The sequence below is a fragment of the Massilia sp. CFBP 13721 genome, assembly GCF_014842025.1.
In the GTDB taxonomy this organism is placed as follows: Bacteria; Pseudomonadota; Gammaproteobacteria; order Burkholderiales; family Burkholderiaceae_D; genus Telluria.
Map to the genome: position 1 here is coordinate 115,343 of NZ_JACYUY010000009.1, position 111,284 is coordinate 226,626.

The window sequence follows — 111,284 nt, forward strand, 5'->3', positions numbered from 1 at the left end:
GCCGACGTTCTTGCCGGCGGCCAGGTAGCGGTAGGCTTGCTGCAGGTCGCTGACCGCGTACTCGGTCATCGGCAGCGGCGCCAGCTTGCCCGACTCAAAGTCGTCGAGGATCTGCTGCATCAGGTCGTGGATGATGGTGTCGCCGCCGATGCCGCCGCTGGTGTCGTTTTCGCCGATCTCGAAGAAGGTGTAGTCGACGTCGGGGCGATAGGCCGCGGCGCGCTCGTTCGACCAGATGTCCTTCTTGCCGATTTCGACGAAGCGGCCATTGGTGGCCATGGCGTCGAAGCTGCGCTCGATGAATTCGCCGTTGAGGCTGTTGAACACGATGTCGACGCCGGCGCCGCCGGTCGCTTCCATGACCTGGCGCGAGAATTCGAGGGTGCGCGAATCGAACACGTGGCGCACGCCCTGCGCACGCAGGTGCTCCCACTTGCCCTGGCTGGCGGTGGCGAAGACCTCGGCGCCGACGGCCCTGGCGATCTGGATCGCCACCTGCCCCACCCCGCCGGCGGCGGCGTGGATCAGCACCTTGTCGCCGCGCTTGATGCCGGCGATGTTGTACAGGGCGTGGTAGGCGGTCATGAACACGGTCGGCAGGCAGGCCGCTTCGGCGTAGGACAGTGCGGCCGGCTTCCTGATCACCTTGTCGACGTTGACCACGAAGTCGCTCGACAGGCAGCCGTTGTGCCAGACGATGACGTCGTCGCCCTTCTTCAGGTGGGTAACGCCGGGGCCGACGCGCTTGATGCGGCCGGCGCCTTCCATGCCGAAGTCGAAGTTCGCGGCGTGGCGCTTGTTCGGGTTGAGGAAGCCCAGCACGTACAGCGTTTCCTTGAAGTTCAGGGCGGCGCTGTGCATTTCGACCAGCACTTCGTTCTCGCCGACCAGGTCGGGGATGAATTCGCGTGCGGCGAAGTTGTCGAAGGTGCCGAAGCGCATCAGGCGCACTTCGAACGGGCCGTTCGGCAGCCGCAGCGCGCTGTCGGTGCCGGCCGCGCCACCGTGGCGCTGCAGGCGCGGCGCCAGGCGCTGGCCGTCGCGGTAGGCCAGCTGGTTTTCCAGCGTGTCGCCGGCCACCAGGTCGGCCACGAACGCGTCCAGCGAGGTCGGCGCGGCGTCGAGGTCGGCGCGCAGGCAGCGCAGTTCCGGATGTTCGGCGGTCAAGGTATTGCCGATGCCCCACAGCGCGGCCTGGTGCGCCTGTTGTTCGCCGCCGTCGCCGGCGCCGCCGGCCGCCTGGGCGCCGCGGGTGCCGATGACGATGCGCGGCGGCGCGTCGGCCTCGCAGGCATTCACCTGCTGCACCATACGGAGCAGGTCCAGGCTCAGGTCCATCGCGTCCGCCGCGCCGCCGCCGTCGGCCAGGGCGCGGGCAAAGACGATGGTGTCCACCTGCGAGCGCTTGACCAGCTCGAGCGCAGCGGCGCCGGCCAGCCCGCCGTCGAGCTGCAGCACCTGGCGGCCGGCCCCTTCCAGCGCCGCCGCCAGCTTGTTGGTAAAGGCGCTCGGCGCGCCGGCCACGATCCAGGCGCCGGCCGTGGCCGGGCGGGCGATGCTTTGTCCGGTCTGTTGCCAGTCGATGTCGAACAGCACGTCGGCCAGCTGGTCGCGCGCCACGACCGAGTCGGCGATCTCCTTCTGCAGGTAGTGTTCGATGCGGGCGATGACGCTGCCCTTCTCGGAAAACACGGTGATTTCGCCGATCGAGTATTCCTCGTCGGTCTGTTCGCGGCGCACGGCGTGCACGTAGAACGCGTTCGGCACCGCTTCGTACACGGTGAAGTTGCGCAGGCCCACCGGCAAGGTGCCGGTCTGCGAGATCTTCGGTCCGTCGATGATCTGGAAGGCGGCGTCGAGCAGCACCGGGTGGAAGCTGTAGCGGTCGACCTCGCCGTACAGGTGCTGCGGCAGTTCGACCAGGCCCAGGCTTTCGAGCTGGCCGGCGGCGTTCTCGCCGATCCAGAGGCGCTTGATGCAGCGGAACGAGGGGCCGAAGGTGATGAACTTGAGCGCGTCGTAGTAGCGCGACAGCGGCACCAGTTCGCGCTCGGGCTGGGCGGCCAGGGCCGGCATGGCGATCGACGGCGCGTTCACCGAGTGCGGCGAAATCTTGCCCTTGGCATGCAGCACCCAGGGCGCGTCGGCCTGCTCGCCGGCGTTGCGGCTCAGGATCTCGAAGGTGCAGCCGTCGCCGCTGGCGGTGGCCACGACCTGCACGACCTTTTGGGCGCCGTCGTGCAGCATCATGACCTGGGCGAAGCGGATCTCGTCGATCCTGACCTTCTTGTTCTTGATGAAGTACTTGCCGGCTTCGAGCGCCATCTGGGTATAGCCGGCGCCCGGGAAGATCACGGTCTCGATCAGGCGGTGGTCGGCCAGGAACTTCGGCGTGTCCTTGTCGATGAGGTTCTCGAATACCACCACCTTCGACGAGGTGGCGACGCGGCGTCCGAGCAGCGGATGCTCGAGCGGGCCCAGGTCGGCCGTCACCGTCTTCGGCTTGAGCATCTCGTCGTCGAGCCAGAAGCTCTTGCGCTCGAACGGATAGGTCGGCAGCGACACGCGGCGCGCGCCGCTGCCGGCATACACGGCTTCCCAGTCGATCTCGACGCCATGGCAGCAGGCCGTGCCGAGCGCGGCGGCCAGGAAATCGGCGGCCGAAACCTCGTCGACGGCGCGCGGCAGCGTCGCCACCGTATGGCAGGCGGCGTCGAAGTCGTGCTGTCCGAGCAGCGCGCACAGGGATGCGCCCGGGCCCATCTCGAGGCACACCGAGTCCTGCTGCACCACGCACGCGAGGCCGCGCGAGAACAGCACCGGCGCGCGCAGCTGGGCCGACCAGTAGCCGGGATCGGTGGCCTGGTCGGCCGTGATCCAGGTCCCGGTCAGGTTCGAGATGAACGGGGTGCGCGGCGCCTGCAGCGCGACCGAGCGCACCACGTCCTCGAACTGTTCCAGGATCGGGTCCATCATGTGCGAGTGGAAGGCGTGCGAGGTATGCAGCACGGTGCTCTTGATGCCGGCCGCGGCCAGCGTCGCGCCCAGGCCTTCGATGGCGGCGTCGGTGCCCGACACCACGCACGAAGCCGGGCTGTTGATGCCGGCGATCGACAGGTCCTGGCCGAGGTAGCGCGCCAGGTCGGCCGCCGGGCGCTGCACCGACAGCATGCTGCCCTTCGGCATCGACTGCATCAGGCGGCCGCGGTGGGCCACCAGCTTCAGGCCATCCTCGAGCGAGAACACGCCGGCCACGCAGGCGGCGGCGTATTCGCCGATGCTGTGGCCGACCATCGCGTCGGGACGCACCCCGAACTCGATCCACAGGCGCGCCATGGCGACCGACACCACGAACAGGCAGATTTGGGTGAACTCGGTCTGGTTGATACGCGCATGGGCATCAGCGGCGCCGGCCGCGCTGGCCGTGCCGCAGAGGGTCGGGAACAGGACCGGGAAGATGTCGATGCCGAGCGCTTCGCTGGTCTCGGCGCAGCAGGCGTCCACGTGGGCCTTGAAGCGCGGCTCCTGCAGGTACAGCTGCAGCCCCATGTCGGGATACTGCGCGCCCTGCCCCGGGAACATGAACACGGTCTGGCGCATCGCGCCCGGCGAGACGGTGTGCGTCTTCTGGCCGCCGGCGCGGCAGGCCTGGATCAGCTGCTCGCGGTTCGATGCGCGCAGCGCCAGGCGGTGCTCGAACTTCTGGCGGCCGGCGTTGAGGGTAAAGGCGATGTCGCCCGGCGCCGTTTCCGGATGGCGCTCGACGAAATCGGCCAGGCGCGTCCTGACGTCGGCCAGCGCCTTGTCGGAGCGGGCGCCCAGCACGAACACCTGGTCGTAGGGCGACCCCTGGCCGGCGCGTTCCTGCGCCGGCGCTTCTTCCAGCACCGCGTGCACGTTGGTGCCGCCCACGCCGAAGGCGCTGATGCCGGCGATGCGGCGGCCGTTGTACGGCGTCCAGTCGGACAGCTCGCGCGCCACCTTGAACGGGCTGTTTTCGAAATCGATGGCCGGGTTGGCTTCGTTGAAGTGCAGGATTTTCGGGATCTTGCGGTGGTAGAGCATCAGCGAGGTCTTGATCAGGCCGGCGATGCCGGCGGCGATGCTGAGGTGGCCGACGTTGGTCTTGACCGAGCCGATGGTGCAGTACTGCTTGTCGTCCGTGTACTTGCGGTACACCTTGCTGATCGATTCGATCTCGATCGGGTCGCCGACGTTGGTGCCGGTGCCGTGCGCCTCGACGTAGCTGATGTCGCGCGCGGACACGCCTGCCCGTTCGATCGCCTCGTGGATGACGCTCATCTGGCCCTTGACGCCCGGCGCCATGTAGCCGACCTTCTGGTTGCCGTCGTTGTTGACGGCGGTGCTGCGGATGACCGCGTAGATCTTGTCGCCGTCGCGCACGGCGTCTTCGAGGCGGCGCAGCATGACCATGCCGACGCCGCTGCCGAACACCGTGCCCGAGGCATCCTTGTCGAAAGCGCGCAGGTAGCCGCCCTTGGCCGACAGGCCGCCGTCGAAGTACTGGTAGCCGACGCCTTTCAGGATTTCGCAGCCGCCGGCGAGCGCATAGTCGCAGTCGTACATCAGCAGGTGGTTGCAGGCTTCGTGGGTGGCCAGCAGGCCGGTCGAGCAGGCGCTGTTGAGCGAAATGCTGGGGCCGGTCAGGCCGAGCTTGTGCGACAGCTGGGTGGCGAAGAAGTCCTTCACCGCGATGATGCGCTTGGCCACTTCATTCTGCTCTTCCAGCGGCGACTGGAACAGGTTGTAGTACATCCAGTACTTGTGGTCGGCGACGCCGAAGTACATGCCGGTCTTGGTGCCGTTGACGACGTGGCCGGAATCCTCGATGCATTCCTGGGCCGCTTCGAGCATGATGCGCAGCTGCGGATCGGCCATGCGCGCCTCGCGCGGCGAGAAGCCGAAGAACTTGGCGTCGAACATGTCGATATCGTCCAGGTCGTAGCTGCGGTAGACGTATTCCGCGCTGTCGAGCTTTTCGCGGGCGACGCCCAGTTTGGCCAGCTCTTCCTTGTCGAGCATCCTGGCGCAATCGCGCCCTTCGAGCAGGTTGTTCCAGAATTCTTCCTGCGTATTCGCTTTCGGGAACCGCAGGGACATGCCGACAATCGCAATCGCACCATTCATTTCGCTCATAATTCCACCCGTATTTTCCTGTTTCGACCCAAGCTGACTTGGCTTAAATATTGCGCACGCCGGCCTGCATTGGCGCCGCTGCTGGATTGGCCTTGCTCGTCATTCGTAGCTGCAAGAAATTTCGACAACTCGTTGATGTTCGAATGAACGAACAAATCGCTTGTCTTCATGTTTTTGGAAAAACTCTTGTTGATGTATTCGATCAACTTCACAGACAGCAAGGAGTTGCCGCCGACATCGAAAAAGTTACTGTCGAGCGCGATGTCCGCGCTCGGCGTATCGAGCACGCCGGACCAGATCGACAGCAGTTGCCGCGCCACGCCCTGGCTGGCGCCCGGCGCCGCCACTGGAATCGCCTGCGCGGCCGGCGCCGCCGCCTTCAGGGCGGCGTAATCGATCTTGTGGCGGCTGTTGAGCGGCATCCGCTCCAGCACCACGTAGCGGTCGGGCATCATGTAGGTCGGCAAGGCGTCCACCAGGGCCTGCTTGATGGCCGGCACGCCGATGGCCGCGCCCGGCGCCGCCTGCAGGTAGCACACCAGCTTGCCGGCGGCGTCGGCGCCCTCGCCGGCCTCGAACACCACGGCGGCGGCGGCCACCAGGGACAGCGCCTGCAAGGCCAGCTCGACTTCCTCGAGCTGGATGCGGTAGCCGCGCAGCTTGACCTGGCGGTCCTTGCGGCCGACGTAGTGCAGCTGGCCGCCGCCGTCGACGAAGCCGAGGTCGCCGGTGCGGTAGGCGCGGCCCAGGCCCGGCAGGTCGACGAATTTTTGCGCCGTCAGCGCCGCGTCGCCGTAGTAGCCGAGCGCCAGGTGCGGCGTGGCGATGAATATCTCGCCGACGTCGTCCGTGGCGCAGCGCTCTCCGGCCTCGTCGAGCACGGCGATGTCGACCCCGGCGATCGGCTTGCCGACGGCGACCTTGCCGTTCGCGCCATCCGATGGTCCGGCGCCGCGCACCACCTGGTGCCAGGCCATGACCTGCGGCGTTTCGCTGGCGCCGTACACGTTGAGCAGCACGCCGCCGTCCAGCAGCGCCGCCACGTGCTGCGCCAGCGCGTGGCCGAGGCCGGCGCCACCGACGGCCATCACGCGCACCGCGGGCAGCGCTTCACGCTGTTCCTTGTCGAAGATGAGCTGGGCCAGCTGCGGCGTGGCGTGGATCACCGTGACGCCGCGCCCGGCGGCCCAGGCATGCAGGCCGCGGCGCCGGCCTAGCACGTCCGCTTCGGGGATGCTGACGCAGGCGCCCAGGCACAGGGCGGTGAAGACGTCGCGGATCAGCGGGTCGTAGCCCAGGCCGGAGAGCATGCTGAATTTGTCTTCGTGGTTCAGCGCGAAGGCGGCGCCGTACCAGTCGAGGAAGTTCAGGATGGCCGCCTCGCCGGTCAGCACCAGTTTCGGCTTGCCGGTGGTGCCGGAGGTGGCGACCAGGTACAGCCCGGCTGCGGGCGCCTGGGTTTCTGCGGCGAACGGGGCGCAGGCGGCGGACGTATCGAGGTCCCGCGGCCCCAGCATCAGGCAGGCCTGCAGGCGCGCACCGGCGATGCGGGCGGCCCTGGCCGGGTCGGACAAGCCCTCGGCGCCGAGCCAGGCGATGGCGCCAACGCCGTCGAGGGCGCGCGCGACGTACGACTCGGGCTGGTTTTCGCCGACGACGAAGAACAGGCGCCCCGCCTTGACGCAGGCAAGCAGCGCCAGCACCAGCAAGGGACCGCGTTCGCAGTGGACGACGACGACGTGCGCGGGGTCGACCTGCCGCTGCAGGCGTGCCGCCAGGTTGTCGCTCAGGATATCGATGTCGCGGTAGGACCAGCTGCGGGTCCCGAATTCGATCGCGGCGCGCCCGGGGTGGGCGCGTACCGCGCGATCGAAGCGGGCCGCCAGCGCCGGTGGCTGGGATGACTCTTCAATGCTCGTCATGGATGGATTCCTCTTGTCGGAAGCGGCCGGTTGCGCGTGTTGACACGCGTCTTGTCATGCGTGCCGCGCCGTTACGGGCGCAGCACTGACCTGGAGAAATATATCGGAACGTTATTACGAAGAAGTTACGCTGGACGCCGTTTTACGGGCCGCGCTGCCACACATTGTTCGGCGCTTGCGACAGTTGCGAAATGCAAAAAGCCGCGGGTCGCGCGACGCGCCCGCGGCTCCTCGAAACGCCCTGCCCTACTCGTAGCGCAGCGCCGTAACCGGATTGCGCAGCGCCGTGCGCCCAGCCTGGAGCGCCACCGACAAAAAGGCCAGCACCGCGATCAGGGTAGCGGCGGCGACAAAAATGGCCGGGTGCATGCTGGTCTTGTAGGCGAAGGTCTGCAGCCAGTGGTCCATCACGAACCAGGTCAGCAGCGAGGCGCAGGCCGCCGCCGCCCCGACCCAGGTCAGCAGGCCGCGCGTGAGCATCCACACGATGTTGGCCGGACTGGCCCCCAGCACCTTGCGCACCCCGATCTCCTTGGTGCGCTGCTGGGTGGTGAACGCGGCCAGGCCGAACAGGCCAAGGCAGGAAATGGCGATGCAGATCAGGGCGAAACTGCCGGTCAGGCGCATGATGCCGGTCTCGCTGGCGTACTGGCGCTGCAGCAGGTCTTCGAAGAAGGCGAATTCGAACGGATGCTTCGGGTTGGCCGCCGACACCGCGGCGCGGATCGCCGCCAGCGCCCCCTCCACGTTCTCGCCCGAGAGCGCGATCACCATCGAGCGCGTGATCAGGTTGCGCTCGTTGGGCGGCACGTTGTCGAGTTCGGTCTTCTGGAACTGGCGCAGCATCATCGGCCCCACCCGTGCGTGCAGCGAGCTGAAATGAAAGTCGCGCAGCACGCCGATGACGTGGCCGTCGTTCTGGACGCGCTTGCCGATCGGATCCTTCCAGCCCATCAGGCGCACGAAGGATTCGTTGACCAGCACCGAGGCGCCGACATCGGTGAGCATGCGTTTGGAGAAATCGCGCCCGGCCACCACCTCGATGCCGACGTTGGCGACGAAGTCGCGGTCCACCGCGATCTGGTTGACGATCACTTCCTGCATGTCGCCGTCGTTGGTGGCCACCTTGATCAGGTTGGCCGCCACCTCGTCGCCCGGCACGAACGAGGTTTCGGTGACGCTGACGATGTCCGGATGGCGTTCCAGCTCCACCTTCAGCAGCGGGATCTTCCGGATCGCATCGACCCCGTGCATCAGCACCGCCACCTTGTTGCCCCGTTCGAAGCCGAGCGGCTTGTCGGCGATGAACTGCATCTGGCGGCCCATGATCAGCGTACTGGCAACGATGCCGACCGACACCACCAGTTGGACGAACACCAGGATCTCGCGCAGCGAAAAGCGCGCGCGGCGCATGTTGCGGTTGTTGTTGAGGGCGGCCAGGGTACCGATCGAGGACAGGTACAGGGCCGGATACAGGCCGGCGGCGATGCCGATCGCAACCGTGCCGAGCAGGACCCAGAGCACGATCGCCGGTTCGCGCAGGACGTCGAGCTCGACGCTGGCGCCGAGCAGCCGGTCGAGCCCGACCGTGAAGTTCAACAGCAGCAGCAAGCCGATCCCGAGCACGGCCGCGATCAGGGTCAGGCAGACCGATTCGCCCAGGAACTGGGCCACCAGTTGCTCGCGGGTGGCGCCGATCACGCGGCGCATGCCGATTTCCTTGGAGCGGCCGATGGCGCGCGCGGTTGCCAGGTTGGTGTAGTTGATGCACGCGACGATCACCAGGAACAGCGCCACCGCGACGAAGCCGTACACGTACAGGATGTTGCCCACCGGCTGGTCGTAGCGGTAGCCATCGTCGAAGTGGATGTCGCCCAGGCCCTGGGCGCTGTAGTAGATCTTCGAGTGCATGCGCTCGCCCACGGCGGCGGTGGTGTCGTCGCCGAAGCGCGTCAGCAATTGCTCGAAGGACTGGCGGCCCATGCCCGGCTTGAGCTTGAAATAGGTGTAGTTCTCGATGTCGAACAGCTGGTCGGGCGAGGACATGGTGTCGTCCAGGCCGAAGTCGCGCAGGCGCTTCATCGACAGCACCGCGTCGTAGCGCATGTGGCTATTCTTCGGCAAATCCTTGAACACGGCCGCGATGCGGTACGAAAAGGTATCGGTGGCGATGGTTTCGCCGACCGGATTGCGGTCGCCGAAATAGCTCCTGGCAAAGCTCTGGCTGACGGCGATCCAGGACGGATCCTTCAGCGCATCCTTCAGGTCGCCGAACACCGCCTCGTGCGTGAAGACGCTGAAGATGTTCTCGTCGGCGATCTTGACGTCGTCCCAGTACTTGACCGTGTCCTTGTAGCGGAACACGGCACGCGCGACGGCGAAGTTACGGATGCGGACGAACTCGCCCACCTGCGGATACTGTTTGGTGAGCAGCGGCCCGAGCGCGCGCGAGGTCATCGCGTAGCGGTTCGGTTCGCCATTGGTGGCGATCTCGTTGACCACGCGCACGATCGATGGGTGGTTGGTGTGGTGTTTGTCGTAGGTCAGCTGGTTGCTGACGTACAGCGACAAGGTGATGGCGCAGGCGATCGCCAGGGATAGGCTCAGCAGGTTGATCGCCGAATAGACCCGATCCTTGAGCAGGTTGCGCACCGCAATTTTAAAATAATGGATAAACACTGCTTCGCTCCCTTTCCGGAACTGTGATGGGCGCCGGCGGCGCCCGCTAAGCTGGCCCGGCCTCAATCGCCCTCGGCCAGCGCCAGTTCCTGGACGGCAGCGATGGCGGGAACGACCGGGACGGATGCACCCGGCCGGCGCGGCTGCTCGACCACCTTGCCGTCCAGCAGGCGGCAGACACGGCTGCAGTGGCCGGCATCGTGCTCGGAGTGGGTCACCATCACGATCGTGCTGCCCTCGGCATTGAGCTGCTTGAGGATGCCCATCACTTCGCTGCCGTGGCGCGAATCGAGGTTGCCGGTCGGCTCGTCGGCGAGGATCAGGCGCGGCGCGGTGACGATGGCGCGCGCCACCGCCACGCGCTGCTGCTGGCCGCCCGACAGCTGCAGCGGATAGTGGTTCTTGCGGTGCACGATATCGAGCTTGGCCAGCACCGCTTCCACCTTCGGGCGGCGCTCGGCGACCGGCACGCCGGCATAGATCAGCGGCAGTTCGACGTTCTCGAACACGGTCAGTTCGTCGATCAGGTTGAAGCTCTGGAAGATGAAGCCGATGTTCTTCTTGCGAAAGGTCGAGCGCTGGCGTTCGCTCATGGACGCGACTTCCTCGCCCAGGAAGCGGTAGCTGCCGCTGGTGGCGTTGTCGAGCAGGCCGATGATGTGCATCAGCGTCGACTTGCCGCAGCCCGACGGGCCCATCAGCGCGACGAATTCGCCCTCGCGTACTTCGAGGTCGATGCTGTCGACCGCAGCGGTCTCGACTTCGTCGGTTCGGAAAATTTTGGACAAGGCACTGGTCTGGATGATCATGATGAAGTTCCGGTCGTGGGAGCCGGACGCGGCCTGCGTCCGGTGTTGCAAAGAGTGGATTGCGCAGGCGTCAGGCGGCCACGCATTCGCTGCGCCGGCGCACGCTGGCGCAAATGACGTCGAGCACGGCGCTGCGGTTCTCATCCATGAAGAAATGACCGCCGGGGAAGGTGCGGAAGTCGACCTTGCGCGCGAAATGCGCCTGCCAGCCCAGCATGTCTTCTTCCAGCACCTTGTCGTCCCGGGCGCCGTTGAAGACCGAGACCTCGCACTCGAGCTTGATGGCCGGTTCGCGCCGGTAGTTGTAGGCGGCCTTGAAATCGGTGCGCAGGATCGGCACGAAGATATCCATCAGGTCGGCGTTGTTGAGGATGATCTCGGGCGTGCCGTTGAGGGTCCTGAGCTCGGCCTTGAATTCCTCGAGCGGATAGTTGTGGATCGGGGCGATGCGCGGCGGCACGTGCGGCGCCCGGCGCGCGCCGCAGAAATAGCGGAACGGCAGCGGCAGGCCGCGTGCGCGCAGCGAATGGAGCAGTTCGAAGCTGACGATCGACCCCAGGCTGTGGCCATAAATCATGTAGGGGCGGTCCAGCCAGGGGCCGATGGCGTCGGCGACGCCGTCGGCCATGTCGTGCACCGACGTCAGCAGCGCTTCGCCCAGGCGGTTGGCGCGCCCCGGCGGCTGGATCGCTACCAGCTCGACGTTGTCGGGCAGGAGCTCGGCCCAGGCCGAGTAGGCGGTGGCGCTGCCGCCGGCGTATGGGAAGCAGAACAAGCGGAATTCGGCCTGCGGTCGTGGCTTGACGACCAAAAACCATTTGGAGGAAGGCGTGCTGTTGTTCATGGCGATAAGTCCTGTCGAGGTCGTGAGGCGGGGGTCACAGCGGGTCAAAGACGATGGTTTTCTTGCCGAACATGCATTCGGCCTCGATGCCCATCGCCTCGCATGCGGCGATCATCTTTCCCGATTCGACGATCTGCCTGGAGTCGTCGTGGTAGTCGATGCCGGTGATGTACTTGTAGCAAGGCTCGGCGCCAAGGGCGTAGACGTAGACGCGGCGCGGCGTGAATACCTCGGCCATGGGCAGCGCGCGTTCGAAGTCGCTGCCGTTCAGGCGGCGCGACGCCTTGATGTTCTTGGCCACCGGGCGCGTCGTCAGCGCCCCGTACAGCCAGGTATAGGGCGCGCCGACACACTCCATGCCGACGGCCAGGATGTCGAAATCCTTGTAATGCTCGCTCAGGCGCCCGTACAGGCGCGGCTCGAGGTTGGCCGAGTCGGCGCCGAAGAAGAAGGTGCGGCCTTCCAGCGCGACGTACCAGGCGGCCTTGGAACGGATGTGCAGGTCGCCGTGCTCGCCCAGGAAAGGCATGGCGACGATGCGGCCGCCGGGCAGCGCGACCTCGTCCAGGTCGTCCATCTCGATCACGTCGAACCCCAGGTTTGCCAGCATCAGCTTGATGGACGGGTCGAACAGGCCGCCGCCGTTATTCTTCGGCACCACGACCTTGCCGGTCTTGTAGCGCAGCTGCAGCAGCGTTTCCAGGTTGACGTGGTCCTGGTGGCTGTGCGTCAGGCAGATGTAGTCGATCCGCGGCGGCAGTTCGCTGAAGCTGACCAGGTTGTCGGTATCGTCCGCGCCCCGGCTGGGAATTACCGGGTCGACCAGGATCGTCACCTGCGCCGTCTCCAGCATGAAGCCGGCGTGCCCGGTATAGGTCACGCGCACGCCCCGCTCCAGCCGCTGGTGGCGGCGCGCCGGCGCCTCGCGCGTGAACAGCTCGGCCATCGCCAGCCCGCCGGCGGCGGGACTGTTGGTGATCAGGGCATCGAGCTCGGCGTCCGTGAGCGGGCGTTCGCGCGCGGCGAACAGGCGGTCGACCTTGGGGTGGCAGAAATCGAGCGCCAGCTGCAGGTGGTTGGCGTCGGCCAGGCGCGGCGTGCTGAACACAAAAGGCCGCCCCTGCACGCGCGCCAGCAGGCCGAAGCCGAGCCGCTGCAGGTCGCGCCGGTAATACGGGCTGCGGTACAGCATCGCCTCGATCAGGCGGTAGGAGGGATGGTGCTCGGCATCCATGAACAGCTCGACGTAGCCCTTGAGCGGCTCGGGCACCCTGGCATACAGCGGCTCGATCGACTCGCCGCTGGTGTGGCCGCGTAGCAGTTCCTCGAGTTCGTCGATGGCGGCGGACAGGCCGACCAGGTCGGCGCAATCGCGCTCCAGTGCGGCCACCAGCGCGCGGATCTCGGCCACCTGGTCGGCGCGGCAATCGAGGTAGTCGCCGCCGGCGAGGTCGCGCTCCTGGTTGGCCAGGATGTGCATCTGGAAGTTGTTGACGAACGACTTCATGATGCGGCGGTGGGTGTGCACGGTGTGGCGCGCCGCGGTTGCCGGCTGCATCAGGTAGGGCCAGGCGTACCAGCCGTTGAACAGCGGCTCGAAGTAGGCATCGGGCCTCAGGTACCAGGTGCTCATTGTTCGGCCGCCGCCAGCGTGTCGCCGGCCTGCTTGCGCTCGACCATGGCCTGGAAGGTGCAGATCGCCGCCACGCAGGCGGCCGCCATGGCGCCCAGCAGGAAGGCCGCGGTGCCGGCCGCGCCGGCGCCGAGGCTGCCCGCGTTCCACAGCAGGAGGGTGCCGCCGCAGCCCAGCGCAAAGGCGAGCGCGAGGGCGAAGAAGGTGCGCACGCGCGGGTTGTTGCCGCGCCAGGCTTTGGCAAGGGTGGAGACGATAGGAATGTTCATGTTCGGACCCGGTCAAGTGATGTGATTGGAAACGTTGCACCCGCTCAGCGCCTGGGCGCTTCCGAAAACTTCAGTTCGTCGACGTCGCCGAAGCCTTCGTAATCGGAGGTGATGATGCGCTCGCCCACGGCGAGCCCTTCGAGCACTTCGACCGACTGCGGATTCTGCCGGCCGAGCACGATGTTGCTGCGCCGCGCGGAGCGGCCGTCGGCCGCCAGCACATAGGCCCAGCGTCCGTTGGTGTGGCGGTAGAAGCCGCCCTTGTCGACCACCCGGGTCATGCGCGACTCCGACAGGCTAAGGTCGATCTGCAGGGTCTGGCCGCGTTTCAGGCCCTCGGGCGCCGCGCCGACGAAATTCAGGTCGGCCTGGAACACGCTGTTCTTGACGTCCGGGTAGATCTTGGCCACGACCACCTCATAGGGCTTGCCGTTGAACTCGAACTTGCCCTTCTGCCCCGGAGCGACCTTGGAAATGTAGAACTGGTCGATGTCGGCGCGCACCATGAAGCTGCCGAGCTGGTCGATCTGGGCGATGCGCTGCCAGCGCAGGATGCTCTGCCCGACCTCGACGTTCAGGCTCGAGAGCTGGCCGTCGATCGGCGCGCGCACCTTCAGGCTCTCGATGATCTGGGTGAGCATTTCCATGTTGCGGTCCACGCTCGCGATCGAGGAATCGATCTGTTTGATCTGCTGGTGCTCGAGCGCCGTCTCCTGGCGGATGCGCTCGCGCAGCAAGTCGCGCTTTTCCTTGTAGTGCGTCAGCTGGTCGCGCTGGGTCGCGAAGGCTTCCTTCGACAGGAAGGGCGTCGGGTTGTTGGCCAGCTTCTCGTAGCGGGCGAACTTGGCTTCGGCGTCGGCGATCTTGTATTCCAGGTCGAGCAGCTGGTCCTTGAGGATCAGGTTCGACTGCGTCAGGCTGATCTTCGAATTGCGCAGCTGGTTCAGGTTTTCCAGCAGGCGCGTTTCGGCATCGATGTTTTCCTTTTGCGCGCCGTTGTTGGAAAACGCCAGGATCAGGTCGCCCTTCTTCACCATGTCGCCGCTGCGCAGGTAGATCTTGTCGACGATGCCGCCTTCCTGCACGTCGAGAAACACCGTATTCTTCGGCAGCGCGCTGCCGTTGATGGCGGCGTATTCCTGGAACTGGCTGTTGCGCACCTGCGCCGTGCTCAGGCGGCTGGCGTCGATGCTGAGCCGGCTCTTGCTGGCGTTGGCGGCGGCCATGCTCACGGCCGCCCCGACACTGATCACCCCTGCGGCAACCGCCGCGATCTTGCGGCCGGGCCACTTCTTCTTTTCGATTACACGGTCCATGATGGTCGTTCAGGCTGGTTCAGTTTTCGGCCGGCACGAAGCCGACGGGAGCGGGACGGCGGTCGAGCAGCGACAGCAAGGGGCCCGCCATGACGGTCGTGGCGATCGCCATGACGAGGAACATGGTGAACAGGTCGGCCCCGATCAGGCCGGCGTCGAGCCCGATCTTGAGCACGATGACTTCCATCAGGCCGCGCGCATTCATCAGCGCGCCGATCGACATCGACATGCGCGGCGCGCAGCCGCCCAGGCGGGCGCCGACGAAGCCGCCGGCGATCTTGCCGACCACGGCGGTGACCAGGATCAGGGCGAACACCCAGGCCGTTTCGTCGCCGAAGGCGCCGGCGCTGGTCTTCAGGCCGGCCAGCGCGAAGAAGACCGGCATCAGCACCACGACCGCGACCGGTTCGACGCGTTCGCTGAACCACTTGACGAGGCGGTCGTCGCGCGGCAGGCACAGGCCGAACAGGAAGGCGCCGAACACCGCGTCGATGTGGATGCGCTTGGTGAAGTAGCCGGCGACGAAGACGCCGATGACGATCACCGTGAAGATCTCGTTGCTCGGCTTGCCGTTGGGCGGCAGCATGCGCGCGACCAGGGGCCGCACCACGCCGAACAGCACGGCCACCAGCAGCGTCAGGCCGGTGAGCAGTTCCACCGCATTGTTCCAGTTGCCCTGGGCGCTGGCGACGATGACGACCAGGCCGACCATGACCCAGGCCAGCAGGTCGGAAAACGCGGCCGACGACAGCGCCAGCTGGCCCAGCTCGGTGTGGGCGATGGCGCGGTCCTTCAGGATGCGCGCCAGTACCGGAAACGCGGTGATCGAGAACGCGACCGCGATGAACGCGCCGAACGCGAAGAACGGCACGCCCGGCGGCGCGAAACGCTCGAACAGCAGCGGCGAGATGGCCGCGCCCAGCAGCAGCGGCAGCAGCACCGAGATGGTGCCGATCGAGACCACCGGCACCATCATGGTTTTCGGGCCGCTGGGCGCGCGCATCTCGAGGCCGACGATGAACATGAACAGCACCACCCCGACCTGGACCAGGCCTTCGAGGCCGGCCAGCGTGTGCACGGCGAAGAGCTGGGCGTGGATCTCGGGGAACAGCGCGCCGCAGATGCCGGGCCCCAGCAGCAGGCCGGCGAACATTTCGCTGACGACGGAGGGCTGGCCGAAACGGCTCAGGACCAGCCCGACCAGTTTGGCCGTGCCGAGGATGACGACGAGTTGAATCAGGACGGGATGATCGAGCATGACGGATACCTGTTCTTGATGAAAAGTTGAACTGCCGTGCCGCCAACGGAGCCAGTAAAACCCTGGGCTCCTGCAGCTGGATCGCTTCGCTCGGGATGCGCTGAAGCAGGTCGAGAATAGCGAAAGCTTATTACGACGATGTAACGGTCTTTCAAAATAAATGCGTGCCTGAAACCATGTCCGGCGCCGGCAATATCTGGCGCAGGTACCGCTCGACGCCGCCCGCTTCCACGTGGCGCTGGTGCGGATACCCATACGACACTTCCTCGAAGCGCACGCCGTCGATGCGGCAGGTCGACGGCATGTGCAGGTGGCCCGACACCACCACGCGCACTGAAGCCGGTATGCCAGTGGTGCGTGGCCGCGCTGCCGCCCCACAGGCAAAAGCGCGGATGCGCCGGCAAGCGCACTTACGCCGCCTTGCCGAGCGCATCGTCGCCCGGCTCGGGAATCACCTGGCGCATGCTGACGCTGAAATCGGGTCCGCCGCCGCGTTCGACGCTGACCGCCAGCGTATGGTCCGGCCCCAGGTGCTCCAGCACGAACTGCCAGTGCGCCGCGTCCTGCGCCATCCCGGCGGCGAAGGCGATGCCGATCCTGGGCGCGCCGACGTCGAACGAGAACTGCTGCAGCGGCAGCGACAGGCCCATGCCGCGCGCCTTGATGTAGGACTCCTTCAGCGTCCACAGGTCGAAGAAGCGCTGGCGCCGCAATTCCGGCGGCAGCGCCAGCAGCTGGGCGCGTTCGTAGGGCGAGAACACCGTGTCGGCAATGCTCAGCAGGTCGCCGCCGTGGTTCGATTCCTCGACGTCGATGCCGGCATCGACGTCGCGCGTGACCACGCAGGCCACCAGGCTGCGCGCATTCGACAGGTTGAAGCGCAGGCCGGTCGCCCCGGCCGGGCCGGCGATCTCGGGCCGCCCGTAGCGGTTGGTGCAGAAGGTCCAGTCGGCCGGATGCACGTCGGCATAGCGCGACAAGGTGGTGCGGCACAGCGCGCGCGTGAGCAGGTACTCGCGCTTGAGGTAGTCGAACACGTAGCGGCCCAGGCGCTCGCGCTCCTCGCGGCTGAGCAGCGCGCGGTAGCGTTCGAGCAGGCGCGGGTCCGCGCATTGTTCGACCCAGGCGTACCAGACGTGCGCCTCGTGCGCACCGGGCAGCAGGTCAGGTGGCCGAATGATCATGCCCGGCTCCCGCGAGTATGCCGTGCGATCGGGTGGCGGGACCGACGAAACCGGAAAACGCCGATTCGACCCTGCCGTAGCCGTTCCAGACCTTGTAGCCGAGCCGGGCCCTGAGCCGCTCCGGCATCGTTTCCCACAGGCTGTCGTCGAGCCCGAGCATCATGTTCTCCTGTTGACGGAACTGGGGCGCGCAAAAGGTCGACAGGATGCCGATGCGATCCGGCGCGCCCAGGTTGGCGCCGTTGCCGTGCCACAGGCGGCCGTCGAACACCAGCAAGGTGCCGGCCGGCGCTTCCGGCTGCACGAGCGCGTAGTCCTGCGCCGCGTCCTTGCGCGGGTAAGCGCCCGACAGGTGGGTGCCCGGCACGATTTCGGTGGCGCCGTTTTCACGCGTGAAATCGGTCAGCAGCCATACCGCCGTCACCGTGACGGGCGGCGCGATCCCCAGCGCCGGATCGGGACTGGTGAATTCCGGCGCCGGATGGCGCGAGATGTTCGCCGCGCGCCGGTGCGCGCTGTCCGCGCGGGCCGGCTGCGGCATCCACCACTGGTCGGTGTGCAGGCCCATCCTGACCGAGCCGGCGCGCACGATGTTGGCCGACAGTGTCGAGAGCAGGAAGTCCTCGCCCAGCACGTGGCCGACCAGTTCGTCGATGAGCGGATGCACCACCAGGTCGCGGAACACCTGGCCCTTGTTGACCAGCATGAACAGGCGCTGGTTGACGCCACCGTCCTTTTCCTGGAAGGCCGCGGCCTCGCGGAACTGGCCGCGCGCATTCAGCACTTCCTGGTTGAAGCCGCCGTCGCGGAAAGCGACGCCGCGCTCCTGCTCGGCCCTGGCCTGTTCGACCACCCGGCTGCGGGCGGCCTCGATCTCGCGCGCCGAGAGCGCGCCGTCGACCATGCAAAAGCCGTGCACGTCGAGGTCCCGCCTGGCCTGGGCCAGGTCGCGTGTCGCCTTGAATTCCTGCTGCATGAAGTGCTCCTGTTCTTGTTGTCGTCGCGGGCGGCGCGGGTCGTCAGACCAGCGCCGCCTGCAATTCGTCGATCATTCCCGCGATGTCGGCCAGGCAGGGCTGCACGTAGAAGGACTGGTAGCTGAGTTCGACCGCGAACTCGCTGCGGATCTCCTGCTGCAGGCTGGCCGCGGCCATCGAGTGCCCGCCGATATCGAAGAAGTTGTCGCCGATGGCCAGCTGCTCGCGCCCGAGCACCTTGCGGCACAGGCGCAGCAGCCGTTCCTCGGTGGCGCTCGGCGGTGCGCCGGCGGCGGCCGCGGGGGTGGCCGGCAGCTGCGCGGCCAGCGCCCCGCGGTCGACCTTGCCGCTGGCCGCCAGCGGCAGCGACGCCACCAGGTGCAGGCGCTGCGGCACCATCGGCGCCGGCAGCACGGCCAGCAGCTGGCGCCGGATCGCCTGGCGCACCGCGCCGGCCTGGGCGCGCCCGGCGCGCGGCACCACCCAGGCTTCCAGCGTGGCGTCGCCGGCGCGCTGCCCGGCCACCACCGCGCACTGCGCCACCTCGGGCAGGCGCGCCAGGCAGGCTTCGACCTCGGCCAGCTGCACCTTCACGCCGCGCACCTTGACCTGGCGGTCGCGCCGCCCGCTGTAGGCAAGCTCGCCGCCGGCCAGGCGCAGGCCGAAGTCGCCGGTGCGGTACAGCCGCTGGCCGGGCCTGAACGGATGCGCGACGAACGCGTCGCCGGCGTCCTCGCCGTGCAGGTAGCCCAGCGCCAGCCCGGCGCCGCCGACGTACAGTTCGCCCTCGGCGCCGTCCGGCAGCAAGCGTCCGGCGCCGTCGAGCACCAGGATTTCGGTATTCGCGATCGGGCGCCCGATCGGCACCAGGTGGCGCTCGGCGCCCGCGCCTGCGCGCTCGCCGGCCAGCGCCGGGGCGATCGACTGGCGCGCCTGGCCGTCGGCCGCGCGGCCCTCGACCAGCGCGTCGGCAATCTCGAGCTGGTTGGCTAGGTTGTCGAGCAGGTCCTGGTCGCCCGTCAGCGGGTTCGAGATGACCACCCGGAACACGGTGATCTTTTCAAGCCCGTGGCGCTGGCTGCGCACGTCGGTCTTCGACACGAAGGTTTTACCCTGCAAGAACTGCTGCTGCTGGATGGCGGCGACGGCGCGGCTGATCTCGGCGTTGTCGGCGGCGCTCAGCACCTCCTTGTGACGCAGGCGCATGGGGATGTAGCGGTAGTTCAGGATGTTGATCTGCGGCGAACCGACCAGCTCGAAAGCCGGGTGGGCGGCCACCAGGCCGGCGAAATAGGCGGCGGCGTCGATGCCCTGGTCGACCAGCGCGCCGATGCCGCGCCCGGTCATGATGTGCAGCATGGCGTGCAGCGCCAGGAAGATGGCCGGACGCGAGCCTTCGATGGTGTACTGCCCCATGTCGAAGCTGCCCGACTGGCCCTGGTAGACCGCCTGCACCGAGCTGGCATGGATCGCCTTCGGGTCGCGCAGCAGGCAGACGCTGATCCCCTGCGGCACGAACAGCTGCTTGTGCGGGCACAGCGTGATCGAGTCGGCGCGCTCGATGCCGTCGAGCAGGCCGCGGTAGCGCTCGGAAAAGATCATCGCGCCGCCCCAGGCCGCATCGACGTGGAAGTGCACGCCGTGGCGCGCCGCCACCTCCGCCATCGCGGCGATCGGATCGATCGTGCCGGTTTCGGTGGCGCCGGCGATCGCGATGACCGCCACCGGCAGCAGCTTGCGCTCGCCGCACAGGCGCAGGCTGGCCTCGAGGTCGGCCAGGTCGGCTTTCTGCTGGGCGTCCTGCTTCAGCACCAGGATGTTGCGCTCGCCGATGCCGAGGATGGCCGCGGCCTTGCGGATCGAATAATGGGCCAGGCCGGATGCGATGATGGCGAAGCCCTCGTAGCCGCGGCGGCGCGCCAGTTCGAAGGCGCCCTGCTCGCTGATCTCGGCCTTGCTGAAGCCGAGCTCCAGCAAGGCGGCATTGCGCGCATTCCACATCGCCGTGATGTTGGCGCTGCTGCCGCCGCTGACCACCAGTCCGAACACGTTGTGCGGGTCCTGGATGCGTCCTGTGTAGTCGCTCTCGCCGTAGAACTCGCGGTGCAGCATGGCCAGCGTCTGGCGCTCGAGGAAGGTGAGCGACTTCGAGGTTTCGATCTTGACCATGTTCTGGTTCAGGCGCGCCACCAATGCGCTGATCTCGGGCATGAAGTCCGGCAGCGCCGAGGTCATGTGCCCGATGAACTTGCGGGACGCGACGTTGACGCTGTAGGGCACGATGTCGCGCTCCATCCAGGCGAAATATTCCTGCGCCGAGACCGGCGTGGCCGGCACGCGCGGGTCGAGGAAGCGTTCCTTGAGCTGGTCGAGGCTGACGCCCGGCAGCGTGATCCGCTCGCCGTCGCCGCCGCGGGCCGTGCGTGCGGCCGCTGCCGTCGCGGCCGCGGCGGCACTGCGGAAATGGTCGGGCAAGCCGTGGCGCGGCTCGTCGGGCACCTCGTAGCAGCTGCTGTCGGCGCCGGTCTCGGTCAGGCCGTAGATATTGAACAGGCGCACGCCCGGCAACAGGTTGAAAAAGCGCCGCGCCAGCACCGCGTCGAGCGCGTCGCCGCTGCAGGCGACCGAGCGCAGCGCGCGCAGGCGGGCGAAGCCGGGCTGCTCGGCCAGGCGCGCCAGCACGAAGGGCGCCACGGTCAGGCGGGTCACGCCGTACTGCGCCAGACGCTCGACCATGGCGCGCGCGTCGCGCACCGTGTCCTCGGACAGGATGACCAGCGCGCGGCCGGTCAGCAGCGGCTGGAACATTTCGGCCACGTGGTCGACGAAGCCGGTCGCGCTCTTCATGCAGAACAGGTCGTCGGGCTCCTGGCCCAGCGCCTGCCCGGCCCAGCGCACGCGGTTGACCGCGCCGGCATGGCCGCCGATGACGCCCTTGGGCGCACCGCTGGAACCGGAGGTATACATGACGTAGGCGGCGGCCTGCGCGGCGCCGCTCGGGGCGGCGCCGGCCGTGGCGGCGGGGAGCTGGTCGATCCGCTTCCAGTGCCCGCCGCTGATGGCGGCGCCGGCGTGCAGCACCAGCGCCAGGCCGGCGCCGCCGTCGATGGCGTGGATGCGGGCCAGCGGCAAGCCGGTGTCGAGCGGTACGAACAGCGCGCCGCAGCGCAGCACGGCGAGCACGCACACGACATAGTCGGCCGAGCGCGGCAGGTACAGGCCGATGCGGTCGCCGGGGCGGATGCCGGCTTGCGCGAGGCGCGCCGCCAGGCTGGCGGCGGCCTGCTCGAGCGCGCCGTAGCCGAGGTGCAGCGCGCCGTCGATCAGGGCGACCGCGTCGGGCGCGGCCAGGGCCTGGGCGCGGAACAGCCCGTCCAGGGTGTCAAGCGGCGCACCAGGCGTGGAAGCAGCATCCGGCGCGTCCGCCGCTTCCAGTTCGGCCAGGGCGCGGTAGGGATTGGCCAGCACGCTGCCGAGCAAGCGGTCGAGCTCGTGAGCGAAGCGGACCATGGTGGCGCGTTCGAACAGCGCGCTGGCATACTCGAGCGCGAAGTGCAGGCCGCCGCCGAGGCTGGCGCGTACCTTCAGCTCGATATCGCTGTGCGACACCGAGCTGGCCGGCTCGCGCGGATAGCGGCGGCTCGGTGCGCCACCGTCGTTGCAGATGGCCGACAGGTCGGGATGGCGGTATTCGAAGGCGAGCTGGCAGAACGGTGCGCAGGCGCTGGCGCCCTCGTGGCCATCATGCTCCCCGCCTTCGAGCAGGGTCTCCAGCGGCACGGCGCCGCGGGCGGCGTAGGCGTTTTCCAGCGCGGCGGCCAGGCCGAGGAAGGTGACGCCGTCGTCGAGCCGGGCCTGCACCGGATAATGGTCGAACAGGGTCTCGACGGCGAGCGCGCCGGCCACGGCGCGCGGCAGGTGCGCCACGCCGATCTGGACGCTCTGGCGGCGCGCCAGGCGCGCCGCGCCGATCGCGAACAGCGCCATGATGCCGAATTGCTGCGGCAGGCAGGCGCCGTTGAGCAAGGCGCGCAGGCGCCCGATCTTGTGGCGGTCGATCGCAAATTCGTAGCGCGCGCTGGCGAAGTCCCGCGGCGCGCCGCGCGGGCGGTCGGTCGGCAGCGGCTGCGCGGATGGCCGCGGCGGCGCGCCGGAGGCGGCGGCCGCGGACGCAGCGGCGGCCGCGCGTCCCGGCGCCGCCGGAGCGCGTTCGGCGCGGCCGGTCAGCGCCGACTTGAGGCGCTCGAACACCAGCTCGAGCTGGGCGCGCGTCATGACGAAGCGGTGGAAGGTCAGCACCAGGCAGGTCGTGTCCGAGGCGGCCTGGCGTGCGATCGTGATCCTGAGCGGGAATTCGGTGGCAAGGTCGAAGGCATGGGCGCGCTCGGACTGGTACAGCCTGTCCATGAAGGCGCCCAGCTCGTCGTGGCGGGGTTCGGGCAAGGCGTCCGGGCCGATGGCCGCCTCGAAGACCGGCACGGCGCTGCGCGCGCCGGGGCGCCAGCAAGGCAGGCCGCCCTGCACGTCCAGGGTCGAATGGTATTGCGGATTGTCGTCGAGGATGGGGTCCAGCAGCGCCACCAGCGCGGCGCGCGAAGGCGCGCCTTCCAGGTCGACGCAAAGGACCTCGTTCGGTTTCGATGGGGCGCCGGCGCCCTGCTCGATGCGCCACAGGCGGCGCTGGGCCGGATGGAACGCAGGCGCCGCGGGGGTGCAAGTGCTGGCGCAACTGCTGGCGCTACTGAAAACGCAGCTGGTGAGTGAGTCGGACATGATAGCCAATCGGACGCTGTTGCCGTTAACACTACGAAAGCCGCTTCGGAACGCCGCACGGGCGTTCCCGAAGCGCCGGTTACATCAGGCGGCGAAGGCCGTGCCGCGGGCGTTCTGCGTCAGCACCTTGTTGTGCCTGAACTTGTCTTCGCCCGACACCACGACGACGCCGTACTTGTCCAGCGACAGGGTGCTGCCGTATTCCTGGATGCTGTCGGTGCCCGGATAGATGCGCACGCTGGACGGCACGTAGCGCGCGGTGAATCCCAGGCGGGTGCGGTTCTTGGTCGTGTTGGCGTACGAGGCATGCATCAGCGTCGACCAGAACATCACGCTCTGGCCAGGCTTCATCACCATCGACACCGCCTTCGAATCGTCCGGCACCCAGTCGGGGTCCTTCTGCAGGTTGCGGTAGTCGTAGCCGAAGAAGCCCTGCTTCTGGCCATTCTTCTCGAGCTGGTTGATCTGTTCCGGCGAGTACTTCATTTCCTTGGTCTCGTCGTAGAACATTTCCTCGTGGGTGCCCGGGATGAAGCGCAGGCAGCCGTTGTCGAGATCGGAGTCGGTCACCGCGGTCCACACCGTCAGCGCGCCGCCGAAGTCGGCGTCGGGCCACACCACTTGCGGGTTGCCGGAAGCGTGGCCGAAGGTGTCGGCCTGGTGCCAGTCGGTGCCTTCGTCGCCCGGATATTTCGGGAACATCTCCGAACGCCAGCACAGCAGGTCCGGGCCCAGCACGCTCTCGACCTTGTCGAGAATGCGGCGCTGCATGATGTGGCGGCTGAAGAAATCGATGTCGAGGTGGCGGTCGTAGCCGGCCAGCAGGCTGGTGTGCTCGAGGTCGTAGATGGCATGCTTGCGGTCGAAAATCTCGGCGCGCAGCTGCTTGTAGTTCGCGGTCATCTCTTCGGGATCATATACGTCGAACGGACCGTGGAACCCGTTTTCCCTGAACGCCTTCAGTTCGTCTTCGGTCAAACTAAATGTCTTTTTCATTATCAAAAACTCCGACTAGATGGAACGTATTCCAGTTGTTTGAATTGGCGGGATGTCCGGCATCCGCCTACGCCTGCTCGACCAGGTCGTGCAACCTGGCGGTGTACGCTTCGATCCATTCGTTGATGGTCGAAAACGACATCAGCTCGCGCGTTTCGAGGGCGACGTCCACCTTCTCTTCGACGCGGATCTGCAATCCGATCACCGTCAGCGACGACACGCCGAGCGTGTAGTAGTCGTCGTCGAGTCCGATACTCCTGAAACTTTCGCTCTCCTTGAACAGCGATACGATCAGTTCCTTCACCTCTGCTGCGTTCATGCTCACCTCCGAGTTAAGCCGCTGTGGAAAATAGCTTCTTGCTGTCGATCTTGCCGTTCTTGTTGATAGGCAAAGCCGTTCCGACCGCTATCTGGTCAGGAATCATGTAGGGCGGGACCGTGCCGCGTAGCTGCTTGCGCACCGACCTGGCATCCAGCCCCTGCCCCTCGTTCACTTGCAGGTAGGCCACCAGCAACTGGTCGCCTCCGTCCTGTTTCTGGCAGCTCACCACCGCCTCGCGCACGCCGGCCAGCGCCAGCAGGTTCGAGCGGACTTCGCCCAGCGATATGCGGTAGCCCCTGAGCTTGATTTCGTTGTCCTGGCGGCCGAGGAATTCGACCTGGCCGTCTTCGTTCATGCGCACCAGGTCGCCGGTGCGGTAGATCAGCCCGGCGGCCAGTGCGGGATCGCGAAAGAACGCCCCGCCGCGCCCGCCGCTGTTCAGGTAGCCAAGCGCCACCCCCTGCCCGGCCGTGTACAGTTCGCCGGTCGCGCCGGCCGCCACCGGGCGCCGCTCGGGGTCGAGGATGAAGACCTCGGTGCCGCTGACCGGGCGCCCGATCGGCACCGTCGCACCGGGCGGGTTGGCGCGGGTCATCACGTGGCAGCAGGTAAACGTGGTGTTTTCGGTCGGCCCATAGCCGTTGACCAGGGTGATGCCCTCGATCCCGTCGAGCACCTTGCGCACCGCCGCCGGGCGCAGCACGTCGCCGCCGGCCAGCAATACCTTGAGCGGGCGCAGGGCGTCCAGGCAGCTCTCGGCGAACAGGTGGAACACGGCCGCGGTGAGCCAGGCGATGGTGACCCCGTGCTCGACGATATGGCGCCGGAACAGGTTCGGATCGAGCACCGCCCCGGTGTACAGCACCAGCGTCGCGCCGTTGAGCAGGGCGCCCCAGATCTCCAGGGTCGAGGCGTCGAAGCTGGGCGTCGAACACTGCAGGATGGCGTCGGCCGGTGCGATGGCGATGTAATTGGTGTCGATCACCAGCCGCGTCACGCCGCGGTGCGGCACGACGACACCCTTGGGTTCCGACGTGGTGCCCGAGGTGAACATGATGTAGGCCGGGGCGTCCGCATCCACTTCCGCATCCACTTCGCGCGCCGCGCGCAGCGGGACCGGGGCCGCGGCCAGCTCTTGCGCCTGGAAGCGCAAGGTCTTCCTGAAGGCGCCGGACAGCGCGCGGCAGTCGCGGTCGGTGATGACCAGGTCGACCCCGGCGGCGTCGAGGCAAAACATGGCGCGCGCCGGCGGCGTGTTCGGCTCGAGCGGGAGGTAGGCGGCGCCGCATTTCAGGATCGCCAGCATGCCGATGAACATTTCGGGTGCGCGGTCCATGATCAGGGCGACCGTGGCGCCGGCGCCCACGCCGGCGTCTTCCAGGCGCCCCGCCAGCGTTTGCGACAAGCGGTCGAGTTCGGCGTAGCTGAAGCGCGCCGCGCCCCAGGTCAGCGCGACGGCGTCCGGACTGGCCGCCGCGCGGCGCCGGAACAGCTCATGAATAGTGACTGTGGAATTCGCGTGCATGGCTGTGCTCCAGAATGTGGTTCCAGATGGCGATCAGGGTGCCCGAATCGGGCGTCAGCACGCCGTAGTGATCGGCGTCCGGATCGACGAAGATGCTGCTGTTGCGGATGTGGCCGCGGATCTTTTCCGAACTGGCGACGTTGACCTGGACGTCGCGCCCGCCGGCCATCAGCAGGGTCGGGTGGAACACTTCGGCCGCCAGCTGCTGGTAATCGGTGGCCTTGTAGGCCAGGTAGTTGCTGGCATAGCGCTTCAGGTAGCGCACGTCGCCGAAGGGCTGGTCGAGGCCGGCCGGACGCGGCAGGTTGGCGTCGTAGCGTTCGCTCTGGATCTTTTCGAACACCAGCTGGGCGCGCTCGTCGCTGCTGGCCGCGAGCGTCAGCAGCACGTCCATGTCGGCCGCGAACTGGGTGACGCAGTCCTTTTCGCCGAGCATGGTGTACTCGCCGTGCGCCAGCACCAGCTGGCTGAAGCGGTTCGGTTCCTGGTTGATGGCCGCCAGCGCCACGCCGGCGCCGGAGCAGTAGCCCACCAGGATCGCCTCCTTGATCTTCAGGGTGTCGATGACGGCGATCAGGTCGGCCACGTGCTGGTCGATCGAAAACTCGGCGGCGCCGCAGGCACGGTCCGAATTTTCCAGCACCGAGCGGCTTTCCCAGGTGCAGACGTTGTAATGCGTCTTGAAGAAATCGAAAAACGGGGTGGCGATGGCGACGTCCAGGCCGAACGGAATGACCAGCACGATCCACGGTTTCCTGAGATCGCTGACGGCATAGCCATACCGTAGTTCGATGTTATCGGACGTCGTCAGTGAGCTGGTTTTCATAAGGCGTTTCGCTTTGGCAGAATTTGTCTGGACCCGCGCCCCGGAAGCGGTCGGCGCGGAAGTGTTTTTTGGGTGCTGCGCTGGTACGTCGATGCGGTGTTGCTCTCTGGCGGCCTGCCCTTTTTTTCGCTTCGGACAACAGATGCCGCCTAGAAAAGGTAATCAAAAGTTATTACGAAGTTGTTACGTTTTAGAATTAATTTCGGCCATCAAAAACCCTGTCGCATGGCCGCGCAGCCGGGAAAAGCGGGCTGCACGGGGCCCTCCGCGCGCCGTGCGCGGACGGTCCCTGCGAGTAAACGAAAGACTGTGCCGGCTACAGCGTGGCGCGGTTCAGCTTGAGCGGGAATTGCAGGCTCGGCATGGTCCAGTCGCCGCTGATCTGGCTGTCCGACACCCTGCCCCTGAATTCGGCCGCGATGCCCCTGACCTTCAGGCTCAGCGCGCCATCCTTCATCGTCACCTCCGATACGGGCAGGCCGAACAGCTGGCGGTTGGGGATGTCCTGCAGCGCGATCAGTTCGCCCTTGTCGTTGAGCTTGAAGCGCAGGATCATGTAGGTATTCGCGGTCTTGCCCTCCCACTTGCCCACCAGCTTTCCGGCCAGGTCGGCGGGCACCCGCACCGCTTCCGGCACGTACTCGGCGCGCGCCATGGTCAGGTCGTTGCCCTGCCCGCCGGCAGAGAAGCGCCCGCTGATCGCATCCGGCGCCAGGGTGCCGCTGAAGGCGGCGCCGACGCCGTCGACGCGGATCCTGAGCTTGTCGCCGTCGAGCGTCACGGCGCTGACCGGAATGCCGTTGCGGCCTTCGTGCGGGCTGTCCATGGTCGCGACCAGGTTGCCGGCCTTGTTTTCCTTGAAGCGGAACGCGATCCCGATGCCGCTGCCGAACTTGCCGTACCAGTTGCCCTCGAGCCGGTCGCGCGTGGTCTTGTCGACCACCAGGCCGGCCGCCTCGAACTTGCCCTTGCTGAAGGTGAGCGGCGCGGCGCCGCCCTGGGTCCATTTGCCCACCAGCTGGCCGCCTTCGAGCTTGCCGGCAAAGCTCATCAGCGGACGCAGCACCTTCACCTGCACGGTGCCGTCCTTGATCGACACGCTTTCGGCGGGGATGCCGAAGGCCGACTGGTCGGGGCTGTCGACGGTGGCGCTCATGCCGCTGCCGGCCTGGGCGTCGGCCTTGAAGTTGAGCACCAGGTTGATCTTGCGCTCGCTCTGGGGAATGCTGAGCACGCCATGCCAGGGACCGTTCAATTGCGCCACGACCGGCGCCGCAATCCTTTGCGCGACGAAGGGCTTGAGCGCCAGGTCGAAGGCGGCGCCGTTCTGCTTCCACTTGCCGCTCATCCTGCCGTTCCTGAGCACGCCTTCGTAGCGGCCGTTGACTTCGTCGACGACGAACACGACCTTCTCGCCGGCCTGGCTGACGGCGCTCACGGCCACGTTTTGCAGGTTGGCTTCGGCCGGCGCGTTCAGTACCGCGACCAGCTTGTTCTGGGGGTTGCGGCTGACGATGAACTGGATATCGAGCCGGGTAGCAGGATTGATGACCAGGTTGCCTTCCCAGGTGCCCGGCAGCGCGTCGGCCGCGGGCGCCGCGCCCTGGGCGATGGTGCCGGACAGCGCCATGGTGAAGGCGCAGACGAATGCCCGGTAGCTTGGCCAGGCGCGGTGAGGCAGGTACATGGTGACTTCTCCATCTTGTTATCGAAACTGCATACGGGGTGCGCTGGAGCCGGGACCGACGGCCGCGGGCGCTGCCGGCGGTCGTCGGTGCATGCTCCGGCGCGGCGCGGTGCTCAGGCCGGTTCCACGACCTTCAGGCAACCGAAACCGGTCAGCGTGGCCAGCGCGATCGTGGCGCTGCAGGCGACCGGCTGGTAATCGAGCGTCAGCGAACCGCTCAGCTCGTACTCGCCGGCGGCCTCGTCGAGTTCCCGGACCGGCTGGTCGAGCTGGACCGCCAGCTCGGTGCCGCCCTGGGTACCGGTGAACTTGACCAGCACCACGCCGCGTGCGAGCGCCGCGCGCAGTTCGGCGCTGCTCTTGTAACGGATCAGCGAAAGGGGATGCTGGGCCTGCGAGAGTTTTTCAACCAGTGGGCTCACGGTGCTCTCCTCAGTGTCCGGCCTGGGCCATCTGTTTTTGCAGGCTGAGCGGGCGCATGTCGGTCCACACGGTATCGATGTGGTCGAGGCATTCCTGCTTCAGGCCGAACTTGCCTTCGTCGAACCAGCCGAGCGCGTTCTCGCGTTCCTTTGGCCAGATCGAGTACTGCTTCTCGTGGTTCAGCACGACTTTGTAGATGGTCTTGTCTTCTTCGTCGAAACTCGACATGGTAGTTCTCCTTGAAACGTCGTTGAGGTGGGTTAAAAAGCGTGGCGGCAGCCGCGCCGCCGGCGCCGGTTCAGTCGCGGAAGATCACGCCTTCGCGCCGGAACCAGGCGATCGAAAAGGCCAGCGCCGCGGCGCCGATCACGATGGTGGTCCCGAAGATCGATCCGATCATCAGGTAGTTGCTCAGGCTTCCCTTGATCAGCTCGCGGATCACCAGGCCCACGTTCGAGACCGGAATCATCGACCAGAACCAGGTCAGGCCGACACCGGGCACGAAGATGGCCGTGGCCAGCACCACCACCAGCAAATTGGCGATGCTGCTGAACGAATTGGCTTCGCGGTAGCTGCGGGCATACACCGAAATGGCGAGCAGGACCGCCGAGAACACGGCCGTCACCGGCACCAGCATCAGCCACACCAGCAGCATGTCGCCGACCCCGATTTGGGACAGCACGGTCTTGAAGGTCTCCGAGGCCTGCATGCCTTCCACCACCAGCCAGCTGGCCAGGCTGACCATGCTGATGGTCGAATACAGCAGGCCGAGCACGAACACCACCAGGAATTTCCCCAGCAGGATGAAGGTCCGCGCCACCGGCATCATCACCAGGATTTCCATCGTGCCCTTCTCGCGTTCGCCCGTCGCCAGTTCCACCGCGGTGAAGGCGCAGCCCATGAAGCAGATGATGAACAGGGGGTACGCGATGATCGTGCCAAGGTTATGGCCGATGCGCTCCTGGTCGGTGGCGATGTTGCGCACCTCGAAGGTGAGCGGCGTGAGCAGGGAGTTGCGCGCCGCTTCGCTGGCGCTGCCGAGGAAGGCCAGGCGCCAGTCGCGCTGCTTCTCGCTGAAGGCGGCCAGCGGCGCGGTGCCGCGCTCCTTGACCAGGGCGTGGCTCGGGGCCGACTGGTAGTAGACGAAGGAGACGCCGAGCTGGCCGCCGCTGCCCAGCTGGCGGCGCGCGTCGGCCGGAATCTTGACGGCGAAGCGGATCGTCTTGTCGCGGATGGCCTGGTCGATCTTCGCTTCCGGGACGTCGACCCGGCGCAGGCTGCTGTCGTCGGCGTACAGCTTTGCCAGCTCGGGCAGGTGGGCGGCGCCGACGATGGTATAAGTCAGCTCGGTCTTGTCCAGCTGCTCGCTGTTCTTTTCGGCGAACTGCAGGAAGAAATGGCCCAGCAGCGGAATCAGGAAGCACGGCATGACGAACATGCGCACGATGTTGCGGCGGTCGCGCAGGGTTTCGCGCAAGTCCTTCCAGAAAATGGCGGCGATTGTATTCATCATGCTTCGACGACCTCCAGTGCTTGCGCATGCGCGAACACGTTCGCGTGCGCCTTGGCGGGCGCGCTGCGTTCGCCCGTGATCGACAGATAGGCGTCGTCCAGGTGCATGCAGCCGGTCTGCGCCTTCATCTGCGCCGGCGTGCCGTGGAAGCGCACCAGTCCCTTGTGGATGAGCAGCACCTGGTCGCACAGCTTTTCGACCTCGTGCATGTGGTGGGTGGAAAAGATCACCGACTTGTGCGCCTGGCGGCAGCGCTCGATGTGGTTCAGCACGATCTGCGCGGTGGGCACGTCCAGGCCGGTGGTGGGCTCGTCGAAAATGATGAAGTCCGGCGAGTGCACCAGGCTGCGGGCGATCGACACGCGCTGCTTCATCCCGGCCGACAGGGTGCCGATGCGGCGGTGCGCGAACTCGCCGATTTCCAGTTCGTCGAACAGCGCGCCGATCCGCGCCTCGAGCGCGGCGCCGGACAGGCCATACATGCGGCCGCAAAAGCGCAGCAGCTCGTGCGCGTCGAGGTTGTTGTACAGGCCCGTGGTGCCGGACAAGAAGCCGACGCGCTTGCGCACTTCGTTGGCATCGCGCACGCTGTCGAAGCCGGCCAGCTTCACCGACCCCGCGCTCGGCTTGAGCGAGGTGCCGAGGATGCGCATCAGCGTGGTCTTGCCGGCGCCGTTGGCGCCCAGCAGGCCGAGGATGGTTCCCTGCGGTACGCTGAAGTCGACCTTGCGCAAGGCATGGAACTGGCTGCCCTCCTCGCGCGGGTCGAGCGGTCCGGGGGTCTTTTTCTTGCTGTGTTTCAGGTCGAACGTCTTCCTGACGCCGCTGACTGCTAACATGATCGCTCCGTGGTGGTTGAAGACTATTCGATGGAAAAGGCGAGCAGCACGTTGCCCGCGCGGCCGCCGTTGGTGCCGTAGCCGGAATTGACGAACACCATGCCGGCGCCGACCGTCGGACCCGAGCCGATCAGCGAGCCGCCGGCCGCGGCGACGCCGTTGACCGTCTCGAAATCGCGGTTGGTGTCGAACTCCCACAGCAGCCTGCCGTCGCCGCTGGCATGGGCGCGGAAGCCGCCGTCGACGCTGCCGGCGAAGACCAGCCCGGGCACGACGCTGATGCCGACCGGCTGCGCGCCGTTGCAGCCGTAGCGCACCGAACCGCACAGCGGCGCGCCCGGCGCCGTCGTCCACAGGCGCCGGCCGCTGGCGGCGTCCACCGCATGCAGGCCGCCCGGCGCCGTGGAGGCGATGTCCGAGAGCGGGAAGAACACCGTCTCGCCGAGGGCGGCCGACCCCCATACGATGCCGCCCGCGGCGCCGCCGCTGCCGGCGCGGTACTGCCACACGAGGGCGCCTTCGCGCTCCGGATCGAGGGCATACGCCACGCCCGATTTCTGGCCGACCACGATCAGCTCGCGCCCGCCGGCCCTGACCATCATGGGCGGGCTGGCGATATCGAGGTTCGGTCCGCTCTGGAACTGGCAGGCCGCGCGCTCGGCTTGCGCGCAGCCCGGCACCCAGACGTCGTCCGGCGTCAGCTGCACCGCCCAGCGCAGGGCGCCGCTGTCCAGGTCGAAGGCGAGCACCGAATCGGAATGGATCGCCTCCCCCGTATAACTGTTGCCGGTGCCGACATACACCAGCCGGCGCCGTTCGTCGACCAGCGGCGGCGCCCAGATCGCCGCGCCGGACGGACCCCAGATCGGGCGCCCTTCCTCGGTGACGCTCTCGAGCAGGCGCGCTTTCTCGGCGATCGTGTGGCTCTGCCACAGCAGCTTGCCGCTGGCGACGTCGAGCGCACTGAGGCTGCCGCGGAAGGTGCAGCAGTTTTCGCCCGGGGCGGCCACCGTGCTCCAGGACGACATCGGCACCAGGTAGCGCCCGCCCGCCAGCACGGGCGAGCCGGTAATGCGCGCCTTGGGCTGGGCGTCGACCTTGGTTTTCCACAGCAGCCTGCCGCTGTTGGCGTCGAGCGCATAGGCATTGCCGGCCATGTCGCCGAACAGCACGCCGTAGCGGGTGCGGTGGCGCTTGCTGGCGGCGGCGTCGAAGGTGACGACGCTGGCCGCGCCGCGCACGCCGGCTTCGGCCGCGAATTGCCAGTAGGTACAGCCGCTTTGCGCCGACAGCGAATACATCATGCCGCCCTGGCTGCCGACGAACAGCCGGTCCGCCGCGAACACGGGCTGCGACCAGGCCGAGAACGAATCGGGAAAGCCGAAGGCCCAGCGCAGCTTGAGGCGCTTGACGTTGTCGGGATCGACGCCGGCGCTGGCGGCGGACTGGAAGCTGGCGTTGTCGGCGCCGTTGCCCCAGCCGTTCCAGCGCGGCGCCGCATCGGGGTCGCCCATCGGCGGATTGGCATCGCAGCGGCCGCGCCCGGGCGCCGCGCTGGCGGCGAGCTTCTTGCCGGTGACGTATTCGGCGATCAGGCGCCGCTCGCTGCCGCTCAGGGGATAGCCCTGCGCACGCATCACGCCCACCGTCAGCGCATGCACGATCGTCGATGGCGGGAAGGTCGCCAGCACCTGTTTGGAAGGCGCGCGGCTGCCGAGGAAGCCGCTGTGGCACGCGGCGCAATGCTGGGTAAACAGTTTATCCGCCGCGTTGCGCGCCGGCGCCGCTGCGGTCGCCGAGGTGTTTGCCGAGGTAGTCGCCGCATAGGCCTCGCCCAGGCACCAGAACACGATCGCACACAGTACCGGCAAGGCGGCGCGGCCGCGCCGTGCGGCCCGCGAACGGGGTGCCGATCTGGACATGCTTGCAAGACGGGACATGCGCTGCTCCTGGGATGTGCGCTACAAAACAAGCCTTCGCAGGCCTCTGGCGGTACCGGCGGCGGCCGCGTGAAAGCGCCCTCCCCGAGATCAAAATATATAGAAAGCTTGTTACGATCATGTAACGCTGTGGCGATTAATTCGACGCGGGCCGAGCCAGTGCGGGGAGAGGACAAATGGACGGCGCACGGGTTTTCTTGCGGCGCGCCGGGGCGAAAAAAAGCCACCGGTCATTCGAACGAATGAGCGGTGGCTGCGGGAATGGGTGTCCGGTCGCCCGGGACGGTATTACAAGGTGCTGGCGCGCGCCTTGTGCAGCTTGCGGTAGCTGTCGATCAGGCGATGATGGCGGTCCAGCCCTTCCAGCTTCATGCTGGTCGGCGCCAGACCGAAGAAGCGCACGCTGCCGTCGACCGAGCCGAGCGCCGCGTCCATGCGCACGTCGCCGTACATGCGACGGAAGTTGTGGACGTAATCGTCCAGCGCCAGCTCGTCGTCCAGAACCACTTCCAGCACCACGTTCAGTGCCTGGTAGAACAGGCGCCGCTCGACCGTGTTGTCGTTGTACTGCAAGAAGGCGCCGACCAGGTCGTGGGCGGCTTCGAACTCGTTCAGCGCCAGGTTGATCAGGAGGCGCAATTCGAGCACGGTCAGCTGGCCCCACTCGGTGTTCTCGTCGAACTCGATGCCGATCAGGCTGGCGATGTCGGAGTGTTCGTCCAGCTCGTTGTTTTCCAGGCGATCCAGCAAATCCGACAGCTGCTCGTCGTCGAGGCGGTGCAGGTTCAGGATGTCTTCGCGGAACAGCAGCGACTTGTTGGTGTTGTCCCAGACCAGGTCTTCGACCGGGTAGACTTCCGAATAGCCCGGCACCAGGATGCGGCAGGCGATGGCGCCCAGTTCGTCGTACACGGCCGTGTAGACTTCCTTGCCCATCTCTTCGAGGATGCCGAGCAGGGTCGCCGCTTCCTGCGCATTCGAGTCCTTGCCCTCGCCGGAGAAATCCCATTCGACGAAGTCGTAGTCGGACCTGGCGCTGAAGAAGCGCCACGACACCACGCCGCTGGAATCGATGAAGTGCTCGACGAAGTTGTACGGCTCGGTCACGGCTTCGCTGGCGAAGGTCGGCTGCGGCAAGTCGTTCAAGCCTTCGAAGCTGCGGCCCTGCAGCAGTTCGGTCAGGCTGCGTTCCAGCGCCACCTCGAAGCTCGGGTGTGCACCAAACGAGGCGAACACGCCGCCGGTGCGCGGATTCATCAGGGTGACGCACATCACCGGATACAGGCCGCCGAGCGACGCATCCTTGACGAGCACCGGGAAGCCCTGCTCTTCCAGGCCTTTGATGCCGGCCACAATGCCGGGGTACTTCGCCAGCACTTCCTGCGGCACGTCCGGCAAGGCGAATTCGCCTTCGAGGATCTCGCGTTTGACGGCGCGCTCGAAAATCTCGGACAGGCACTGCACCTGCGCCTCGGCCAGCGTATTCCCGGCGCTCATGCCGTTGCTGGCGTAGAGGTTCTCGATCAGGTTCGACGGGAAGTAGACGGTTGCGCCATCGGACTCGCGTTTGAACGGCAGCGAGACGATGCCACGTTTGGCGTTGCCGGAATTGGTGTCGACCAGGTGCGAGCCGCGCAGTTCGCCGTCCGGGTCATAGATGCCGCGGGTGTATTCGTCGAGGATTTCCTTCGGCAGCTTGTCGCTCCGCCCCGGCTTGAACCAGCGCTCGCTCGGGTAATGCACGAAGTCGGCGTTGGCGATGTCTTCGCCCCAGAACACGCCGGCGTAGAAGTGGTTGTTGTTCAGGCGTTCGATGTATTCGCCCAGCGCCGAGGCCAACGCGCTTTCCTTGGTCGCGCCCTTGCCGTTGGTGAAGCACATCGGCGAATGGGCGTCGCGGATGTGCAGCGACCACACGTTCGGCACGATGTTGCGCCACGACGCGATCTCGATCTTGATGCCCCAGCTGGCCAGCTGCGCCGACATGTTGGCGATGGTTTCTTCGAGGGCCAGGTCCTTGCCCGGAATGTAAGTGCGCGCCGCGGCATCGGGCCGCAGCGTCAGCAGCGCCTGGGCGTCGGCGTCCAGGCTTTCGACTTCCTCGATCACGAACTGCGGCCCTTCCTGCACCACTTTCTTGACGGTGCAGCGCTCGATCGAGCGCAGGATGCCCTGGCGGTCCTTGTCCGAGATATCGGCCGGCAGCTCGACCTGGATCTTGAAGATCTGCTTGTAGCGGTTTTCCGGGTCGACGATATTATTTTGCGACAGGCGGATGTTCTCGGTCGGGATGTCGCGGGTATTGCAGTACAACTTCACGAAATAGGCCGCGCACAGGGCCGACGAAGCCAGGAAGTAATCGAAGGGACCCGGCGCCGAGCCGTCGCCCTTGTAGCGGATCGGCTGGTCGGCGATGACGGTGAAGTCGTCGAACTTGGCCTCCAGGCGCAGTTTGTCGAGGAAGTTGACTTTGATTTCCATGGAAGTGTTCCAGTTGGTGGCGGCGACGGTCCGGCGTGATGCGTCGTCCCAGCCATATAACATTATGCAAAATATAAAGCCCTGCAAGGCAGGGCTGAACAGGTCAATGACTGAGCGAGATGCACGTCATTGCGGGAAGCCGCGATTGTCTCACATAGCAACCGGCGATGTCTCGGGACGAGCGCTTACCGTCGTAGCTCCGCCATGATCTTCTCGGCCAAAAAGTCGCAGGGCGGGCGGCGCGACTTGGTGCTGCGCGCGAGGATCATCTCCAGCGGGTCGATGTCGGGCAAGCCCTGGGCGGCGTCCAGCAGGGCGAAGTGGGCCGGGACCGCGCAGCGCGCCAGCGGCGCCACCGCTAGTCCCGCCTCGACCATGCTCAGCAGCCCGAGGATGCTGGGGCTTTCGTACGAGGTGCGGTAAGGGATTTTGGCCTGCTCCAGGCTGCGGATGGCGTTTTCGCGCGCCACGCTGCCGGGCAGGAAGACCGCGATCGGCAGCGGCCGTTCGCGCCACAGCTCGCCGGCGCTCGCGTTGGCGGCCCAGACCATGGGTTCGAAGCGGATGAACTCTCCGGATAAACCTTTCACGCGCGTGGCGCAGGCCAGGTCGACCGAGCCATCCTTGACAAGCGGCGCCAGCTGCACGCTCGGCAGCCCGACCACCTGGATCTCGACCTTCGGGTAGGTGGCGGAAAACTTTTTCAGGATCGACGGCAGCAGCGACGACGCGTAATCGTCGGGCACGCCGATGACGACGCGGCCAGTGACGTCGGGCCGCACCACGGCCGCCCAGGCCTCTTCGCGCAGCGCCAGCATGCGCCGCGCGTACACTAGCAGCGTCTCGCCATCCTGGGTCGGCGTCACGCTGCGCGGCCGGCGCACGAACAGCGGCTTGCCGAGCGCGCCTTCCAGGGTCTTGATCTGCATGCTGACCGCCGATTGCGAGCGATGCACCAGTTCGGCGGCGCGGCTGATGTTGCCGGTGTCGGCCACGGCGACGATCATGGCCAGCACATCCAGGTCGAGTGCTTTCATAAGGTCTTTGCAGGTATCAGAAAATCAGATGGATATGATCAATATTATGCGATTTTCTTAATGCTCGCACAGGAGCATAGTAGCGACAAGGAGGCCGACTATGAACGCCCGTGTGAATTCCCCCATCTTTGCCGTACCCGAACCCAGTTTCGCCTCGCTGCCATCCGGCCAGCGCATGGCCTATGTCGCCTCGGGCGCAGGCGAGCCGCTCGTGTTCGTGCACGGGTCGCTGTGCGACTACCGCTACTGGAACGCCCAGACGGCGGCCCTGTCGAAGCACTTCCTGTGCGTGTCGGTCAGCCTGGGCCATTATTGGCCAAATGACGCAGCCGACGCACAGGGCGCGTTCAGTTGGGAGGCGCACGTGGCCGAACTCGCGGAATTCATCGGCGTCCTGCATAGCGGTCCGGTGCACCTGGTCGGCCATTCGCGCGGCGCCTGCGTCGCCTTCCAGCTGGCGCGCGCCCATCCGGCGCTGGTGAAGACGCTGACCCTCGCCGATCCCGGCGGCCCGCTCGACGCCGGCGATGGCGTGGAAGCCGCGCTGCCGCCGGCCACGCTGGCGCTGCGCGAGCAGGTCGCCACCCTGATCGACGATGGCGCGCTAGAGGCGGGGCTGGAAATGTTCGTCGACTCGGTCAGCATGCCCGGCATCTGGCGCCGCAGCAGCCCGGCGTTTCGCGGCATGGCCCTGGCCAACGCGGCCACGCTGCCGAAGCAGTTCCGCGACCCGCTGCCGGCCTATTCGCGCGCCGCGGCCGGCGCCATCGCCTACCCGACCCTGCTGATCGCCGGCGAAAAAAGCCCGCGCATGTACCGCGACAACGTGGAAAGGCTGGCCGGCTGGATCGGGCAGGTCGACAAGCGCACGGTCGCCGGCGCCTCGCACGGGATGAACGTCACCCATCCGGCGAGCTTCAACCGGCTGGTGCAGGCGTTCGCGGGCGCGGCGCGCTAGGCGCCGGTGTTGCAGCGGAGCGCTCGTGCCGGATCAGCGCCACCGCAATCGTCGCCACCACCGCGGGAATCGCAATCGCAATGAAGTTCTGCTGCAGCGGCAGCGCCATGCCGACCAGGGTGCCGATCACGATCGGCGCCAGGATCGCGCCGCTGCGGCCCACGCCCGAGGCCCAGCCGATGCCGGTCGAGCGGATCGCCGAAGGATAGAACTGGCCGGCATAGGCGTAGGTGACGATCTGGGTGCCGATGGTCGAGGCGCCGGCCAGGCCGACCAGCAGGAACAGCAGCGGCGTCGGCACCGGATAGCCGAGCAGCGAAATCGACACTGCCGCCAGCGCGTACATCGCCACCAGCACGTACTTGATGTGGAAGCGGTCCGCCAGCCAGCCGCCGCCGACGGCGCCGATCACTGCGCCGAAGTTCAGCACCAGCACGAAGGTCAGGGCCGAACCGAGGCTGTAGCCGGCGCCCGCCATCAGCTTGGTTAGCCAGGAACTGAGCGCATACACCATGAACAGGCACATGAAAAAGGCGATCCAGAACATCGCGGTGGAAAACGCCCTGCCATCCTGGAACAGCTGGCCGACCGGGGCGCCAGACGCGCGATCGGCCGCCGGCAGGTCGAAGCGGTCGCCCGGTTGGGCGCGATAGGCCGGGTCGAGGCGCAGCAGCGTGGCCTGCAGTTCGTCCAGGCGGCCTTGCTTCAGCAGGAAAGGCATCGATTCCGGCATTGACTTCAGCACGAACGGGATCAGGAGCACCGGCACGCCGGCGGCCAGGAACACCGATTGCCAGCCGTACTGTTCGATCAAGCCCTTGCCGAGCACGGCGGCGAGCATGCCGCCGGCGGCATAGCCGCTGAACATCAGCGTCACCATCGTGGCGCGGATCTTGCGCGGCGAATATTCGGTCATCTGCGCCACCACGTTCGGCATCACGCCGCCGATGCCCAGGCCCGCCAGGAAGCGCAGCGCGCTGAACACATACGGGTCGTTCGTGAGTCCGGCCGCGGCCGTGAACACGCTGAACAGGCCGATGCAAAGCGCGATCGCCGCGCGCCGGCCGATGCGGTCGGCCAGGGTGCCGAGGCTGATCGCGCCGAACATCATGCCGAACAGGGCCGAACTGACCATGAAGCCGGCGTCGCGCGCGCTGACGCCCATGTCCTGCATGATCGAGGGCAGCGCGATGCCGGCCACGGCCAGGTCGTAGCCGTCGCAGATGATGATGAGGGCGCACCACAACAGCAGCCCTGCGTGGAAGCGGTTGAACCTGGCCGCGTCGGCGGTCTGGTGGATGTCGATGTGTCGCATGATACGTGTCTCCGTAATCGTTGATGTTTGAATTGCGAGCGGTCGTCCCTAATTGGCTGGCTGTCTTGGCGCCCTCCTTCCATGCAGGATCCACCAGGCCAGCATGCCGATGACGATGCCCCAGAAGGCCGAGCCGAAGCCGAGGAAGCGCATGCCGGATGCGGTGGCGAGGAAAGTGATGACGGCCGCTTCGCGGTGATCGTCGGCGGCGACGACGCCGGCCAGGTTGGCCGCGATCGGCCCGACCAGCGCCAGGCCCGCCAGCGTGACCACCAGTTCCTTCGGCAAGGCCCCGAACAGCATCACGATCGAGCCGCCGCACAGGCCGGCCAGCAGGTAGAAGACGCCGTTGGCGAGGCCGGCCACGTAGCGCCGGCGCGGATCTTCGTGAGCATCCGGGCCGGTGCACATGGCGGCCGTGATGGCGGCGATTGCGATGGTGATCCCGCCGCTGACCGCCACCGCCAGCGAGGCCAGGCTGCCAATGGTCATAATGGGACGCACGTTGACGTCGTAACCGGAGGTTTTCAGCACCGCCATGCCCGGCAGGTACTGGCCGGCGAGCGTGACCAGCACCAGCGGCAGCGCCAGGCTGAAGGTGCTCGACCACGACCAGGCCGGCGCAATGACTTGTGGCGCCACCAGCTGCAGCGTGACGCTTGAGAAATGGGTGGCGTCGAGCAGCAGCGCCAGCGCCACGCCGACGACCAGCAACAGCATGACGCTGTAGCGCGCCGCCCAGCGCCGGCACACGAGGTAGGCCAGGATCATGCCGCAGGCCAGCAGCGGCAGCGTGGCGGTGGCGCGGAACGCGTCCAGGCCGAACGGCAGCAGGATGCCCGCCATCATGCCGCTGGCGACGCCGCGCGGCACCTGCGCCATCAGCCGGTCGAAGCTGCCCGAGAGGCCGATCGCCAGCAGTATCACGGCGGCGGTCAGGTAGGCGCCGACCGCTTCGTTCAGCGACAAACCCGGAAACAGCGTGATCAGCAAGGCGGTGCCGGGCGCCGACCAGGCCGTGATGATGGGCGCGCGCAGCATCCAGCTCAGGACGATGCCGGAGACGGCGGCGCCGATCGAGATACCCCAGACCCAGGAAGCAAAGGCGGCGCTGTCGACCCGCGCCGCCTGCGCCGCCTGGTAGAAAATGGCCAGGGGCCCGGTGAACGACACCAGCACCGCGAGGAAGCCGGCGCTGACGCTCGATACCGACCAGTCGGCCCAGGAGCGGCCGCCGGCGCCGGCAAGCACTTTTGTGTCGTAACGCGTCTGTAGCATCTTCTTCTCCGGTTGCGCTTCAGGCCAGCAGGAAGGAAACCACGGCGTCGCTGAACCGGTCCGGCGCCTCGACGTTCGACAGGTGCGACGCCGGCAGCGTGGCCAGCTGCGCGCGTTTGACGGCGCCGGCCAGTGCCCGTGCATCGGCGACCGTGGTCACCGGATCGTCGGCGCCGGCGATCACCAGCGTGGCGGCGCCGATGCGGCCCAGGTCCGCGCTCAGGTCGGCCGCGCCCAGCGCTTCGCAGCAGGCCGCATACCCTTCCGGGTCGAGCGCGCGCACGGTCTTTTGCATGGTGCCGACGACGACCGGCTGGCGCGCCACGAAACCGGGCGTGAACCAGCGCGCCGGCGAACCCGCGGCGATGTCGTGCATGCCGCCCGCGCGCACCGCCGCCGCCCGCGCCAGCCAGGCTTCACGGGTGCCGATCTGCGCCGCCGTATTCGCCAGCACCAGCTTGTGCACGCGCCCCGGCGCATGGATGGCCAGCCACTGGGCGACGACGCCGCCCATCGACAGGCCGAGCACGTGCGCGCGTTCGATGTCGAGGTGATCGAGCAGGCCGAGCGCGTCGGCGCCGAGCTGGGCGACCGTGTACGGTCCGGACGGGCTGCTCGATCCGCCATGTCCGCGCGTGTCGTAGCGCACCACGTAAAAGCGCGTCGCCAGCACGGCCACTTGCGCGTCCCACATCGACAGGTCGGTGCCGAGCGAATTCGACAGCAGCACGGCCGGGCGGCTACGCTCGCCGTCGCAGCGTACGTTCAGGGTGATGCCGTTGACAGGAATGCGCGCCATGCTCACCCCTGGTCGCCGCCACCAACCGGCAGCACGGTGCCGGTGATGTAGGACGCTTCGTTCGAGGCCAGGAACAGGATCGCCGCCACCTGCTCGTCGATGCTGCCGTAGCGATGCATGGGGCTCGAGGCGATGGTCTGGTCGACGATGCCCTGGTACCAGGTTTGCTCCTGCTCGCTCAAGGGATGCGGGTTGCGCGGCACCACGCGCGGCGGCGCTTCGGTGCCGCCGGTGGCGACCGCATTCACGCGGATGCCGTCCCGGGCGTGCTCGAAGGCGAGGCTGGCGGTAAGCGCATTCACGCCGCCCTTGGCCGCCGAATACGGAATGCGGTGGATGCCGCGCGTGGCGACCGAGGAGACATTCACGATCGCGCCGCCGCGCCGGGCGATCATGGTCGGCAGCACCGCACGGCAGCACCACAGGGTCGGAAACAGCGAGCGCCTGATTTCGGCCTCGATCTGCGCTTCCTCGTATTCCTGGTAGGGCTTGGCCCAGATGGTGCCGCCGACGTTATTCACCAGCACGTCGATGCGGCCGAAGGCGTGCAAGGCCGTCTCCACCAGCGCGTGCGCGCCGGCCCAGGTTTCGAGGTCGACCTGCGCCAGCGTCACCAGCGCGCCCAGCGCCTGCGCCTCGGCGCCGGTTTCCTCCAGCACCTGCGCGCGGTCGGCCAATACCAGCTGCGCACCCTCGCGCGCCGCCGCCAATGCCACGCCGCGCCCGATGCCCTGGGCCGCGCCGGTGACGACGACGACCTTGTCTTCAAAACGTCTGCGGTCCATGCTCATGTTTATGCTCCTGCATTTGGTGAGAACTTCTCGTAATGGAAACTGGGGGGATTCACGCCGGTCTCCTGCAGCCAGGCGCGCACCGCATCGACCATCGGCGGCGGGCCGCACAGGTAGACGTCGACCTCGCCACCGTTCATCCAGCCCGGCTCCACGTGGGCGGTGGCATAGCCCTTGCGCGGATGCGCGCTGTCGGGCGCCGCCACGCAGGTGACGTAGCTGAAATTCGGATGCGCCGCGGCGATGCGCGCGAGTTCATCGAGTCCGATCAGGTCGCAGTCGTTGGTGACCGCGTAGACCAGCCGCACCGGGTGCGCGAAGCCGCCCGCGTCCAGGCTGCGCAGCATCGACAGGAAAGGCGCGATGCCGGTGCCGCCGGCGAGGAACAGCACCGGCCGCGCGACCGGGCGCAGATAAAAGCTGCCGAAGGGACCGAGGAAGGTGACGGCGTCGCCCGCGCCGGCTCGGTTGGCGAGGTAATCGCTCATGCGCCCGTTGGGTACGTTGCGCACCACGAATTCGACGCGGCCGGCGCCGGGGGCCGAGCTGAACGAGTAGGAACGCGTCAGTTCGGTGCCCGGCACCTGCACGTTCACGTACTGGCCGGGCAGGAAGCCCGGCGCCGCGCCCTCTTCCATGTCGATGGCGAAGCGGATGGTCGAGGGCGAGAACTGTTCGACGGCGGCGATCGTGCCTTGGTAACTGTGGGCGCCGGACTTGCAGGCTTGCGAAGTCGCCAGGATCTTGACCACGCAATCGGAGGTCGGACGCATCTGGCAGGCCAGCACGAAGCCTCTGGCGGCATCGTCCGCTTCGAGCGCGTCTTCGATGTAGCTCGATTCCGGCATGTCGTAACGGCCCGATTCGCAATGCGCGCGGCAAGTACCGCAGGCGCCATCGCGGCAGTCGAGCGGGATGTTGACGCGCTGGCGGTAGGCGGCGTCGGACAGGGTTTCCTTGTCGTTGCAGGCGATGAAGCGGGTGATCCCGTCTTCGAACTGCAGGGCGATGTGGTAGCTCATGATGCGTCTCCTGGCTGCTTGAATGTACTTTAGATGTGATACACGTCGATCACCTGGTGGATGTAGTCGTTCTTGAGGACGACGTACTTGTCCAGGATGCGCGGCTGTTCCGCGCCGGCGCCGAAGTCGATGACGTAGCGCGACATGCCGAAGTAGGAAAAATCGGTCTTGTAGCGGTGGCTCAGCGTGTGCCAGTTGAAGCGCACCGTGACCGTGCCGCCCTCCTGCTGTTCGATCTCGACGTTGGCGATGTTGTGGCTGGTACGCGTGTCGGGCACGGTGGCGCTCGAGCGCTCGGTCTTGATGCGGAACACGCGGTCTTCCAGGCCCTGGCGCGTCGGGTAGTAGATCAGCGAGATCTCGCGCTGCGGGTCGCTCACCAGCTTGCCGTCGTCGTCCCAGGACGGCATCCAGAACTGCGCGTCCGGGTGGTAGCAATCGAGCCACTCGTCCCACGCTTCGTCGTCGAGCAGGCGCGCCTCGCGGTAGAGGAAGGCGGCGACCTGGTGGATGTCGATGGCGTTCATGATTGTTCCCCTCCTGCCGTCCCGGCGGCCTGGGCCTTGCGCATCACGTCGAGCCAGTAGCGGTGCTGCACCGTGTACAGGCCTTCGTCCTCGGTGCGCTCGCCGCTCAGCACCGGCGCCAGGCCGATTTCGCGCGCCGCTTCGTCCGGCCCCTGGATCCAGTGGGTGGCGCCGCGGCACATGTCGTTCCAGGCGGCCGCACCGCCGGCATAGCCGGCCTGGCAGGCGCGGAATTCTTCCAGGTCGTCGGGCGTGGCCATGCCGCTGACGTTGAAGAAGTCTTCGTACTGGCGGATGCGGCGCGCACGTGCCTCGTCGGATTCGCCCTTCGGCGCGATGCAGTAGATCGTCACTTCGGTCTTGTCGACCGAGATCGGGCGCAGCAGGCGGATCTGCGACCCGAACTGGTCCATCAGGTAGACGTTCGGGTACAGGCACAGGTTACGCGAGCGCTCGACCATCCAGTCCGCGGTCGGCTTGCCGTACTGCGCCGCATACTCGGCGTGGCGCGGGTAGTTGGGCCGGTCTTCGGGATTGGCCCAGCGCGTCCAGAGCAGCATGTGGCCGTGGTCGAAAGCGTAGAAACCACCGCCCTGGCGCCCCCACTTGCCGGCATCCATGGCGCGGATCTTGTCCTCGCGCTCGGCCGCCTGTTCCTTGCGCCGATTGGTCGTCGCCGCATAGTTCCAGTGCACCGCCGAGACGTGGTAGCCGTCGGCGCCGTTTTCCGCCTGAAGCTTCCAGTTGCCCTCGAAGGTATAGGTCGAGGCGCCGCGCAGCACTTCCAGGCCGTCGGGCGACTGGTTGACGATCATGTCGATGATCTTGCCGGCCTCGCCCAGGAATTCGTCGAGCGGCGGTACGTCGGGATTCAGGCTGCCGAACAGGAAGCCCTTGTAGTTGGCGAAGCGCGCGATCTTCTTGAGGTCGTGCGAGCCTTCCTTGTTGAAGCAATCCGGATAGCCGGCGTCTTCCGGATCCTTCACTTTCAGCAGCTTGCCGCTGTTGTTGAAGGTCCAGCCGTGGAACGGACAGGTATAGGTCGCCTTGTTGCCGCGCTTGAGGCGGCACAGCTGGGCGCCGCGGTGGCTGCAGGCATTCACGAAGGCGTTCAGTTCGCCCTGGCGGTTGCGCGCGATGAAGACCGGCTGGCGGCCCATGTGCAGCGTGTAGTAGTCGTTGTTGTTCGGGACCTGGCTCTCGTGCGCCATGTAGATCCAGTTCCCCTCGAAGATGTGCTTCATCTCGAGTTCGAACAGGGCCGGGTCGGTGAAGGCGCTGCGGTGCAGGCGGTGGTCGCCGGTGTCGTTGTTTTCCACCAGCAGCGCATCGAGGTCGATGCCGGCGGCAGATCTGCGTGCGGGCGCGGGATGAATCGGAATCATGATGGTCTCCTCTCGAGCCTGGATTCAGGCGGCGGCGCGCATGCGCTCGACCTGGGCGGAAGGCACTTGCGCGGCTTCGCGGTGCAGGTGGAAATCGAAATCGATCGAGGCGAACGGCTTGTCCTGGCCGCGCGCGGCCAGCGCGGCGGCATCCTCGACCAGCATCACCGGCGGCACCAATCCCTCGCGGCTGGCAAAGGCGAAGTCGTCCCACAGGTATTCGTCGCCGTCGATGTTGATCTGCGTGGTCAGCTTGCGCTGGCCGGGAGCGCTCACAAAGAAGTGGATGTGGGCCGGACGCTGGCCGTGGCGGCCCAGCTGCTCGAGCAGCGTGGCGGTGCTGCCGCCCGGCGGACAGCCGTACCCCTTGGGCATGATCGACTGGAAGCCATAGCGGCCCTGCTCATCGGTCACGATGGTGCGGCGCAGGTTGAAATGCGACTGGGTCGCGTCGAAAAAGGAGTAATTCCCCATCAGGTTGGCGTGCCAGACTTCGACCTTCGCGCCCGCGACCGGCTTGCCGTCGGCGTCGAACACGGTGCCCTGCATGAACAGGGTTTGCGCCTGGCCGGATTCGGTGCCGTCGTCGAGGCGCGCGAAGCCCTGGCATTCCGGCGCGCCGGCCACGTAGAGCGGACCCTCGATGGTGCGCGGCGTGCCGCCTTCGATGCCGGCGCGCGCCTCGGCTTCGTCGGCACGGATGTCCATGAAGCGCTCCAGCCCCAGGCCCGGCATCAAGAGGCCGAGTTCGTTGTTCTTGCCGGCGGTGGTGAGGAATTCGACGCCCTTCCAGAACTCGCTCGGCTGGATGTCGAGGTCTTCCATCGCCTTGCACAGGTCGGCGACCAGGCGCAGCACGATGGCTTGCACGCGCGGGTTGGCCGGGCGGTCGGCGGCGTCGACGATCCATTGCTTGGCCAGGTTGTCGATGTCTTGATGGTTCATTTTTTGTCTCCTGATGTCATGTTGAAAGGTCAAAGATCGCCGGCGCGGGTCGAAGATGGATGCCGGCACAGGGGTGTCACCTCGATGCGCATGTAGGGGAACAGCGGCAGCGACAGCAAGAGCGCGTGCAGCTCCTCGTTGCCGGGCACGTCGAAAATGCTGACGTTGGCGTAGCGGCCGGCGACGCGCCACAGGTGGCGCCAACTGCCCTCTTCCTGCAGGCGCTGCGCGAGCGCCTTTTCTTCCAGCTTGAGTGCATCGGCCTGCGCCGGCGGCATGCCGGGCGGCAGCTGGACTTCCATGGTTACGTGGAACAGCATTGGTATCTCCTTTGCTCTGAACTCATTTGCGGCGCATGCGGCGCAGCTTGGCGGCGTCGACGCGCACGCCCAAGCCCGGCCTGGAGGGCACCTGCAGCCCGAAGTCGCGGTAGACCAGTGGTTCTTCCAGCACTTCCTCGGTCAGCAGCAAGGGGCCGAACAGTTCGGTGTCCCAGGCCAGCGAGGGGAAGGTGGAACACAGGTGCGCGGTGGCCGCGGTGCCGACGCCGCCCTCGAGCATCGTGCCGCCGTACAGGCCGATGCCGGCGAGCTGGGCGACGGTGGCGACCTGCTGCGCCGGGAACAGGCCGCCGGACTGGGCGATCTTCACCGCGAAGACGTCGGCGCCGTCGTTGCGGGCGATCTCGAAGGCATCGAACGGGCCATGCAGCGCCTCGTCGGCCATGACGGCGACGTCGAAACGTGCGGCGAGGCGGCGCAGCGCGGCGCGGTTGGCGGCCGCCACCGGCTGCTCGACCAGGTCGATGCCGCCTTCCTCCAGCTGGGCGATGCCGCGCACGGCCTCGAGTTCGCTCCAGGCCCCGTTGACGTCGACCCGCACGCTGGCGCGGTCGCCGAGGGCGCGCTTGATCGCAAGCACGTGCTCGACGTCCTGCTGCAGGCTGCGTGCGCCGATCTTGAGTTTGAAGATGCGGTGGCGGCGCCGTTCCAGCATGGTCTCGGCTTCCAGGATGTCCTTGGCGGTGTCGCCGCTGGCCAGGGTCCAGGCCACCGGCAGCGTGTCGCGCACGCGCCCGCCGAGCAGCTCGGAGAGCGGCAGGCCCAGGCGCTGGCCGTGCGCGTCGAGCAGCGCGGTCTCGATGGCGCACTTGGCGAAGCGGTTGCCCTGGATCGTCTTGCGCAGCTTGTGCATCACGGCGGCGACCCCGGCGGCGTGCATGCCGAGGATGAGCGGCGCGATGTGGGCGTCGACGTTCGCCTTGATGCTCTCCGGGCTTTCCTCGCCGTAGTTCAGGCCGCCGATGGTGGTGGCTTCGCCCCAACCTTCGATGCCGTCGTCGCACAGGACGCGCACCAGCACCAGGGTCTGCGTGTTCATGGTCGCGACCGACAGCTTGTGCGGCCGGATGGTCGGGACGTCGACGAGCGTGGTTTCGATTTCGCGGATCATATTCGGTTCGTATAATGTGTGAAGACGAATACACGATATGCCCGTTGGCGACCCCGGTCCAACACCGATTTAGTATCACTTCGATACCCTGGAGGTATGAACATGGAATTGCGCCACCTGCGCTATTTCGTCGCCGTTGCCGACGAGAAGAACTTCACGCGCGCGGCCGAGCGCCTGCACATCGCGCAGCCGCCGCTATCGCGCCAGATCCAGCAGCTCGAAGAAGAGTTGGGTGTGGTGCTGATCGAAAAGGGCTCGCGCCCCTTGCGCCTGACCGAGGCCGGCAAGTTCTTCCACGCGCACGCGCAGGAACTGCTGGACAAGGCGGCCGACCTGAAGGCGATGACCCAGCGCGTCGGCAAGATCGACCGCAAGTTCGCGATCGGTTTCGTCGCCTCGACCCTGTATGGCCTGCTGCCGGAAATCGTGCGGCGCTTTCGCAACCGCTACCAGTCGCTGGAAATCACCTTCCATGAGCTGACCACGATGGAGCAGCTGGAGGCGCTCAAGGAAGGCCGGATCGACGTCGGTTTCGGCCGCCTGAAAAGCGAGGATTCCGCCATCCGCCGCATCGTGCTGCGCGAGGAAGCGCTGATCGTGGCGCTGCCGGTGGGCCATCGCCTGAGCACGGTCGACGGTCCGCTCACGCTGTCGCAGGTGGCGCAGGAGACGCTGCTGGTCTACCCCAAGCACCCGCGCCCGAGCTTCGCCGACCAGGTGCTGGCGACCTTCAAGGAACGCAACCTGGTGCCGCAAACCGTGCAGGAAGTGCGCGAACTGCAGATCGCCATCGGCCTGGTCGGCGCCGGCCAGGGCATCGCCGTGGTGCCGCAAAGCCTGCAAGGCATGATCCGCACCGACGTCGTCTACCGCCCGCTCGACGACCTGCGCGCGGTGTCACCGATCATCTTCAGCACGCGCCACATGGACCGCTCGCCGGAACTGAGCAACATGCTGGAGGTGATCTACGAGATTTACGACGAACTGGGGATCGCGCACGTGAAGCAGGTGTTGTAGACGAATGCGTCAGAGCCTATCCCAGTAGACCGGGCGAAGGTGCGAGTGACATGCGCGTAGGCGATGCATGGCAAGCGCGGGCAAGGCGCGAGGATGGCGCATGGCGGGCCATGAATTTTCCAATGCGCTGACGAGCAACGCAGCACCCCGCTTGTCAGGCGCGCTCGCGGCGACTCCGGGCTACTGGGATAGGCTCTTAGTGCTTGCGCGCGGGCTGCTCGGCAGCGGTTGAAGGCGATGCATCCTGCTCCGGCGCCAGCATACGGGTCGATGGCCCGCCGTCGGCGTTGTGCTGCACGATGCGCAGCGGCCGGCCTTGGGCGTCGAGCCACACCTGGCCGATGCCGGCGCCGTTCCAGACGCGCTCGCCCTGCTGGCGCCGGTCGGGCAGGCGTGGCGTGATGGCCAGGTCGCGGCGCTGGGTGAACCAGTTCAGCGGCGAGCGCGGCGAGTACAGCCAGCGGTTGAGGCGGTCGAGCCATTCGAGCAGGCGCGGCGGGAATTCGTTCTTGATGCCGCTGCTGGTGATCTGCCAGATGTGCGGCGTGCTGTCCGACTCGCGCACCTCCACGTCGTACGCGAACGAATAGTGCACGTCGCCGGACAGGATCACGTAATTGGCCGGGGTGCGCGAATGGCGGAAGATATTGAGCATGCTGCTGGCCGCGCCGCGGTGCGCCATCCAGTTCTCGGCGTCGACCATCAGGGCCAGGCCGGCGAAGGTGGCCAGCCGCTGCACCACCTCGATCAGCTTGACCCCGAACATCGGCGCCGGCGAGACGATGACGGCGGCGGTTTCGTCCAGCAGCGCGTGCTGCAGCTCGGTCAGCGATTCCCAATCCATCAGGCCCGACGGATGGCCGGGCCGGCGCCGGTTGCGCCAGCGCCGGGTACGGGTGTCGAGCACGATCACCGTGGGCTGCGTGCGGACGACGAAATCCCACTGGCGAAAGGACAGCAGGCGCTTGACCAGCGCGTCCTGCAGCGGCGTGTCCAGGCGATCGTCACGTTGCGCGGTGGCGGCCAGCGCCGTCATGTCGTCCAGCACCGCCGCGAACACGTCGGGGCGGTTGCCCCAGCCCTGGCACAGCATGTAGGCGATCAGCGCATTGCCGACGATGCGGCGCGAGAACGGGTGCCCGTAGGCGGTGCTTTCCCATTTGGCCGACAGGTTCCAGTCGTCGGTGATGTCGTGGTCGTCGAAGATCATCAGGGTCTGCACGTGCGCCAGCAGGCGCGCGGCGCGCGGCAGGTCGCGGCGGAAACCGGCCAGCGCTTGTGACTCGCGCCGCCAGCGCTCGGCGTATTTCGGCGCCAGCGGCGGCGCCGGCGCATCCGCCACCAGCCGCCATGGCAGCGGCGACCAGACCAGCAGGTACATGGCCATCATCTCGGCCAGGGTCACCAGGTGGTTGTGCGCATTCGCGGTGGTGAAGATCGGCTTTTCGCTGCCGCCGAAGAAGCGGTCGCGCAGCGCGTCGTTGGACCTGAACGCAGGCAGCAGCTCTTCGCGCCGGTAGTAACTGGCCGGGTGGCGGTAGAGCGCCTCGCTGTCGTCGACCACCGCGCCGTCCAGGCATTCGGCATACAGGCCCAGGCGCCGGATCAGCGCATGGATCGCCGCCAGCATCGGCCCGGCGACGTCGTCGGCATACACCTGGTCGCCGCACAGCATGAGCATGGCGGGCCGCTCGTCGGCGCGTTCGAGATGGTCGGCCAGCAGGGCGTCGGCGCGCGCCAGGCCGTCCGGCGCGGGATGATGCGGCTTGCGGCACGAGCCGAACAGGATATTGTCGCTGCGGCTGCGCAGGACGAAGTTCGGCCGCGTCGCCCCGGCATGCAGCAGATGTGGCGCCCAGTGCGCGATGCCGGCCGCGGTGCCATCGCCTTGCGCGACCAGCAGGTCGTACTCGATGAGCGTGTCCTGCGGCAGCGCTTCCGGCAGCACGACGTCGATCAGGTGGACGCAGGCGTGGCGGCCGATGCGCACAACCCGACAGTTGCGCGCATCCAGCGCCAGCCGCCGCGGCGCGCCGTCCCCCGGCGCCAATACCAGCGTCAGGTCGAGCTGCGCGCTGCCAACCAGCCACAGCACCAGGCGGCCCGGTTCGAGGCGGCGCAGGACAGGACCGGCAAGCACGGGCGGCAAGTCCTCGGGAGCGGGAGTCTGGATCAATCGGGTGCGCTATGCTGGTTGAGTGAACGAATCAGTGTAGCAGAGGCCTGCCTGGAGATAGGTCTTCAGCCGCTGCACATTCGCGATTGCGCTTTGCTCAACGCCCGCTTTTCGCCGAAGCAGTCTGTCGATCGTGAAAGAACACGCCGTGGAAATCTTCCTTGGCCAAGGCCTTTTGAGCCTGCCTACCTGATGCGGGTAAGCGTCGGCCTCGGCCTGAACGCGGTGAACGTGGGGCGCACGTTCGTGACCGCCCCGGTGGTGGAATCGTAGTCGTACGGAACATGCACGTCGATGCCCTCCCACTGAAAGTCCTTTGGGTTGCGGGTGACAATGGGCATTCTGTAGGTTGCAGCAGTCGCACCGATGATCGCATCAGGCAGCTTTATCCTGGGACCGGTGACGAGGCTTGTACCGCGAATCTCGATCGCACGCTCCATCACCATCTGGTCGATCTGGATGACCTGGAACTCGGCCAGCAGCACGTAGAGGATGGGTTTTTCATTCGGTCTGACGATGGCGCCGGCGAGCAGTTCCATGTAGGTCACTGCACTAATGGCGGGGAAGTCATAGCTGGAAAGCTCGGTGGTCGCCTGCTTGCAGCCACCAAGCATGTCGATGAAGATGTTGGTGTCAAACAGGATCAGTGCCATTCAGCCCTCAGTTGCTCCTGGGCCTTGACGCCGTCCAAAGGGATGTCCGTCCGGTCTGCCCACATACCCTCTGCTGCCTTCAGCGCAGCCAGGCGGCGCGCGCGCGCCTGGGCCAGCGCTTCTTCGGGACGCGGGGCTGTTTCGATCGATTCGCCGGTCGTGCCTTCTTTGATGATGGGGTTCATATCACACCCTCCCTTGCTCAAATATGGTCAATGCAACCAGTTTAGCGCATTCGCTTCGGACTGTGGTTGTGGCCCCAGGCTGTGTTGACAAAAGCAGAAGATGCCCGCTGCTATGCTGCTGTTATGGACTGTAGTTGCAGGAGGAAATATCCATGCCACCATGCGATTGCTGTTAAAGGCGTATGGCCAAGTCGACGAGACTGCTCCCATCCGGGCAAGCAACAGGTTTCGCAGGCCCCCTAAATCGTCCGCTTCAACTCCTGCACCCCACTCCCCTTGCGCCGGTACAGATCCGGCGCCCGGTGCTGCCCCCCTGTGCGCCGCTCGCCGGTCGGCTCGATGATGTCCTCGTCCAGCACCTTCTTGCGAAACGCGGCGATGTTGGTCGCCGAACCGGTCACCTGTTCGTACACCGCATGCAGTTCGGGAATCGTGAACGCCGGCGGCAGGAGGAAGGTCAGCAGCGACGAATAGGTCGACTTGTTGCGCAGGCGGCGAATGGCCATGTCGGCAATGGCATTGTGGTCGAACGGCAGTTGCGGGATGCTGTCGGCCGCCACGAATTCCAGCCCTGCGATACGCGTTTCGGCGAGCACGCCTTCCGGCACCAGCGAGTAATAGGCGACCGACAGCGACCAGCGGCGCGGGTCGCGCAGGCGGCCGGAGAAGGTGTAGAGCTGCTCCAGGTAAGGCGGATCGAAGCCGAGCTTGGTGCGCACGACGCGCCGCGCCGCCGCCTGCGCATCCTCGTCCTCGTCCGTATGGATGACGCCGCCCGGCAGCGCCAGCGCACCGCAATACGGCTCGTCCGGGTTCTTGCGCGTGGCAAGCAGCAGCGACAGGCGCCCTTCCTGGATGGTGAAAAGCGCCACATCGACCAGCGCCAGCGGGTCTTCATATTGATTCATGATCATTGTCAGCAGACATTAACGTCAGGATCATACGATAGCTTGACGTAGTTGCACACAGGACAGAATTTTCATGGTCCAATTTTTGTTTGTTGTTAGTTGCATTTTACGCGAAACATGCTACGATGGCCTTATCGATGGAGGAAACGAGCATGATCACTGACCTTGCAAGCCTGTCTGCCGCCGCATTGCTGGCGATTCCCGAGGACCAGCCCGAGCGCCTGTTCCAAGGCGGCATCGAGGACGTCAAGAAAGCCTACCGCCTGCTGGCGATGCGGTGGCATCCGGACCGCAGTGCCGATGCGGACGCGCTGGCCGTGTTCCAGCATATCGGACGCATGTTCGATCAAGCGGCGGAACGGATTGCGCTCGGCGACTGGCCCTGCGGCGGCACGCTGCGGTTTGCCGCGATCGATGGCAAGGCCTGGGAGATCAATTACCTGCGCCGCCACCGCTTCGAGCTGGGCGGCATGTATGTGGCCGCGAGCGTCGTCGCTTTCGAGGTCGACGCTGCCCATGCCGACCTGGTCGGGCGTGCCGAGCGCACGATCAGGGACCTGCGCTACGCCGACGCCGGCATGCGCGAACAGATTGCGCGCCACCTGCCGGCCTTCCCTTTCGCCGGCGCCTTCCAGACCGGGACCGCGTATGTCGTCGTCATGCGCAAGGCGCCCGAGCTCCTGCTGCTGCGCGACGTGCTTGACCACTTCGGCGGGCGCATGGACCCGCGCCACGTCGCCTGGGTGGTCAGCGCGCTCCTGAACCTGTGCTGCTATTTCCAGTACGCGGGCATCACCCACAACGCCTTATCGCCCGATACCTGCTTCATCTCGCCGGTCGAACACAGCGTGGCCGTGCTGGGCGGCTGGTGGTATGCCGCGCGCAACGGCGAGCGCATGGCCGCGGCGCCGGCACGCACGCTCGAGTGGGCGCCGCACGACCTGCTCGATATGCGGCAGGCCGACATCCGCACCGACTTGGAGCTGGTACGCGCGATTGGCCGCGAGCTGCTGGGTGACATCAGCGGCATGCGCCTGGCACGGGAAAGCGGCGCCAGGGCCGCCATGACCGATTGGCTGCGGCTGCCCGCGTCGAACGATCCCATCGAAGAATACCGGACCTGGCGTACCCAGGTCCTGCATGACAGTTTCGGCGCACGTCGCTTCGCCGAACTGCCGCTCACACAAAGCGATATCTATCAGTGACATCTATTTAGGAGAACACCATGGGTGGAATGCGTTGGGATGCGGACGACTGGAAACGGGCCTCCAAGGCGACGGTCGGCAAACGCACCGAAGAAATCTTTACCTCGTCGGGCATGCACCCGACCCTGAATCCGTACGGGGTCAATCGCGAGTCGCGCGACTCGCTCGCCAATCCGGCGTCGAACGCGATCATCATCGCGCTGGACGTGACCGGCTCGATGGGCGTGATCGCCGACACGATGGCGCGCGAGGGACTGGGCACGCTGGTCGAGGAAATCCTCAAGCGCAAACCGGTGTCCGATCCGCACATCCTCGCCTGCGGCGTCGGCGACTCCTACTGCGACGCGGCGCCGCTGCAGACCACGCAGTTCGAAGCCGATATCCGCATCGCCGACCAGCTCAAGATGATCTGGCTGGAGAAAGGCGGCGGCGGCAACAGCCATGAGGGCTATCACCTGCCCTGGTATTTCGCCGCCCAGCACACGCAGATCGACTGCTTCGAAAAGCGCAACAAGAAGGGCTACCTGTTCACCGTCGGCGACGAGGAACCGCCGGAAGAACTGCTGGCCTCGCACGCGCGGGCCGTCTTCGGCGACTCGCTGCAGCGCGACCTGTCGGTGCATGAACTGCTGACGCTGGTCTCGCGCATGTACCACGTGTTCCACGTCGTGGTCGAGGAAGGCAACCATGCGCGCGCCTACCTGCCGAAGGTGCTGAAGAAGTGGAACGCCCTGCTCGGGCAGCGCGTGCTGCGGCTCAAAGATTACCGCCGGCTGGCCGAAGTCGTGGTCTCGGCGATCGAAGTCAACGAGGGGCGCGACCGCGACACGGTGGCGAAGAGCTGGTCGGGCGACACCTCGGTGGTGGTCGCGCATGCGCTCGGGGCGCTGCCGGCCAGCCCGGCCAGGAAACTGCTCGGCCTGGTGCGGTTCTGACGATGATGCAGCGAACCGCGAACGCCGTCATCGGCGCCAACTACGGCGACGAAGGCAAGGGCTTGATGACCGACTACCACGTCGCCCCGGCGGGAGAGGACGGCATCGTGGTGCGCTTCAACGGCGGCGCCCAGGCCGGCCATACCGTTGTTACGCCCGGCGGCAGGCGCCATGTGTTCTCGCACGTCGGCAGCGGCGCGCTGGCCGGCGCAGCCACCTTCCTGTCGCGCCACTTCGTGTGCAACCCGGCGCTGTTTTTCAAGGAAGCGGCCATCCTGCCCGCGCCGCCACGCGTGTTCGTGGATGAACGGGCGCCGCTGTCGACGCTCTACGACATCCTCATCAACCAGGCCGTCGAGCGCCACCGCGGCAAGGGCCGCCACGGCAGTTGCGGCATGGGCATCGGCGAGACCATCGAGCGCAATCTCGACCCCGATTTCGCCTTGACGATGGCCGACCTGCGCCAGGGCGCCGGCTACCTGCTGCACCGGCTCGGCGCGATCCGGCGCGGCTACGTGCCGCGGCGCCTGGCCAGCCTCGGCATCGCCGCCCTGGACGGCCACAGCGCCGAATGGCTCGCCAGCGACAGCGCCCTGCAGCACTATGCCCACGCCGCCATGCAGTTTTCCCGCGCGACGCAGCTGGCGCGCCCTGGCCTGCTGGCCGATTTCGGGCACGTCGTCTTCGAGGGCGCGCAAGGCCTGCTGCTCGACCAGGACCGCGGCGCATTCCCGTATGTGACGCGGTCGCACACCGGTATCCGCAATGCACTGGACGTCGCCGCCGAAGCCGGCATCGCCGCGCTCGACGTCACCTACGTCAGCCGCGCCTACCTGACGCGCCATGGCGCCGGCCCATTGGCCAACGAGCTTCCCGCCAAACCCTATCCGGGCATTCGCGACGACACCAACATTCCGAACGAATTCCAGGGAAACCTGCGCTTCGCCCATCTCGACCTGGACGTGCTGGAGCAGTCCGTGCGCGCCGACTACGCCGATGCCCTGCTCCAGCCCAGCGTCGCAGTGAGCTTGAACCTGGCTTTCACCTGCCTGGACCAGATCGGGCCGGCGCTATCGTATTTCGAGAGCGGGGAGCGCAAGACGGCGGCGCCCGACGTACTGGCCGCGCATCTGGCGGGACGTCTTGGTGCGCGTGTTTTATACACGGCGTGGGGGCCGGCCCGAAATGCCGTCAAGATCGCTGCCAACGTTCGAGAGCGCCTGGCAAAACCTCTTGCTTGCAGCCGCGCTAATACAGCAGCCAATCCGTCGTCAAAAGAACTTGTGGTTCACTGCCGGGAACGCGGTCTCGATGGGATTATTCGCGGTACCCGGGCGAGTGCTGCCGATCCAGACTTTGTACCCGTTGATGGCTGCCAGACCAACCCAGCTTAAATTGTATGCGGCTGCCAGTTCGGCATACACCACCGAGTCGGGCGAGTAAATCTTGTTGTCGCGCCAGGCTTCGGTAACGGCAGCGTGAATGCCGGCCCAATTCATCGTGGCGGGGAAAAATGAACTACGTTTTGGCGCTTTTCCCGGTCTCAGGTTGACATCGGAAGCATGGATGAGGGGAACCCTGGCGTCGGCGGCGACCAGCGTCTGGACCAGCGTCGGATACTGTGCAGCGGCTGTATTGAGACTGTGCAGGCCGGAATGCGCGCCGGCGCCGGGGACATGATCGCCTTGCATCATATGCGTTTGAAAACTTGCGACAAAATGAGGACCGCCGGCCGTGCGGGCCAGAATGGTTGCGGCAGAGGGTGTGCGTTTAGCCATTGAGCACCTCGCATCGTTATGAAAGATGGATTCGCATGCCATCGAGGCAATGCATCTATTCTGCTACGTCAGCGATCAGCTTGGCGCTTGTGGACCAATAAAAATCCAACGCTTACCACACATTCATGCCTGTAGGATGAGCGCCGATCATGACGGTAATGCTGGGATGGTTTCACGACGCGCGATGGGTCAGGTTGCAGCACCCGTGACGGCAGGCGTACCAGCGGGCAGGTGCAATGCCGCATACAGCGATGCGTTCTCCACATACGCGGCGCCATCGATACGCCAGAATTTCCTGCCCTGCGCGGACTGCAGGAAGGCGCGCCGCCGTTGCAGGCGTTCGCCGCCGGCTGCGCTCTTCGAGATCAGGTAGCGGATCTCGCCTTTCGGGCCGAGGATGACGGTGGCGCCGCCGACCAGGGTATAACCCGGCTCGCCCGGCGTCGGCCGGATCGTCACGCGCTGCGTGATCTCGGCGACCAGGTCGCAGGCGATCTGCCCATCGGGACCCGCGCGGCGCGCGCTGCGCAACGATTCCACCATCGGCAAGTCGGCCGTGCCGCCGAGCGCCGCAGCTTCGCCCTGTGAGACGAGGCCGAACTCGTGCAGGTGCTGCGATCGCGTGGCGAACTCGCCCAGCGCGCGCGCCTGCCTGGTCAACTCCGCAGGCGACGCGCCGGCGGCCATGTCGCCGTCGAACATCAGGTGCGCGGCTGCGAGCCCGGCGACCGGCGGCATGGCGCGCCGCGGCGGGCGCCACAGCAGCGCATCCTCGGCCAGCGTGGGCACGTGGCGCGGGTAGATGTCGCGCCGCGCGAAGGCATCGATCAGGGCTTCGCGGTAGCCCCAGGGATCGTCGGGGACGAGGTCGTAATCGGCCGTCACCAGCGCGCGCAGGAATTCGCCGAAGGTGATGTTCACCGGCGGGCAGTAATCGATGGCGCGAATGACGAGCGACTGGAAGTGGCCGGCCAGCGCGCTGGCCGCATGCGCGAGCAGGTCGACCAGGTCGGCCGGCAGGTCGCCCGGCGGGCAGATCCCGGTGCCGTTGCTGGCCAGGCGCAGGAAGGGCGCGGCCTTGCGCCCGAACACGACCAGGTAGGCCTCGAACACGGCGCACAGCAGGACCTGGCCCAGCCTGTGCGGTTCGGCGTCCGGGTCGTAGCCGTCCGGCGGCTCTCGCGACAGCGCGCTGCGCAGGGCCGCCTCCAGTTCCAGCGCATGGCCCAGCTGGTGCGCCAGGTTGGTCAGCAACGGCGCCTGGTCGAGCCGTCCGCGCGCCTTGCGCAACGCCGTTTTCACCAGTTCGCGGTAGCTCAGGCGCTGGAAGATCGCGACCAGGTCGGCGAACCCTTCGTGAAAGGCCGCGACGTCGGGACCGGTGGGGCTGCTGAAATGCGCGCGCAGGCCGTCCAGCAGCGCGTGCGTTACCTCATGCGCGATGATGTCGTGCGACAGGCAGGTGAAGACGTAACCGCCGGGCAGCGTGCGGTTTCCCACATTGCGCTGCGGCGCCACGTCGTAACCGAAGCACAATGCGCCTTCGTCCTTGTCGTACCAGGCATTCGCGCCCTTGAAGGCGAAGGGCCGCAGTTCGAGCCGCGCCGGATCGTGCGCGCGCCGGAAGCCCCAGGCGACATGGCGCCCGAGCGCCCCGCGAAAGACCGCATACACGCTGCTGCAGACGGCATACACCATCTGCTGGTGAAAACGCGGCTCCGACGGCGAAGGCGCGTAGCCGCCGGCCATCAATACGCAGGAATCGTTCAGGTCGGCGGCCTGATACTGAACATTCTGTTGAGGATCATCGCTGCTGACCTTGAAGAAGCTGCCGACCGGCCCCGGCGCCAGCGGTTCGTAGGGCACGTTGATCTGGGCCACGGCCGCCTCCATGCGCGACGCGGCCGGGTCGCTGGTGAAGACCTTCAGCGGACGGTACAGCGGGTCGCCGCCCTTGCGTGCGAACGGGGTGGCGACTTCGCGCGTCACCGCGGGCGCCACGCCAAAGCGCACCCCGAACCCATCGTCTTCACCAGGCACCGAACTTGGCGCAGATTCGGGCACGGGCAGGCGCGGTCCGGCCGCGCCGTCGCGGCTTTGCGCTTGCGCGGCCGCGGCCTGCGTGGTCGAACTGTCGTGCTCCGCCTGGCCGCTCGCCATGCGCGCTTACCGGTTTTGCTCGCCGCTGCTCTGCAGCGACTGCGGCGGCGGCACCTGCAGGCCGCCGTTCGGGCGCCCCCAGCCCTTCACGCGCGACAGTTGCGGCTGCGCCTGTTGCAGCAGCTGTTCGACCCGCTGCAACAGCTCCACCAGCTGGCCGACGCTGGTACCAGCATCGGCTCCGACTTCGGCTCCCACTTCGGCTCCAACGTCGGTGTCGACCCGGCTTGCTTCCGTTACGGGCGCGTCGGCCAGGGGCTGCAACAACAATCGCTTGGGCGCGCCGCGGTGACTGCTGTCGAGCTGGACGTGCTGGCGCGCGTCGTCGCCGAAGTCGGCCCGCACCCGCTCGATGAACTGGCCGTTGCTCAGCCCATCGAATCCCTGTGCCAGGATCGCGGTCGCCTTCACTGTGAACGCCCCCTGCCCCTGGCTTTCCCAGGCGGACTCGGTCGGGCTGCAGGCGGCGAAGCTCACTTCGAAGGTCGGTTTCGCCTCGAGACCAGCCGCAAAAGCACGCTTGCCGTCGCCGGACGTCTTTTCGCGATAGCGGCGATGGGCATCGATCATCGCCGCGCTGGGCGGCAGGAAGCGCGGGCGCTCGTCGCCCTCGGCAAAGAGAAGGCGCGCGTTGTCGCCCGAGTGGCAGCAATCCATGAAGCAGGACAGGTTCACGCCATCGGGCAGGCGCGCGTAGATCTGGCCGAGGTCGTCGTCGAGCAGGAATGCGCCGGTTTCGTAATCGTAGGGAACCAGGGCTTCGTCCAGCGCGTCCATTTCGTCCGCGTTCTGGTCCGGCAGCCGCGTGCCGTGTCCGGCATACTGGAACACGATGACGTCGCCCTTGCGGCTAGCCGCGATCATGCTCTCGAGCCGGGCCACGATGTTGGCGCGCGTGGCCTCCGCGTCGAGCAGGCGCGCGACGGCAAACCCGGCCTCGCCCAGCACCCGGCTCCAGGATTCGACGTCCGCCAGGCAGCCCGCCAGCGGACGCTCGGCGTAGGCATTGATGCCGACGCACAGCGCCCGTCGCGTGCCCTGCTCCGCGCCGCTGCGGATGTCGTCGTCGCGCCGGCCATGCTGCGCCATGCTGACCATGATCGGGCCGGAGGTATCGGGCACTGCCGGCCCCCACTGCGCGCCGCGCGCCGCATCTCCAGCCGGCGTGTACTCGACGATGGCTTCGTGGTCCTGCCGGCCCAGGATGCGGCGCGCGATGCTGCCCATGGTCGCCGCATCGTCGTCGAAGCCGCCGTGCGAGGTGGCATTGCTGGCGCTGGCGCCCTTGACCGCCTGCGTGCGCGACCAGATGACCCCGGCCCTGCCGGCGCCGCCGCTCAGCCCGAACAAGCGGCTCAAGTCGCTGTCGGCGCGCAGGTTCTCTTCCAGGCCGAGGATCGGCGTCTTGCGCTGCGGCTCGAGCGCATGGAAGATCAGGTACAGCAGGGACTTGCGGTAGATCCGCGCGCAGTCGTCGCGCGCCTCGAGTTCGTCGCGCATCGTGTACACGGTCAGGTCGCCGATGCCGGCCTGCTGGCCCAACAGCGGGGCCAGCTTTTCCTTGAACAGGTCGACCCGGAGCGCCGGCGCCATCAGGTGCAGCGAACGGAAGCGCGGCACCCCCAGCTGCAGCGCGCAAGGGATGAACCACGCATGGAAGATCGCGCCCGCACTGTGCCCGACGGCGTGCAGTTCCACGTCCTGGCCATGGCGCCGGCAAAACGCGGCGAGCTGCTGGGCCACCAGGTGAGCGCCGCCCTGGCGCTCGGGATGCACCTGCCGCGCGCTTCCCAGCGTGTCGGGCCAGGACGCCGCCTGCGCGTTCTGCTTCATCACGCCCCAGATCTTGGGCGCCCCGAGCAGGCGCACGGTCTCCTGGATCAGCGGGTCGCTGGTGAAGTCGGCGAAGTCGCGCTTGCCGGACACCGCCCGCCGCAGCAACTGGCCGATGCTCTCGAACAGCCCCGTCTCCCAGGCAAAATAAACCGGATAGATGCCGTTCTCCAGCCACCAGGCCACGCTCTTGCGGGCAATCGCCAGGCCGGTCGCCTCGTCGTTCAGGCCGCCATGCGCCTGGAACATCAGCCGCAAGGGTTTTCCCGCGGCACGGGCGCGCTCTAGCGCGCGCGGCAGATGCTCGTCGAACATCGCGGCGACGTCGGCGCGGGTGGTGGTCCAGGCGCCGCCGCCCGAGAGTTCGCCCATCGACAGGTTGATTAGGTGCGGGCGCAGGTCCAGTTGCTGCGCCCGCACCGCCGCCGGCGCCGCAACCGAACCCGCAACCGAACCGCGCCCGGCGTGTGGATCGCCCGCCGCGCCGTCATGGTAATGATGGGTGCAGGCATCGGCATCGGCCTCGAAGGCGGTCATGACGCAGCGCTCGCCACGCGGCGCGTCGAACATCGCGGCGATGTCGAAGCCGGTTTCCTGGAAATCGCGGTGGAAGGGCGGCGCGGTGTCGGGCAAGGCCCGGTTGCGGCGCGCCAGCGCGCGGCGTTCGCGCCCGACCTCCTCCAGCACCTGCGCGTAGTCGATGCTGCTGCCCGGGCAGGTCTTCCCCGACAACATGTTGTGGAATTTCAGGCTGTCCGGCGCCAGGTCGAAGCATTGCTGCACCAGCGCCACGACCGCAATCGCCGTCGCGCGCTGTGCGCCTTCGAAGCGGTCGCGGCCAACGTCGAAGTCGCCGATCATCTCGAACATGAACGGTCCGGCACGGTGGTCGCCGTTATGGCCCCTGGCGCTGGCCGGCGGCATGTTCCAGTCGCGGCCCAGCCAAATGCCGCCTTCGGGGTCGATGGTGATGTGCTGGGCGATGTCGGACCAGCCGTTGTGCTCCGTATGGAATTTCCACATGCCGACAATCGAGTCGTGGCCGGCGAACTGGCGGTGGTCGGGCCGCCACGTATGGTGCATGTGGACGGCGTCGATCGCGCGGGAGAATGGAAAGCGGTCGAGCAATGCGGAGAATTGCTCGAGGCTGATGCGTTTGAACGGGGCGGGCATGATGATCCTCCACATCGTCGTCGATCGGCGCCCGGCCTGATCGACATGATTCGGAAACACATCCGGTGACCGCGGTCTTTACGCGAGCGCAGGTCTACCCATGAAAAAAAATCATTCTGAGCGCATTTTGGCGGGAATACACGCACAATTTATGAAATCGCGGGGCGCGCAGTAAATACAACAATGTTGCAAAAACGACCCGCCGCCCCTTTGTCACCGCGCCAGCAACTCCGGTCCGATCTCGGCCACCGACTTCACCCCGGTCAGCACCATGTTGGTGCGGATATCCTTTTCCATGATCGCCAGCAGCTTTTCCACGCCCGCCTGCCCGGCGGTCGCCAGCGCATACACGAAGGCGCGCCCGATCAGTACGCTGTCGGCGCCCAGCGCCAGCATGCGGAACACGTCGGTGCCGGTGCGTACGCCGCCGTCGGCGAAGATGGTCAGCTTGCCCTTCAGGGCCGCGGCGATCGCCGGCAGCACCTCGGCCGTCGACATGGCGCCGTCGAGCTGGCGCCCGCCATGGTTCGAGACCACGATGCCGTCGGCGCCGAAAGCGAGCGCGTCACGGGCGTCGTCCGGGTCGAGGATGCCCTTGATGATCATCTTGCCCTTCCACTCGTCGCGGATCCATTGCAGGTCGCGCCAGGCGATTTCGGGATCGAAGTTGGCGCCCAGCCAGCCGATGTAGTCGGCCAGGCCGGTCGCATGGCCGCGGTAGGCCGAGATGTTGCCGAGGTCGTGCGGACGGCCGAACACGCCGACGTCGAGCGCCCATTGCGGATGCAGCAGCGACTGCACCACGCGCCGCAGCGGGCCGTAGGGTCCGCTCATGCCGCTGTGGGCGTCGCGATAGCGTGCGCCCGGCACCGGCATGTCGACCGTGAACACCAGGTTGGTCGCGCCCAGCTCCCAGGCACGGCGCATGACGTCGCGCATGAAGGCGCGGTCCTTCAATACGTACAGCTGGAACCAGATCGGGTGCGAGGCTTGCGCCGCCACTTCGGCCAGCGGGCAGACCGAGACCGTCGACTGGATGAAGGGGATGTTGGCGCGGCAGGCGGCGCGCACCGCCTGCACCTCGCCGCGGCGGGCGTACATGCCGGCCAGGCCGATCGGCGCCAGCGCGATCGGCAAGCCGTAGTGTTCGCCGAACAGGTTGACGCCGAGGTCGAGCTGCTCGGCGCCGCGCAGCACGCGCTGGCGCAACTTGACCGCCTGCAGGTCGCCGACGTTGGCGCGCAGGGTCTGCTCGGCGCCGGCGCCGCCATCGAGGTAATGGAACAGGAAAGGCGGCAGCTTGCGGCGGGCGGCTTCGCGGAAATCGGTGGCGGACGAGATGATCATGGATTGCGCAGCTGGTGATTGGGTTGACTGACCGTCGAGTAGAAAGCAGCGCGGCCGTTCGTGTCAACGCCGTGGCGCCCGGGATGCCGCTACGCGCCGCGAATAATCACCCGCTTGATCGCCGCAGCCGTATTGACGCCCGCGCCGAACGCTCAAGCGCCTGATTAAATGGCCGGGCCGGGGCGGCAAATGTTGACACCATCCAGCCCCTAAATGAATACTCGACCGGAATAACCTGCCACCCTCCCCGCCTCCATGAAGATTGCAACCATCGCAGGACTCGGCCTGCTCACCCTGGCCTCCAGTGCCTGCGCCGCGCCCGCACCCGCCAGGCAACTCGAAAAACTGGACCGCGGCCTGGTCGCAATCCACACCGAGGCCGGCAACTTCGTCAGCTGGCGCGCCCTCGGCAGCGAACCCGCCACCCTCGCCTTCAACCTGTACCGCGACGGCGTGCGCGTCAACAAGGCGCCGCTGGGCGTCACCAACTTCGTCGACGCCGGCGCCAACGCGGCGGCCAGCTACAGCCTGCGGCCCGTGCGCGACGGCGTCGAAACCCAGGAAGCGGGCAAGCCGGCGGCGGCCTGGAACCAGCCCTTCCTGCGCATCCCCTTGCGCAAACCGGCCGGCGGCACCACGCCGGACGGCCAAGCCTACACCTATGTCGTCAACGACGGCTCGACCGCGGACCTCGACGGCGACGGCAGCTACGAGCTGCTGGTCAAATGGCAGCCGACCAACGCCCACGACAATTCGCACCGCGGCCATACCGGCCCCACCCTGGTCGACGCCTACCGCCTCGACGGCACGTTCATGTGGCGCATCGACCTCGGCCCCAACATCCGCGCCGGCGCCCACTACACGACCTATCTCGCCTACGATTTCGACGGCGACGGCCGCGCCGAAGTCATGATGAAGACGGCCGACGGCAGCGTCGACGGCGGCGGCAAAGTGATCGGCACGGCCGGCGCCGACCACCGCAACAAGGATGGCTACGTGCTCGCCGGTCCCGAATACCTCACCGTGTTCGACGGCCGCAGCGGCGCCGCCCTGGCCAGCACCGACTACACGCCGCCGCGCGGCGAGGTGCAGAGCTGGGGCGACGCCTACGGCAACCGGGTCGACCGCTTCCTCGGCGGCGTCGCCTACCTCGACGGCACGCGCCCGAGCGCGGTCTTCGCGCGCGGCTACTACACGCGCGCCGTGCTGGCGGCCTGGGACTGGCGCGACGGCAAACTCACGCGGCGCTGGGTCTTCGACAGCAAGGACGAAGGCAATGGCGCCGCCGCCGGCCAGGGCGCGCACTGGATGGCGGTGGCCGATGCCGACGGCGATGGCCGCGACGACATCGTCTACGGCGCCGCCACCATTGCCAGCACCGGCCGCCTGCTGTACAGCACGGGCCTGTGCCATGGCGACGCCCTGCACGTCGGCCGCCACGATCCGGGTAAAGCAGGGCTGCAGGTCTTCATGGTGCACGAGTCGCCGGCCTGCTACCGCGGCCACGGCGCCGAGATGCACGACGCCGCCAGCGGCCGCGTGCTGTGGCGCGTCGATGGCCAGGGTAGCGACGTCGGCCGCGGCGCCTGCATGGATATCGATCCCGCCTGGCCCGGCAACGAGTGCTGGGCCAGCGTCGGCGGCCTGATGAGCGCCACCGGCGTGCAGATTTCGCCGAAGCGTCCGCGCTCGCTGAACTTCGGCCTCTGGTGGGATGGCGACCTGCTGCGCGAATCGCTCGACGGTACCCGCATCGACAAGTGGAGTCCGCAGGCGCAGCGCCTCGAACCGGTGCTCGACGGCGCGCGCTTCGGCGCGGCCTCGAACAACGGCACCAAGTCGAACCCGGTGCTGTCGGCCGACCTGTTCGGCGACTGGCGCGAGGAAGTCGTCTGGCGCAGCAGCGCCGACGACGCCCTGCTGGTATTTTCCACCACCACGCCCACGACGCACCGCATCCCGACCCTGATGCACGACCCGCAGTACCGCGTGCAGGTGGCCGCCCAGAACGCCGGCTACAACCAGCCGCCCCACCCCAGCTTCTTCCTCGGCGAAGGCATGGCCCCAGGCAGCCCCGCATCCGTTCAATCTTCAACCGCACAATGAACATGAATCCACGCTTCTCGTTGCCCATCCTCGCCGCCGCCCTGCTGGCAGCCAACGCCACCGTGCCTGCGCATGCGGCCGAACGCCTGGCCGTCAGCGCCAGCCACACCCTCGACATCGCCCGTCCCGGCGAAATCATCGCTATCCCCTGGAGCCAGGTGGCGGCGGGCCTGCCGCGCGCGCTGGCGCAGCAGATCGTCGTCAAGGACGGCGCCGGCCGCACGATTCCCTACCAGGTCACCAACCTGTCGCCGATGGCCAAGGACCCGACCATGGCCGGCGCGGCCTATGGCGAACTGCTGTTCCAGCACGACTTCGCGCCGGGCGAAAAGATCGCCACGTTCACGATCGAAAAGGCCGGCGCCACCGTGCCGCCGTTCCCGCCCAAGACCTATGCGCGCTTCGTGCAGGAACGCCTCGACGACTTCGCCTGGGAAAACGACAAATTCGCGCACCGCACCTACGGCCCCGCCCTGGCCGCCCCGGCGCCGCCGGGCAGCGACAAGGAAGTGCTGTCCACCAGCGGCCTCGATATCTGGTTCAAGCGGGTGCCCTACCCGATCGTCGACCGCTGGTACAACATCGGCCACGACCACTACCACGTCGACGAAGGCGAAGGCATCGACATGTACAACGTCGGCCCGACCCGCGGCGCCGGCGGCACCGGCATCTGGGACGGCAAGCGCCTGTTCGTCGGCACCAATTTCAAGAGCTGGAAGATCCTCGCCAACGGCCCGGTGCGCACCGTCTTCGAACTGCACTACGACGCCTGGGACGCCGCCGGCACCAAGGTGGCCGAAGTAAAACGCTTCACCGTCGACGCCGGCCGCTACTTCGACCGCATCGACAGCACCTTCACCTTTACCGGTCCGGCGCAGCTGACGGCGGCCGTGGGCCTGAACAAGAAGCCGAGCGACAAGGGCCAGGAAGTGAAAGTCGATTTCAGCGACAAGCGCGCCGACGGCAGTCTGGTGCAGTGGGTAACGCAGCGCAGCTTCGGCGACTTCGGCGTGGCCGTGATCGTGCCGACTGCCAGCGGCATCACCAGCGACGAGCGCAATGGCCTGGTGACGGCGCCGGTCGTCTCCGGCCAGCCGCTGCGCTACCACGTCGGTGCCGCCTGGACCCGCGGCAGCCCGTTCGCCACCCGCGCCGACTGGGAGCGCCACGTGGCCGAGGAAGCGGCGCGCCTGCGCGCGCCGCTGAGCGTCAGCGTCAAGGCCGGCAGCTGAGATGGCGCCACTGTCCCGCCGCAGTTTCTTCAAGACCGGCGCGCTGGCCGCGGCGCTGCCGCTGGGCGGCCTCGCCGCCACCGCGCCCGCATCCGCCGCGCCGGCTGACCCGGGCGCGGTCGCCCTCGGCTGGCTGGACGGCGCGCCCGCGCTTGGCACCGGCAGCACCTTCGGCGTGCCCTGGCCGCGCGGCGCGCTGCGGCGCGACCAGGCTTTCGTGTTGTCAGCCGCCGGCGGCGCCGAAATTCCCTGCCAGAGCTGGCCGACCGCATTCTGGCCCGACGGCTCGCTGAAATGGACCGCCCATGCGCTACCGTCGCGCGACGGCTTGCCCGCACAGTTGTCGCTGAAACCGGGCACGCCGGCGCGCGCCAAGGCGGGCCAGACCGTCACGCTCGACGAGCGGCCTGACGCCATCGTCGTCGATACCGGCGTCATCGCCTGCACGGTGCCGCGCAAGGGCGCCGACATCATTGGCGCCATCCGCCGTGGTGGACAGGTCATCGCCCGCAACGGCCACCTGGTGGCCCTGTGCGACGACCAGCCGGACGGCACGAACGGCAGCACGCGCCAGAGCGCTTTCCAGAGCGAAGTCGCGCGCGTGACGGTCGAGCAGCGCGGCCCGGTGCGCAGCGTGCTCAAGGTCGAAGGCCGCCATCGCGCCGCCGATGGCGGGAGAAGCTGGCTGCCCTTCACGCTGCGCCTGTATTTCTACGCCGGCGCCGAATCGGTGCGCATCATGCACACCTTCGTCTTCGACGGTGACGAAGCGAAGGATTTCGTGCGCGGCATCGGCCTGCGCCTGGCGGTACCGCTGGCCGACGAGCCGCACAACCGCCACGTGCGCTTCGGCGGCGAGGATGGCGGCCTCTGGGCCGAAGGCGTACGCAACCTCACCGGCCTGCGCCGCGATCCGGGCGAGGCGGTGCGCAAGGCGCAGCTGGCCGGGCTGGCCACGCCGGAAATCGCCGAGCGCGTACGCAAGAACCTGCACCTGGTGCCGGCCTGGGGCGACTATTCGCTGTCGCAGCTGTCGGCCGACAGCTTCCGCATCCGCAAGCGCACCAAGGCCGGCCATGGCTGGGTCGACGCGGCCTGGGGCCGGCGCGCACCGGGCCTGGGCTACATCGGCGGCACCCGCGGCGGCGTCGCCTTTGGCCTGCGCGACTTCTGGCAGCGCCACCCGACCGGGCTCGACGTGCGCAACGCCCATACGGATGCGGCCCAGGTCACGCTCTGGATGTATTCGCCCGACGCGCCGGCGATGGACCTGCGCTTCTACCACGACGGCATGGGCATGGATACCCACGCCGAAGAGCTGCAGGGCCTCGACATCACCTACGAGGATTACGAAAAAGGCTTCGGCACCCCGGTGGGCGTGGCGCGCAGCAGCGAAATCACCCTGTGGGCGCTGGGCGCCACCCCGCCGCGCGAACGCCTGGCGCAGATGGCGGCGGCGGTGCAGACCCCGCCGCAGGCGGTGGCCACGCCGGCGCACATCCTGGCCACGCGCGTGTTCGGCAACCTGTGGTCGCTGCCCGACCGTTCGACGCCGGCGCGCGCGCAGATCGAGGACCGCCTCGACGCCCAGTTCGATTTCTACCGCAAGGAAGTCGACCAGCGCCGCTGGTACGGTTTCTGGGACTACGGCGACGTGCGCCATACCTACGACGCCGACCGCCACGAATGGCGCTACGACGTCGGCGGCTACGCCTGGGCCAACTCCGAGCTCTCGCCCGACCTGTGGCTGTGGTACTCGTTCCTGCGCACGGGGCGCGCCGACATCTTCCGCATGGGCGAGGCGATGGTGCGCCACACCAGCGAGGTCGACACCTATCACCTGGGCCGCTTCGCCGGCCTCGGCACGCGCCACAACGTCCAGCACTGGGGCTGCAGCGCCAAGCAGGTGCGCATCAGCACCTCGGTCTACCGGCGCATGTACTACTACCTCACCGCCGACGAGCGCACCAGGGACGTCATGCGCGAGACGCTCGACGCCGACCGCCGCCTCGGCGCAGTCGACCCGGTGCGCAAGCTGGCGAACCAGCCGCCCAAGGGCCCCTACCCGGTGCTGGCCAGCTTTGGCACCGACTGGGCGTCGCTGGTGGCCAACTGGCTCACCGAATGGGAACGCACCGGCAGCGCGCAGTGGCGCGACCGCATCCTGGGCGGCATGCGCGACATCGCCGCCATGCCGCACGGTTTCTTCAACGCCGAGCGCATGGGTTACGAGCCCGATACCGGGCGCCTGCACAACATGATCGGCACCGGCGCGGCCGCTTCGCACCTGAACGCCGTGTTTGGCGCGGTCGAGATCTTCGACGAACTGATTGCACTGACGGGCGACCGCGATTTCGAGCGCGCCTGGCTCGAGTACTGCGAGCTGTATAACGCGCCTGTCGACGAACAGCGGCGCCGGCTTGGCAAGCCGCATGGCGGCGCCGACGCCCTCTACCTGGGCAATTCGCGCCTGACGGCCTACGCCGCCTGGAAGCGCAAGGATCCGGCGCTGGCGCAGCGCGCCTGGAAGGAGTTCACCGGCGGCGCCCGGCCGTATCCGCCATTGACGCCAAAACGCGTTGGCGGCACGGCGGTGCTCAATCCGGTGAACGAAGTACCCTGGGTCACCACCAACGACTCGGCGCAGTGGGGGCTGGCGGCGATCCAGAACCTGGCGCTGGTCGGCGACGCGCTGCCGCGGTCATGAGCATGAAGGAATCCGGCATGACTTCATCCATTCTGCGCGCCGCCTGCGCGCTGCTCGTCCTGGGCGCAGGTCCGCTGCAGGCCGCCACCTGGTATGTGGCGCCGAACGGCAGCGATACGGCCAGCGGCACGATCGACGCCCCCTGGCGCAGCGCCGCGCGCGCGCAGGCCGCCGCCCAGCCGGGCGACACCGTCTACTTCCGCGGCGGGCTGTATGCCTTCACGCAGGCGACGGCAAGCTGCGCCAATCGCCGCGCGACCGTCTCCGGCATCGTCTTCGACAAGAGCGGCAGCGCCGGACAACCGATCCGCTACTGGGCCTACCCCGGCGAGCGACCCGTGTTCGACTTCTCGCGCATGCTCGACGATTGCCGCGTCAAGGGCGTCGAGGTGGCGGCCGACTGGCTGCACCTGAAAGGCCTGGAAGTGACGGGCGCGCCGCAGCAGCCGCAGAACCGCCTGAACCACGAATCCTGGGGCGTCTGGGTCAAGGGCAGCCACAACGTGTTCGAGCTGCTCGACCTGCACCATAACATGGGGCCGGGCCTGTTCATCAAGGATGGCGCCCACAACCTGGTCCTGAACAGCGACGCGCACCACAACTACGACCCCTACACCTCGAACGGCGCCGGCCAGAGCGCGGACGGCTTCGGCGCCCACGTCGGCCCCAACCAGCCCGGCAACGTGTTCCGCGGCTGCCGCGCCTGGGCCAATACCGACGACGGCTTCGACCTGATCAACGCCTTTTCCCCGGTCACGATCGAATCGTCCTGGGCCTGGGGCCACGGCTACCTGCCCGGCACCCACACGCCGCTGGCCGCGGGCAACGGCAACGGCATCAAGGCCGGCGGCTATGGCGGCAAGTACGTGGCCAACGCCGTGAAGCACACGGTGCGCAACTCGGTCGCCTTCGACAACAAGGTGGCCGGCTTCTACGCCAACCACCACCCGCTCGCGCTCGATTTTACCGGCAATATCGCCTTCGGCAACGGCGTCGAATTCAACATGCGCGGCATCGCGGCGGACGGCTCGCTCGTCTATCTCGGCACGCTGCGCAACAACCTGGCGCTGGGCAGCGCACCGAAATTGCTGGTGGCGGGCGCGGACAGCGCCGGCAACAGCTGGGACCCTGGGCGCAGCACACCCGCCGCGGATGTCGCCGCCCTGATGGCGGCGGGTTGGGATGCCCCGCGCCAGGCCGACGGCAGCCTGCCGGCGGCGCCGCTGGCGCGCCTGCCCGCCGTCGCGCAGTGAGCATCTTCACTTACATCATCTGATACAGTTTTTCGAGGATTCTGCCATGGATGTATCATATCGCCGCCTGCTCGGCGCCGCCCTGGTCGCGACAGCGGCGCTGCCGCTGCACGCGGCCACCAACGCCGCCGCTGGACGCTATCAGCTTGCCTTCGGTCCGGGCAAGGCGCCAGCCGGCTTCACCCGGGTTGCGCCGGACGCGATCTATAGCGCCGAACGCGGCTACGGCTTCGAGCCGGGCGCCGCCGAAGCGTCGTATTTTTCGCTCGATCTCCCCGAGGGCAACTACAAGGTGACCGTTACGCTGGGCGACGACAAGGCGCCCGCCACGACCACGATCAAATCCGAGCTGCGCCGCCTGATGCTCGAGAACGTGACGACCCAGCCCGGCGAAAGCACGACCCGCAGCTTCATCGTCAACGTCAAGACGCCGCGCATCGCGCCGGTCCCGGGCATCGCCGCCGGCGAAGTCAAGCTGAAGGTGCCGCGCGAAACCGTGCAGGAAGCCTGGAACTGGGATGGGCGCCTGACCCTCGAATTCAACGGCGCCCGCCCGGCCGTGCGTGCGCTGCAGGTCGAGCCGGCCGAGGTGCCGACGCTGTTCCTGCTGGGCGACTCGACCGTCTGCGACCAGCCGGGCGAGCCCTATAACAGCTGGGGGCAAATGCTGCCGCGCTTCTTCAAGTCGGGCGTGGCCGTGTCCAACCACGGCGAATCCGGCGAAACCTACCGCGATTCGCTCGGCCGGCGCCGCATCGACAAGATCGCCAGCAGCATGAAGCCGGGCGACACCATCCTGATGCAGTTCGGGCACAACGACCAGAAGCAGATCAAGGATGGCAAGGGCGGCCCGTTCACGACCTACAAGGCCGAAATCAAGGCCCACGTCGACATGGTGCGTGCACGCGGCGGCCTGCCGGTGCTGGTGTCGTCGATGGAACGGCGCGCCTTTGACGCGCAGGGCAAGGTGGTCCCGTCGCTGGTCGACTATGCCGAAGCGACGCGCCAGTCGGCGCAGGAACTGAACCTGCCCTTCATCGACCTGAACGCGATGAGCAAGACCCTGTATGCCGCGCTCGGCCCGGAAGGCTCGAAAGCGGCCTTCGCCGAACCGACGCCCGGCCGCCTCGACAACACTCACCACAACAGCTACGGCAGCTACCAGCTGGCCAAGGCGGTCGTCGTCGGCCTGCGCCAGGCGGGCGTGCCCGTGGCCGCGCAAGTGGTCGACGGCTTCCGTTTCGATCCGGCCCAGCCCGACCCGGCGAGCGCCTTCGCCGTGCCGCCGAGCCCGCGCCGCACCGAAGAACGCCCTCTCGGCGACGAGGGACGCAAATGAAGCGCACCGCACTGACACTGGCGGCATTGCTGCTGGCCGGCTGCGCCGCGCCATCGGTCCAGCAGGACGCCGCACGCGACGCCTACCTGTTCGCCTACTTCATCAAGAACGGCGAGGACGGCCTGCACCTGGCGGCCAGTACCGACGGCTACCGCTGGGAGAAACTCGGCGGCGGCGCCAGCTACCTGAAACCCACCGTCGGCAAGGCCAAGCTGATGCGCGACCCCTGCATCGTGCGCGGGCCGGACGGCGTGTATCACATGGTCTGGACCAGCGGCTGGAACGAAAACGGCATCGGCTACGCCTCGTCGACCGACCTGGTCAACTGGTCGGCGCAGCGCGAACTGCCGGTGATGGCGCACGAACCCGGTGTGCTCAACGCCTGGGCGCCGGAGATCGCCTGGGATGCCGACGCCGGCCACTACCTGATCTACTGGTCCTCGACCATTCCGGGACGCTTCAAGGAAGGCGAAGGCGTCGGCGACGACAAGTACAACCACCGCATCTACGCCACCACCACGAAGGACTTCGCCAGCTTCACGCCGACCACCCTGTTCTACGACCCGGGTTTCTCGGTGATCGACGCCACGCTCCTGCACGCGCAAGGCAAGGACTGGCTGCTGGTCAAGGATGAAACGCGCCACCCGCCAAAGAAACACCTGCAACTGGCGGCACGCAGCGCCGATGGCGGCTACGGCGCGCCCGCAGCCCCCTTCACCCCGCCCGGCCTCTGGACCGAAGGCCCGACCGCGCTGCAGATCGGCGCCGACACGATCGTGTACTACGACGCCTACACCTCGAAACACTACGGCGCCATGCGCTCGCGCGACCTGGTGCAGTGGGAAGACGTGACGGCGCAGATGCAGTTCCCGGACGAGGGAACGCCGCAGCGGATGCGGCACGGGACGGCGTTCAGGGTGCCTGCGGGGTTGCTGGAGCGGTTACGCCGCAATTGATGAATGGTGAACGGTGGGCATGCCCACCCTACGGGTGCACCGTAACGTAGGGCGGGCATGCCCGCCGATCTTGATGCGCGCATGACGAAACCGCTACGCGTGGTGGAAAATCGGCACCTTTGGCTGTCGATCAACGCCAGCGCTGATCGGCGGGTGAACCGCGTGGGCACAGAGTGCCCACCCTACGGTTACGCGACTGTTCCATGAACTTGCTATGGACGGTGGTGCACCGTAGGGTGGGCACTTGTGCCCACGCGGTACGGCATCCGCATGGCGTCGACGCCATGCGGAGCCAAACAATCAGCGCACGCCCTGATACATCAAGCCACTGTCATTCAACCCGAACTTGAACTTCTTGTTCATCTCGATCACCTCCGCCCCCGCCAGCAGCGCCGGGCCGTAGCCGTGGGCCGCCTTGACGCTGGTCGGGCGGTAGGCGTAGAAGGCGGGGTCGAAGGCCATGCCGGTGCCGACGCAGATGCCCTCGATCTGGCCGTTGTCCAGCACCTTGCTGGCAACCGCGTTCCAGGCGAAGTTGGCCATCGGGCCGTACATCTCGGCTTCGACGTAGCCGCGGTTGACGGCGCGCGCGATGGCGTAGGCGTAGATCGCGGTGGCCGAGGTTTCCTGGTAGGTGTCGTTGCGGTCGATCAGCTGGTGCCAGAAGCCGTCCTTGGTCTGGTAGGACGCGAGCCCCTTGATGTGGGCGCGCAGTTGGGCCAGCACCGGCTGGTAACCCTTGTGATCCTTCGGCAGCACTTCCAGCACCTCGACCATCGACATCACCGCCCAGCCGTTGGCGCGCGCCCAGTGGAATTCCGGATGGTCGCGCATGCCTTCGACGTAACCGTGCATGTAGATGCCCAGCTTCGGATTGAACATGCGCTTCGAGAATTGCAGCACCTGGCGCACGGCGTCGTCGTAGTGGGCGCGCTTGCCGGTGTCCTTGCCCAGGTAAGCCATGGTCGGCACGCCCATGAACATGTCGTCCAGCCAGAGCGTGTCGACCAGCGGACGCATCTTGCGGCCGCCCTTGCCGTCCGGGCCGCCGCGCGCGAGCGTGCCGTCCTTCAGGCGGTATTCGTGCTTGGTCACGAACTCGCCGCAGATGCCGATCATCTGGCCGTAGTCGACCGGGGAACCGGCCATCTTCGCCTTCAGGAAGCTGTGGCAGAGCGCGCCGGCGTCGTCGAGCGCGTGCGGGTTGAGGAAGCTCTTGATCGGCGCGGCCGCGTTGGCGGTGTCGGCTTTCACGACCGGGTAATACGTCTTGGTCAGGTCGGCCAGCAGCTGGTGGCGCTTCATCACATAGTCGGTATAGCGCTTGTCGCCGGTGGCGGCGCCGGCGGCCAGCATGCCGGTGTAGGTGACGCCCCATTCGTAGCTGGTCAGGCGGAAGTCGCCCGGCTTCAGCACCGCTTCCGGGTTCGCGCGCGACAGGTCGGTGATCGGCGCGCCGCTGGTCTTGTCGATCACTTCGGCCGGCGTGGTACGTTCCAGGTAGGCCAGCACGCGGTCGAGCACCGCCTTGGTTTCGGCCGCTTCCATGGCGCGGTACGGCGTCGGGTATTTCACCGTCAGCGCGTGCAGCATGGCGTCGGCCGCGGCCGGGCCTTTTTCCTGGGGCGGCGGCGCGTCCTGCGCCGACACGGCCAGCGGCAGGGTGGCGGCGATGAGCAGGCCGATCAGGGTACGGCGCGGCAGTGCGGATGGGTTCAAGGGCGTCTCCTTCTTTATTTAAGCTGATGAATCGTGAAGTGGTCGATGCTCTGGCGCGACCAGGTGGTGCGAAAACCGAAATGACCCGACGCGAGCGGGCGCGGGTCGCGGTAGTTGAAGATCTCTGCGCCGTCGACCAGCATGCGCGTGCAGCCGTCGAACACGGCGATCTCGACCCGGTAGTCGCGGTTCGGCTGCAGCAGGTGGCGCGCGTCGAGGTGCTCGGCCAGCAGCACCCGCGCGCCGTCGCCGTAGCGGCGCAGGCGCGTGGTCGTATTCGTGTTGCCGCCGACGCCGGCATAATACAGGTCGAGATTGTCGTACTCCTCGAACTTGCCGCCGCGAGTGAAGAGATCGGGATTGCGCGGGTCGCGCGCCATCCAGAAATGGTTGAAGTCGGACAGGCGGTCGTTCTTGCCGCCGTCGACGATCACGCGCCGCGTGTAGCTGATCAGGACGTTCCCCGCCAGCGGCTTGCCAAACCAGACAGTGGCGCCGGAGTCGACGTCGATCAGCAGGCGGCCGTCGCGGTTCTCGACCGTGTTGCCGGGCTTGCGCGCGTATTCGGCTACATAGCCGCTCAGCCGGCCGTCGAACTCGTCCTGGTGCAGCAAGGCGCCGCGGGTGCCCCATTCGGTGCACGCCGGAGCGGCATGCGCGAAGCCGGCTGCCAGCCCGGTGAGCGCCATCGCCATGCGCGCAAGCCTCATTGCGCGGCCACCACCGGCTGCGCCGCGAAATACGCGCCCAGCGGATTGCCCGGCAGCGTCTTGAGGCCTTCCACCACGCGCGCGGCGTTGAAGGCGGCGCCGGCGTCGTTGGTGTGGGTGCGCGCGTCCGAGAAGAAGGTGTCGACTTTGGCGGCGCCGACCTTGCGGTAGCCGTCCGCCACCAGCATGGTGAGATCGATGAAGTGGGCGCCGCCACTGCCCGCCACCTGGCGGCCCCAGTCGGCGTGCGCCGCGAAATCGCGCTCGCCCTGCCAGCGGTCGCGGTGCGGGATCGGCGCCGCCACGATCACGGTGGCGCCGCGCGCGCGCGCATCGGCGATATAGCGCGCCATGTACCAGCCGAAGCTGTGCACCTGCTCCTTGCTGCCGTCGGGGCGGGTATCTTCCACGGTCTCGGCGCCGATACCGGGCGCCGAGGCGCGGTTCTTGTTGGCCGGGTCGCCGATGCGCCCGCCGTCGTTGTGGCCGAACTGGATCAGCACGAAATCGCCGCGCTTCATCTGCGCCAGCACCCGGTCCCAGCGCCCCTCGGTGAAAAAGGTGCGGCTGCTGCGCCCGCCGATGGCGGCATTCACGACGTTGATCCTGTCTGCATCGAAATACGGCGCGATGCGCTCGCCCCAGCCGATGGCGCCGTTCTGGCCGCCGCTCTTGACGGTCGAATCGCCGACCAGGAACAGGGTCGGCAAGGCGGCATCGCGCGGCGCTTCGTCGCGCACGCTGCGCGCGTCGACCACGGGGCGCGCGTCTTCGCGCGGCTTCAGCCACGAGGCGATGCGCTTGTCGCCGAGCGCCTGCAGGCCGGATGCGACCAGCTGGGCATTGAGTTCGGCGCCGGCCCAGTTGGTGTGGATGCGCTCGTCGGGCGTGGTGAGCGGGAACAACCCCATGACGGCTTCGCGCCCGAGTTCGTCGTAGCGGCGCGCGGCCATGCCGTTCAGGTCGATGAAGCCGGCGCCTTCGCTGCGCGCCACCGCTTCGGCCCAACCGGCATAGCTGTCCTTGTCGCGCCGCGCGCGGCCGGCGTCGTCCCAGGCCTTGCGCGGAATGAGCGAGACCACCACCGGCGTCGCCCCCTTGGCGCGGGTCTCGGCGATGAACTTGCGCAGGTACCAGCCGTAGCTGTGCACCGTCTCGCGCTTGCCGGTCAGGAGGTTGTCGATGTCCTGCGCTTCGTCGCCGACGCCGCGGATGGTGCCGCGCGCGCGCTTGTCGTCGTTCAGCGCCGAGGCGTCGTTGTGGCCGAACTGCATCAGCACGACGTCGCCCGGCTTGACCAGGGCGAGCGTGCGCTCCCAGTGGCCGCTGGTGACGTAGGTGCGGCTCGACAGCCCGCCGACGGCGCGGTTGACCAGATTGACCTTGTTCGGATCGACGTGGATGGCGAGCGGATTGCCCCAGCCCCACTGCCCCGCCGCGCCCTTGCCCTGGCCATCGTCGCGGCCATTGCGCACCGTGGAGTCGCCGATCAGGATCAGCGAGGGCAAGGCCCGGTTGGCCGGTTCCGGCAGCACGACCTGGGCGCGTGCCGGGTCGGTGTTCACGGCCGCTGCCAATGCGGGCACAACGGCCGGCGCCGAGGTAGACGTCCCAGCGGGCGCCTGCGCGCAGCCGACCAGCGCGACGCCGGCCAGGACCACCATCACCAGCAGCGTCAGCATCGGCATGAAAAATCTGCGCAGTGAGTTGGCGAATGAAGGCATGGGATCGGTCTCCGGTTGAGCTGTGGTCTGTGCGGATTTTATGCGGCGCGGCTCGGCGTGGCCGGTCCTGATCAGAAAGAATCAGCAAAATGATCGGAGTCGAGCGGCGCCGGCTGTGAGAATACCGCATCCCCCCTGGAGACCGACCAATGAACTTGCGCTACCCCGTGACCTTTTCCCTGTGCGCGGCCCTGCTGCTGTGCGCCGATGCCTCCGCCCAGATCGGCAAGCGCTTTCCTTCCGAGCGCAAGCTGGTCAAGGACCCGGTGACCGGCACCACCCTCACCTTCCTGACCAGCAAACCGCACGGCGACTCGAAGATCTACCCGACCCACCCGCAGTGGACGGCCGACGGCAAGTGGGTCGTGTTCCGCTCGCGCCTGGCCGGCGGCGAGGCGCTCGCGGTGAACGAACAAACGGGCGACATCGTGCAGGTGACCGAGGGCGGTTACACCGGTATGCTGAACCTGGCGCGCAAGTCGATGAAGCTGGTCTTCATGCGCCGCGCCGACGCCGGCCTGCAGGTGGTCGAGGTCGACCTGGCGCGCCTGCTGGCCGACAGCGCCGCCGGCCGCATGGCGCCGGCCGTTAGTTACCAGCGCGTGGCCGCCACCCTGCCCGCCGCGCTGGAAGCGGGCGGCGACCTGGCGCTCGACGCCGACGAGGAACGGGCCTATTTCAAGGTCGGCAAGAACGAGGCGGCGCGCCACCTGGCGCCGGGAACGAAAATCGAACCCGCCTTTGGTCCGCGCAAGATGGGCGCCGGCCCGGAAGGCATCGCCAGCCTGAACCTGCGCACCGGCGAAGTGAAACACGTGGTCTCGGTGCCGTTCCAGGTCGGCCACATCCAGGCCAACCTGTTCAATCCGGGCGAACTGGTCTTCTGCTGGGAAACCGGCGGCAAGTCGCCGCAGCGCACCTGGACCGTGCAGGCCGACGGCAGCGGCCTGCGTCCGCTGTATCCGGAAGCGCCTTACGAATGGGTGACCCACGAAGCCGTGATCTCGAAGGATGAAGTGGCGATGGCGATCATGGGCCACCGCGCGATTCCCGGCGCGGCCCAGGCCGTGGCAGGGCCGGCCACCGACGTCGGCGGCGCCAATCCCGGCCAGGACGACGGCTGGGGCCAGACCGGCACCCGCGAAAAGCCGAGCGGCCTGGCGATCGTCAACCTGCGCACGCGCCAGATGAAGATCGCCGGCCAGACGCCCTCGGGCAGCGGCTTCTGGCACGTGCACGGCTCGAGCGACGGCCGCTTCGCCGTCGGCGACGATTTCTCGCGCAGCCTGCACCTGATCGACCGCCGCACTGGCGAGATGATGCTGCTCACCACCGGCCACAAGACCACCGCCGCCGACCACCCGCACCCGACCTTCAATGCCGACGGCACCCGCATCCAGATCCAGTCGGCGATGCTGTCGGAGGATGGCCGCACGATGAACATCGCCATCGTGCCAGTGCCGCAGGCCTGGCTGGACCGGCGTTAAACCTAGTCCAGCGGCGTGATGCTCACGTTGCGCAGCTCGTAGGCGGCGCCTTCGAGCTGGAAGCCGATGCGCCCGGCCGCGGGCGCGGCGGCGCTGACGCGGTTCTGCGCCACGCCGTTGACGGTGACGTCGACCACGCCGTCGCGGCTCAGGATGTCGGCGCTGTTCCATTCGCCGGGCGGACGTTCGCTGTCCGGGCTAGTCTTCCCCTTGATCGCCGGATAGGCACCGGCCAGGCTGGTGAGCGGTTCGGCAAACGTGGCGCCGGCCATCGGCAGTACGTCGCCGGCGAAGCCGTGCTTGGTCTGCACTTGCACGCTCAGCGGCCAGACGCCATCCTTCGGGCCGGACGCCACATGCAGCAGCACGCCGGCATTGCCCGGCTTGCCGGGCCAGCGCCATTCCACATGCATGCGGTAGTTCGTGTAGCTGGCGCGGGTCGCGATGTAGCCGGACGGTTTGCCAGCGACCGCGATCACACCGTCCGGCATGCGCGACCACACCGCCGCGGGTTCGGCCGCAGGTGTGGTAACGAGTTCCAGGGCGCCTTCCTGATCGAAGGGACGCACGACGGATTGCGTGCCCGGACTGGCGCAAGCGGCCAGCACGGCGCCCACGGCCAAAAGAGTGCAAAGACGAGAAAGCTTTAACATGATAAGGAGTTCCAATGAATGAAAACAGGAGACGCTCGATGATGCAGATCGGCGCGGGTGTACTGCTTGCGGCGGCCGGGCCGTTCGCCAGCGCGGAGGCTGGACCGCTTGTGCTGCCATTGTGGCCCGAAGGCGTGCCCGGCGCCAAACCCGGCCTCGGGCCGGAGCGGATCGACGACGGCCGCATCGCGAATGTCGGCGAGCCGACGTTGACCGTGTTCACGCCGGCCGTCGACCGTGCCAACGGCAGCGCCGTCATCGTCTGTCCCGGCGGCGGCTACGTGCGGCTGTCCACCGCGCGCGAGGGCGAGCAGTACGCGCACTGGCTCAGCACCCTCGGCATCACCGCCTTCGTGCTGAAATACCGCATGGCAGAATTCGGCCACCCGGCGCCGTTGCAGGACGTGCTGCGCGCCGTGCGCCTGGTGCGTTCGCAGGCGGCGCGCTTCAAGCTGCGCGAAGACCGCATCGGCGTGATGGGCAGTTCGGCCGGCGGCCACCTGGCGGCAGCGGCCGGCACGCTGTTCGCGCATCCGCTCGGACGCACCGGCGCCCAGCTCGACGCGGTCAGCGCGCGGCCCGATTTCCTGATGCTGATGTACCCGGTGATCACGATGGAAGGCCCCAGCGTGCACGCCGGTTCGCGCAAGGCCCTGCTCGGCGCCAATCCTTCGGCCGAAGCGCTGGCCCTGATGTCGGTCGAGCGCCAGGTGACGAATGCGACGCCGCCGACGCTGCTGGTGCATACCCAGGAAGATGCGGCGGTGCCGGTCGAGAACAGCATCCTGTTCTACCAGGCGCTGGTGCGCAACAAGGTGCCGGCGGAGATGTATCTGTTCGAGCATGGGTCGCATGGGATGGGGATGCGCGCTGGATTGGGGACGGCGTCGGAGTGGCCGAAGCGGGCGGAGGAATGGTTGCGCGGACGGGGGTTGCTCGAACGGGCGAAGTGATTGGGGCGCGGCGGGCGTGCATGCGTCGATGGCGGGCATGCCCGCCCTACGTTAGACGACGCCATGCCCACCGGGGTATTGTGACGTCGCAGGCACGCACAGGGTGGACCGCGTGGGCACGAGTGCCCACCCTACGGTGCACTGCAGCTATCAGTACTTTCACCGTTGGCGGTCGTGTCACGTAGGGTGGGCACTCGTGCCCACGCGGATACACGGCACGCACGTGGCAAGGCAACCGAAGCCGCCCGCCCGCACCATCACGTTCCACGGCCGCCAACGGTAAAAGCACCGATAGCCGCGGTGCACCGTAGGGTGGGCACTTGTGCCCACGCGGATACACGGCATGCACATGGCAAGGCAACCGAAGCCGCCCACCCGCGCCCTCACGCCATATAAAACACCTGCGTCAACGGCCACTCCTTCGGCTGGTTGCCCGGCTCGACTTCCATCAATTCCGCCATAAAGTCCCACCAGCGCCGCATGATCGGATGCTCGGGCAAGGCGGCGCTGGTCTCGCCCGGCTGCAGCTTGAGCACCGCGAACAGGTCGAGCGTCGCTTCGTCGAGGAAGATCGCGTAGTCGAAAATCCCGGCGTCATGCAGCAACGCCGACAGCTCGGGCCAGATCTCGTCGTGGCGGCGCCGGTATTCGTCGACCGTGCCGGGCTTGAGCTTCATCCGAAATGCGCGCGCGCTCATCGTCCACCCCGCGCTGCCAGCGCCTTGACTTCGGACGCCGCCAGCATGAAGGCGCCGACGCCGTAGTTGAAGCTCGACGCCGGCCGGTAGAAGGCCGGCTCGGCCCCGGTCTGCTGGATGTTCCCCAGGCGCCCGTCGGCGTACACGTTCTTCAGGATGCCGGCCCAGGCCTTGGCGATCACCGGCTTATAGGTCTTCTCGTCGAGGATGCCGCGATTCACGCCATACGCCATCGCATATACGAACAGCGCCGACCCCGAGACTTCCGGCAGCGGATAGCTCTGCGGATCGAGCAGGCCGGCGTGCCACATGCCGTCGGCGCCCTGGATCGACGCCACCTTCGCCGACATCTCGCGCAGCTGCTGCACGTAGAAGCCGCGCTGCGGATCATCCATCGGGATGTCGTCGAGGATCAGCGCGATGCCGCCCATTACCCAGCCTTCGCCGCGCGACCAGAACATCTTCTTGCCGTTCGGCTCGCGTTTGTCGATGTAGCTGGCGTCGCGCGCGTACAGGTGCTCGGTCTTGTCGTACAGGAGGTCCGAGGTGCGCTTCCAGTTCAGGTGCACGTAGTCGAGGTATTTGCGGTCGCCCGTCGCCTTGTACATCTTGACCCAGACCGGCGGCGCCATGAACAGCGCATCGCACCACCACCAGGGAATGCGCGCATCGTTCGGCTTGACGGTCGCCAGCGGCAGCAGGTCATTCAGCTCGGCGCGCGTCAGGTTGATCAGCGACGGCCGCTTCTCTTCCAGGTAGAGGTCGAGGTAGACCTGGCCGATCGACAGGTCGTCGGCATTCGGCAGGCGGTCGCGCAGCTGGTAATCGAAATGCTTGGCCATGTCCTGCATCGCCTTGCGGTATTTCGGGTCGCCGGTGGCGCGCGAGGCGGCCAGGAAGCCGACATACATCACGCTCGAGGTCCAGATGCGATCCCAGTGCGGTTGCGAACGCGCCAGCTGCCAGTCGGCCACCTTGCGCAAGACCTTGTCGACCGCGGCCGGTTCCAGCGCGCTCGAGAGGTCGGTGGCGTACGGGCCGCCGTCGACAGGGGCGTCGCCGAAGTGGCGGCTGGTGTCCTTGTCGACGATCGCTTGCATGGCCGGCGTCGGCAGCGGATAATTCTGCGCGGCGGCCGGCAAGGCAGCCAGGGCGAATGCTGCCGCGATGGCCGCGGCGCCAAGTCGTAAAGTCATGGTCATCACGTTTTGTCCTGTTCCTCGAAACTCTTCTTGATCGGGTCTTCCTTCGGCCGCGGCGGGCGCACCTCGAAGCTGCCGGCCGGCAGGCCGCTGACGCTGCTCGCGGTCGACACCTCGACCGGGGCCTGCAAACGCAGGCTGGTGTTGGCGAAGGTCCAGTCCCTGGCGTCGTTGATATGCCCGCCCTTGGCCGCCTCGATGTCGAGCCGGTCGAAGGCGAAGCGCAGCAGCGGCGCTTCCGGATAGCCGTCGACTTCGAACGCGGTGCTGGCACCGGTCGCCTTGATGTTCCAGATTTTGACGTCGTGGAAGTGGGCGATACCCTTCTCGCGCGGCACCGGCGTGGCCAGCACGCGCCACACCGGCGGCACATCCTTGGCGTCGGTGGGAATCGTGGCGTAGCTGTAGGCCGGGTTCCAGTTCATGGTCGCGCGCATCACGACCGGGATGCCGACCATCGTGAAGTCGTGCAGGCGCAGGTTCTCGCCCCAGCCGCCGCGCGTATGCGCCGACTTGAACAGGATCCCGACCGGCACCTTGCCCTCGACGCGGATGTTGTAGGCTTCGATGTTGCGGAAACCGCCCGAGGTTTCGCTGCCGAAGGTGAAGCCGGCCGCGCCTTCGCGCACCACCGAATCGCGCACCACCACGTCCTCGGTCGGACGGCCGACGCGCAGGCCATCCGAATCGCGCCCGGCCTTCATCACCAGCGCATCGTCGTTGACGGCGATGTCGGCATTCGCCACCAGGATACGGCGCGAGGAATCGATGTCGATGCCGTCGGTCGATGGGCCGTGGCCATCCTCGTTGTTGCGGATGGTAACGCCGTCGATGGCGACGTCGCTCGAATAGCAGACGTGCACGGTCCAGAAGCCGGCGCGGCGCATCAGCAAGCCGCCGCCGATCTTCACCTCGCTGGAATCGAACACCTGCACCAGGCGCGGCCGGCGCGCGTCGTAGTCCGAGGCCCAGCGCAGGCCGCGCGGTTCGTATTCCTTGCGCAGCGTCCAGTAACTGTCCCAGAACACCTTGCCGTCGCCATCGATGGTGCCGGCGCCGGTAATGGCCGCGTTCTTCTGCTTGTAGACGTTGACTAGGGCCGCCGGCCAGCTCATCTCGATGCCGGCGATCCGGGTCGGCATCATCGGATAGTCGGCGATGTCGCGCGAGCCGCGCAGGGTCACGCCCTTGTCGAGGCGCAGGGTGACGCCGCTCTTGACGAAAATCGAGCCGGTCAGGTAGGTCCCGGCCGGGAACACGACCGTGCCGCCCTTCTTCGCGGCGGCGTCGATCGTCTTCTGGATCGCGGCCGTGTTCATCGTGCTGCCGTCGCCGCGCGCGCCGTACTTCGCTACGCTGAAGTCGGCGGCGAAGGCGGCGCCGGAACACAGGGCCATGGCCAGCACCAGCGTTTGCAGGGCCGGTTTGTTCGCAAAGGCGATCATAAGATTTTCTCTCCCATCAGTGTGACCGGTCCCAGCATGCCCGCAGGCCGCGGCGCGATCAGTTCGGTATCCTGCGGCACGAAGCGCTGCCCATAACGCGCCGAGAGCAGGCGGTAGTCGGGCAAGGCATGGCCGGCCAGCGTGTTCACGGCCAGGTTGGCGACGCGCACTTCGATGCGGTTGGCGCCCGCCGTCAGGTAATCGGTGACATCGACGCGGTAGGGCGGATGCCAGACCGCGCCGGCGCGCTTGCCGTTGACCCAGACCTGGGCCGCTTCGCGCAGCGGACTGTCATACATAGCGCGCATGCCGGCCGGGACCTTGGGCGTGGCTGCCAAGGGCGTGCCGCGGCCGAAGTCGAGCACCACGCGCTGGCCGGCCAGTTGCGCCGGCGCCAGCTTGACCTCTTTCGTATAGACGCCGACGCCCGAGAAGTAGCGCGTCGCTTCCTTGTTGGTCCACGAAGACAGCTGGGCCATGTCGTGCGATCCCGCACCCTGCCCCGCCGCCGCCGGGAAGCTCAGCTTCCAGTCGCGTCCGAGGTCGGCCAGCACGCTTGGCGTCGCCAGGCGCGGCGCCTCGGCGGCGGCCAGCGGCGCGTCGCTCAGCATCAGCACGCGCGACTCGTAAGGCGCCAGCGCCAGGACGAATTCACCGCCGGCGGCGCGCGTGAGCTTGCCGCTGTCCGGATCGAGCCAGGCCGCATGCGCGCGCTTCGCGCCGACGGTGGCGTTGGCATTCACGTCGCCATTGCCGGTATTGGCGATGAAGTAGATGTCGGCATCCGCCAGCTTGCGGCGCACGAAGCCGACTTCCGACGCCTGGGCCGACAGTTTCAGGTCGGGCGCCAGCGCGGCGCCGAGGGCGGCGCCGACGGCGCCGTCATCGGCGACGACGCGCACGTTCGGACCGGATGCGAACAGCGCCTTCGAGGCCGCCGCCACCCGCGCCGAGATGCGCGCGGCATCCACGAAGCCCGGCGCCAGCGATGGCGTGCTGCCGACGGCGATGATCTTGCCGCCGCCGCGCACATAGGCCGCCAGCTTGTCGAGCACTTCCGGCGCCAGGCGCGTCACGTGCGGCATCACCAGCACCGGGTGCTTGACGCCCAGCGCCAGCACCGATTCGGCGTCGACGTAATCGAGGTTGTGGCCGGCGTCGAGGATCTGCTCGGTCAACTTGGGCGTCACGTGTTTGTGCATCTCGGCCGACAGCGACACCTTGCCCGGCACCAGCGCCGCGTACACGTCGTCGTTGGGCAGGAACACCGCGACCTGGTTGGCCGGTTCGCCCTGGCGCATCAGGTAGCTCATGCGCGTCAGGTAGGCGTTCACGTCGGGCATGACGTTCCACCACGGGTTGTGGTCGTTGAAGACGGCGGCGGCGTAGAAGGCATAGCCCGGTTCGACCGTGCCGGGCGGCGTGTAGGGCCAGCCGTGGCCGACGAACTGGTTCACGCCCGAGAGCAGCATGCGGTCCGCTTCCGACTTCATGTCGAGCGGGGTCGCGCTGAAGGCGGGGGAATTGAGCCAGGTCCAGGTTTCGGCCGAGATCACCGGGCGCCCGTACAGGTGGCCGGCGGAAGTGGCCAGGCGCGTGAACGAGAATTCGCGGTGCTGCGGGCCCTCGCCTTCGGGCAGCGCGACCAGGCGGTTGCTCGACATCGATACCGCCGGCTCGCCATAGGTCTGCGAGCGGAACAGGGTGTTGTGCTCCTTGGCCCAGTCGTTCATCGGCGTCAGGTAGCGCTCGTTGACCAGTTCCGTCTGCGTCAGCGCCCAGTCGCGGCGTACCGCGCCGGCGGTCGCGGAAATTGGTTCGCCCTTGGCGCGGAAGATGCTCGGCAGGTGCGGCGCGATGTCGTAGCCGCGGCGGCGCTTGAACTCTTCGAGGAAGTCGTCGGTCCAGTCGGTGCCGTAGACTTCCAGGCTGTCCGAGAACACGGCATGCGGCGGTGTGTCGCCGAAGGCTTTCAGCAGCGGCTCGGCGACCGTGCGCAGGTGATGGTCGACCGCGCTGCGGCTCAGGTGATCGAGCACGAAGCCTTCGGCGCCGAGCGCGGCGCGCTTGACCTGCTGGCCGGTGCGGGTGGCGATGTAGAACACCATCACGCGCGGCGCGCCTGCGGCGGCGATGGCCGCGCGGCCGTTCGGCAGCGCATCCGGTTTCACCAGCTTCAGCGCGTTGCCGTCGTATTGTTTGGCGTTGCCGGCGCCGACAAAGGCGGCGACCAGCTTCTCGCCGTTCATCACCACCGGCGGCGCATAGCTGGCGGCGCCGGCCGGCACTTCGACCGTGGCCACGCGCAGGCGGCTCGCGCTCTGGGTGATGCCGATGTGCGGACCGCCGTAGGGCCAGCCGCTGGCCAGCGTCATGTCGACGCGCAGGCCGTTGGCGCGGCCGGTCCGGTTGGCGAAGCTGACCGCGTCGAGGAATTCGGGCGACAGGTAGGGAACGTTCTTGATGCCGCGCGTGGGCTCGTCGAGCTCCATCGGGTACACGGGCTGGATTTCGAAGCCGCCGAAACCGCCCTGCTTCATGGCGACGATTTCGCGTTCGAGCTCGGGTTTGACGACGGCGGGACCGAACCACCACCAGCGCATCAGCGGGCGGGCGTCCGCCGGCGGCGTGGCCAGGTTGGCGGCGACGTCGGCCAGTTTGTTCGAGATGACGGGGGCATTGCTGTCGGCGCGGGCGGCGGACATGGCGAGCGTGGCGGCGGCGCAGGCGACAGCCAGCGCGCGCGCGCGAATGAATGGGCGGCGCGGGGAGCGCTTGCTCATAGGAGACTCCTGTAAGCGGTGAAACCGGGAACGGCGCGCGCCCGCGCCGGCTGGTCACCAAAGGGCAACCAGCCAGGCACAGGCGCGTGCGTACTCTCTTTAGACGATGCCGCTGCTGCTGGCGCCGGCCTTGGCCGGACGTGCGCTGGCAACGCGGTCGCGGTAGCCGCTGGCGCGGTAGGCCGCGACCGGATCGGCGGCGCCGCCGGCGCGCACGCGCGCCATCGCCAGGATCGGGCTGACGTCGGTGCGGAAGGCGCGCTTGAGGAGCTGGGCCGAATTGAGCACGTCGTTGGCTTGCTGCAGGCCGGCCAGTTCGGCGCGGTCGACCATGGCCGACTGCACGAAGGCGCGCTGCACTTCGACCGCGCTGCTCATCAGGCTTTCGATCGGATCGGTCACGTTGTGCGACTGGTCCAGCATGTAGGCCGGCTTGAAGGCCGGGCCGTCGCGCAGGGCGGCGTCGGCCAGTTCGTTAAAGACCAGGAACAGCTGGAACGGGTTGATCGAACCGGAGTCGAGGTCGTCGTCGCCGTACTTGCTGTCGTTGAAGTGGAAGCCGCCGAGCTTGCCGAACTGCGCCAGGCGCGCGACGATCATCTCGATGTTGGTATTCGGCGCGTGGTGGCCGAGGTCGACCAGGCATTTCGCTTTCGGACCGAGTTCGGTGGCGGCGGCAAAGCTGGTGCCCCAGTCGGCGATCACGGTGGCGTAGAACGCCGGTTCGAACAGCTTGTGCTCGATGAAGACGTTCCAGTCGTCGGGCAGCGCGGCGTAGATTTCGCGCATGCTCTCTAAGTAGCGCTCGAGCGAACCGCGCAGGTTGTTCTGGCCCGGGAAGTTGGCGCCGTCGCCGACCCAGACGGTGAGCGCGTTCGAACCGAGCGCGCGGCCCAGTTCGATGCATTCGATGTTGTGGGCGATCGCCTGGGCGCGCACTTCGCGGCTTTGCGCGGTCAGGCTGCCGAATTTATAGGTCTGTTCCTGGTTCAGCTGGTCCTGGAAGGTGTTCGAGTTGACGGCGTCGAAGGCCAGGCCCAGGCTTGCTGCCGTCTCGCGCAGTTCGCGCGCGTCGGTTGGTTTGTCCCATGGGAAGTGCGGCGACACGGCGCCAGTGGCGCGCGTCAGCTGGTTGATCACGGCGCAATCCTCGATCTTCTCGAAGACGTTGCGCGGCTCGCCGCGGCCGGCGAAGCGCGCGAAACGGGTGCCGCCGGTGCCGGCGCCCCAGCTTGGCACGGCAACCTGGAAGGTCTGGGCCAGCTTGGTGAGTTCTTCGATGTCCAGCCCGCGGCGCGCGAGCATCCCGCCCAGCGCTTCGTAATCGGCCTGCAGGCCCGCTTCCAGCCTGGTGTTCTGGTCCGCGACCAGTGCCGCGTCGATCATGTTCGTCATTCCTGTCTCCTTGTTTCGGACAAGGCGGCCCGCAGGCCGCCCGTCTTTTTTATCGTCTTGCAGTACGCGAGTTTAACTTACACCGCTTAGCGCGCGAGGTTAGCGTGTGAACGCACCCGCATTACCGGCATCCACGTTCAGAATGTTGCCGGTGCTCTTGCCCGATTTGTCGCTGGCGAAGAAATACACCGCCTCGGCGATATCTTCCGGGAAGACGCTCAGCTTCAGCATGCTGCGCTTGCGGTAGAACTCTTCGACGTCGTCGGCGCCGATCTTGTTCGAGGCTGCGCGCTCTTCCTTCCACTTGCCGTCCCAGATGCGCGAACCGCGGATCACGGCGTCCGGATTGACGGTATTCACGCGGATGCCGTGCTCGGCGCCTTCGAGCGCGATGCAGCGCGCCAGGTGCAGTTCGGCCGCCTTGGCGGTGCAGTAGGCCGATGCGCCGGCCGATGCGACCAGGCCGTTCTTGCTGCCCACGAAGACCATGCTGCCGCCCAGCGCCTGCTGCTTCATGATCTGGAAGGCGCGTCGCGCCACCAGGAAGTAGCCGGTGACCAGGATGTCCTGGTTGCGCTTCCAGATTTCGAGCGTGGTCTCGTCCAGCGGCGCCGCCGAGGCGATGCCGGCGTTCGACACCAGCAGGTCGACGCCGCCGAAGCGCAGGGCCGCCGCTTCCAGGATCGAGGCCACCGCATTTTCATCGGTGATGTTGGCCTGCACGGTGCCGATGTTGTCCTTGCCGCCGACCTTGGTCAGCGCGGCCTGTGCCGACGCCAGCGCTTCCTGGTCGATATCGGTCAGCATGACGCAAGCGCCTTCCTGCAGCAGCTGGCGTGCAACCGCCTGGCCGATGCCGCCGGCGCCGCCGGTGACGAGTGCGATGCGGCCGGCCAGCGATTTCGGCTTCGGCATGCGCTGCAGCTTGGCTTCTTCGAGCAGCCAGTATTCGATGTCGAAGGCTTCCTGTTCCGGCAGGCCGACGTAGCTGTCGACGCCGTTCGCGCCGCGCATCACGTTGATCGCATTGACGTAGAACTCGCCGGCGATGCGCGCGGTGGCCTTGTCTTTCGCGAACGAGAGCATGCCCACGCCCGGGATCAGGTAGATGATCGGGTTGGCGTCGCGCACTTTCGGGCTGTTGGAACGCTTGCAGCGCTCGTAGTAGGCGGTGTAGTCGGCGCGGTAGTCGACCAGGGCCTGGTCGAGGCCTGCGACCAGGCGGTCGAAATCAGGCGCGGTCGGGTCGAAATCGAGCACCAGCGGACGGATTTTCGTGCGCAGGAAGTGGTCGGGGCAGGAGGTGCCGAGCGCGGCCAGCGGCGCCAGGTCGGCGCTGCAGACGAATTCGAGCACGGTGTCGCTGTCCTCGAAGTGGCCCAGCTTGTATTCTTCCTTGCTGATCTTGCCGCGCAGGAGCGGCATCAGCTTGGCGGCGATGTCGGCGCGGTCGGCGGCCGGCAGCGCTTCGACGGCCTGGCCGCCGAACACCGGTTGCTGGATGTTCTGGGCCAGCCAGTCTTCGGCGCGCTTGATGATCGCCAGCGTCGTTTCGTAGCACGACTTGGCGTCGTCGCCCCAGGTGAACAGGCCGTGGCCTTCGAGGATGATGCCCTTCAGGTTCGGGTTCGCCTGCGAGACCTGTTCCAGCTTCAGGCCGAGGTCGTAGCCTGGACGCTGCCATGGCAGCCAACCCAGTTCGCCTTCGAAGATCCTGGCGGTCAGTTCCTTGCTGTTCTTGCAGGCGGCAATCGCGATGCACGAATCCGGGTGCATGTGGTCGACGTGCTTGTGCGCGATGTAGGCGTGCAGCGGGGTGTCGATGCTGGCGGCGCGCGGGTTCAGGTTGAAGGTGGCGTGCGGCAGGTAGGCGACCATCTCGTCCTCGTGCTCGAGGCCGCGGTAGCGGTTCTTCAGCGCGTGCAGCTTGTCCATGTACAGGGTCGAGAAGCCGTCGAGCTTGATGCTGCCCAGGTCGCCGCCCGAACCCTTGACCCACAGGACTTCGACGGTGTCGCCCGAGAGCGGATCGACCATGTCGATCTTGGCGGAGGTATTGCCGCCGCCGAAATTGGTGATGCGCAGGTCGGACCCGAGCAGGTTGGAGCGGTACAGCAGCAGCTCCGGTTCGCTCATGGTGGCTGCCGCGGCATCGTCCCAGCGGGAAGTGATCGGTTCGGCCTGTTTCGTTTCGCTCATCGCGCCCATCTAAGTCTCCATTCGTTGTGTGCCATCGCTCGATGGCGATTGGTGTGTACTTCTGGTCCGGGCAATCCTTGCCTGGACATCCCGACACAGTAGAAATCAGCGGCCCGACTGGTGTCAACGCTCAAGCGGTCAACTTCGTGAGCGAGATTCGAATAATCATCGGCTTGATCGGATTGCGCGTTTGTGCGTTGCAACGAAGCCAAACAATCACCCGTTTGATCAATTAATGATTGACGTTATTGCACAGAATAACTACTCTTTTCGTACACACCGCGACCGCACCGAGTCGACGGCAGTGACGCCGCATAAAAAACAGACGGCTCATGGAGGAGACAAACATGGTGAATCACAAACGCCGCAAGCGTTTGCTGAAGCTGCTTGCCGATCATCAGACGGCGACGGTCCAGCAGCTTGTCGAATGGCTCAACGCGTCCCCGGCAACGGTCCGGCGCGATATCAGCTGGCTCGCAGCACGCAACCTGCTCACCCGCACCCGCGGCGGCGCGGAGAACCTGCTACAGAAGAAGCGCCAGTTCCCGCTCACGAGCGAAACGTTCCAGAACAATATCCAGTGCTTCGCCGCCGGCAAGCGCGCCATCGCGCGCCACGCCGCGTCGATGTGCACCGACGGCGAAACGATCATCATCAACGGCGGCACGACCACCTTCATGATGGCCGAGTTCCTGACCGAGAAGCAGCTCAAGATCCTGACCAATTCGTTCCTGATGGCCGAGCGCCTGCTGGTGACGAGCCAGAACGAGATCATCGTCCCGGGCGGCAAGGTCTACCGCGAGCAGAACGTGATCCTCTCGCCCTTCGACAACGACATCACCCAGCACCACTACGCCAGCAAGATGTTCATGAGCGTGTACGGGCTGTCGCTGCTCGGACTGATGGAAGCGGACCCGCTGCTGATCCAGGCCGAGAAGCGCCTGATCAGCCAGGCCGAGGAACTGGTGGTGCTGGCCGACAGCTCCAAGTTCTGCCGCAAGGCCGGCCTGATCCTGTGCGGCCTGGACCGCGTATCGACCGTGATCACCGACACCGGCGCCTCCGACAAGGCGGTACAGCTGCTCGAGCAGTACGGCGTCAAGGTCGTCACCGTCGAACCGGACGAACTCGCCCCCGACGTCAGCTCTTCCTATTTCAACCCGCAATACGACCTGCAGTCCGCAGCCCTGTTCCAGACGGAGACATCGCATTGAAGATCAAGAAACTCCTCCTCGCGGCCGCGGCCGTTGGCCTGCTGGCCGGCCTGTCGGCCTGCGGCGACAAGAAGGCTGACGCGGGCGCAGCGGGTGCACCCCAGCAGACCCGCATTGCCATGGTCGTGAAAAGCCTCGGCAACGGCTTCTTCGACGCCGCCCACACCGGCGCCAACGAAGCGGCGAAACAGATCGGCGGCGTCGAAGTCATCTACACCGGCCCGACCACGCCCAGCGCCGAAGGCCAGATCGAGATCATCAATTCGCTGATCAGCCAGAAGGTCGATGCGATCGTGATCTCGGCGAACGACCCGAACGCGCTGGTGCCGATCACCAAGAAGGCGATGCAGCGCGGGATCAAGGTCATTTCCTTCGACAGCGGCCTGGCCCAGGAAGGCCGCCAGATGCAGCTGAACCCTTCCAACGCGCAGCTGATCGGCGAAAAGCAGATCCAGATGGCGACCAAGGAAATCGGCGGCGCCGGTGACATCGCCATTCTTTCGGCCTCGGCCCAGGCGACCAACCAGAACCTGTGGATCGGCGTGATGAAGAAGGTGCTGGAGCAGCCCCAGTACGCGAAGGTCAAGCTGGTGGCCACCGTGTATGGCGACGACCAGTCCGACAAGAGCTACCGCGAAGCGATCGGCCTGCTGCGCAGCCATCCGAACCTGAAGGCGATCATCGCCCCGACCACGGTCGGCATCGTCGCCGCCAGCAAGGCGGTCGCCGACGAAAACCTGGTGGGTAAAGTGTTCGTCACGGGCCTGGGCCTGCCGTCCGAGATGGCCGGCCACGTCAAGAGCGGCGCCGTCAAGGAATTCGCGATCTGGAACCCGATCGACCTCGGTTACGCGGCCACCTTCGCCGCCAACGAATTCGTCAAGGGCAAGGCCGAAGCCAAGGCCGGCGCCACCGTCTCGGTCGGCCGTTTGGGGCAGGTCACGCTCGACGCCGCCGGTGAAGCCGCCCTCGGGCCGCCGTTCACCTACAACGCCGCGAACATCGACGAATTCGCCAAGCTGTTCTGATCCAGGCAGGGCCGCGGCCCTGCATCGATTCCGATCCTGAACTCCGTGCGCGGCCGCGAGGCCGCGTTCCATCACTTCGTACGCCTATCCTATGCCAGTCACCCCACTGTCAAGCCCTTCCCCGCGCGGCGCCGACGGCACGCTCGATGCCCCGGTGCTGGAACTGAACGGCATCTGCAAGCGCTTCAGCGGCGTGCATGCCCTGAACAACGTGCACCTGACGATCCGTCCCGGCGAAGTCATGGCCCTGATCGGCGAGAACGGCGCCGGCAAGTCGACCATGGTGAAAACCCTGACCGGCATCTACCGCCCCGACGCCGGCACCATCAGCCTCGACGGCAAGCAGGTCTCGTTTGCCAGCCCGCAGGCGGCGATGGCCGCCGGGATCACGGCCGTGCACCAGGAAACCGTGATGTTCGACGAACTCTCGGTGGCCGAGAACATCTACGTCGGGCGCCAGCCGCGCGGCCGCTTCGGCCGCGTCGACTGGGCGCGCATCGAGGCCGAAGCCGAAGCGCTGTTCGCGCGCCTGGAAGTGGCGCTGCCGGTACGTGCGCGCGTCAAAGACCTGTCGGTGGCGCAGCGCCATTTCGTCGAGATCGCCCGCGCGCTGTCGCAGGATGCGCGCGTGGTCATCATGGACGAACCGACCGCCGCCCTGTCGCAGCGCGAGATCCGCGAGCTGTACCGCATCATCGCCCAGCTGCGCGCGGCCGGCACCGCCGTCATCTTCATCTCGCACAAGTTCGACGAAATCTTCGAAGTCGCCGACCGCTACACGGTGCTGCGCGACGGCCAGTTCGTCGCCGAAGGCGCGCTGGCCGACATCACCGAACCCGAACTGGTGGCGCTGATGGTCGGCCGCGCCGTGCACCAGGCCTACCCGAAAGCGCAAGTCGAGATCGGCGCACCACTGCTGGAAGTGCGCAATTACTGCCACCCGACCGAATTCAAGGACGTCAACTTCACGCTGAAGAAAGGCGAGATCCTCGGCTTCTACGGCCTGGTCGGCGCCGGCCGCTCGGAAGTCATGCAGGCGCTGTTCGGATTGACGAAGGGCGTCTCGGGCAGCGTGCACCTCGAAGGCAAGGCGGTCGCGATCGACTGCCCGGCCACCGCGATCGCGCACGGCATCGCCTACGTGCCGGAAGACCGCCAGCACCACGGCGCCCACCTGACGCTGCCGATCATGCACAACATCACGCTGCCGATCCTGTCCCAGATCGGCTTCTTCCTGCGCGGACGCGGCGCCAAGGAAGCGGCGATCGCACGCCACTTCTCGGAGCAACTCGAACTCAAGGCCGGCTACCTGACCCAGAACGTGACCGAACTCTCGGGCGGCAACCAGCAGAAGGTCGTGCTCGGCAAGTGGCTCGCCACCAATCCGAAAGTGATCATCCTGGACGAGCCGACCAAGGGCATCGACATCGGCTCGAAAGCCGCGGTGCACCGCTTCGTGAGCGAACTGGTGACGCGCGGGCTGTCGGTGATCCTGGTGTCGTCCGAACTGCCGGAGGTGCTGGGCCTGGCCGACCGCGTGGTGGTGATGCACCACGGCGAGATGGTACGCGAATTCAAACGCGGCGAAGCGACACCGGAGACGGTGGTCGCGGCCGCATCGGGCCTGGACCTGGCAGAGGTGGCGGCATGAACGCAGTAATGAAATTATTCAAACAGCGCGAGCCGCTGCTCGCCCTGATGGTGGTGGCGCTGGTGCTGCTGGTCGGCCTGCGCGCACCGGTGTTCCTCACCAGCGCTTCGCTCGCCAACCTGCTCACCGACAGCACCCTGCTGATCATGCTGGCGCTGACGCAAATGCTGGTGATCGTCACGCGCGGCATCGACCTCTCGGTGGCGTCGAACCTGGCGCTGTCGGGGATGGTCGCAGCCATGCTGGCCGCCGCCAATCCGGGCCTGCCGCTGCCGCTGGTGGTGCTGGCGGCGATGCTGGTCGGCCTGGCGCTCGGCCTGGTCAACGGCTGGCTGATCGGCTACCTGGCATTGCCGCCGATCGTCATCACGCTCGGCACCATGAGCGTCTACCGCGGCCTGGTGTTCGTGATCTCGAACGGCGCCTGGGTCTCGGCGCACCAGATGCCGAAGGAATTCGTCGCCTTTCCGCTGACGCGCGTGCTCGGCCTGCCGCACCTGGTGTGGATCGCGATCGGCGCGCTGCTGGTCATGGCCTTCATCGCCCGTTACACCCGCTTCGGACGCGACCTGTACGCGATCGGCAATGCGCCCCAGTGCGCCGGCTACATCGGCATCCCGACGCGCCAGCGCCTGCTCTGGACCTATGGCCTGTCCGGCCTGGTGGCCGGCCTGTGCGGCTACCTGTGGGTGGCGCGCTACGCGGTGGCCTATACCGAAATCGCCTATGGCTTCGAATTCACCGTGATCGCCGCCTGCGTGATCGGCGGCGTCAGCATCGCCGGCGGCGTCGGCTCGGTACTGGGCGCCATGCTCGGTGCGCTGTTCCTGTCGGTGATCGGCAATGCGCTGCCGGTACTGCAGGTATCGCCCTTCTGGCAAAGCGCCCTCACCGGCCTGGTTATCCTGGTCGCGGTGCTGGTCAATGCCCAGGGCAAGCGCCGCAGCCGCCAGATCCTGCCGCTGCATACGCCCGCTACCGCTTCCGCTACTACTCAATCCCTGAAGAGCGCCGCATGAACGCCCCGATCCTGTCCTCGCTCGAGAAAACCTCGCGCTACACCATCCTCGACCGCCAGCCGCTCGGCCTGCGCCACGCCCTCGGGCGCTGGGAAAGCCTGCTGGCGCTGCTGCTGATCGCGCTGTTCGTCTGCGGCGGCGCCGTGCTGCCGCACTTCCTCGATCCGTACAACCTGCTCGACGGTACCTCGAACTTCAGCGAAAAGGCGTTGATCGCGCTGCCGATGGCCTTGCTGATCATCTGCCGCGAGATCGACATCTCGGTGGCCGGCACCCTGGCCCTGTGTTCGGTGGCGATGGGCCTGGCCATGAATGCCGGCTTCCCGCCGGCGACGCTGCTGCTCGTCGCACTGGCGACCGGCACCCTGTGCGGCTTCCTGAACGGCTACCTGGTCACGCGCTTCGCGCTGCCCTCGATCGTGGTCACGATCGGCACCGTGTCGCTGTACCGCGGCCTGGCCAGCGTCGTCCTTGGCGACAAGGCGTTTACGGGCTACCCGCAGCTGATGGCCGACTGGGGCCAGGGCTACTTCTTCGGCATGGTGCCGCGTGAATTCGTGGTGCTGCTGGTGTTCGCCGCCATCTTCGCCGTGGTGCTGCACACCACCGCCTGGGGCCGCCGCATCTACGCGATCGGCAACAACCCGGAAGCGGCGCGCTTTTCCGGCATCGCCGTCGACCGCTACCGCCTGGTGCTGTTCATGCTGACCGGCGCCGTCGCCGGCCTGGCGGCCTGGCTGCTGACCGGCCGCATCGGCAGCACCCGCCCGAACATCGCCACCGGCTGGGAACTCGAAATCATCACGATGGTGATCCTGGGGGGCGTGAGCATCTCGGGCGGCGCCGGCACCATCGGCGGCGTGCTGCTGGCGGTGCTGACCATGGGCACCGTCACCTACGGCATGGCGCTGGCCAACGTGCCGGGCATTTACATGACGATCGTGATCGGTATCCTGCTGCTGGTGACCATCGCGCTGCCACGCCTGCTGCGCGCACGCCAGGGTCGGAAGTGAGCACGGCGATGAATGACGCTTTGATTGTCCTCGACATCGGCAAGACCAACGTCAAGCTGGCCCTGATCGATGCGGAAGGCCGTTCGCTGGCCGAGGAACGGCGCCCGAATGCGATCCTGAACGACGGGCCGTATCCGCACCACGACGTCGACGGCATCTGGGACTGGATGCTGGCCACCTGCCGCCGCTTCGCCGCCCTCGCCCACGTGTCGGCCATCGTCCCGGTGACCCATGGCGCCACCGCCGCCCTGGTCGACCGCGACGGCCTGGTGCTGCCGGTGCTCGATTACGAGGCGTCGCTGCCGGGCGTCGATTACGCCGCGGTGCGTCCGCCGTATGCCGAAACGTACTCGCCGGCGCTGCCGGTGGGCCTGAACCTGGGCCGCCAGCTGGTCTGGCTGGCGCAGCGCTTCCCGGCCGAATTCGCCCGCACGCGCCACATCCTGATGTATCCGCAGTACTGGGCCTGGCGCCTGTGCGGCGCGGCCACCTCGGAGGCGACCTCGCTCGGCTGCCATACCGACCTGTGGGACCCGCTGCACCAGCGCTACTCGCAGCTGGTCTCGACCATGGGCTGGACCGCGCTGATGCCGCCCCTGTGCGCGCCCTCGGCCTCGCTCGGCACGATCAAGCCGGAACTGGCGGCGCTGACCGGCCTGCCGGCATCGTGCCAGGTCCTGTGCGGCATCCACGACAGCAATGCCTCGCTGGTGCGCTACCTCGAGCGCGACGGTTCGTCCGCGCCGCGCACGGTGCTCTCCACCGGCACCTGGGTGATCGCCGCCGCCTTTGGCGTCGCCCTCGACGGCTTGCGCGAAGAGCAGGACATGCTGGCCAATACCAATGCGCTCGGGCAGCCGGTCGCCTGCATGCGCTTCATGGGTGGACGCGAATTCGCGGCGCTGGCGGGAACGGCGCCGACCCCATGCACCTTCGCGCAGATCGAACAACTGGTCACGCGCGGGACCATGGCCCTGCCCTGCTTCGCCGAGGCCGGGCCGTTTGCCGGCCGTGCGGGGGAGATCGTCGGGCCGGCGCCTGTCGACGCCGCCGAACGCTTCGCGCTGGCGACGCTGTATTGCGTGCTGATGACGGATTACTGCCTCGATGCGCTGGGCGCGCGCGGGCCGATCGCGGTCGAGGGGAGCTTTACGGCCAATCCGTGGTTCGGGCCTTTACTCGCCGCGCTCAGGCCGGAGCAGGCGGTGAGCTATTCGGAGGATGCGAGCGGGACGACTTGCGGGGGGTGGATGCTGCGCTATCGGGATGGCATTCATCCGGGCGCCAGTACGACCACGCCGGCACGCGCATTGCATGGACTCGACGCCTATCGCCGGAAATGGTTGGCTGAGCTCACCGTCGCTGCACAGTGAGGCTGTCGGGCTGCCGCACCTGAACGCGTGGGCGGCATTTGCGCAGCGTGAATGCCAGCGCTCGGGTGGTGCCGACCACCCTACCCTTGCTGCGTAGGGTGGTCGGCTCCGCCCGACGGCGCCCACGCGTCCAACGCACATCTGCCACCCACGGCGCAATGTCGAGGCTGCGCCAAGGCGGGACTCCAAAGATCAGACCTGTCCCTAGCCCCTAAACACTCACATTGTTGAGTAATCGCCACCCGCACTGAGATCCTAGTCGACAGTAAGATGTGACACCTCCCACCCGACGTGCACATCGATGATGACATTCCGCCTGACCGCCCTCGCCGCCCTGCTGGCGAGCGGCATCGTCCACGCCCAGCCGTTCGCCCTCGATTCCGCGGGCCGCCTGCCCACCATCGTCACCGACGGCGCCGTCACCACCCGGCTGGCGGGTGAACTGCTGGGGCGCGACCTGCAGCGGCTGACCGGCCTGCAAGGCACGCAGGGCGCGGCGCTGGCCGACTGCGCGGCGCGCTGCATCGTGATCGGCACCGCGGATTCGGCGCTGGTGCGGCACGTAGCAAGCGCCATGAAGATCGACCTCGCGCCCCTGAGCGGCCAGACCGAACGCTACGTGCGCGCGGCCGGCCAGGTGGGCGGGCGCAGCGTCCTGCTGGTGGCCGGCGCCGATCGCCGCGGCGCCGTGTACGGCGTCGTCGACGCCACGCGCGAACTGGGCGTGTCGGCCTGGGAATGGTGGGCCGACGTGACGCCGGCGCGCCGCACCAATCTGACCCTCGACGGCGCCCTGCGCCTGTCGAACGCGCCCTCGGTGGCCTGGCGCGGCATCTTCATCAACGACGAGGACTGGGGCCTGCAGCCATGGGCGGCCAAGACCTACGATCCGGCGAAGGACATCGGGCCGCGCACCTACGCGCGCGTGTTCGAACTGATGTGGCGCCTGAAGGCGAACCTGATCTGGCCCGCGATGCACGATTCGACCAAAGCATTCTATTCGATGCCGGGCAATGCGCAGGTGGCGGAAGAGTATGCGATCCTGGCCGGCACCTCGCATGCCGAGCCGATGATGCGCAATAACGTCGGCGAGTGGCGCAAGTCCGACGGCGCCTTCAACTTCTTCACCAACCGCGAGCGGATGCTCGGCTACTGGCAGGAGCGCGTCGACCAGGTCAAAGGCTTCGGCAACGTGTACACGCTCGGCCTGCGCGGCGTCCACGATTCGGCCATGGAAGGCGCGACCAGCCCCGAACATGCGCGCGACACCGTGGAACAGGTGGTCGACCTGCAGCGCGCCATGCTCAGCCGCAGCCTGGGCAAGCCGGCCACGCAGATCCCGCAAGTGTTCACGATGTACAAGGAAGTGCTGGACTATTACAACCAGGGCCTGAAGGTGCCCGACGACGTGACCCTGGTCTGGCCCGAAGATAACTACGGCTATCTGAACCAGCTCGGCACCGGCAAGGAACGGGCGCGCAGCGGCGGCAACGGCATCTATTACCACATCTCGTACTGGGGCCGGCCGCACGACTACCTGTGGCTGGGCACCACCCACCCGGCCCTGATGCGCGACCAGCTCGACCGCGCCTGGACCATGGGCGCGCGCCGCCTGTGGATGGTCAACGTCGGCGACATCAAGCCCGGCGAATACCTGACCCAATAATTCCTCGACGCCGCTTTTGACGCCACCGTGCTGCGCCAGGACCCGGCGCGTCATCTCGCCGCCTGGGCCGCGCGCCAGTTCGGCGCCGCCCATGGCGACGAGATCGCGGCGATCCAGATGGAATACTACCGCCTCGCCTGGGAGCGCCGCCCGGAATTCATGGGCTGGAGTCAGACCGAACCCACGCGCCAGGTGCGCACGACCGACTACGTGCGCAGCGGCGGCGAAGAAGCGGAACTGCGGCTGGCGCGCTACCAGGACATCGTACGCCGCGCCGAAGCGCTGGAAAAAAAGCTGCCGGCCGCACTGCGCGATGCCTACTTCCAGCTGGTGCTGTACCCGGTGCGTTCCAGCGCCAACATCAACACCCGCATCCTGAAGCTCGACCTGGCGGCGGAATACGCGAAACAGGGACGCTCCTCGCCCAACCTGTACGCGCGCCAGGCGAAGGAAGCGCACGCGGCGCTGGTGGCCGACGCCGCGACCTACAACACGCTCGGCAACGGCAAGTGGGAGCACATGATGGACATCGCCCCGCGCCGCCTACCGGTCTTTGCCGAACCGGCGTATCCGACCTGGGGCGCGTCGGCGCGGCGCGGCTGCGGCCTGGTGTATCCGGCGCCGCATTCGCTCGAAGCGGACCGGCTGCCGCTGCCGGCCGGACGCAGCTCGAGCCGTAGCCTGACCCTGGTCAGCTATGGCGAACAGGCCGCCGCCTGGTCGGTGCGGCCGGATGCGCGCCGCGTACGCGCCAGCGTGCAGGCGGGCGAACTGAATGCGGCCAACGGCTACGAGCAGCGCATCACGCTGCAGGCCGATGGCAGCAAGGGCGCCGCCCTGTCGCTCGACTGCGGCGGGCGCACGCTCAAGGTCAACCTGCAGGTTCAGCCGGCGAGCGCGCTGCCGGGCGAGCGCGAGCGGATCGTGGTCCTGCCGGCAGCCAATGCACTCACCGGCACCGGCGCCCCCGACTGGGAAGTCCAGCCCGGCCTGGGCACCTCGAACGCGGCCCTGCGCGCGCGCCTCGACCTGCCCGCGCGCACGGCCGCCAAACTCGGGACGGCCACGCCGCTCGAATACCGCTTCCAGACCCGCAGCGACGGCGGCGCCACCTTGCGCTTCGTGGCGGTGCCGGTGCATGCGCTCACGTCCGAACACCGGCTGCGCATCGCCGTGCAGCTCGACGACGGCCCGCTCGACACCCTCGACTACACGACGGTCGGGCGCAGCGACGAATGGAAGCAGAACGTACTCGGTAACATGGCGCTGCGCACAATCACCACGGCGCAGCTCAAGCCGGGTGCGCATACCGTGCGCGTGTACGCCCTCGACCCGGGCGTGGTGCTGGACCGCATCGACGTCGTGATGGATGGCGCGCCGGCGTATTACGGGATGCCGCCGAAGGATTGAGGCTGGACTGTTGGCCGAGGCGTAACGTACGCGGTCCAATGCCGGTCAGCCAGGCTAGACCTGTAGGGTGGACGGCTTCACCCAGTAACGAGCATCGACGCTCCGCAGATCTGTAGGGTGGACTCTCGAGTCCACGCGGTGCTACGTACGCATATCGAAATGAGACTCTCAGGCCTCGGTGCATCTGCAATGGGCCGTTGCGAATTCTGTGGTTTGCAGAGGTTCGACCGCGTGGACTCAAGAGTCCACCCTACGAACTGCACAGACCCGTACGGGTTCATCAAGGCCAATGGCCTTGATGACGGGTTCGCCGGGCGGCGGCAAGTCACGGGGCGACCGGGCACCCGGCTGTTGAACGCGTGGGCGGCGCCGCGGGCGCAGGAGTGCTACGTCCCGGGTGTAGCCGACCACCCTACGCCGATGCTCAAGGACTGACCAGGTACGTACGTCCCTCCCGCGCATCGAAGCGCAGGGTATAGCCGCCCGCATCGCGTCTGGCACGCGCTTTCACGCCGCGCACCGTCACCGGTTCGCGCGTGCGGATCACGCAGCTGCCGTCGCGCGTCGCCACGATGCGCGCGGCCTTCAGGCGGCCGCCCTGCCAGTCGATGTCGACGACATAGCCGCCGCGTCCGACGATGCCCTTGACGGCGCCGTCGCGCCAGGCGTCCGGCAGGGCCGGCAACAGGTGCAGTTCGTCGTCCTGGCTTTGCAGCAGCATCTCGATGACGCCGGCGGTGCCGGCGAAATTGCCGTCGATCTGGAACGGCGGATGGGCGTCGAACAGGTTGGCGTAGGCGCCGCCATGCTTGTCGCCCGGTTTGGTCAGGCGCAGCAGGTTGCGAAACAGCGCGTACGCATGGTTGCCGTCGTACAGGCGCGCCCACATGTTCACTTTCCAGGCCAGGCTCCACCCGGTGCCCTCGTCGCCGCGCAATTCCAGCGTGCGGCGCGCGGCGGCCGCCAGGTCGGGCGTGCGCAGGGGCGAAATCAGGCGCGCCGGGTGCAGCGCATACAGGTGCGACACGTGCCGGTGGTGCGGATCGACGTCCTCGAAATCCTGGTCCCATTCCTGCAGCTGGCCCTTGGCGCCGACCTGGAACGGCAACAGCCGGTTCGCCGCCGCCTTCAGTTCGGCGCGAAACGCCGTGTCCACGCCCAGCTCGCGCGCGGCGGCGTCGACGTTCTCGAACAGGTCGCGCGCGATGCCCATGTCCATGGTCGAGGCGACGCTGACGATGCCCTTCTGGCGTTCGCCGAAATAGAACTCGTTTTCGGGCGAGGTCGAGGGCGCCGTGACCAGGCGTCCGCGCGCATCCGGCTGCAGCCAGGCCAGCATGAAACGCGCCGCCTCCTTCATGATCGGGTAGGTGGCGGCGAGGTAGGCGCGGTCGCCCGTGTAGCGGTAATGCTCCCACAGGTGGCGGCTCAGCCAGGCGCTGCCCATCGACCAGTTGGCCCACTTCGGGTCGCCCTTGCCGAAGTCGCCCACCGGATTACTCGTGGCCCAGATATCCGAATTGTGGTGCACCGCCCAGCCGGGCGCATGGTAGAAGGAGCTGGCCGTCTCCCTGCCGGTCACCGATAGATTGCGGATCAAGTCATCCAGCGGCGTGAACAATTCGGCCAGGTTGGCGCTCTCCACCGGCCAGTAGTTCATCTGCACGTTGATGTTGGTGGTGTAGTTGCTGCTCCAGGACGGGCGCAGCGACGCATTCCAGATCCCCTGCAGGTTGGCCGGTGCGCCACGGGTGCGCGACGACGACATCAGCAGGTAGCGCCCGAACTGCACGTACAGCGCTTCGAGGCCGGCATCAGGCTGGCCGGCCGTGTGCGCGGCCAGGCGGCGGTCGGTGGGAATGTCGCTGCGGTCGGGCGCCGCCGGGTTGATCGACAGCGACACCCGGTCGAACAGGCGCCGGAAATCGGCCACGTGGGCGGCGCGCAGCGCGGCATAGCCACGCGTGGCGGCGCGCGCGAGATGGCCGCGCGCCAGCGCGTCCTCGTCCTTGCCGGCGCTGTCCGGGCACTGGTCGTAGCCATTGAAGCTGGTCGCCGCCGACAGCAGCAGCACGACGTCCGAGGCGCCGCGGATGAGGATCCGCTTGTCCACCGTTTGCACCGTGCCGCCGGTGACCTGCGGCTGCACGACCAGCTCGAAACGCATGCCCTTGCAGCCGCTGCTGTCCTCATAGACGATCGGCTCGGCGTTGTATTTCACGTAGTTGGGGTCGACGTGGGCCGGCGCCTTCCCCCGCAGGACCAGCGCGCCCGCGGCGGGCGCCACGTCGGCGCGCAGCTGGCTCGACGCTTCCAGCGCCAGGTTCAGCTGCCCCGGCCGGTCGGCGCTGAGCCGCATCACAATCACCTGGTCGGGCGCGGAAGCGAACACCTCGCGCCGGTAATGGACGCCGCCGGCACTGAAGCTGGTGCTGGCGACGCCGTCGCGGATGTCGAGGCTGCGCCGATAATCGCTGGTCTGCCGGCCCTGCAGGTCCTGGCGGATGCGCAGGTCGCCCAGCGGCATGAAGCTTTCGGTGTAGCGGCCCTGCATCTTGCGCGACAGGGCGTAGGCCGCCTTGTAGTCGCCGCCGGCCAGCGCCTGGCGCACCTGGCCCAGGGCCGCATGGGCGCCCGGGTTGATGTCGGTGCCGACCGGACCGCCACTCCAGAGGGTGGCTTCGTTCAACTGCAACAGCTCGTCCTCGGGGCGGCCGAAGACCATGGCGCCGAGCCTGCCGTTCCCGATCGGCAGCGCCTCGGTCCAGGCGGCGGCCGGCTGTTCGTAGTGCAGCGTCAGCGCGGCGGCCGCGTCGCGGGCCGCGGCGGCGCTGCCGGCCATGCCGGCGGCCAGCAGGACGACGGCGATGGCCCGGGCGCTCATTGCCGGGTTCCGGCTTCCAGGGCCTGCGCACTGGCACTGGCTTCCATCATTTCCAGCGGCACGCCACCGCGCGCGGCACGCAAGGTCACCAGCGCGACCGGTTCGAGCGCATTGGCCGCCTTGCCGTCGGTCGTCACCGCCAGCGCGATCGTGTTCTCGCCGTTCGGGTTCAGGATGCCGGGCGGGATCACGAAGGTGCGCTGCGGGCCGATGTGGGCGATGAACTGGCCCATGTTCCAGCCGTTCACGAAGATCAGTACGCGGTTTTCGCGGTCCGAGCGCGGCTGGGTGGTGTCGCCGAACGCCAGGCCGAGCTGGACGTCGTGCCCGCGCGGCAGGTCGAGTGCGAAGCGCGTGCGCAGCCAGTAGGTGCCGGGCTTGGGCGGCGCGGCGGTCGGTTTCGCCTTTTCCCAGCCGCCGGCGTCGACGAGCGGCAGGTGCCAGCCGGCGCGTTCGCCGAACAGGCCGCCGTTGTTGACCGGCCCGCGCATGGTATCGACCAGGGTCTCGCCGCCCTGCCGGCCCTGCAGGCGCCAGTCGATCGGCACCGCGAAGCGCTTCCCGCCGCGCGACGTCAGGGAAGCGGAGATCAACCCGCGCGCCTCGCGGTGGAAATCGTCGGCCATCAGGTTCCAGTTGTGCGAATTGTTGCGCACCATGACGGCGATGACGTGCTTGCCCGGCGTGAGCGCACCGAGCGCGAACTTGACGCTGTCGGTGGTCTCGGGGAAGGAGCGGCCGACGTCGAGTTCGTGCTGGCCGACGTAACGGCCGTCGATCCAGACCTGGATCATGCCGGCGCCGCCGGCGCCATAGAACAGTTCCAGCTGATTCGTCTTGCCTTCCTTGATGTCGACGTGCCCGCGGTACCAGACGTCACCATGGTGGAAGCCGTAGTCGCTCATCGCCAGCGTCGGCTGGCCGCGCTCGGGCATGGTCCAGGTCTGCGCCGCCGAGGCGCGCTTGTCGGCACGGACCCAGCTGCTGTCGTCGAACGCCGGTTGCGCTTCGAGGCTGTCCATGCGCCGTGTCCAGGCCAGCTTGCCCAGATCCGGCAGCTTCACCGCATCGGGTCCCTTGACCGGGGCGGTGCGCACGCTGCCGTCCGGCTGCGCCGTCAAGGCCAGCTCCGCGCCGTTGAAACTGGCGGCCGAGAAGGCTGGCCCCCAGATCTGCAGGTCCGTCGTTTCCTGAGTGTCGCCTTGCAGCGCCAGCGTGGTGCCCGTGAAGGTACTCGATCGCACCAGCGCCGCGCTCTGCTGCAGCACCTTGCCGCGCGGGGTGTCCTGCGCCCAGAAGCGCAGGCTGTTCTCTTCATCGGCCAGCAGCAGGAGCAGCGGCGCGCGCCCGCCGCCGCTGATGCGCACCCGCGCCAGGCCATCGTGCAGGTAGCTCAGCTTCAGGTCGCCGCGGACGGCGTCCCAGCTGGAGGTGACCTGCCCTGCCAGTACCTCCACGCGTGGCGCCGAGGCGAAGCGCAGCACGGTCTCGCCCTCTTCGCCGCCGCGCCCATGCAACAGCGCGACGTCGCGCTCGCCGTTGGCGAAGTGGGTTTGCAGTTCCGAGGTCGAGTAGACCAGGTGCTGGCGCTCGAGCGCATACGAGGCCAGCAGCATCTTGCCGTCCTGGCCCTTCAGGCGCAGCGGCAGCGTGTAGGCGCCGTCGCGGGTGCTCAGGTCGACCGTGAAGCGGTCATCGCTCAAGCCGTCGGACGGGCTGTGCACGGCGAACAGCACGTGGGTGCCGAGGCGCTTGTTGACGTTATGGTAGACCTTGACCTTGTTCGACGACGGCGTGAGCGGCGGCCCCTTGTCCATTTCAGCCAGCACCGCTTCGGCGGCGCCGACGAACATGCCCTGCTGCTTGAGCGCATAAGCCTTGCGGCGCAGGCCGCGGTCTTCGGAAATCGCCGCCCCATAGTCGTAGGAGGTGTACACGACCGGGCCGGGCAGCCAGCCCCAGGAGGTGCCGCCGAAGACCATGTAGATGTTGTGGATGGTCAGCCGGTTGATCAGGTTGGTGCCGTAGAAGACGCGCTGGTAGCCCGCGCCCTGGCGCTCGGCCGTGCATCCGTAGGTGCCGTTCGAGCCCCAGTAGTCGAACCAGCCGCCCCCGAGTTCGGCGGCGAAGCCCGGCGTGCCGGGCGAGGACAGCGCGCCGGTCTTCGGTCCGCCGAGGCCGTAGATGCCCCAGTCGGGCGCCTTGTTCGGACCGGCCGGGCTGGCGTGGACGTCGCAGCTGCCGCCCGGGTAGCCGTCGAAGGCGTACAGGTCGGTCGGGCCGGGATTGGCCCAGGGCGCGCTCGACCCCGGCGGCGTCCAGTCGGGCAGGCGTCCGGCCGCGTTGTGGAAGAACGGCACGCTGATGCCATCCTGGCGCGCCTTTTTCGCCAGGTGCGCCATCTGGCGCACGTGTTTCGGCTCGACCTTCATCAGTTCGTTTTCGATCTGGTAGGCGATGACGTTGCCGCCGCCGGTGGTGACCTGGTGGCGCGCGATGATGGCGTTCACCTGGGTCATCCACTCGTCCACCGCGGCCAGGTACACCGGGTCGTCGGTGCGCGCCTCGGCGCGGCTCCTGAACATCCAGCCCGGATAGCCGCCGCCCGAGAGTTCGGAATTGATGTAGGGTCCGGTGCGGGCGATGATGTACATGCCCTCTTCCTCGGCCATCTCGAGCGCGCGCTCGACGTTGCGGATGCCGGAAAAGTCGTAGACGCCGGGCGCCGGCGAATGGTAGCCCCAGTCGAAGTAATAGGCGATGCCGTTGAAGCCGAGCGCCTTCATCTTCTGGATCACGTCGCGCCAGAGCGATGGATTGGGCATGCGGAACGGGTGCATTTCGCCGGACCAGACCACCACGCGCTTGCCGTCGATCTTCAGCGATTGCGCATCCCACTCGACCTTTTTCGGGCGGCCCTGCGGCGCGCTGGCCGCGGTAAAGTCCTTGCGCTCGTCGACGACGACGCTGAAGGCGCCGGCCATGGCGGCGCTGCCGGCCAGCGGCTGCTTCGGCTGCCAGCTGCGCAGCGCATCCGTACTGTCGGCATACCAGCCGCGGGTGCCGTTGGCACCGCCGGCATACAGGCGCCAGCGGCCATCGGCCAGGCGCGCCAGCGCCGGTGCGCCCGCCTGGCCGGCCCAGTCGCCTAGCGGCGTGACCGTCCAAGGACCGGCCAGCGACGCGGCGCGCGCCACCTCGATCGCACCGCTGCGCAGGTTGCGCGCGGCGGCGACATAGCCGGCGCCATCGACCGCGACAAAGGCATCGGCGTGCGCGGCGTCGAGCCCGCGCAGCGCAACCGGGGCCGACCATTGCGCGAAACCGGCGCCAGGGGTCAGCACGTGCGCGCCCTGGCCGGCCGCCGTCGTCAAGGTCAGCACCACCTTCAATGTGCCGTCGCGCTCGCGCAGCCATTCCGGCGCGCTGGCCGCCGTGGCAGACCCGCTCAGGCGCACGTCGCGCACGAATTCCCAGCGCCGCAGGTTTTTCGAACGGGCCAGGCCGAAGCCGGGTTCGCGCGCGCCGTTGGTGTAGACCAGGTAATACCAGCCATCGCCGTGGCGCGCGATCGACGGGTCGCGCAAGGCGCCGGCCGGCGGCGTGAACGTCTCGGACGCATGCGACACGAAGGTGACGCCGTCGTCCGAGCTCAGGACGCTCAGGGCGTTCGCCATGCCGGCGCTCAGGGCCGGCATGACCCAGACCGGGCCGGTGCCGGGTGCGGCCGTTGCCTGCTGCGTACCAGTGCTGGCGCCGGAAGCTTGCGGGATGCCGAGTTCCTGGGCTGACAAGACAGGCGCGGCCAGCGTGCTGGTGGCGGCGACGGCGAGGCGGATCAGGAGGGATGCATGTGCACGTGCTGCTGGGGATGAAGTCAACGAAATACCCGATCGAAAAGGTGAAGAAAAGCGCCGGCTCATGCCGGCTTGCGCAGGTCGGCTTTATTATCGAAGCCCTGCACGTTCTGCGTCACAAAAGGCGTACTGCGTACGCTGCGCACGCGCACGTCGCGCAGGCGCACGTCGCGCACCGGCATCTCGGCTTCGGCCTTGATGTGGCAGACGAAGCCGGCGTCGGCCACTTCGATGCCGCTCACGTGCAGCCCCTGGATCGGCGTCAGGCGCCGCTCGATGGTCGGCATCAGCGTCTTCCACTGGTACAGGACGTCGGTTTCGACACTCAGCACGCCGCCGGCGATGCGCGTGGCGCTGACGTTCGACATGTGGATGTTGCGCACGTAGCCGCCACGGCGTTCGTTGGTCTTCACGAACAGCAGGTTGTTGATGGTGCTTTTCGCCGCCGAATCGGCGGCGTCGAAATGGCAGTTATCGACGAACACGTTCTCGATGCCGCCCGAGAGTTCGCTGCCGATGGCCATCAGCTGGTGGCCGTTCTTCACGCGGCAGTTGCGCATGACGATATTCCGGCACGGCGCATCCAGGCGCCAGGCGTCGCGGTCGCGGCCGGACTTGACCGAGATCGCATCGTCGCCCTGGTCGAACACGCAGTCCTCGATCAACACGTTCTGGCTCATTTCCGGATCGACGCCGTCGTTGTTGTGGCCATGGGCGCGGATCTGCACGCGGCGGATGACGACGTCGCGGCACAGGTAGGGATGCAGCACCCAGAACGGGCTGTTCTCGATGCGCACGTCTTCGACCAGCACGTTGCGGCAGCGGTTGAACTGGATGAATTGCGGGCGCAGGTTGGCCTCGCCTTTTGTCATGTCGCGCTGCGGCACCGGCACGCCGGCGTCGGCCATCTTGTACAGCGCCACCAGCGCATCCATGTGCGGCTTGGGGCGCCCGTACCAGATGCGCCAGGTGTCGAGCTGCGCGCGCAGCAGTCCCTGGCCGGAGATCGCCACGTTCTCGCAGTCGTGGGCATACACCAGCGGCGAATAATTGGTGCACTCGAGCCCTTCCCAGGTCGTCGCCACGGCCGGCAGGTAGTCGGCCGGGCGGGGCGAGAACAGCAGCGTCGCGCCCTTTTCCAGGTGCAGGTTGACGTTGCTGCGCAGGTGTACCGGGCCGGTCGGCCAGACGCCCGGCGGCACCACCACCACGCCCGAGCCGGCGGCATGGGCCGCGGCGATCGCGCGGGCGATGGCGGTGCTGGTTTTTTGCTGGTCGTCCGGAGTGGCGCCGAAGTCGGTGATCGGGAAGCGCGCGCTGGCGGAAAAGTCGGGGATCGAAATCGCCGGCATGTCGAACGGCGCGGCCGCGCGCACCTGGCGCTGCGGATGGCTGCCGATGCGCGGCACCACGCCGCAGCCGGCCAGCAGGGGTACGGCGAAACCGGCGAACAGCACGCTGCGCCGGGTCAGGGATGTCGTGTCCAATGCGTCTCCTTGGGTATGCACGTCGGGTGCGCGCTCGTGGTCTGCGCGTATTGTCGCCGCTGTGGCGCATCTGTTGTCGGGATGCCATGCAAGCGCTCAACAACATGATTATTCGTGCGCGCGTGGCGGGCGTGCGTTATTCGTTCGTCGCCCGGCGCTACCATCGACTCGTCAATACTGCCGCCAGCCGACGCGCGGCCGACGACACCCACAACAAAAACGGAGACAAGGACAATGAGAACAAGGCAAACGCCATCCCTTCCTGCCGCACCCTGCCGGCCCCGATCGATCAGCCTGGGCGTGCTCGCGCTGCTGGCCAGCCTGCAGGCGCAGGCGCAGGAGCAAGCCCAAACGCAGGCCGAACCTCAGGCCCAGACTCAGGCTCAAACCCAGCCCCAAACACAAGCCCAGGAAAGCGCCGACCCCGCCGCCGAGAACGTGGTCGTGGTCACCGGCTTTCGCGCCAGTCTGAACAGCGCCCTCGCCACCAAGAAGAATTCGGACGGCATCGTCGATTCCATCAAGGCCGAGGACATCGCCAAGTTCCCCGACGCGAACCTGGCCGAATCGCTGCAGCGCGTGCCCGGCGTGGCGCTGGCGCGCGGCGATGGCGGCGAGGGAAAGCAGATTACCGTACGCGGCCTGAACGCGGGATTCACGCGCGTACGCATCAACGGCATCGAAGGCGTGGCCGCCACCGGCGCCTCCGACATCAACGGCAGCACCAACCGCGGGCGCGGCTTCGATTTCTCGGTGTTCGCCTCGGAGCTGTTCAACAGCCTGGAAGTGCGCAAGACCTCGGAAGCGGCGATCGAGGAAGGCTCGCTCGGCGCCACCGTCGACCTGCGCACGGCGCGCCCCTTCGACTACAAGGGCCGCACCGCCAGCATCGGCGGCCAGGGGTTTTACAACGAGCTCTCGCGCAAGACCCAGCCGCGCGTCACCGGCCTGTTCTCGGAACGCTGGGACACCGACTACGGCAAGTTCGGCGCGCTGGTCTCGGGCGCGTTTTCCAAGCGCCGCGCGACCGAGGAAGGCTACGAGGCGGTCGAAGTGCTCAGCGCCAGCAACGACGGCGGCTTCTGCTCGCCGCTGGGCGCCACGCCGCAAAATCCGGCCAACAATGCCGTCAAGGGCATCACGGCGGCCAACTGCGGTTTCGGCGTGCCGCGCACCTCGGACCCGGCCGCCTACAATGCCGTCGTCGGCCGCACCGACAATTTCGGCGGCACGGTGGCGTCCCCGGCCGCCGGCTCGGGCGCGTTCCACCCGCGCATCCCGCGCTTTCGCCGCTCGCAAACCGATTACGAACGCACCGGCCTGACCAGCGCCTTCCAGTGGCGCCCGCAAAGCGGCACCGAGGTCAACCTCGACCTCATGTACGGCAAGTTCGCCAACGAGCGCTACGACAACTACATCAGCGCGATCTCGTTCGGACGCACCCTGGCGCAGGCCAACGGCAAGCCGCAGACCTCGATCCTGGAATCGCATTTCAACGACAACGGCAGCTGGGACTACGGCCGCTTCAACGGCGTCGACGTGCGCACCGAAGGCCTGCTCGACGTCTACACGACCAAGTTCCGCCAGCACGTGCTGTCGGGCAGCCACAAGTTCAGCGACACGGTCAAGGTCAACTTCCTGCACGGGATCTCGAACTCGAACCTGAACGAGCCGATGCGCGCCACGGTGCAGTTCGACGCGCCCAACGTGAACGGCTTCTCCTGGGACTTCCGCAACAACCGCAACGTGCCGGCGCTGAACTTCGGCATCGACGTCAGCGACCCGAACAACTTCAGCTTCGGCCCGCAGGAGGCCGACGGCACGGTGCACGGCCAGTTCGTCGGCCGCTACCTCGACACCACCAACAAGCTGAAAACGACCGAGGCCAACATCAGCTGGGAGCTGAGCGACCGCCTCACGCTGCGTTCGGGCTATTCGAGCCGCACCAACGACTGGCGCAGCGTGGAGATCGGCTCGGGCGGCAACGGCCTGGCACTGCCGGCCGGCGTGACGATGGCCGACATCTCGCGCCAGATCAGCGGCTTCGGGCGCGGCCTGGGCGGCAGCGGCGTGCCGACGTCGTGGGCGGCCGTCGACCTCGACAAGTTCCGCGCCGTGTACGACATCGAATGCCACTGCGCGCGCGTGCCGGGCTCGGAATATGCGGTGCTGAACCAGGCCAACCGCGGCGTCGAGGAAAAGATCAACGCCGCCTTCGGCATGCTCGACTTTAACTACGACCTGCTCGGCATCGGCTGGCGCGGCAACGTCGGCGTGCGCGGCGTGGAGACCACCGCCACCTCGACCGCGCTGATCAACGTCAACGGCGTCCTGCAGCCGAACACCGGCGTGAAAAAATACCGCGACTGGCTGCCGGCGCTGAACCTGACCGCCCAGCTGCCGAAGGACGTCTACCTGCGCTTCTCGGCCGGCAAGACGCTGTCGCGCCCGGAGTACGTGGACCTGGCGCCATCGGCCACCGTCTCGCAGATTTCGCAATCGGTCTCGATCGGCAATCCGAACCTCGATCCGATCCGCGCCAAGACCTACGACCTGCAGGCCGAGTGGTACTACGGGAAGAACGCGATGGTCTCGCTTGGGCACTTCCGGAAGGACATCAACAGCTTCATCCAGACCGTGTCGGAACGCGCCCCGTATTCCTCGCTCGGCCTGCCGAACGCGCTGCTGGTGTTCGGCGGCTGCTCGCTGACCGGCACCCCGGTCTGTCCGACCCTGCCCGATACCACCGTCGTCGTCAGCCGCAAGGTGAACACCCCGGGCGGCCCGCTGCGCGGCCTGGAATTCAACCTGCAAGCGCCGTTCAGCTTCCTGCCGGGGATCTGGAGCAATTTCGGACTGCTGGCCAACTACACGCAGGTGAAGTCGAAGATCACCTACATCACGCGCGTCGACAATCCGAACACGCCGGCCAACGAGCGCTTGACCCAGACCGCCAACTTCACTGGCCTGTCGCCGCGCGCGCACAACCTGACCCTGTTCTACGAAGATCCGAAGTTCAGCGCCCGCGTCTCGGCCGCGCGCCGCTCGAGCTACCTGCTGGCGGTGCTGGGCGACGTCAACGGCCACGACTACACGGTCGTCGACGGCGCCACCAACGTCGACCTCAGCATCTCGTACAACCTGACGCCCAACCTGCGCCTGAGCTTCGAAGGCCAGAACCTGCGCGACACGCCGCTGCGCTATGGGCGCGATACGCAGCGCAACGACACGCTGCTGTATGTGCATTCGGGGCGCTCGTATGTGGTGGGGATGAATTACAAGTATTAAGGTGGCAGCGCATTGGGTGAAATATTCTTTCACCCAATGCATGTTTGTGAAAGATTATTTCATGTTTGCCGCGTCGGCACGTTCCGTCGCATTCGCGGTGAAAACGATGCCGATGGTTTCTCTGGGCGGTTGGATCGGCTGCGGTGTCACGTAGGGTGGGCTCCGCCCACGCGGTCTCCCCTTTGAACAGTAGCTGCCCTTCCGAAGCCCGCCCCATCGCATTCACGATAAAGACGGTGCCGGCGGTTCCTCGACGCCGCATCCGCGTGGGCGGAGCCCACCCTACGGTACGCAACCAACGGTGGCCGGTCCGGATTGGCCGCGGCCTCACGTAGGGTGGGCTCCGCCCACGCGGTCTCCCCTTCGCACTGTAGCTGCCCTCGAAGCGGCCCGACCCATCGCATTCACGATAAACACGGCGCCGGCGGTCCCTCCACGCCGCATCCGCGTGGGCGGAGCCCACCCTACGGTACGCAACCGACGGTGGTCGGTCCAGACGCACCGCGGTGTCACGTAGATACTGTTATGGCTGTCAAGCGGCGTGCAGCATCGGATTGAACTTTTCGCCAGTTTTCAGCACA

78 protein-coding genes (1 of these 78 cut by a window edge) are annotated in these 111,284 nt (G+C 67.3%); 23 read left to right on the plus strand and 55 right to left on the minus strand.

Going from position 1 to position 111,284, the window contains the following annotated elements; translation table 11 throughout:
• The 25 genes from IFT60_RS10945 to IFT60_RS11065 all read right to left on the minus strand — a co-directional run.
• Nucleotides 1–5,157, minus strand: the 5' portion of a protein-coding gene (locus IFT60_RS10945) for a type I polyketide synthase (RefSeq protein ID WP_192052004.1). Its footprint begins 2,061 nt before the window's first position; the window shows 5,157 of its 7,218 coding nt (coding positions 1–5,157); its start codon is at nt 5,155–5,157; the stop codon falls past the left edge of the window.
• Complete coding sequence (locus IFT60_RS10950; RefSeq protein ID WP_192052005.1) at nt 5,154–7,079, minus strand: non-ribosomal peptide synthetase; 1,926 nt, start codon at nt 7,077–7,079, stop codon at nt 5,154–5,156. The genes IFT60_RS10945 and IFT60_RS10950 overlap by 4 nt, the downstream gene beginning before the upstream one ends.
• Before the next feature lie 246 nt (nt 7,080–7,325).
• On the minus strand, nt 7,326–9,758 hold the full coding sequence (locus IFT60_RS10955; protein WP_192052006.1) for an ABC transporter permease: 2,433 nt from the start codon (nt 9,756–9,758) through the stop codon (nt 7,326–7,328).
• A gap of 62 nt (nt 9,759–9,820) precedes the next feature.
• Entirely contained in the window at nt 9,821–10,567 is a 747-nt protein-coding gene (locus tag IFT60_RS10960; protein WP_197986292.1) for an ABC transporter ATP-binding protein, read from the minus strand.
• Between the two features lie 70 nt (nt 10,568–10,637).
• A complete protein-coding gene (locus IFT60_RS10965; protein WP_192052007.1) occupies nt 10,638–11,411 on the minus strand; it encodes a thioesterase II family protein in 774 nt (257 codons plus the stop codon).
• A gap of 34 nt (nt 11,412–11,445) precedes the next feature.
• Complete coding sequence (locus tag IFT60_RS10970) at nt 11,446–13,044, minus strand: MBL fold metallo-hydrolase (RefSeq protein ID WP_192052008.1); 1,599 nt, start codon at nt 13,042–13,044, stop codon at nt 11,446–11,448.
• The gene (locus IFT60_RS10975) at nt 13,041–13,313 is read right to left on the minus strand and encodes a hypothetical protein (RefSeq protein WP_192052009.1); all 273 of its coding nucleotides are present in this window, start codon (nt 13,311–13,313) and stop codon (nt 13,041–13,043) included. Before IFT60_RS10975 ends, IFT60_RS10970 begins: the two co-directional genes overlap by 4 nt.
• 44 nt (nt 13,314–13,357) lie before the next feature.
• Complete coding sequence (locus IFT60_RS10980; RefSeq protein ID WP_192052010.1) at nt 13,358–14,629, minus strand: efflux RND transporter periplasmic adaptor subunit; 1,272 nt, start codon at nt 14,627–14,629, stop codon at nt 13,358–13,360.
• A gap of 19 nt (nt 14,630–14,648) precedes the next feature.
• Complete coding sequence (locus IFT60_RS10985; RefSeq protein WP_192052011.1) at nt 14,649–15,887, minus strand: cation:proton antiporter; 1,239 nt, start codon at nt 15,885–15,887, stop codon at nt 14,649–14,651.
• A 151-nt stretch (nt 15,888–16,038) separates the two neighbouring features.
• Nucleotides 16,039–16,191 carry a hypothetical protein gene (locus tag IFT60_RS10990; protein ID WP_192052012.1) on the minus strand — a complete coding sequence of 51 codons (153 nt, stop codon included), beginning with the start codon at nt 16,189–16,191 and terminating at the stop codon, nt 16,039–16,041.
• Nucleotides 16,192–16,297: 106 nt separating this feature from the next.
• Nucleotides 16,298–17,071 carry a 4'-phosphopantetheinyl transferase family protein gene (locus tag IFT60_RS10995; RefSeq protein WP_192052013.1) on the minus strand — a complete coding sequence of 258 codons (774 nt, stop codon included), beginning with the start codon at nt 17,069–17,071 and terminating at the stop codon, nt 16,298–16,300.
• Entirely contained in the window at nt 17,052–18,047 is a 996-nt protein-coding gene (locus IFT60_RS11000) for a phytanoyl-CoA dioxygenase family protein (RefSeq protein WP_192052014.1), read from the minus strand. The genes IFT60_RS10995 and IFT60_RS11000 overlap by 20 nt, the downstream gene beginning before the upstream one ends.
• A 43-nt stretch (nt 18,048–18,090) precedes the next feature.
• Entirely contained in the window at nt 18,091–22,821 is a 4,731-nt protein-coding gene (locus IFT60_RS11005) for an AMP-binding protein (RefSeq protein WP_192052015.1), read from the minus strand.
• 84 nt (nt 22,822–22,905) lie between these two features.
• The gene (locus IFT60_RS11010) at nt 22,906–23,817 is read right to left on the minus strand and encodes a chlorinating enzyme (protein WP_192052016.1); all 912 of its coding nucleotides are present in this window, start codon (nt 23,815–23,817) and stop codon (nt 22,906–22,908) included.
• 67 nt (nt 23,818–23,884) lie between these two features.
• Entirely contained in the window at nt 23,885–24,136 is a 252-nt protein-coding gene (locus tag IFT60_RS11015; protein ID WP_192052017.1) for an acyl carrier protein, read from the minus strand.
• Between the two features lie 13 nt (nt 24,137–24,149).
• Nucleotides 24,150–25,664 carry an amino acid adenylation domain-containing protein gene (locus IFT60_RS11020; protein WP_192052018.1) on the minus strand — a complete coding sequence of 505 codons (1,515 nt, stop codon included), beginning with the start codon at nt 25,662–25,664 and terminating at the stop codon, nt 24,150–24,152.
• Nucleotides 25,633–26,490, minus strand: a complete 858-nt coding sequence (locus IFT60_RS11025; protein ID WP_192052019.1) for an alpha/beta fold hydrolase — start codon at nt 26,488–26,490, stop codon at nt 25,633–25,635. Before IFT60_RS11025 ends, IFT60_RS11020 begins: the two co-directional genes overlap by 32 nt.
• Nucleotides 26,491–26,806: 316 nt before the next feature.
• Nucleotides 26,807–28,177, minus strand: coding sequence for a hypothetical protein (locus IFT60_RS11030; RefSeq protein ID WP_192052020.1), 1,371 nt, complete (start codon nt 28,175–28,177; stop codon nt 26,807–26,809).
• 113 nt (nt 28,178–28,290) lie between these two features.
• Complete coding sequence (locus tag IFT60_RS11035; RefSeq protein WP_192052021.1) at nt 28,291–28,599, minus strand: MbtH domain protein; 309 nt, start codon at nt 28,597–28,599, stop codon at nt 28,291–28,293.
• 10 nt (nt 28,600–28,609) lie between these two features.
• The gene (locus tag IFT60_RS11040) at nt 28,610–28,828 is read right to left on the minus strand and encodes an MbtH family protein (protein WP_192052022.1); all 219 of its coding nucleotides are present in this window, start codon (nt 28,826–28,828) and stop codon (nt 28,610–28,612) included.
• 70 nt (nt 28,829–28,898) lie between these two features.
• Nucleotides 28,899–30,113 carry an ABC transporter permease gene (locus tag IFT60_RS11045; protein ID WP_192052023.1) on the minus strand — a complete coding sequence of 405 codons (1,215 nt, stop codon included), beginning with the start codon at nt 30,111–30,113 and terminating at the stop codon, nt 28,899–28,901.
• Nucleotides 30,110–30,952, minus strand: coding sequence for an ABC transporter ATP-binding protein (locus IFT60_RS11050; protein WP_192052024.1), 843 nt, complete (start codon nt 30,950–30,952; stop codon nt 30,110–30,112). The genes IFT60_RS11045 and IFT60_RS11050 overlap by 4 nt, the downstream gene beginning before the upstream one ends.
• A 23-nt stretch (nt 30,953–30,975) precedes the next feature.
• Nucleotides 30,976–32,892: a BamB-related PQQ repeat family beta-propellar protein gene (locus IFT60_RS11055; RefSeq protein WP_192052025.1), complete on the minus strand. Its 1,917-nt coding sequence runs from the start codon at nt 32,890–32,892 to the stop codon at nt 30,976–30,978.
• A 288-nt stretch (nt 32,893–33,180) separates the two neighbouring features.
• Nucleotides 33,181–35,373 carry an OsmC domain/YcaO domain-containing protein gene (locus IFT60_RS11060; protein ID WP_192052026.1) on the minus strand — a complete coding sequence of 731 codons (2,193 nt, stop codon included), beginning with the start codon at nt 35,371–35,373 and terminating at the stop codon, nt 33,181–33,183.
• Between the two features lie 185 nt (nt 35,374–35,558).
• Nucleotides 35,559–36,410, minus strand: coding sequence for a LysR substrate-binding domain-containing protein (locus IFT60_RS11065; protein ID WP_192052027.1), 852 nt, complete (start codon nt 36,408–36,410; stop codon nt 35,559–35,561).
• 100 nt (nt 36,411–36,510) lie between these two features.
• Between IFT60_RS11065 and IFT60_RS11070 the strand changes: the two genes are divergently transcribed.
• On the plus strand, nt 36,511–37,368 hold the full coding sequence (locus tag IFT60_RS11070; RefSeq protein WP_192052028.1) for an alpha/beta fold hydrolase: 858 nt from the start codon (nt 36,511–36,513) through the stop codon (nt 37,366–37,368).
• On the opposite strand, the gene IFT60_RS11075 is transcribed toward IFT60_RS11070, so the two are convergent.
• Genes IFT60_RS11075 through IFT60_RS11120 form a run of 10 tightly spaced genes read right to left on the minus strand, consistent with a single transcriptional unit; the run spans nt 37,328 to nt 46,882 of the window.
• Nucleotides 37,328–38,683, minus strand: coding sequence for an MFS transporter (locus IFT60_RS11075; protein ID WP_192052029.1), 1,356 nt, complete (start codon nt 38,681–38,683; stop codon nt 37,328–37,330). The two genes, IFT60_RS11070 and IFT60_RS11075, sit on opposite strands and share 41 nt — an antisense overlap.
• 48 nt (nt 38,684–38,731) lie before the next feature.
• The gene (locus tag IFT60_RS11080) at nt 38,732–39,961 is read right to left on the minus strand and encodes a benzoate/H(+) symporter BenE family transporter (protein ID WP_192052030.1); all 1,230 of its coding nucleotides are present in this window, start codon (nt 39,959–39,961) and stop codon (nt 38,732–38,734) included.
• A gap of 19 nt (nt 39,962–39,980) precedes the next feature.
• Nucleotides 39,981–40,760 carry a 3-oxoadipate enol-lactonase gene (gene pcaD, locus IFT60_RS11085; RefSeq protein WP_192052031.1) on the minus strand — a complete coding sequence of 260 codons (780 nt, stop codon included), beginning with the start codon at nt 40,758–40,760 and terminating at the stop codon, nt 39,981–39,983.
• A 2-nt stretch (nt 40,761–40,762) separates the two neighbouring features.
• Nucleotides 40,763–41,545, minus strand: a complete 783-nt coding sequence (locus IFT60_RS11090; protein ID WP_192052077.1) for a 1,6-dihydroxycyclohexa-2,4-diene-1-carboxylate dehydrogenase — start codon at nt 41,543–41,545, stop codon at nt 40,763–40,765.
• 8 nt (nt 41,546–41,553) lie between these two features.
• Complete coding sequence (gene benC, locus IFT60_RS11095; RefSeq protein WP_192052032.1) at nt 41,554–42,573, minus strand: benzoate 1,2-dioxygenase electron transfer component BenC; 1,020 nt, start codon at nt 42,571–42,573, stop codon at nt 41,554–41,556.
• A 29-nt stretch (nt 42,574–42,602) separates the two neighbouring features.
• Nucleotides 42,603–43,100: a benzoate 1,2-dioxygenase small subunit gene (gene benB / locus IFT60_RS11100; protein WP_192052033.1), complete on the minus strand. Its 498-nt coding sequence runs from the start codon at nt 43,098–43,100 to the stop codon at nt 42,603–42,605.
• Nucleotides 43,097–44,485: a benzoate 1,2-dioxygenase large subunit gene (gene benA / locus IFT60_RS11105; RefSeq protein ID WP_192052034.1), complete on the minus strand. Its 1,389-nt coding sequence runs from the start codon at nt 44,483–44,485 to the stop codon at nt 43,097–43,099. Before benA ends, benB begins: the two co-directional genes overlap by 4 nt.
• A 24-nt stretch (nt 44,486–44,509) precedes the next feature.
• Entirely contained in the window at nt 44,510–45,430 is a 921-nt protein-coding gene (gene catA, locus IFT60_RS11110) for a catechol 1,2-dioxygenase (RefSeq protein WP_192052035.1), read from the minus strand.
• Nucleotides 45,431–45,459: 29 nt separating this feature from the next.
• Entirely contained in the window at nt 45,460–45,750 is a 291-nt protein-coding gene (gene catC, locus IFT60_RS11115; protein WP_192052036.1) for a muconolactone Delta-isomerase, read from the minus strand.
• A 22-nt stretch (nt 45,751–45,772) separates the two neighbouring features.
• On the minus strand, nt 45,773–46,882 hold the full coding sequence (locus IFT60_RS11120; RefSeq protein ID WP_192052037.1) for a muconate/chloromuconate family cycloisomerase: 1,110 nt from the start codon (nt 46,880–46,882) through the stop codon (nt 45,773–45,775).
• Nucleotides 46,883–46,984: 102 nt separating this feature from the next.
• On the opposite strand from IFT60_RS11120, the gene IFT60_RS11125 reads away from it, so the two are divergent.
• Nucleotides 46,985–47,899, plus strand: coding sequence for a LysR family transcriptional regulator (locus IFT60_RS11125; protein ID WP_192052038.1), 915 nt, complete (start codon nt 46,985–46,987; stop codon nt 47,897–47,899).
• A gap of 196 nt (nt 47,900–48,095) precedes the next feature.
• Here the strand turns inward: IFT60_RS11125 and IFT60_RS11130 are convergent, their stop codons facing one another.
• The 3 genes from IFT60_RS11130 to IFT60_RS11140 all read right to left on the minus strand — a co-directional run bounded on the left by IFT60_RS11130 (nt 48,096) and on the right by IFT60_RS11140 (nt 50,913).
• Entirely contained in the window at nt 48,096–50,039 is a 1,944-nt protein-coding gene (locus IFT60_RS11130) for a metallophosphoesterase family protein (protein ID WP_192052078.1), read from the minus strand.
• Between the two features lie 221 nt (nt 50,040–50,260).
• Nucleotides 50,261–50,728, minus strand: coding sequence for a PIN domain-containing protein (locus IFT60_RS11135; protein ID WP_192052039.1), 468 nt, complete (start codon nt 50,726–50,728; stop codon nt 50,261–50,263).
• Nucleotides 50,719–50,913, minus strand: coding sequence for a hypothetical protein (locus IFT60_RS11140; protein ID WP_192052040.1), 195 nt, complete (start codon nt 50,911–50,913; stop codon nt 50,719–50,721). Before IFT60_RS11140 ends, IFT60_RS11135 begins: the two co-directional genes overlap by 10 nt.
• Before the next feature lie 123 nt (nt 50,914–51,036).
• On the opposite strand from IFT60_RS11140, the gene IFT60_RS27060 reads away from it, so the two are divergent.
• Nucleotides 51,037–51,156 (plus strand): SWIM zinc finger family protein, encoded by a 120-nt coding sequence (locus IFT60_RS27060; protein ID WP_374000738.1) that lies wholly within the window; start codon nt 51,037–51,039, stop codon nt 51,154–51,156.
• On the opposite strand, the gene IFT60_RS11150 is transcribed toward IFT60_RS27060, so the two are convergent.
• Nucleotides 51,153–51,821: an NUDIX hydrolase gene (locus IFT60_RS11150; protein WP_229510799.1), complete on the minus strand. Its 669-nt coding sequence runs from the start codon at nt 51,819–51,821 to the stop codon at nt 51,153–51,155. The two genes, IFT60_RS27060 and IFT60_RS11150, sit on opposite strands and share 4 nt — an antisense overlap.
• Before the next feature lie 152 nt (nt 51,822–51,973).
• Between IFT60_RS11150 and IFT60_RS11155 the strand changes: the two genes are divergently transcribed.
• From IFT60_RS11155 to IFT60_RS11165, 3 genes are read left to right on the plus strand one after another with little or no spacing between them, the layout of a single operon-like run.
• Complete coding sequence (locus tag IFT60_RS11155; protein WP_192052043.1) at nt 51,974–53,026, plus strand: hypothetical protein; 1,053 nt, start codon at nt 51,974–51,976, stop codon at nt 53,024–53,026.
• 20 nt (nt 53,027–53,046) lie between these two features.
• The gene (locus tag IFT60_RS11160; RefSeq protein ID WP_192052044.1) at nt 53,047–53,961 is read left to right on the plus strand and encodes a hypothetical protein; all 915 of its coding nucleotides are present in this window, start codon (nt 53,047–53,049) and stop codon (nt 53,959–53,961) included.
• Between the two features lie 2 nt (nt 53,962–53,963).
• Nucleotides 53,964–55,355: an adenylosuccinate synthetase gene (locus tag IFT60_RS11165; protein ID WP_197986293.1), complete on the plus strand. Its 1,392-nt coding sequence runs from the start codon at nt 53,964–53,966 to the stop codon at nt 55,353–55,355.
• A gap of 573 nt (nt 55,356–55,928) precedes the next feature.
• Here IFT60_RS11165 and IFT60_RS11170 read toward each other — a convergent pair.
• The 3 genes from IFT60_RS11170 to lldD form a co-directional block, all read right to left on the minus strand.
• Complete coding sequence (locus IFT60_RS11170) at nt 55,929–57,899, minus strand: gluzincin family metallopeptidase (RefSeq protein ID WP_192052045.1); 1,971 nt, start codon at nt 57,897–57,899, stop codon at nt 55,929–55,931.
• A 6-nt stretch (nt 57,900–57,905) separates the two neighbouring features.
• Nucleotides 57,906–60,905: a caspase family protein gene (locus IFT60_RS11175; RefSeq protein WP_192052046.1), complete on the minus strand. Its 3,000-nt coding sequence runs from the start codon at nt 60,903–60,905 to the stop codon at nt 57,906–57,908.
• A 213-nt stretch (nt 60,906–61,118) separates the two neighbouring features.
• Nucleotides 61,119–62,252, minus strand: a complete 1,134-nt coding sequence (gene lldD, locus IFT60_RS11180; protein WP_192052047.1) for an FMN-dependent L-lactate dehydrogenase LldD — start codon at nt 62,250–62,252, stop codon at nt 61,119–61,121.
• A 255-nt stretch (nt 62,253–62,507) separates the two neighbouring features.
• Here lldD and IFT60_RS11185 point away from each other — a divergent pair, with 255 nt between their 5' ends.
• The 6 genes from IFT60_RS11185 to IFT60_RS11210 are packed head-to-tail and all read left to right on the plus strand — an operon-like array spanning nt 62,508 to nt 71,845.
• Nucleotides 62,508–64,358 (plus strand): rhamnogalacturonan lyase, encoded by a 1,851-nt coding sequence (locus IFT60_RS11185; RefSeq protein ID WP_192052048.1) that lies wholly within the window; start codon nt 62,508–62,510, stop codon nt 64,356–64,358.
• Nucleotides 64,355–65,590 (plus strand): DUF4861 family protein, encoded by a 1,236-nt coding sequence (locus IFT60_RS11190; RefSeq protein WP_229510800.1) that lies wholly within the window; start codon nt 64,355–64,357, stop codon nt 65,588–65,590. Before IFT60_RS11185 ends, IFT60_RS11190 begins: the two co-directional genes overlap by 4 nt.
• 1 nt (nt 65,591) lies before the next feature.
• Nucleotides 65,592–68,297, plus strand: coding sequence for an exo-rhamnogalacturonan lyase family protein (locus IFT60_RS11195; protein ID WP_192052049.1), 2,706 nt, complete (start codon nt 65,592–65,594; stop codon nt 68,295–68,297).
• A gap of 17 nt (nt 68,298–68,314) precedes the next feature.
• Nucleotides 68,315–69,550 (plus strand): right-handed parallel beta-helix repeat-containing protein, encoded by a 1,236-nt coding sequence (locus tag IFT60_RS11200; RefSeq protein ID WP_192052050.1) that lies wholly within the window; start codon nt 68,315–68,317, stop codon nt 69,548–69,550.
• Between the two features lie 46 nt (nt 69,551–69,596).
• Nucleotides 69,597–70,889 carry a rhamnogalacturonan acetylesterase gene (locus IFT60_RS11205; RefSeq protein ID WP_192052051.1) on the plus strand — a complete coding sequence of 431 codons (1,293 nt, stop codon included), beginning with the start codon at nt 69,597–69,599 and terminating at the stop codon, nt 70,887–70,889.
• Entirely contained in the window at nt 70,886–71,845 is a 960-nt protein-coding gene (locus tag IFT60_RS11210; protein ID WP_192052052.1) for a glycoside hydrolase family 43 protein, read from the plus strand. The genes IFT60_RS11205 and IFT60_RS11210 overlap by 4 nt, the downstream gene beginning before the upstream one ends.
• Before the next feature lie 300 nt (nt 71,846–72,145).
• On the opposite strand, the gene IFT60_RS11215 is transcribed toward IFT60_RS11210, so the two are convergent.
• The 3 genes from IFT60_RS11215 to IFT60_RS11225 are packed head-to-tail and all read right to left on the minus strand — an operon-like array spanning nt 72,146 to nt 75,962.
• Nucleotides 72,146–73,564 (minus strand): glycoside hydrolase family 88/105 protein, encoded by a 1,419-nt coding sequence (locus IFT60_RS11215; protein ID WP_197986294.1) that lies wholly within the window; start codon nt 73,562–73,564, stop codon nt 72,146–72,148.
• 14 nt (nt 73,565–73,578) lie between these two features.
• A complete protein-coding gene (locus IFT60_RS11220; protein ID WP_192052053.1) occupies nt 73,579–74,274 on the minus strand; it encodes a DUF6250 domain-containing protein in 696 nt (231 codons plus the stop codon).
• Nucleotides 74,271–75,962, minus strand: a complete 1,692-nt coding sequence (locus IFT60_RS11225) for a rhamnogalacturonan acetylesterase (protein ID WP_229510801.1) — start codon at nt 75,960–75,962, stop codon at nt 74,271–74,273. The genes IFT60_RS11220 and IFT60_RS11225 overlap by 4 nt, the downstream gene beginning before the upstream one ends.
• Nucleotides 75,963–76,147: 185 nt before the next feature.
• Between IFT60_RS11225 and IFT60_RS11230 the strand changes: the two genes are divergently transcribed.
• The gene (locus tag IFT60_RS11230; RefSeq protein ID WP_192052054.1) at nt 76,148–77,485 is read left to right on the plus strand and encodes a TolB-like translocation protein; all 1,338 of its coding nucleotides are present in this window, start codon (nt 76,148–76,150) and stop codon (nt 77,483–77,485) included.
• A gap of 2 nt (nt 77,486–77,487) precedes the next feature.
• Here the strand turns inward: IFT60_RS11230 and IFT60_RS11235 are convergent, their stop codons facing one another.
• Nucleotides 77,488–78,138: a 3-keto-disaccharide hydrolase gene (locus IFT60_RS11235; protein ID WP_192052055.1), complete on the minus strand. Its 651-nt coding sequence runs from the start codon at nt 78,136–78,138 to the stop codon at nt 77,488–77,490.
• A 38-nt stretch (nt 78,139–78,176) separates the two neighbouring features.
• Between IFT60_RS11235 and IFT60_RS11240 the strand changes: the two genes are divergently transcribed.
• Complete coding sequence (locus IFT60_RS11240; RefSeq protein WP_229510802.1) at nt 78,177–79,091, plus strand: alpha/beta hydrolase; 915 nt, start codon at nt 78,177–78,179, stop codon at nt 79,089–79,091.
• A 383-nt stretch (nt 79,092–79,474) separates the two neighbouring features.
• Here the strand turns inward: IFT60_RS11240 and IFT60_RS11245 are convergent, their stop codons facing one another.
• The 6 genes from IFT60_RS11245 to IFT60_RS11270 form a co-directional block, all read right to left on the minus strand.
• A complete protein-coding gene (locus IFT60_RS11245; protein WP_229510803.1) occupies nt 79,475–79,768 on the minus strand; it encodes an L-rhamnose mutarotase in 294 nt (97 codons plus the stop codon).
• Nucleotides 79,769–79,785: 17 nt separating this feature from the next.
• Nucleotides 79,786–80,985, minus strand: a complete 1,200-nt coding sequence (locus tag IFT60_RS11250) for a glycoside hydrolase family 88/105 protein (protein ID WP_192052058.1) — start codon at nt 80,983–80,985, stop codon at nt 79,786–79,788.
• Nucleotides 80,986–80,990: 5 nt separating this feature from the next.
• Nucleotides 80,991–82,436, minus strand: a complete 1,446-nt coding sequence (locus IFT60_RS11255; protein ID WP_192052059.1) for a glycoside hydrolase family 28 protein — start codon at nt 82,434–82,436, stop codon at nt 80,991–80,993.
• Nucleotides 82,433–85,219, minus strand: a complete 2,787-nt coding sequence (locus IFT60_RS11260; protein ID WP_229510804.1) for a glycosyl hydrolase — start codon at nt 85,217–85,219, stop codon at nt 82,433–82,435. Before IFT60_RS11260 ends, IFT60_RS11255 begins: the two co-directional genes overlap by 4 nt.
• A gap of 99 nt (nt 85,220–85,318) precedes the next feature.
• Nucleotides 85,319–86,614, minus strand: coding sequence for an L-rhamnose catabolism isomerase (gene rhaI, locus IFT60_RS11265; RefSeq protein ID WP_192052060.1), 1,296 nt, complete (start codon nt 86,612–86,614; stop codon nt 85,319–85,321).
• A gap of 99 nt (nt 86,615–86,713) precedes the next feature.
• Nucleotides 86,714–88,822: a bifunctional rhamnulose-1-phosphate aldolase/short-chain dehydrogenase gene (locus IFT60_RS11270; RefSeq protein WP_192052061.1), complete on the minus strand. Its 2,109-nt coding sequence runs from the start codon at nt 88,820–88,822 to the stop codon at nt 86,714–86,716.
• A 338-nt stretch (nt 88,823–89,160) separates the two neighbouring features.
• Between IFT60_RS11270 and IFT60_RS11275 the strand changes: the two genes are divergently transcribed.
• The 8 genes from IFT60_RS11275 to IFT60_RS27185 all read left to right on the plus strand — a co-directional run bounded on the left by IFT60_RS11275 (nt 89,161) and on the right by IFT60_RS27185 (nt 99,187).
• Complete coding sequence (locus IFT60_RS11275; protein WP_192052062.1) at nt 89,161–90,027, plus strand: DeoR/GlpR family DNA-binding transcription regulator; 867 nt, start codon at nt 89,161–89,163, stop codon at nt 90,025–90,027.
• The gene (gene rhaS, locus IFT60_RS11280; RefSeq protein WP_192052063.1) at nt 90,024–91,055 is read left to right on the plus strand and encodes a rhamnose ABC transporter substrate-binding protein; all 1,032 of its coding nucleotides are present in this window, start codon (nt 90,024–90,026) and stop codon (nt 91,053–91,055) included. Before IFT60_RS11275 ends, rhaS begins: the two co-directional genes overlap by 4 nt.
• 91 nt (nt 91,056–91,146) lie before the next feature.
• The gene (locus tag IFT60_RS11285; protein ID WP_192052064.1) at nt 91,147–92,706 is read left to right on the plus strand and encodes a sugar ABC transporter ATP-binding protein; all 1,560 of its coding nucleotides are present in this window, start codon (nt 91,147–91,149) and stop codon (nt 92,704–92,706) included.
• Nucleotides 92,707–92,714: 8 nt separating this feature from the next.
• Nucleotides 92,715–93,725 carry an ABC transporter permease gene (locus IFT60_RS11290; protein ID WP_192052065.1) on the plus strand — a complete coding sequence of 337 codons (1,011 nt, stop codon included), beginning with the start codon at nt 92,715–92,717 and terminating at the stop codon, nt 93,723–93,725.
• Nucleotides 93,722–94,738, plus strand: a complete 1,017-nt coding sequence (locus IFT60_RS11295) for an ABC transporter permease (protein ID WP_192052066.1) — start codon at nt 93,722–93,724, stop codon at nt 94,736–94,738. The genes IFT60_RS11290 and IFT60_RS11295 overlap by 4 nt, the downstream gene beginning before the upstream one ends.
• A gap of 8 nt (nt 94,739–94,746) precedes the next feature.
• A complete protein-coding gene (locus tag IFT60_RS11300; protein WP_192052067.1) occupies nt 94,747–96,111 on the plus strand; it encodes an FGGY-family carbohydrate kinase in 1,365 nt (454 codons plus the stop codon).
• Between the two features lie 301 nt (nt 96,112–96,412).
• Nucleotides 96,413–97,777 (plus strand): glycosyl hydrolase 115 family protein, encoded by a 1,365-nt coding sequence (locus tag IFT60_RS26525; RefSeq protein WP_229510805.1) that lies wholly within the window; start codon nt 96,413–96,415, stop codon nt 97,775–97,777.
• A 27-nt stretch (nt 97,778–97,804) separates the two neighbouring features.
• Nucleotides 97,805–99,187: a hypothetical protein gene (locus IFT60_RS27185; protein WP_524537864.1), complete on the plus strand. Its 1,383-nt coding sequence runs from the start codon at nt 97,805–97,807 to the stop codon at nt 99,185–99,187.
• Nucleotides 99,188–99,611: 424 nt separating this feature from the next.
• Here IFT60_RS27185 and IFT60_RS11310 read toward each other — a convergent pair whose 3' ends face one another.
• From IFT60_RS11310 to IFT60_RS11320, 3 genes are read right to left on the minus strand one after another with little or no spacing between them, the layout of a single operon-like run.
• The gene (locus IFT60_RS11310; protein WP_229510806.1) at nt 99,612–102,071 is read right to left on the minus strand and encodes a glycoside hydrolase family 95 protein; all 2,460 of its coding nucleotides are present in this window, start codon (nt 102,069–102,071) and stop codon (nt 99,612–99,614) included.
• Nucleotides 102,068–105,952: a beta-galactosidase gene (locus IFT60_RS11315; RefSeq protein WP_229510807.1), complete on the minus strand. Its 3,885-nt coding sequence runs from the start codon at nt 105,950–105,952 to the stop codon at nt 102,068–102,070. Before IFT60_RS11315 ends, IFT60_RS11310 begins: the two co-directional genes overlap by 4 nt.
• Nucleotides 105,953–105,990: 38 nt before the next feature.
• On the minus strand, nt 105,991–107,415 hold the full coding sequence (locus IFT60_RS11320) for a glycoside hydrolase family 28 protein (protein WP_192052069.1): 1,425 nt from the start codon (nt 107,413–107,415) through the stop codon (nt 105,991–105,993).
• A 234-nt stretch (nt 107,416–107,649) separates the two neighbouring features.
• Between IFT60_RS11320 and IFT60_RS11325 the strand changes: the two genes are divergently transcribed.
• A complete protein-coding gene (locus IFT60_RS11325) occupies nt 107,650–110,703 on the plus strand; it encodes a TonB-dependent receptor (protein ID WP_192052070.1) in 3,054 nt (1,017 codons plus the stop codon).
• Nucleotides 110,704–111,284: the final 581 nt, after the last annotated feature.

Excerpts from the sequence above, each read along its gene's own strand:
- IFT60_RS11010 (WP_192052016.1), bottom strand. The coding sequence starts at position 23,817 with ATGAAAAAGACATTTAGTTTGACCGAAGACGAACTGAAGGCGTTCAGG.
- IFT60_RS11060 (WP_192052026.1), bottom strand. The coding sequence starts at position 35,373 with ATGGAAATCAAAGTCAACTTCCTCGACAAACTGCGCCTGGAGGCCAAG.
- IFT60_RS11040 (WP_192052022.1), bottom strand. The coding sequence starts at position 28,828 with ATGTCGAGTTTCGACGAAGAAGACAAGACCATCTACAAAGTCGTGCTG.
- IFT60_RS11325 (WP_192052070.1), top strand. The coding sequence starts at position 107,650 with ATGAGAACAAGGCAAACGCCATCCCTTCCTGCCGCACCCTGCCGGCCC.
- lldD (WP_192052047.1), bottom strand. The coding sequence starts at position 62,252 with ATGATCATCTCGTCCGCCACCGATTTCCGCGAAGCCGCCCGCCGCAAG.
- IFT60_RS11310 (WP_229510806.1), bottom strand. The coding sequence starts at position 102,071 with ATGAGCGCCCGGGCCATCGCCGTCGTCCTGCTGGCCGCCGGCATGGCC.
- IFT60_RS10965 (WP_192052007.1), bottom strand. The coding sequence starts at position 11,411 with ATGAACAACAGCACGCCTTCCTCCAAATGGTTTTTGGTCGTCAAGCCA.
- IFT60_RS11150 (WP_229510799.1), bottom strand. The coding sequence starts at position 51,821 with ATGAATCAATATGAAGACCCGCTGGCGCTGGTCGATGTGGCGCTTTTC.
- IFT60_RS11270 (WP_192052061.1), bottom strand. The coding sequence starts at position 88,822 with ATGGGCGCGATGAGCGAAACGAAACAGGCCGAACCGATCACTTCCCGC.
- IFT60_RS10950 (WP_192052005.1), bottom strand. The coding sequence starts at position 7,079 with ATGACGAGCATTGAAGAGTCATCCCAGCCACCGGCGCTGGCGGCCCGC.
- benA (WP_192052034.1), bottom strand. The coding sequence starts at position 44,485 with ATGATTCCGATTCATCCCGCGCCCGCACGCAGATCTGCCGCCGGCATC.
- IFT60_RS11125 (WP_192052038.1), top strand. The coding sequence starts at position 46,985 with ATGGAATTGCGCCACCTGCGCTATTTCGTCGCCGTTGCCGACGAGAAG.
- IFT60_RS11205 (WP_192052051.1), top strand. The coding sequence starts at position 69,597 with ATGGATGTATCATATCGCCGCCTGCTCGGCGCCGCCCTGGTCGCGACA.
- pcaD (WP_192052031.1), bottom strand. The coding sequence starts at position 40,760 with ATGGCGCGCATTCCTGTCAACGGCATCACCCTGAACGTACGCTGCGAC.
- IFT60_RS11160 (WP_192052044.1), top strand. The coding sequence starts at position 53,047 with ATGGGTGGAATGCGTTGGGATGCGGACGACTGGAAACGGGCCTCCAAG.
- IFT60_RS11185 (WP_192052048.1), top strand. The coding sequence starts at position 62,508 with ATGAAGATTGCAACCATCGCAGGACTCGGCCTGCTCACCCTGGCCTCC.
- catA (WP_192052035.1), bottom strand. The coding sequence starts at position 45,430 with ATGAACCATCAAGACATCGACAACCTGGCCAAGCAATGGATCGTCGAC.
- IFT60_RS11260 (WP_229510804.1), bottom strand. The coding sequence starts at position 85,219 with ATGAGCAAGCGCTCCCCGCGCCGCCCATTCATTCGCGCGCGCGCGCTG.
- IFT60_RS11275 (WP_192052062.1), top strand. The coding sequence starts at position 89,161 with ATGGTGAATCACAAACGCCGCAAGCGTTTGCTGAAGCTGCTTGCCGAT.
- IFT60_RS10975 (WP_192052009.1), bottom strand. The coding sequence starts at position 13,313 with ATGAACATTCCTATCGTCTCCACCCTTGCCAAAGCCTGGCGCGGCAAC.
- IFT60_RS11245 (WP_229510803.1), bottom strand. The coding sequence starts at position 79,768 with ATGAAGCTCAAGCCCGGCACGGTCGACGAATACCGGCGCCGCCACGAC.
- IFT60_RS10985 (WP_192052011.1), bottom strand. The coding sequence starts at position 15,887 with ATGCTCGATCATCCCGTCCTGATTCAACTCGTCGTCATCCTCGGCACG.
- IFT60_RS11200 (WP_192052050.1), top strand. The coding sequence starts at position 68,315 with ATGACTTCATCCATTCTGCGCGCCGCCTGCGCGCTGCTCGTCCTGGGC.
- IFT60_RS11190 (WP_229510800.1), top strand. The coding sequence starts at position 64,355 with ATGAACATGAATCCACGCTTCTCGTTGCCCATCCTCGCCGCCGCCCTG.
- IFT60_RS11045 (WP_192052023.1), bottom strand. The coding sequence starts at position 30,113 with ATGATGAATACAATCGCCGCCATTTTCTGGAAGGACTTGCGCGAAACC.
- IFT60_RS11225 (WP_229510801.1), bottom strand. The coding sequence starts at position 75,962 with ATGCCGATGCTGACGCTGCTGGTGATGGTGGTCCTGGCCGGCGTCGCG.
- IFT60_RS11070 (WP_192052028.1), top strand. The coding sequence starts at position 36,511 with ATGAACGCCCGTGTGAATTCCCCCATCTTTGCCGTACCCGAACCCAGT.
- IFT60_RS11030 (WP_192052020.1), bottom strand. The coding sequence starts at position 28,177 with ATGTACCTGCCTCACCGCGCCTGGCCAAGCTACCGGGCATTCGTCTGC.
- IFT60_RS11220 (WP_192052053.1), bottom strand. The coding sequence starts at position 74,274 with ATGAGGCTTGCGCGCATGGCGATGGCGCTCACCGGGCTGGCAGCCGGC.
- IFT60_RS11120 (WP_192052037.1), bottom strand. The coding sequence starts at position 46,882 with ATGATCCGCGAAATCGAAACCACGCTCGTCGACGTCCCGACCATCCGG.
- IFT60_RS11195 (WP_192052049.1), top strand. The coding sequence starts at position 65,592 with ATGGCGCCACTGTCCCGCCGCAGTTTCTTCAAGACCGGCGCGCTGGCC.
- IFT60_RS10960 (WP_197986292.1), bottom strand. The coding sequence starts at position 10,567 with ATGATCATCCAGACCAGTGCCTTGTCCAAAATTTTCCGAACCGACGAA.
- IFT60_RS11155 (WP_192052043.1), top strand. The coding sequence starts at position 51,974 with ATGATCACTGACCTTGCAAGCCTGTCTGCCGCCGCATTGCTGGCGATT.
- IFT60_RS11050 (WP_192052024.1), bottom strand. The coding sequence starts at position 30,952 with ATGTTAGCAGTCAGCGGCGTCAGGAAGACGTTCGACCTGAAACACAGC.
- IFT60_RS11080 (WP_192052030.1), bottom strand. The coding sequence starts at position 39,961 with ATGCTACAGACGCGTTACGACACAAAAGTGCTTGCCGGCGCCGGCGGC.
- IFT60_RS10970 (WP_192052008.1), bottom strand. The coding sequence starts at position 13,044 with ATGAGCACCTGGTACCTGAGGCCCGATGCCTACTTCGAGCCGCTGTTC.
- IFT60_RS11055 (WP_192052025.1), bottom strand. The coding sequence starts at position 32,892 with ATGTCCCGTCTTGCAAGCATGTCCAGATCGGCACCCCGTTCGCGGGCC.
- IFT60_RS10980 (WP_192052010.1), bottom strand. The coding sequence starts at position 14,629 with ATGGACCGTGTAATCGAAAAGAAGAAGTGGCCCGGCCGCAAGATCGCG.
- IFT60_RS11090 (WP_192052077.1), bottom strand. The coding sequence starts at position 41,545 with ATGGACCGCAGACGTTTTGAAGACAAGGTCGTCGTCGTCACCGGCGCG.
- IFT60_RS11165 (WP_197986293.1), top strand. The coding sequence starts at position 53,964 with ATGATGCAGCGAACCGCGAACGCCGTCATCGGCGCCAACTACGGCGAC.
- IFT60_RS11170 (WP_192052045.1), bottom strand. The coding sequence starts at position 57,899 with ATGGCGAGCGGCCAGGCGGAGCACGACAGTTCGACCACGCAGGCCGCG.
- IFT60_RS11020 (WP_192052018.1), bottom strand. The coding sequence starts at position 25,664 with ATGCACGCGAATTCCACAGTCACTATTCATGAGCTGTTCCGGCGCCGC.
- IFT60_RS11240 (WP_229510802.1), top strand. The coding sequence starts at position 78,177 with ATGATGCAGATCGGCGCGGGTGTACTGCTTGCGGCGGCCGGGCCGTTC.
- IFT60_RS26525 (WP_229510805.1), top strand. The coding sequence starts at position 96,413 with ATGATGACATTCCGCCTGACCGCCCTCGCCGCCCTGCTGGCGAGCGGC.
- IFT60_RS11175 (WP_192052046.1), bottom strand. The coding sequence starts at position 60,905 with ATGCCCGCCCCGTTCAAACGCATCAGCCTCGAGCAATTCTCCGCATTG.
- benC (WP_192052032.1), bottom strand. The coding sequence starts at position 42,573 with ATGAGCTACCACATCGCCCTGCAGTTCGAAGACGGGATCACCCGCTTC.
- IFT60_RS11135 (WP_192052039.1), bottom strand. The coding sequence starts at position 50,728 with ATGGCACTGATCCTGTTTGACACCAACATCTTCATCGACATGCTTGGT.
- IFT60_RS11015 (WP_192052017.1), bottom strand. The coding sequence starts at position 24,136 with ATGAACGCAGCAGAGGTGAAGGAACTGATCGTATCGCTGTTCAAGGAG.
- rhaI (WP_192052060.1), bottom strand. The coding sequence starts at position 86,614 with ATGACGAACATGATCGACGCGGCACTGGTCGCGGACCAGAACACCAGG.
- catC (WP_192052036.1), bottom strand. The coding sequence starts at position 45,750 with ATGCTGTTCCACGTAACCATGGAAGTCCAGCTGCCGCCCGGCATGCCG.
- IFT60_RS11005 (WP_192052015.1), bottom strand. The coding sequence starts at position 22,821 with ATGTCCGACTCACTCACCAGCTGCGTTTTCAGTAGCGCCAGCAGTTGC.
- IFT60_RS11075 (WP_192052029.1), bottom strand. The coding sequence starts at position 38,683 with ATGCGACACATCGACATCCACCAGACCGCCGACGCGGCCAGGTTCAAC.
- IFT60_RS11255 (WP_192052059.1), bottom strand. The coding sequence starts at position 82,436 with ATGATCGCCTTTGCGAACAAACCGGCCCTGCAAACGCTGGTGCTGGCC.
- IFT60_RS11065 (WP_192052027.1), bottom strand. The coding sequence starts at position 36,410 with ATGAAAGCACTCGACCTGGATGTGCTGGCCATGATCGTCGCCGTGGCC.
- benB (WP_192052033.1), bottom strand. The coding sequence starts at position 43,100 with ATGAACGCCATCGACATCCACCAGGTCGCCGCCTTCCTCTACCGCGAG.
- IFT60_RS11295 (WP_192052066.1), top strand. The coding sequence starts at position 93,722 with ATGAACGCCCCGATCCTGTCCTCGCTCGAGAAAACCTCGCGCTACACC.
- IFT60_RS11300 (WP_192052067.1), top strand. The coding sequence starts at position 94,747 with ATGAATGACGCTTTGATTGTCCTCGACATCGGCAAGACCAACGTCAAG.
- IFT60_RS10995 (WP_192052013.1), bottom strand. The coding sequence starts at position 17,071 with ATGATCATTCGGCCACCTGACCTGCTGCCCGGTGCGCACGAGGCGCAC.
- IFT60_RS27060 (WP_374000738.1), top strand. The coding sequence starts at position 51,037 with ATGGACTGTAGTTGCAGGAGGAAATATCCATGCCACCATGCGATTGCT.
- IFT60_RS11250 (WP_192052058.1), bottom strand. The coding sequence starts at position 80,985 with ATGACTTTACGACTTGGCGCCGCGGCCATCGCGGCAGCATTCGCCCTG.
- IFT60_RS11290 (WP_192052065.1), top strand. The coding sequence starts at position 92,715 with ATGAAATTATTCAAACAGCGCGAGCCGCTGCTCGCCCTGATGGTGGTG.
- IFT60_RS10990 (WP_192052012.1), bottom strand. The coding sequence starts at position 16,191 with ATGCCGTCGACCTGCCGCATCGACGGCGTGCGCTTCGAGGAAGTGTCG.
- IFT60_RS11235 (WP_192052055.1), bottom strand. The coding sequence starts at position 78,138 with ATGTTAAAGCTTTCTCGTCTTTGCACTCTTTTGGCCGTGGGCGCCGTG.
- IFT60_RS11140 (WP_192052040.1), bottom strand. The coding sequence starts at position 50,913 with ATGAACCCCATCATCAAAGAAGGCACGACCGGCGAATCGATCGAAACA.
- IFT60_RS11285 (WP_192052064.1), top strand. The coding sequence starts at position 91,147 with ATGCCAGTCACCCCACTGTCAAGCCCTTCCCCGCGCGGCGCCGACGGC.
- IFT60_RS11230 (WP_192052054.1), top strand. The coding sequence starts at position 76,148 with ATGAACTTGCGCTACCCCGTGACCTTTTCCCTGTGCGCGGCCCTGCTG.
- IFT60_RS11000 (WP_192052014.1), bottom strand. The coding sequence starts at position 18,047 with ATGCAGCAGGAATTCAAGGCGACACGCGACCTGGCCCAGGCCAGGCGG.
- IFT60_RS11210 (WP_192052052.1), top strand. The coding sequence starts at position 70,886 with ATGAAGCGCACCGCACTGACACTGGCGGCATTGCTGCTGGCCGGCTGC.
- IFT60_RS11025 (WP_192052019.1), bottom strand. The coding sequence starts at position 26,490 with ATGAAAACCAGCTCACTGACGACGTCCGATAACATCGAACTACGGTAT.